Origin of the sequence: Paenibacillus sp. FSL R5-0766, from assembly GCF_037971845.1 — a bacterium.
Classification (GTDB): Bacteria; Bacillota; Bacilli; order Paenibacillales; family Paenibacillaceae; genus Paenibacillus.
Genome location: NZ_CP150227.1, coordinates 1,384,115 through 1,499,457, shown reverse-complemented (window position 1 = coordinate 1,499,457; position 115,343 = coordinate 1,384,115). Strand labels below are relative to the sequence as shown.

At 46.6% G+C, this 115,343-nt stretch carries 109 protein-coding genes (2 of these 109 running past the window's edge); 16 read left to right on the top strand and 93 right to left on the bottom strand.

The annotated features are described in order from the left end of the window. The 25 genes from MKY66_RS06625 to MKY66_RS06505 form a co-directional block, all read right to left on the bottom strand. On the bottom strand, positions 1–708 hold the 5' portion of the coding sequence (locus MKY66_RS06625) for an AI-2E family transporter (RefSeq protein WP_076209875.1). It extends 384 nt beyond the left edge of the window; only the first 708 of its 1,092 coding nucleotides appear in the window; its start codon is at positions 706–708; its stop codon lies beyond the left edge, outside the window. Between the two features lie 151 nt (positions 709–859). Then, positions 860–1,651, bottom strand: a complete 792-nt coding sequence (locus MKY66_RS06620; RefSeq protein WP_076209619.1) for a DUF2705 family protein — start codon at positions 1,649–1,651, stop codon at positions 860–862. Continuing rightward, positions 1,644–2,552 (bottom strand): ABC transporter ATP-binding protein, encoded by a 909-nt coding sequence (locus MKY66_RS06615; RefSeq protein WP_036611301.1) that lies wholly within the window; start codon positions 2,550–2,552, stop codon positions 1,644–1,646. Before MKY66_RS06615 ends, MKY66_RS06620 begins: the two co-directional genes overlap by 8 nt. A gap of 32 nt (positions 2,553–2,584) precedes the next feature. Then, positions 2,585–2,764: a hypothetical protein gene (locus MKY66_RS06610; RefSeq protein ID WP_036611302.1), complete on the bottom strand. Its 180-nt coding sequence runs from the start codon at positions 2,762–2,764 to the stop codon at positions 2,585–2,587. Positions 2,765–3,087: 323 nt separating this feature from the next. Beyond that, on the bottom strand, positions 3,088–3,609 hold the full coding sequence (locus MKY66_RS06605) for a hypothetical protein (protein WP_076209618.1): 522 nt from the start codon (positions 3,607–3,609) through the stop codon (positions 3,088–3,090). A gap of 84 nt (positions 3,610–3,693) precedes the next feature. Continuing rightward, entirely contained in the window at positions 3,694–4,278 is a 585-nt protein-coding gene (locus MKY66_RS06600) for a VanZ family protein (RefSeq protein ID WP_076209617.1), read from the bottom strand. A gap of 10 nt (positions 4,279–4,288) precedes the next feature. After that, positions 4,289–6,457, bottom strand: coding sequence for a hypothetical protein (locus tag MKY66_RS06595; protein ID WP_339807061.1), 2,169 nt, complete (start codon positions 6,455–6,457; stop codon positions 4,289–4,291). A 12-nt stretch (positions 6,458–6,469) separates the two neighbouring features. Further along, positions 6,470–7,390 (bottom strand): LCP family protein, encoded by a 921-nt coding sequence (locus MKY66_RS06590; protein WP_076209615.1) that lies wholly within the window; start codon positions 7,388–7,390, stop codon positions 6,470–6,472. Between the two features lie 13 nt (positions 7,391–7,403). After that, entirely contained in the window at positions 7,404–8,735 is a 1,332-nt protein-coding gene (locus MKY66_RS06585; RefSeq protein WP_047841972.1) for a UDP-glucose/GDP-mannose dehydrogenase family protein, read from the bottom strand. A 32-nt stretch (positions 8,736–8,767) separates the two neighbouring features. Further along, positions 8,768–10,150, bottom strand: coding sequence for a sugar phosphate nucleotidyltransferase (locus MKY66_RS06580; protein ID WP_076209614.1), 1,383 nt, complete (start codon positions 10,148–10,150; stop codon positions 8,768–8,770). Beyond that, entirely contained in the window at positions 10,147–11,175 is a 1,029-nt protein-coding gene (locus tag MKY66_RS06575) for a polysaccharide pyruvyl transferase family protein (RefSeq protein ID WP_036611316.1), read from the bottom strand. Before MKY66_RS06575 ends, MKY66_RS06580 begins: the two co-directional genes overlap by 4 nt. Then, positions 11,162–12,538, bottom strand: a complete 1,377-nt coding sequence (locus tag MKY66_RS06570) for an oligosaccharide flippase family protein (RefSeq protein WP_076209613.1) — start codon at positions 12,536–12,538, stop codon at positions 11,162–11,164. Before MKY66_RS06570 ends, MKY66_RS06575 begins: the two co-directional genes overlap by 14 nt. An 8-nt stretch (positions 12,539–12,546) precedes the next feature. After that, positions 12,547–13,452, bottom strand: a complete 906-nt coding sequence (locus MKY66_RS06565) for a glycosyltransferase (protein ID WP_256704149.1) — start codon at positions 13,450–13,452, stop codon at positions 12,547–12,549. 43 nt (positions 13,453–13,495) lie between these two features. After that, a complete protein-coding gene (locus MKY66_RS06560; RefSeq protein ID WP_076209611.1) occupies positions 13,496–14,518 on the bottom strand; it encodes a glycosyltransferase in 1,023 nt (340 codons plus the stop codon). A gap of 11 nt (positions 14,519–14,529) precedes the next feature. Then, positions 14,530–15,474 (bottom strand): glycosyltransferase family 2 protein, encoded by a 945-nt coding sequence (locus tag MKY66_RS06555; RefSeq protein WP_076209610.1) that lies wholly within the window; start codon positions 15,472–15,474, stop codon positions 14,530–14,532. 21 nt (positions 15,475–15,495) lie between these two features. Further along, a complete protein-coding gene (locus MKY66_RS06550) occupies positions 15,496–16,563 on the bottom strand; it encodes a glycosyltransferase family 4 protein (protein ID WP_076209609.1) in 1,068 nt (355 codons plus the stop codon). Positions 16,564–16,601: 38 nt separating this feature from the next. Beyond that, entirely contained in the window at positions 16,602–17,081 is a 480-nt protein-coding gene (gene pssE, locus MKY66_RS06545; RefSeq protein ID WP_076209608.1) for a PssE/Cps14G family polysaccharide biosynthesis glycosyltransferase, read from the bottom strand. Continuing rightward, complete coding sequence (gene pssD / locus MKY66_RS06540; RefSeq protein WP_036668906.1) at positions 17,078–17,536, bottom strand: PssD/Cps14F family polysaccharide biosynthesis glycosyltransferase; 459 nt, start codon at positions 17,534–17,536, stop codon at positions 17,078–17,080. Before pssD ends, pssE begins: the two co-directional genes overlap by 4 nt. Continuing rightward, a complete protein-coding gene (locus MKY66_RS06535) occupies positions 17,533–18,909 on the bottom strand; it encodes an O-antigen ligase family protein (protein ID WP_076209607.1) in 1,377 nt (458 codons plus the stop codon). Before MKY66_RS06535 ends, pssD begins: the two co-directional genes overlap by 4 nt. A 34-nt stretch (positions 18,910–18,943) precedes the next feature. Next, positions 18,944–19,603 (bottom strand): sugar transferase, encoded by a 660-nt coding sequence (locus tag MKY66_RS06530; RefSeq protein ID WP_076209874.1) that lies wholly within the window; start codon positions 19,601–19,603, stop codon positions 18,944–18,946. Positions 19,604–19,638: 35 nt separating this feature from the next. Then, positions 19,639–20,541 carry a UTP--glucose-1-phosphate uridylyltransferase GalU gene (gene galU, locus MKY66_RS06525; RefSeq protein WP_036611572.1) on the bottom strand — a complete coding sequence of 301 codons (903 nt, stop codon included), beginning with the start codon at positions 20,539–20,541 and terminating at the stop codon, positions 19,639–19,641. Between the two features lie 187 nt (positions 20,542–20,728). Next, the gene (locus MKY66_RS06520) at positions 20,729–21,406 is read right to left on the bottom strand and encodes a CpsD/CapB family tyrosine-protein kinase (RefSeq protein ID WP_076209606.1); all 678 of its coding nucleotides are present in this window, start codon (positions 21,404–21,406) and stop codon (positions 20,729–20,731) included. Next, positions 21,387–22,142: a Wzz/FepE/Etk N-terminal domain-containing protein gene (locus MKY66_RS06515; RefSeq protein WP_235193748.1), complete on the bottom strand. Its 756-nt coding sequence runs from the start codon at positions 22,140–22,142 to the stop codon at positions 21,387–21,389. The genes MKY66_RS06520 and MKY66_RS06515 overlap by 20 nt, the downstream gene beginning before the upstream one ends. Positions 22,143–22,174: 32 nt before the next feature. After that, complete coding sequence (locus MKY66_RS06510; RefSeq protein ID WP_076209605.1) at positions 22,175–22,933, bottom strand: CpsB/CapC family capsule biosynthesis tyrosine phosphatase; 759 nt, start codon at positions 22,931–22,933, stop codon at positions 22,175–22,177. A 155-nt stretch (positions 22,934–23,088) separates the two neighbouring features. Further along, the gene (locus MKY66_RS06505) at positions 23,089–23,493 is read right to left on the bottom strand and encodes a hypothetical protein (RefSeq protein ID WP_127551237.1); all 405 of its coding nucleotides are present in this window, start codon (positions 23,491–23,493) and stop codon (positions 23,089–23,091) included. 378 nt (positions 23,494–23,871) lie between these two features. Between MKY66_RS06505 and MKY66_RS06500 the strand changes: the two genes are divergently transcribed. Further along, positions 23,872–24,240, top strand: a complete 369-nt coding sequence (locus MKY66_RS06500) for a helix-turn-helix transcriptional regulator (protein ID WP_017690127.1) — start codon at positions 23,872–23,874, stop codon at positions 24,238–24,240. A gap of 97 nt (positions 24,241–24,337) precedes the next feature. Here the strand turns inward: MKY66_RS06500 and MKY66_RS06495 are convergent, their stop codons facing one another. From MKY66_RS06495 to MKY66_RS06480, 4 genes are all read right to left on the bottom strand, one after another. After that, a complete protein-coding gene (locus tag MKY66_RS06495; protein ID WP_017690128.1) occupies positions 24,338–24,493 on the bottom strand; it encodes a hypothetical protein in 156 nt (51 codons plus the stop codon). Between the two features lie 230 nt (positions 24,494–24,723). Continuing rightward, positions 24,724–29,322: a glutamate synthase large subunit gene (gene gltB / locus MKY66_RS06490; RefSeq protein ID WP_076209604.1), complete on the bottom strand. Its 4,599-nt coding sequence runs from the start codon at positions 29,320–29,322 to the stop codon at positions 24,724–24,726. A 672-nt stretch (positions 29,323–29,994) separates the two neighbouring features. Continuing rightward, positions 29,995–32,277 (bottom strand): YhgE/Pip domain-containing protein, encoded by a 2,283-nt coding sequence (locus MKY66_RS06485; RefSeq protein ID WP_076209873.1) that lies wholly within the window; start codon positions 32,275–32,277, stop codon positions 29,995–29,997. Between the two features lie 206 nt (positions 32,278–32,483). Continuing rightward, entirely contained in the window at positions 32,484–33,065 is a 582-nt protein-coding gene (locus tag MKY66_RS06480; protein ID WP_076209603.1) for a TetR/AcrR family transcriptional regulator, read from the bottom strand. Positions 33,066–33,447: 382 nt separating this feature from the next. On the opposite strand from MKY66_RS06480, the gene MKY66_RS06475 reads away from it, so the two are divergent. Next, on the top strand, positions 33,448–34,662 hold the full coding sequence (locus MKY66_RS06475; protein WP_076209602.1) for a glycosyltransferase: 1,215 nt from the start codon (positions 33,448–33,450) through the stop codon (positions 34,660–34,662). A gap of 275 nt (positions 34,663–34,937) precedes the next feature. On the opposite strand, the gene MKY66_RS06470 is transcribed toward MKY66_RS06475, so the two are convergent. Together MKY66_RS06470 and thpR are read right to left on the bottom strand one after the other, a co-directional pair. After that, positions 34,938–35,795, bottom strand: a complete 858-nt coding sequence (locus MKY66_RS06470; protein ID WP_076209601.1) for a cell wall hydrolase — start codon at positions 35,793–35,795, stop codon at positions 34,938–34,940. Positions 35,796–35,925: 130 nt separating this feature from the next. Next, a complete protein-coding gene (gene thpR, locus MKY66_RS06465) occupies positions 35,926–36,528 on the bottom strand; it encodes an RNA 2',3'-cyclic phosphodiesterase (RefSeq protein WP_076209600.1) in 603 nt (200 codons plus the stop codon). Positions 36,529–36,735: 207 nt separating this feature from the next. Between thpR and MKY66_RS06460 the strand changes: the two genes are divergently transcribed. Beyond that, positions 36,736–37,692 (top strand): D-2-hydroxyacid dehydrogenase, encoded by a 957-nt coding sequence (locus MKY66_RS06460; protein ID WP_076209599.1) that lies wholly within the window; start codon positions 36,736–36,738, stop codon positions 37,690–37,692. Between the two features lie 339 nt (positions 37,693–38,031). Here MKY66_RS06460 and MKY66_RS06455 read toward each other — a convergent pair whose 3' ends face one another. The 39 genes from MKY66_RS06455 to MKY66_RS06265 form a co-directional block, all read right to left on the bottom strand. Further along, positions 38,032–39,009: an RsmD family RNA methyltransferase gene (locus MKY66_RS06455; protein WP_256704147.1), complete on the bottom strand. Its 978-nt coding sequence runs from the start codon at positions 39,007–39,009 to the stop codon at positions 38,032–38,034. Between the two features lie 271 nt (positions 39,010–39,280). Continuing rightward, entirely contained in the window at positions 39,281–40,993 is a 1,713-nt protein-coding gene (locus MKY66_RS06450) for a methyl-accepting chemotaxis protein (protein WP_076209598.1), read from the bottom strand. Positions 40,994–41,278: 285 nt separating this feature from the next. Beyond that, positions 41,279–42,283 carry an MsnO8 family LLM class oxidoreductase gene (locus MKY66_RS06445; protein WP_076209871.1) on the bottom strand — a complete coding sequence of 335 codons (1,005 nt, stop codon included), beginning with the start codon at positions 42,281–42,283 and terminating at the stop codon, positions 41,279–41,281. Between the two features lie 42 nt (positions 42,284–42,325). Next, positions 42,326–43,741, bottom strand: a complete 1,416-nt coding sequence (gene dgt / locus MKY66_RS06440) for a dGTP triphosphohydrolase (protein WP_076209597.1) — start codon at positions 43,739–43,741, stop codon at positions 42,326–42,328. A gap of 684 nt (positions 43,742–44,425) precedes the next feature. Next, complete coding sequence (htpG, locus tag MKY66_RS06435; RefSeq protein WP_074093900.1) at positions 44,426–46,306, bottom strand: molecular chaperone HtpG; 1,881 nt, start codon at positions 46,304–46,306, stop codon at positions 44,426–44,428. Positions 46,307–47,130: 824 nt separating this feature from the next. Beyond that, on the bottom strand, positions 47,131–48,030 hold the full coding sequence (gene nikC, locus MKY66_RS06430; protein ID WP_076209596.1) for a nickel transporter permease: 900 nt from the start codon (positions 48,028–48,030) through the stop codon (positions 47,131–47,133). Positions 48,031–48,070: 40 nt separating this feature from the next. Then, entirely contained in the window at positions 48,071–49,075 is a 1,005-nt protein-coding gene (locus tag MKY66_RS06425; protein WP_076209595.1) for an ABC transporter permease, read from the bottom strand. Positions 49,076–49,282: 207 nt separating this feature from the next. Further along, on the bottom strand, positions 49,283–50,929 hold the full coding sequence (locus tag MKY66_RS06420) for an ABC transporter substrate-binding protein (RefSeq protein ID WP_076209870.1): 1,647 nt from the start codon (positions 50,927–50,929) through the stop codon (positions 49,283–49,285). 922 nt (positions 50,930–51,851) lie between these two features. After that, positions 51,852–52,799 (bottom strand): glycoside hydrolase family 25 protein, encoded by a 948-nt coding sequence (locus MKY66_RS06415; protein ID WP_076209594.1) that lies wholly within the window; start codon positions 52,797–52,799, stop codon positions 51,852–51,854. 384 nt (positions 52,800–53,183) lie between these two features. Beyond that, complete coding sequence (locus tag MKY66_RS06410; protein ID WP_076209593.1) at positions 53,184–53,684, bottom strand: phage holin family protein; 501 nt, start codon at positions 53,682–53,684, stop codon at positions 53,184–53,186. Between the two features lie 267 nt (positions 53,685–53,951). Next, the gene (locus tag MKY66_RS06405) at positions 53,952–54,359 is read right to left on the bottom strand and encodes a hypothetical protein (RefSeq protein WP_076209592.1); all 408 of its coding nucleotides are present in this window, start codon (positions 54,357–54,359) and stop codon (positions 53,952–53,954) included. 56 nt (positions 54,360–54,415) lie between these two features. Then, positions 54,416–55,030, bottom strand: a complete 615-nt coding sequence (locus MKY66_RS06400) for a hypothetical protein (protein ID WP_076209591.1) — start codon at positions 55,028–55,030, stop codon at positions 54,416–54,418. Beyond that, positions 55,031–55,639 carry a hypothetical protein gene (locus tag MKY66_RS06395; RefSeq protein ID WP_076209590.1) on the bottom strand — a complete coding sequence of 203 codons (609 nt, stop codon included), beginning with the start codon at positions 55,637–55,639 and terminating at the stop codon, positions 55,031–55,033. Beyond that, entirely contained in the window at positions 55,639–58,041 is a 2,403-nt protein-coding gene (locus MKY66_RS06390; protein WP_076209589.1) for a hypothetical protein, read from the bottom strand. Before MKY66_RS06390 ends, MKY66_RS06395 begins: the two co-directional genes overlap by 1 nt. After that, positions 58,042–58,587: a putative phage tail protein gene (locus MKY66_RS06385; protein ID WP_076209588.1), complete on the bottom strand. Its 546-nt coding sequence runs from the start codon at positions 58,585–58,587 to the stop codon at positions 58,042–58,044. Continuing rightward, on the bottom strand, positions 58,584–59,642 hold the full coding sequence (locus MKY66_RS06380; protein ID WP_076209587.1) for a baseplate J/gp47 family protein: 1,059 nt from the start codon (positions 59,640–59,642) through the stop codon (positions 58,584–58,586). Before MKY66_RS06380 ends, MKY66_RS06385 begins: the two co-directional genes overlap by 4 nt. Then, positions 59,635–60,048: a DUF2634 domain-containing protein gene (locus MKY66_RS06375; protein ID WP_063564533.1), complete on the bottom strand. Its 414-nt coding sequence runs from the start codon at positions 60,046–60,048 to the stop codon at positions 59,635–59,637. The genes MKY66_RS06380 and MKY66_RS06375 overlap by 8 nt, the downstream gene beginning before the upstream one ends. After that, positions 60,045–60,299 (bottom strand): DUF2577 family protein, encoded by a 255-nt coding sequence (locus MKY66_RS06370; RefSeq protein ID WP_074096778.1) that lies wholly within the window; start codon positions 60,297–60,299, stop codon positions 60,045–60,047. Before MKY66_RS06370 ends, MKY66_RS06375 begins: the two co-directional genes overlap by 4 nt. Positions 60,300–60,308: 9 nt before the next feature. Then, on the bottom strand, positions 60,309–61,319 hold the full coding sequence (locus MKY66_RS06365; protein ID WP_076209586.1) for a hypothetical protein: 1,011 nt from the start codon (positions 61,317–61,319) through the stop codon (positions 60,309–60,311). A gap of 13 nt (positions 61,320–61,332) precedes the next feature. Beyond that, complete coding sequence (locus MKY66_RS06360) at positions 61,333–62,028, bottom strand: LysM peptidoglycan-binding domain-containing protein (RefSeq protein WP_076209585.1); 696 nt, start codon at positions 62,026–62,028, stop codon at positions 61,333–61,335. Next, on the bottom strand, positions 62,029–64,011 hold the full coding sequence (locus tag MKY66_RS06355) for a hypothetical protein (protein ID WP_076209584.1): 1,983 nt from the start codon (positions 64,009–64,011) through the stop codon (positions 62,029–62,031). Positions 64,012–64,212: 201 nt separating this feature from the next. Further along, complete coding sequence (locus tag MKY66_RS06350; protein WP_036611390.1) at positions 64,213–64,635, bottom strand: phage portal protein; 423 nt, start codon at positions 64,633–64,635, stop codon at positions 64,213–64,215. Positions 64,636–64,807: 172 nt separating this feature from the next. Then, on the bottom strand, positions 64,808–65,266 hold the full coding sequence (locus tag MKY66_RS06345) for a phage tail tube protein (protein ID WP_017690162.1): 459 nt from the start codon (positions 65,264–65,266) through the stop codon (positions 64,808–64,810). Position 65,267: 1 nt separating this feature from the next. Beyond that, positions 65,268–66,584 carry a phage tail sheath family protein gene (locus tag MKY66_RS06340; protein ID WP_076209583.1) on the bottom strand — a complete coding sequence of 439 codons (1,317 nt, stop codon included), beginning with the start codon at positions 66,582–66,584 and terminating at the stop codon, positions 65,268–65,270. Further along, positions 66,584–66,793, bottom strand: coding sequence for a hypothetical protein (locus tag MKY66_RS06335; RefSeq protein WP_076209582.1), 210 nt, complete (start codon positions 66,791–66,793; stop codon positions 66,584–66,586). Before MKY66_RS06335 ends, MKY66_RS06340 begins: the two co-directional genes overlap by 1 nt. Positions 66,794–66,914: 121 nt before the next feature. Continuing rightward, complete coding sequence (locus MKY66_RS06330; protein ID WP_076209581.1) at positions 66,915–67,346, bottom strand: DUF6838 family protein; 432 nt, start codon at positions 67,344–67,346, stop codon at positions 66,915–66,917. Positions 67,347–67,780: 434 nt separating this feature from the next. After that, on the bottom strand, positions 67,781–69,229 hold the full coding sequence (locus MKY66_RS06325; protein ID WP_076209580.1) for a tail fiber protein: 1,449 nt from the start codon (positions 69,227–69,229) through the stop codon (positions 67,781–67,783). Next, the gene (locus tag MKY66_RS06320) at positions 69,229–69,819 is read right to left on the bottom strand and encodes a YmfQ family protein (RefSeq protein ID WP_076209579.1); all 591 of its coding nucleotides are present in this window, start codon (positions 69,817–69,819) and stop codon (positions 69,229–69,231) included. Before MKY66_RS06320 ends, MKY66_RS06325 begins: the two co-directional genes overlap by 1 nt. Positions 69,820–69,956: 137 nt before the next feature. Further along, positions 69,957–71,096, bottom strand: coding sequence for a baseplate J/gp47 family protein (locus MKY66_RS06315; protein WP_076209578.1), 1,140 nt, complete (start codon positions 71,094–71,096; stop codon positions 69,957–69,959). A 4-nt stretch (positions 71,097–71,100) separates the two neighbouring features. Next, positions 71,101–71,556 (bottom strand): DUF2634 domain-containing protein, encoded by a 456-nt coding sequence (locus tag MKY66_RS06310; protein WP_076209577.1) that lies wholly within the window; start codon positions 71,554–71,556, stop codon positions 71,101–71,103. After that, positions 71,549–71,959: a hypothetical protein gene (locus MKY66_RS06305; protein WP_076209576.1), complete on the bottom strand. Its 411-nt coding sequence runs from the start codon at positions 71,957–71,959 to the stop codon at positions 71,549–71,551. Before MKY66_RS06305 ends, MKY66_RS06310 begins: the two co-directional genes overlap by 8 nt. After that, positions 71,952–72,938, bottom strand: a complete 987-nt coding sequence (locus MKY66_RS06300; RefSeq protein WP_076209575.1) for a phage portal protein — start codon at positions 72,936–72,938, stop codon at positions 71,952–71,954. The genes MKY66_RS06305 and MKY66_RS06300 overlap by 8 nt, the downstream gene beginning before the upstream one ends. Further along, complete coding sequence (locus MKY66_RS06295) at positions 72,935–73,567, bottom strand: LysM peptidoglycan-binding domain-containing protein (RefSeq protein ID WP_076209869.1); 633 nt, start codon at positions 73,565–73,567, stop codon at positions 72,935–72,937. The genes MKY66_RS06300 and MKY66_RS06295 overlap by 4 nt, the downstream gene beginning before the upstream one ends. Before the next feature lie 56 nt (positions 73,568–73,623). Beyond that, a complete protein-coding gene (locus MKY66_RS06290; RefSeq protein ID WP_076209574.1) occupies positions 73,624–75,297 on the bottom strand; it encodes a hypothetical protein in 1,674 nt (557 codons plus the stop codon). 182 nt (positions 75,298–75,479) lie between these two features. Next, the gene (locus MKY66_RS06285) at positions 75,480–75,914 is read right to left on the bottom strand and encodes a hypothetical protein (RefSeq protein ID WP_017690174.1); all 435 of its coding nucleotides are present in this window, start codon (positions 75,912–75,914) and stop codon (positions 75,480–75,482) included. A 294-nt stretch (positions 75,915–76,208) separates the two neighbouring features. Further along, positions 76,209–76,616 carry a phage tail tube protein gene (locus MKY66_RS06280; RefSeq protein ID WP_076209573.1) on the bottom strand — a complete coding sequence of 136 codons (408 nt, stop codon included), beginning with the start codon at positions 76,614–76,616 and terminating at the stop codon, positions 76,209–76,211. 222 nt (positions 76,617–76,838) lie between these two features. Beyond that, positions 76,839–78,302 carry a phage tail sheath subtilisin-like domain-containing protein gene (locus MKY66_RS06275; protein WP_076209572.1) on the bottom strand — a complete coding sequence of 488 codons (1,464 nt, stop codon included), beginning with the start codon at positions 78,300–78,302 and terminating at the stop codon, positions 76,839–76,841. After that, positions 78,302–78,502 carry a hypothetical protein gene (locus tag MKY66_RS06270; protein WP_083656959.1) on the bottom strand — a complete coding sequence of 67 codons (201 nt, stop codon included), beginning with the start codon at positions 78,500–78,502 and terminating at the stop codon, positions 78,302–78,304. Before MKY66_RS06270 ends, MKY66_RS06275 begins: the two co-directional genes overlap by 1 nt. A gap of 402 nt (positions 78,503–78,904) precedes the next feature. Next, positions 78,905–79,828, bottom strand: a complete 924-nt coding sequence (locus MKY66_RS06265) for a hypothetical protein (protein WP_143760276.1) — start codon at positions 79,826–79,828, stop codon at positions 78,905–78,907. Between the two features lie 434 nt (positions 79,829–80,262). On the opposite strand from MKY66_RS06265, the gene MKY66_RS06260 reads away from it, so the two are divergent. Then, positions 80,263–80,607 (top strand): DUF3139 domain-containing protein, encoded by a 345-nt coding sequence (locus tag MKY66_RS06260; RefSeq protein ID WP_076209570.1) that lies wholly within the window; start codon positions 80,263–80,265, stop codon positions 80,605–80,607. A gap of 4 nt (positions 80,608–80,611) precedes the next feature. On the opposite strand, the gene MKY66_RS06255 is transcribed toward MKY66_RS06260, so the two are convergent. Next, the gene (locus MKY66_RS06255; protein WP_076209569.1) at positions 80,612–82,462 is read right to left on the bottom strand and encodes a DUF4127 family protein; all 1,851 of its coding nucleotides are present in this window, start codon (positions 82,460–82,462) and stop codon (positions 80,612–80,614) included. 344 nt (positions 82,463–82,806) lie between these two features. On the opposite strand from MKY66_RS06255, the gene MKY66_RS06250 reads away from it, so the two are divergent. After that, positions 82,807–83,289 carry a hypothetical protein gene (locus MKY66_RS06250; RefSeq protein ID WP_076209568.1) on the top strand — a complete coding sequence of 161 codons (483 nt, stop codon included), beginning with the start codon at positions 82,807–82,809 and terminating at the stop codon, positions 83,287–83,289. Positions 83,290–83,384: 95 nt separating this feature from the next. Here MKY66_RS06250 and MKY66_RS06245 read toward each other — a convergent pair whose 3' ends face one another. The 7 genes from MKY66_RS06245 to MKY66_RS06215 form a co-directional block, all read right to left on the bottom strand. Continuing rightward, positions 83,385–84,335 (bottom strand): hypothetical protein, encoded by a 951-nt coding sequence (locus MKY66_RS06245; protein ID WP_143760275.1) that lies wholly within the window; start codon positions 84,333–84,335, stop codon positions 83,385–83,387. A 352-nt stretch (positions 84,336–84,687) separates the two neighbouring features. Next, positions 84,688–85,323 carry a VOC family protein gene (locus tag MKY66_RS06240; RefSeq protein WP_076209566.1) on the bottom strand — a complete coding sequence of 212 codons (636 nt, stop codon included), beginning with the start codon at positions 85,321–85,323 and terminating at the stop codon, positions 84,688–84,690. Then, positions 85,320–85,778: a VOC family protein gene (locus MKY66_RS06235; RefSeq protein WP_036611437.1), complete on the bottom strand. Its 459-nt coding sequence runs from the start codon at positions 85,776–85,778 to the stop codon at positions 85,320–85,322. Before MKY66_RS06235 ends, MKY66_RS06240 begins: the two co-directional genes overlap by 4 nt. 47 nt (positions 85,779–85,825) lie before the next feature. Further along, positions 85,826–86,401 (bottom strand): NAD(P)H-dependent oxidoreductase, encoded by a 576-nt coding sequence (locus tag MKY66_RS06230; protein ID WP_076209565.1) that lies wholly within the window; start codon positions 86,399–86,401, stop codon positions 85,826–85,828. A gap of 187 nt (positions 86,402–86,588) precedes the next feature. Beyond that, positions 86,589–87,323, bottom strand: a complete 735-nt coding sequence (locus MKY66_RS06225; RefSeq protein WP_076209564.1) for a response regulator transcription factor — start codon at positions 87,321–87,323, stop codon at positions 86,589–86,591. Between the two features lie 18 nt (positions 87,324–87,341). After that, positions 87,342–89,039 (bottom strand): GAF domain-containing sensor histidine kinase, encoded by a 1,698-nt coding sequence (locus MKY66_RS06220; RefSeq protein ID WP_339807042.1) that lies wholly within the window; start codon positions 89,037–89,039, stop codon positions 87,342–87,344. Positions 89,040–89,109: 70 nt separating this feature from the next. Beyond that, a complete protein-coding gene (locus tag MKY66_RS06215) occupies positions 89,110–89,592 on the bottom strand; it encodes an ArpU family phage packaging/lysis transcriptional regulator (RefSeq protein WP_076209562.1) in 483 nt (160 codons plus the stop codon). A 924-nt stretch (positions 89,593–90,516) separates the two neighbouring features. On the opposite strand from MKY66_RS06215, the gene MKY66_RS06210 reads away from it, so the two are divergent. The 3 genes from MKY66_RS06210 (at position 90,517) to MKY66_RS06200 (ending at position 93,400) form a co-directional block, all read left to right on the top strand. Continuing rightward, positions 90,517–90,960 (top strand): helix-turn-helix domain-containing protein, encoded by a 444-nt coding sequence (locus tag MKY66_RS06210; RefSeq protein WP_076209867.1) that lies wholly within the window; start codon positions 90,517–90,519, stop codon positions 90,958–90,960. A 42-nt stretch (positions 90,961–91,002) separates the two neighbouring features. Continuing rightward, positions 91,003–91,419, top strand: a complete 417-nt coding sequence (locus tag MKY66_RS06205) for an ImmA/IrrE family metallo-endopeptidase (RefSeq protein ID WP_076209561.1) — start codon at positions 91,003–91,005, stop codon at positions 91,417–91,419. A 181-nt stretch (positions 91,420–91,600) separates the two neighbouring features. Then, entirely contained in the window at positions 91,601–93,400 is a 1,800-nt protein-coding gene (locus tag MKY66_RS06200) for a 5'-nucleotidase C-terminal domain-containing protein (protein ID WP_076209560.1), read from the top strand. A gap of 829 nt (positions 93,401–94,229) precedes the next feature. Here the strand turns inward: MKY66_RS06200 and MKY66_RS06195 are convergent. Beyond that, positions 94,230–96,017, bottom strand: a complete 1,788-nt coding sequence (locus tag MKY66_RS06195; protein ID WP_305956041.1) for a proline--tRNA ligase — start codon at positions 96,015–96,017, stop codon at positions 94,230–94,232. Positions 96,018–96,501: 484 nt separating this feature from the next. Here MKY66_RS06195 and MKY66_RS06190 point away from each other — a divergent pair, with 484 nt between their 5' ends. Beyond that, positions 96,502–97,173: a 3'-5' exonuclease gene (locus MKY66_RS06190; protein WP_017690193.1), complete on the top strand. Its 672-nt coding sequence runs from the start codon at positions 96,502–96,504 to the stop codon at positions 97,171–97,173. A 57-nt stretch (positions 97,174–97,230) separates the two neighbouring features. On the opposite strand, the gene MKY66_RS06185 is transcribed toward MKY66_RS06190, so the two are convergent. From MKY66_RS06185 to MKY66_RS06175, 3 genes are all read right to left on the bottom strand, one after another. Further along, complete coding sequence (locus MKY66_RS06185; RefSeq protein ID WP_076209866.1) at positions 97,231–98,202, bottom strand: WYL domain-containing protein; 972 nt, start codon at positions 98,200–98,202, stop codon at positions 97,231–97,233. A gap of 150 nt (positions 98,203–98,352) precedes the next feature. Next, positions 98,353–99,057, bottom strand: a complete 705-nt coding sequence (locus tag MKY66_RS06180; protein ID WP_076209558.1) for a hypothetical protein — start codon at positions 99,055–99,057, stop codon at positions 98,353–98,355. Between the two features lie 207 nt (positions 99,058–99,264). Beyond that, positions 99,265–99,432 (bottom strand): hypothetical protein, encoded by a 168-nt coding sequence (locus tag MKY66_RS06175; protein ID WP_179088496.1) that lies wholly within the window; start codon positions 99,430–99,432, stop codon positions 99,265–99,267. A gap of 330 nt (positions 99,433–99,762) precedes the next feature. On the opposite strand from MKY66_RS06175, the gene MKY66_RS06170 reads away from it, so the two are divergent. From MKY66_RS06170 to queF, 6 genes are all read left to right on the top strand, one after another. Then, the gene (locus MKY66_RS06170; protein WP_076209557.1) at positions 99,763–100,218 is read left to right on the top strand and encodes a hypothetical protein; all 456 of its coding nucleotides are present in this window, start codon (positions 99,763–99,765) and stop codon (positions 100,216–100,218) included. An 18-nt stretch (positions 100,219–100,236) separates the two neighbouring features. Next, complete coding sequence (locus MKY66_RS06165) at positions 100,237–100,941, top strand: AIM24 family protein (protein WP_076209556.1); 705 nt, start codon at positions 100,237–100,239, stop codon at positions 100,939–100,941. Between the two features lie 388 nt (positions 100,942–101,329). Next, positions 101,330–102,010, top strand: a complete 681-nt coding sequence (gene queC / locus MKY66_RS06160) for a 7-cyano-7-deazaguanine synthase QueC (RefSeq protein WP_076209865.1) — start codon at positions 101,330–101,332, stop codon at positions 102,008–102,010. Then, positions 102,007–102,498, top strand: coding sequence for a 6-carboxytetrahydropterin synthase QueD (gene queD, locus MKY66_RS06155; RefSeq protein WP_036611465.1), 492 nt, complete (start codon positions 102,007–102,009; stop codon positions 102,496–102,498). The genes queC and queD overlap by 4 nt, the downstream gene beginning before the upstream one ends. Positions 102,499–102,562: 64 nt before the next feature. Further along, positions 102,563–103,273, top strand: coding sequence for a 7-carboxy-7-deazaguanine synthase QueE (gene queE / locus MKY66_RS06150; protein WP_256704166.1), 711 nt, complete (start codon positions 102,563–102,565; stop codon positions 103,271–103,273). Positions 103,274–103,423: 150 nt separating this feature from the next. Continuing rightward, complete coding sequence (queF, locus tag MKY66_RS06145) at positions 103,424–103,915, top strand: preQ(1) synthase (protein WP_076209554.1); 492 nt, start codon at positions 103,424–103,426, stop codon at positions 103,913–103,915. A gap of 143 nt (positions 103,916–104,058) precedes the next feature. On the opposite strand, the gene MKY66_RS06140 is transcribed toward queF, so the two are convergent. The 4 genes from MKY66_RS06140 to MKY66_RS06125 form a co-directional block, all read right to left on the bottom strand. Further along, entirely contained in the window at positions 104,059–104,271 is a 213-nt protein-coding gene (locus MKY66_RS06140) for a hypothetical protein (RefSeq protein WP_076209553.1), read from the bottom strand. Between the two features lie 13 nt (positions 104,272–104,284). Next, complete coding sequence (locus MKY66_RS06135; RefSeq protein ID WP_076209552.1) at positions 104,285–105,169, bottom strand: hypothetical protein; 885 nt, start codon at positions 105,167–105,169, stop codon at positions 104,285–104,287. A 672-nt stretch (positions 105,170–105,841) separates the two neighbouring features. Beyond that, entirely contained in the window at positions 105,842–106,003 is a 162-nt protein-coding gene (locus tag MKY66_RS06130) for a hypothetical protein (RefSeq protein WP_339807036.1), read from the bottom strand. A 154-nt stretch (positions 106,004–106,157) separates the two neighbouring features. After that, positions 106,158–106,337, bottom strand: a complete 180-nt coding sequence (locus MKY66_RS06125; protein ID WP_076209551.1) for a hypothetical protein — start codon at positions 106,335–106,337, stop codon at positions 106,158–106,160. Positions 106,338–106,774: 437 nt separating this feature from the next. Between MKY66_RS06125 and MKY66_RS06120 the strand changes: the two genes are divergently transcribed. After that, entirely contained in the window at positions 106,775–108,049 is a 1,275-nt protein-coding gene (locus tag MKY66_RS06120) for an MFS transporter (protein WP_036668794.1), read from the top strand. 125 nt (positions 108,050–108,174) lie between these two features. Here the strand turns inward: MKY66_RS06120 and MKY66_RS06115 are convergent, their stop codons facing one another. The 7 genes from MKY66_RS06115 to MKY66_RS06085 all read right to left on the bottom strand — a co-directional run. Beyond that, entirely contained in the window at positions 108,175–108,663 is a 489-nt protein-coding gene (locus MKY66_RS06115) for a prolyl-tRNA synthetase associated domain-containing protein (protein WP_076209550.1), read from the bottom strand. Positions 108,664–108,910: 247 nt separating this feature from the next. Further along, a complete protein-coding gene (locus tag MKY66_RS06110) occupies positions 108,911–109,756 on the bottom strand; it encodes an EcsC family protein (RefSeq protein WP_083657280.1) in 846 nt (281 codons plus the stop codon). Between the two features lie 195 nt (positions 109,757–109,951). Continuing rightward, positions 109,952–110,932, bottom strand: a complete 981-nt coding sequence (locus MKY66_RS06105) for a family 43 glycosylhydrolase (RefSeq protein WP_076214625.1) — start codon at positions 110,930–110,932, stop codon at positions 109,952–109,954. A gap of 857 nt (positions 110,933–111,789) precedes the next feature. Next, positions 111,790–113,205, bottom strand: coding sequence for an arabinan endo-1,5-alpha-L-arabinosidase (locus MKY66_RS06100; protein ID WP_076214652.1), 1,416 nt, complete (start codon positions 113,203–113,205; stop codon positions 111,790–111,792). A 56-nt stretch (positions 113,206–113,261) separates the two neighbouring features. After that, positions 113,262–114,104: a carbohydrate ABC transporter permease gene (locus MKY66_RS06095; RefSeq protein WP_036611483.1), complete on the bottom strand. Its 843-nt coding sequence runs from the start codon at positions 114,102–114,104 to the stop codon at positions 113,262–113,264. Between the two features lie 26 nt (positions 114,105–114,130). Further along, positions 114,131–115,021 carry a sugar ABC transporter permease gene (locus MKY66_RS06090; RefSeq protein ID WP_036611613.1) on the bottom strand — a complete coding sequence of 297 codons (891 nt, stop codon included), beginning with the start codon at positions 115,019–115,021 and terminating at the stop codon, positions 114,131–114,133. A 157-nt stretch (positions 115,022–115,178) separates the two neighbouring features. Further along, on the bottom strand, positions 115,179–115,343 hold the final stretch of the coding sequence (locus tag MKY66_RS06085; RefSeq protein ID WP_076214622.1) for a sugar ABC transporter substrate-binding protein. 1,176 nt of this gene lie beyond the right edge of the window; the window shows 165 of its 1,341 coding nt (coding positions 1,177–1,341); its start codon lies off the right edge, out of view — the gene reads right to left on this strand; its stop codon occupies positions 115,179–115,181.

Genomic DNA, 115,343 nt, shown 5'->3' with positions numbered 1-115,343 from the left:
CATCAGAATCCCCAAGGCTACATTAACAATAACCCGGCCAACAATATAGTTGCTTAATGCTTCATCGATCTCATGGACGGTTTCTTCCCCATCCTTCCGATAATGTCTTGGCAACAATAAGGTCAGATTCGTTCCAAACTTGCTGCCTTCCTTGAGCATGTAATACAACATGATCGGGAACGTTGCCAGAATAATAACCAGATTGGATACCACGGAGAATAACCCGGAGACATAATTAGTTACCTGAGTGATCCCTTGGCTCAGAACATCGGATAATCGTGAGAATAGATTGGAATCATCAGGCAGGTATCTGGATACTAAATTGCTCTTTTCAAGTGCATTCAACTGATCGCTGAGTGAAGTAACCAACGCTGGAGCATTCTCCACGAAATTCATCAATTGTTCACGCAGGGAAGGCCATACAAGCACACTAAAACCTGCAAGTATTAATGCAATTACGACATAAATAATCAGAACTGACAATGCGCGTTTGATCTTACGCCTTTCCATATAATCGACGAGCGGGCGCAGCAGATAATAGAAGAAACCAGCAATCAGCAGCGGAATGATGATGATGTGAATCAGTGAGGTCAGGGGGCTGAAAATAAAGTTCACTTTTTCCCCCAGATACACGATGAGCAGCAGCAGAATAATCGCTGTGCATATGCGGTAGAACTTGTTATTTATCAAGAAACGTGATCCCTCCATGCGCTGCTCTGCCAAATTGACTGGAGCGTTCATATGTATATCTAGTCTCATGATACTAAGTACCCTTAAATGACAGTCATGCCACAGGCGATGCTGAATATACCCGTTTTTCTTTCAAAACAAACATTGGAGCAAAAAAAAGAAGCAGGCGTTAGCCTGCCACATCTCTTTTGCTGAATACAACCCAGGAAATCACCATGAAAATAACGTAATACACCGCCAGAACTGCAATGGAGAAACCCAGTGTCATTCCTGCACTTGGGCCACCCATCAGCGCAAAATCCGCCCCGGAGGTCATGTATTTGCTAAGATCCATGTTGTTGAATAGAACATACTTGGCCCACTCATAACGGACCGGATTGAATATGAGTGAGAAGATACTCTGTGAGAACATAATGAACAGGGATAATCCAATCGCAAGTGCACCTGAACGAAATACGGAGGACACCATAAAGGCAATCGCAAGCGTAATGAACAGATCAACGTACAAATATCCCCATAACGTCAGAGCATTCGTAGCCGGACTACTGCTTCCTCCCGGAGCATCATGGGAGAAAAGGATATAAGACATCAGCATGGCCATCGCGATGACCAGCAATGTACTGACAATACTGAAGCCAACTACAGTCAGGTATTTGGAAGCGAGAACTTTGCTTCGTGACCATGGACGGATCAGCAATAGCTTAATGGTTCCCCAGGTAAATTCGCCCGCGACCGATTCCGCTGCAATCACGACACAGAAGATCGTGTTCAGGAAAAATGTAACCTGGATGGTCGTTACAGCCGCTTCCCAGTACAAAACTTCATTGGACCCCATTCCTTCTCGCAGTAACACTGGCATTAATAGCGAGATCAGCGCCAGAATCGATAACATGATCCAGGTACGGGGACGACGGAAAATTTTCATATTCTCATTCAATATCAGATTACCAAAACTACCCAATGCCTCCACCCCCAGTGACTTGCAAGAATTGTTCTTCCAGGGTGTGAGTCACGTTACGAATACCGTATACCTGAAATCCTTCGCTAACCAGCTTCGCATTGATATCCGGAATCTGCTCACGAGACACCCGCATCACCAGGACATTGCCCTGTACGACAGCACCCTGAATCAGATCCGCAGCGCGGTCAGCATCATTCAGCTCAAAAGCAACTTCGATTAATGCATCCGAACCGGCTTCAGCCCGAAGGTTCCTTACATCAATCAACTTGCCATTCTGGATGATGGCCACCGTATCACACATCAGCTCCATCTCCGACAATAAATGACTGGATACAAAGACTGTAATACCTTCCTCTTGGGTGAGCTGACGCAAATAATCTCTCAGTTCCCGTATACCCTGTGGGTCCAAACCATTGGTCGGCTCATCGAGTACAAGCAGCTTCGGTTTATGTAATATCGCTTGCGCGACCCCCAGACGCTGGCGCATACCCAGTGAATAGGTTTTGACCTTATCGTGAATACGAGCCGTAAGCCCTACACGCTCAATCGTTTCCGCAATACGTTCTTTCGTAACTCCCGGCGACATGCGGGCAAAGTGAACGAGATTCTGGTACCCGGTCAGAAACTTGTACATTTCCGGATTTTCCACAATAGCTCCTACCTGGGCTACCGCCTGTTCAAATTCATTCTTCACACTGTGTCCCGAGATGAAAATGTCACCTTTACTGATGGACATCAATCCAACCATCATCCGAATCGTTGTTGTTTTCCCCGCGCCATTAGGTCCTAAAAAACCAAAAACCTGCCCCGGAGAAATATCCAGAGTCAGGTCGCTGACCAATGATCGGGAGGATATGATTTTGCTGACGCCCTGAATCCGGACGACCGGCTCCTGCTGCATTCAATCCCCTCCTTCATGGACGAGCACATCATTCATGCCCGTTTCTCATATGAACATAGTGTATCATAATCTTTAGTATATTGTCCCGCAAACTGGGATTTCCCCTGACGTTTCGCTTCAACTACACACGCTTCACAGCATCCAAGCGGCATTTCACTCCGGTAGAATCCGGTGCGAAATACGTGATTGCCTCCATTGCCCTCTTCCTTCATTTCGACAGAGCTTCTAGTGACCGACACAATCATCCCACAACTGACACAGTAAAAGCGGCCCGTTTCGATCAATGATATTCCTTCCCCTCACAAGGAGCTTAGAAGTCCTTGTTATTTGTCGTTAGACGCTGAAAATTGATACATTTTGTATCTATCTCGTAATTTACTTGACACCGGGACTAATGTCAAGGCTTTACCGCCATAAAAACAAGCAAAACGCAAAAAAAGCTCCATAAATGCGACAAAAGTCTCGCATTTATGGAGCCTCATGTTAGGTAAATGATACAATTCGGTTCAATGTATGGGTTAATATTATTTCCTGATCAGTCACTATTGTCGACCTGCGAGGTATCCTCATTTTTCTGATTTGGATAATACCAGAGTAAGGTCCACTCATCTCCATCCTCTACCAGATAACAGGTCTGCACAATATCGAATTGGCCAAAGGTACCTGAGTACTTCTGGTTGATCCGAATTCTGTAGGCTTCAGAAAATGGCTTAACGCCATCGATCACGGTTACATCGAACTCGCGCTCCGGCTTTTCCATCTCCAGCTCAAACGTTTCCACGCCAAAATGCTGCATAAATATATGTGCTCTGTTCTGTACGTAAGCACTCTTGGGAAACCGCTCTTTCATCAGGGGATGAAAAAGTTCCCATGAACTGCCGAAGTCACCTGTCTGCTCATATTTGTAGAACTCTTCGGCAACAGCAGCAGCTTCATCCGATGTATCTGCCTCAAACAGATACGGAATGGTTCTGGCAATCAACCACAGCAATAATACAATGATCGTGATGAACCCGATCTTTTTGAGCAAAGCATTCCGGTTCCTTCTTCGCAGCATGTCCAATCCTCCTTGTCCTACTCCATACTTATGATGGATGGCAGACAAGTAGAAGTTGAACGATACATCTAATTTCCTGGGAAATCACTCGCTGTGAATGGAAGTACGCTTTCCTTTTCTGATCCTTCGGATCATGGACTGAAGCCCTGCATATATGGCAATCCCACAGCAACCGCCGAGCAAGTCCACTCCAACATCACGTATCGAGCTTGTCCTGTCCGGGCTGAACTGTTGAATATACTCATCAATGGAGGCGATAACAAACACCACAGCCAGAGCAGAAACGATACTGGTTACAAGGGAGGTTCTTCTGTACCGCAGCCCGCCATAGACAAGCACAGCGAGCACAGCGTATACAAATAAATGCGCACTCTTGCGAAAGATGAACTCTGCAAAATCATACGGCCTCTGCTTCAGCGAATACTCATATTCCCCGTAAGTGAATTGCACATCAGGAAGTGTAAAACCGATGTGCAATTTTTGGGACCATTTATGAAGCCAAGGCTGAATGTCTTGCTGTTGAGAGGATTGCGTGGACATGGACCAAATGACCAGAATCCAGATCACAATCAACAGCAGAGCAATGAGAAATCCGTACGTTCTTCGTACATGCTTTTGTCTCGTGCGCCCGGAGTCCTCCTCCATCATTTTGATCTTCACCACTTTCATATCTCTCTCGTTATTCTATTGATCCAACATACATGCCTCTGCCATTTGTACCTACATATAGCTGACCATAGATTTGACGGTCTGCCGCCATAATTTGCGGTTCATTGCCCAGCCCGATTCCATTACCTAAAGGACCTATATTGTTCCAGGTTGCCCCCATATCATCTGAACGGAAGAATCCATTCACGTTATTTACGGTGCCATATACATAGACAGCTGGAACTAATTTACCCGACTTCGCTTTTCCAAAGGCAAATAATTTGGAATTCTGCACACCCGGGATCTTGGAAAAGGTATTTCCAGAGTTCGTTGATGCATATAATCCATCGGTTCCCAGACTCACCCATACATTATTCGCCACGCCAGGTGCAGCCTCGACTTTAATGAAGCTTGTATTGATATCCGTATTAATAGGAAGGCGAACCGCATTGGCCTTGGACCAGTTGGCTCCTGCATCCGTAGACCGATACAGATAACCGGCAGCATACATATAAAATTTATATCCATTGATGCGATCCGCAGCCAGTGGATGATTATAGGCAAAGACCATATTCCCCCCGATGGCCTGAAATGGGGCACCATTCATATTTTGCCATGTTGCGCCACGATTCGTGCTTCTGACCGGATTACCGGTCTGGGGGTAATAAACAATTACATTCGGATTGATGGCCGAGTAGGCGACCCTCCCCAGTTTGGAGCCAACCGGAACATTCATTGGAGTTACGGTAACCCCGTTATTGGAAGAGACAAATAAGCGTGTGGTGGTACCATACCAGTCACTGCTTCCCAGAAATATCATGTAATTCGGGTTTGCCTCATGATAGTCAATACTCACAATTTCTCGCATACCTGCGAGCGGGATTTTATTAAGAGGAACATCGGTTACATTTTCATGTCTAAATCCGACTTGATCCGTTAAACCACTAAAGAATGAAACACCCTGAGGTGGTGTGGATGCAGTGAGTGCGACGACTTCTTCATGACCATCGGTGATGGCTTCCCAAGTACTCGCTGTATTGCCAGTCAATCCATTGGTACCATTGATATTTTCCGTCTTGTACACGCCAAACCAGTCTGTAGCGTATACGGTGCCCGGATTATGCGGATCAAACTTGATACTGGATGTCGCTGAGAAAAACATGTTGGGTGTCCACCATGACGGTTTGGATACCAGCGTTTTGCTCACTGTTGTCCAACTCTGTCCGCCATTAACGGAACGATACAGTGGCAGATTATCCCCGCCTGTTCGAACGGCTGCCAGGATGTGATTATCATTATTCGGATCAATCGTGATTCCATAATAAGATGAGTAACTGGAGCTGGGTGTTATATTCGTCCACTGCACACCATTGAACTTGTATACGCCCTGATTATCCGTGGTCACATACAACGTCCCGTTCTTCGCCACAGTCATACGTGCAGGATATTCGGGACTTCTCCCGGTAAGTTGCCAGGTGGTCTGCCCATTGCTTCTTGGTGCTTTGCTATACACACCAATGCCGCGAACCCCCGCATACACAACTTGACCTTGCTTTGTCACGGGATTCAATCCATATGCTACACTCCGAATCCCCTCACCGGACAGCCCGCTAGGTACATCCCATACCTTGCTCCACGTGGCTGCACCATCACTGGAAGTGTACAATCCATCATATCGTGTACCCACGTGCAGGTAATTGGAGTTCGTGGGATTAACCGCGATGCTCTCTCCCATGGCTCGATGGATATTTCCATTCGATTCATTCCGAAGATTAAGTCCGGTTCGAATCCAGGTTTCTCCCCGGTCTGTGGATTTCAGAATATCACTTGGCCCCACGTTCCCGTACTTCCCAGCAGCGATATACACAACATTGGGGTTTTGCTGATCCAGCGCAATTCCATCCACGCCGTACAGATTACTGTCCTCATCTCCAAAATGATCCAGTAGTGGAATCCAATCTCCTGAAGTTACATCCAGTCGGTAAGCTCCTCCAACATCAGTTCGAGCGTAAACCAGATCAGGCTCAGTCGGATGAATGACCACCCCCGTAACGTACCCCCCACCACCAATAGGTATATTATTCCACTGATAGTTTTGAGCTGATTGAACATAATTTGTACTTGCCGGTATCATGAGCATATACATGAGTAGCACAATCAGGGACAATTTCATTAGTCTGGAGATACGCATCTGGTTCACCGCCCTATCCGATCATTTTGAATGTTCTTCAATCATCTGATGTATCCTGTCTCGTTCCGACTGTTCCACGATATAGTAATACACTCCGTCTATTTTCTTGCCCGCTCCTTTAATCTCAACGGATTCAATATGATCCAGTACCGAACGATAATTGGAGAACATCTGCTTCATCTCATCAAAGGTAACGTCGGTTCTGACGTGAGCACTGACTTCGTCCAGCAACGTCTCCAGTTGCAACACGTTGGATACCTGGACCGTATTCTTCAGCACTTGTTTGATGATCTCTCGCTGACGGTCATTCCGCCCGAGATCTCCCTTCGGATCATCATAACGCATCCGCGAAAATCCCAAAGCCGCTTCACCATCCAGATGAATATTCCCTTGCTCGAACCGGTAACCCTCATAGTCAAATGCAAAAGGGTTATTCACATTCACTCCACCCACCATGTCGATGACTTGTGCAAAGCCCTCCATATTCACTTTCATGTAGTAATGTATGGGAACGTCAAGCAATTGTTCCACCGTTTGCACAGACATGTTAACGCCCCCAAAAGCGTAAGCATGGTTGATCTTATCCTCCGTGCCGTGACCAACAATATTCGTTCTGGTATCTCGGGGGATGTTAAACATAAGTGCGGATTGCTTCGCAGGATTAACACTTAATACAATCATGGTGTCAGAGCGCCCCCGATCATTGGAACGTTCATCCACACCCAGGATCAAAGCATTAAAAGGTTCTTCATTCTCCATGTCCACAGGGAAATCTCCCCCACCCCGCTGGTCGACAATTGATACCTGCTTGATGGGTTCCCGGGGTTCATACATTTGATCCGCCGCTGATTTGACATGCGAATACAGGTACACAGAATATCCAATCATAACAACTGCAACAAGGGAAATGGCACCTAATGTTATTTTGATCCCGCGTCTCATGTTATGGCCTCCGTTAGATGACTGCCGTTTTTCTACCATCGATATTGGTTAGACCTGGACGACCAACGGAGTAGTATTGGAAGGACGTATCTTTAATCTGATCTTCTCCGTAGATGTTTCTTCCATCAATCAGGATGGGTTGATTCATATGTGCTGCCAAATCAGTCAGGTTAACCTCCATGAACTCTTTCCATTCCGTCAGAACGCAGAGTGCATCAGCACCTTCCGCCGCTTTCATGGCACGCTCTTCCCACGTAATGGATGGGGAATCCACCTCTTTGCGGAAGTTCTCGGTAGCGATGGGGTCATACGCCCGAATCACTGCCCCCTGCTCAAGCAAACGCTGAATGATCTCAATCGCCGGAGCATCACGAACGTCATCGGTATCCGGTTTGAAAGCAAGCCCCCAGATGGCAATCTCCTTCCCTTCGAGTGAGCCCAGTGCGTCTTCCAGTTTACGAATGACGTTGAAGCGTTGATCTTTGTTCACTTCCACCACGGACTTCAGCAGTTTGAAGTCATAATCCACATTACCTGCAATTTGAATCAGAGCCTGTGTATCCTTAGGGAAACAGGAACCTCCGTAACCAATGCCTGCCTTGAGAAAGGAGGCACCGATTCGTCTGTCATAGCCCATGCCTTCGGCAACGCGGCTGACATCTGCTCCTACTTTTTCACAGATGTTAGAGATTTCGTTGATAAATGAGATCTTGGTTGCCAGGAAAGCATTGGATGCATATTTAATCATTTCGGCTGAGCGAATATCCGTAACAATAATCTGATCGGTTAATGGTTGATGCAGCTCTTTCAACGTGGCGACTGCCCGCTCACTATGTGTCCCAATGACTATCCGGTCAGGATAGAGCGTATCCTGGACAGCGGTACCTTCTCGCAGGAATTCCGGTACCGATGCCATGTCGAATGGATGATTCGTCAAACTGCTGATCCATTCCTGAATACGATCGTTGGTTCCGACAGGAACAGTGCTTTTAGTCATTATTATTTTATAATTATCCATATAAGAACCTATTTCTCGCGCGACAAGCTCAATAAAGCTCAGATTTGCTTCGCCATTAGGCAGGGATGGCGTACCCACTGCGATAATGATGATATCCGAACGACTGATGGCATCCTGAATGTTGGTGGTGAAGGACAGCCTTCCTGCTTTCATATTGGCATTCATGATATCCTTCAGACCCGGTTCATAGATCGGAACATGACCGTCCATTAACATATTCACTTTTTCCACATTGTTGTCGACACAGATCACGTTATTTCCCAGTTCCGAAAAACATACGCCCGATACCAAACCCACATACCCTGTGCCAATCACCGTAATATTCATTCCATAATCTCCCCCATGTTCTAATGTGTTGGTTACGCGTGCTTCACATATGTCTGAACAATGTCCTGCCATTCGGTAGACACTCTAACGATATCTTCCTCAATCAGCTGGCTGCCGATCTGTACTTCAATGATCTCCAGTTCCGTAACGGCTCTGACGGAATGAAGCATACTCCGGTCAATGATCACCGTATCTCCTTGCCCGATCATTCGGCTCTGCCCATCCAGAATCAATTCCCCTGTTCCCGATACAACCGTCCATACCTCATTGCGAAGCAAGTGGTATTGATAACTCAGGTTTTTCCCGGCACTGATGCAGATTCGTTTGGTGAGAACCTCGCCGCCAGCTTCGTTTCTTGTGTAATCCAGAACCCGGTAGCAACCCCACCTGCGCTCCTCATACATGGGGCGTTGATCCTCGTTCTTTAAGATTTCCTTGATCCGTGGGCTGGCTTCTTTGTCACTGACCAGAATGCCATCCGGACTCACGGCGACCACCACATCCGACAATCCCAATATGGCAACCGGAATGTTCAATTCATTGACCAGGTGGGTATTCAAAGAATCTCCCGTAATCCACCCTTTTCCTACAACCGAGCTTCCCATCTCTTCCGTGAGTGTGTTCCACGTGCCTAGATCTTTCCAGAAGCCGTTATACGGAATAGCGATAATCTGATTTGCCTTCTCGACAACCTGGTAATCAAAACTGATCTTGTTCAATCTTCCGTATTGCTTCAGCATTTCTTCATACTGGATTGGCAGTTCCATCTCAATGAGCAGATTAATCAAATAACCCAGCTTAAAAGCAAAAACCCCGCAATTCCATAATGCGGCCTGCTCAATCATGAGGACCGCATCGGATTCGCAGGGTTTCTCCTGGAACTTCGCTACATTCACGTATTCATTGTTATTTTCACTGGAAGATAGGGATTGCGGAATGATGTATCCGTACTTCTCTGACGGGTACGTCGGCACAACTCCCATCAAGGCCAGATCAGCACCAGACTTATCAAGCATCTCCGGTAAGGTTGCCAGCACTTCGAAGAATTCTTTTTCAACAAAGGGATCTACAGGCAACACTGCAATCGTCTCATTCAGACTCACACTCTCTACGGAATACAGATAGGAGGCAGCGAGTGCAATCGCAGGAAACGTATCTCTGCGCTCAGGCTCCACAACCAGTCTGACATCGTCTCCCAGCTGAGAAGTCAGAATCTCCACCTGTGGCAAACTGGTCGCGATAAGCGCTTCTGATGCAAGTCCGGCATGATTCAGCTGTCGCCATACCCGCTGTACCATGGATTCCGGACTTCCCTCTGGCCCATGAAGAACTTTAAGAAATTGCTTGGATCTGGAATCGTTGGATAACGGCCACAAACGCTTGCCAGAACCACCAGATAACAGAATACTTCTCATAGGGCTGCACCATCCGACAGCACAACCGTACTTGCTCCCTTGCCAGTCTCGGTTGGCTTGTTATATGTGCTGGTCTGATTGGACTCCAGTCTGCCTGCCGGATTGCTCTTGGTCCAAGCTGCATAATAATTCGAGTTCTTGCCGTATGAATTATCCAGCAGGATGTTCGGTTGATCCAGGAGACAGGCCAGAATATGTCCATGCAGACGGGATGTCGTGATGGTTCGGTATTGATTGAATTCCTTAATGGCCGTATGTACCATCCGATCAGAGTATTTGTACCACAACCAGCGGGCGAAAGAGCTGCCTTTCCCTGACTTTAACCGGGACGTAATCATGCGAATGATCTTCCGGTCTACCCGGTTGTACAATGTCTCCCAGTCTTTAAACGTGGCCTTGGGTCCACTGACGGATTCGTAATGCACCTGATTCTGAGTTTTCTCAATGTCTTTACGAAAGAAATACAACATCTCTGCGGTAGGCTTGCTCTTCGACTTAAGAGGCCACAACTGATGCGCCATATCCGGGGATAGATACACATTGGTTTGTTGAAATTCTTTACTGGCTATCTCATAAGATAAGGTATCCCGGACAAAAAAGTGTACATCCTTATGACGATTGAATACTTGGGCTGTCTTTTTCAATTCAATATCACTCTTGTAAAACATCGTCTGAGGCAGAATGACAATCCGGTGATTCGGATGCTGGGCAATCATTCGCTCTCTCAATTTCTGATGGGCAGGGTACAGATCACCAAAGTTACCTCCCCCATGCAACACAATCGTGATACCTTCCGGTACCTTGAGAGACAAAGGGCAATCCAGAATGCTGTATCTGGCACGTACATGAATATCATTGTCCCGGAAGAAAGCCTCAGTACCTTTCATAATCAACAAGTCGCCACCGTTACTATGCACCGGGTAATCCAAATAATAGATTTCGGTACGCGGTGGAATGACCTTCAAAATCTGACGTAAATGTCCCTTCAACTCTTCCATTGGATGAATATTGTTAGTGCCCAGCATCTCCATCTCCTCCTTGGGTGACTCTTCTTCTTTTTTTATTTAACCGTTCATAGAGAAACGGCAGATCTTCCTTGTCATAGAACATGGCGGCAAACTTCACCTTAAATACAATCTTCATCGCGGCCACAGTAACCACCATTCGTACAATGGACCCGATCAATAAGGCAATCGCAATTCCGTTGAGCCCCCACAGCGGGGTGAATACAAAGAACAAAGCCACCGTCACCGAGAGTGCAATGAGCTGTCTGATCATCACAAGTCCAGGCCGACCAAGTGCATTAAATGCAGATGCCAGAATCCAGGAGCCACCACCAATGATGCATTCCACAGCCAAAATATAAAACGCAACGCTCGCTTCCAAAAATTCGGAGCCAAACAGAAGACCCATCAGGTAGTTCCCCACAAACATGGTGGGTATTACAATGATCATCATGACCATGAGCGAGATGCGGAAGGCTCTGCCGACCGTTCGAATAATCTGCTCTTGGGGTAATCCGGTCACTTTTGGGAAAACAACGTTACTGATCGCCGTTTGAACCGCATTGTAGATTCGGGATAACGCAAATACGACCGAATATAGTCCAAAATCACGCGGCGTGAGCAAAGCCAAAATAATGATTTTATCAAACTGGGTATACAATGTTCCTAACAATTCAACACCATACACCCTGCTGCCATAACCAAAAAGTTTCTTGGCCGAACTCTGGTCCACCCGATCCTTGAACCATCTCAGTCTCAATTCATCACGGTTCGCATAGATAGCCCACGCCACTACGGAGAAGCTGGTTACAAAATAGATCGCAGCCGCGAGCTGAATGCTCAGCATCCCCAGGCCCCATAACACAAAAAGCCCGCCTACATTAAACAGGGGGATCATTAACCGGATACCATTATATACAGCGAATTTCTCCCGACTCTGCGAGAGCGCTGATATGAGATTGATGACAATAAGTACAGGAACGGTTGCAATCGTATACCATCTGGATATCTGCACGACCTCCGGCGGAAAGCTGGAGAGCCAGAATGGTAATCCAAACCAGGCCACAATACCAATAATGATGCACACCGGAACTTGAAAAAGAAAACTTAACCGAACATACTGTGCACTCTTCTCGGTTGCGCTCTGTTTGATGTTATAAATGATGGATGTCGGTAATCCGAAACCGACCAATCCGGTTAGTAGCGCCGGCCAGAACAAGATGGCCGAGAATGCGCCCTTTCCCTCTACACCGAACATGCGTGACGTCAAAATGGAAGACAGCATCGTCAGTGTCATGACCAGCAGATTGGTTCCACTTGTCTGAAATATGGCACTCATTAAGCCGTTTCCTCTGAATACTTTGCGAAGTGCAACTTGCGCCATAGCGATCCTCATCCCTTACTGTTTTGACGAAGCGACCCAACAATCATGCCGTTTCGGTAACATACTTTGGCAAGCTGACGTGTGAACCGATCTGCATTATAAATGTAGATCAGTGAGGTTGTGATCCCCTGTGCAAGCTTGATCCCATGTTTGGCCGTACGCACAACACCACGATCCTGATCACGAATGGCATCACTCACACCCTGCCAATAGATTCGGCGCAGAAACCAGTTCTTTGTCGTTCGCTCTTTGGCTACTTTATGTTGTACCGCGCCATACGGCGTGTAATATACCTTGAACTTTGTCCGTATTCTTGCAATCAACTCACTCTCTTCACTGGAGAGGAGATTGTTACCCACTCTTCCAAGATCTTCACGGAAGGGAGCCAGTTGATCAAAGACGGATAAACGAAAAGCCACATTGGCGCCAAATGGAATATAAGGACTTTTCATCTCAGTGACTTCATCTGCAAAATCCAGAATGGTGAACAGCGACCTGTTCTCCGGTGGAATCCACATTGGCTCAGGCACTTCCCAGATCGGGTCAATCTTGCCACCGACACAACCGATATTTTCATTCATCTCAAACACGCTAACGATCTGGCGAATCCAATCCCTGCAAGCAAAGGCATCATCGTCAAGGAACAGGATATACTCGCCGCGCGCCTCGTGAATGGCCCGGTTACGAGCTACAGACAAGCCTTGCTTTTCTTCCAACACATAACGGATCGAATGGTTCTCATGCTGCAAGATGGTTTGGAGCACGATTTCCCGGGTGTTGTCTTTCGAATTGTTATCAATGAGTATGATCTCATAGTCACTGCTTGCGTAATTCTGTTGTATCGCACTTCGTATGGCCTCTACCGCATCCTGTGCACGGTTATACGTACAGATCGCGACGGTTACCTTCATCATTTCATCCCCATATTTTTCAATTAGGTCCACCCGTTCATCTGCACTAACTGGAGTACAGGGTAAGTGTCCTTTGGGCAATCACTGGCCAATCCAGCCGCTCCAACGCTTTGACAAAACCACTGCCTTCCTGAAACTCCGATTGTTTTAACCGGATCATATTCATTGCCTTGAGCAATCCATCCGGATCGGAAGGTTCGTAGAGCACGGCACAATCTTCGGGCAGGTATTCCTCCAACAAGCCAATCCGTGGTGCCACCACCGGTTTACAGAAGGTCAATGCCAGAATTGCACTGCCTGAAGTTGCAATTTGCTTGTATGGAAGAATGATCGAATCGACTGCATCAAAATAGTCCGAATATTCATCATCTTCGATGAAATGAAAATGGGTATGAATATGTCCGCTCTTGAGAAATTCATCTCCAAGGTCATAATCCTTTACCTTTTTGCCGGCAATCAACAGATGGGCTTGTTCGGAATCCAGATCCTTGAATGCCTCCAGCAAATCATCCACGCCTTTGTAAGGCGACACCTGACCGAAGAAAGCATACACATAACTATCCTCCGGGATGCCAAACCGGGAGCGGATATTCACGCCTTTTCCCTGATACACTCCCTTGTAATGTCCATGCGGAATAACCTCGATCCGGCTGGAATCAATCCCGAATGTCGAACAGATCTCAGAGATCAAGGGTTTACCCATGACAATCAGCTTGGAGCAATTTTGGACCAGTATTTTTCTCATCCAATAATCGAACCGCGTCTTACCGCTGTTGTGAGGCCAGATGTTATGCACTGTCCAGAACAATTTAGCCCCGCGCAAGCGTGCAAAACAAATCATCAATACATACAGAATGGACTTGATCACTGTTGTCAGCACGGAAGAACCCCTGTAATAGAAGCTAGGCCAATGAAAATGCAGCACATCATTTTTTTTCAGTTTGATTAGATCTCTTTTGGTAAACTGTTTCACTTCCCATCCCTTGTTCTCAATGGAATCGGATAACAGCTCATTGAATTTATTGTTCTCAATCATCTTGGGCAGCATATACACCGTCGGATTTTCCATCCAGACACCTCTTACTTTAGTTTCATTCGCACAGGTTCCTCTGTATACGTTCCAACTGCGCGCCTTGCATGAAATCTCATTAGAAATCCTTGCATCATAATTTTGGTATTACGCTTGAGCAGCACCCAATCTTTCCACCAAGGGTACAGCGACAGTGCTTTTTTCAAATAAACGTTATTGCGAAGTGTATTTCTCGACCATTCGAGCATTCGATAGTGGTGTAACTGACGGCGCTTCTGTTCCTTGGACATGTCATTGTAGTATTTCAAAATAATCTTACGTTGGCCCTTGTACTTGGCCGTTGTAGAGGTTGAAATTCGTGGACCACTATGGATGTTGATATCCACCAGCGGTTCTTTCACATTCACGGCGATGTAGCCTCGTTTCAATATACGAAGATAAAAGTCGTAATCCTGAGCGGATGTCAGATTTTCATCGAATCGAACTTCACGGGCCAGTGAGGTAAGTACCATGATTTTGGACGTTTCCCCAATCCAGTTGAATGTAAGCAGATCCTCATACCGAATAACATCGCGAGGTTCCACCGACAATTTCCGTTTGACCACCTGATGCTGCTCATTCGTGTATGCGAGATACTTGCTGCAAAAGGTGAATGATTCCTTTGTTCGTTCCAGCACTTCCGCCTGGGTTTTTATTTTGTCAGGTAGCCATTCATCATCATCATCCAGGAAGGCAATGTACTTGCCATTGGCTTGGGATATCCCTACATTCCGTGCATGGTTGGCTCCTTTGGGATATGGAACCCGGATGTACCGAATCCGTGAATCTTCCCGGGTCCAAGCCTGACAGATCTCTGGCGTCTGATCTTCTGAACCATCATCCACAATGAAAATCTCCAGATACGGATGTGTTTGCTCACGTACACTTCTCAACGCATTTTTCAATAAATCGGCCCGGTTATGGGTCGTAATGATGCAAGATACCAAGGGGTTCATTTCATCACCTTTTCCTGTTCACTAGGATACCTTCACTTGAAGTGCATCATATATTCCTGATAATCTGCCCACGAGAAGATTCATATCGAACTTATCCGATATAATCTCTCTGTTATGTGAACCCATTCTTGCTCTAACCTCTTCATCCGTGATGAGATATTCCAGCGCTGATGTCAGCCCGTGCACATCTCCCGGCTCGATTAACAGCCCATTATGACCGGATGTAATCACTTCGGGGATGCCTCCGACGGTGGTCGATATAATGGGCAAGCCACAATTCATTGCTTCAAGTATGGCCATAGGTAATCCCTCATGATAAGAAGGCAGGACCAGTAGATCCGCTTCCCGCATCAGCTTTTCCTTTTGCTCTCCGTTAATCCAGCCGAGTACATTGACACGATCCTCTATTCCATACTGCTGCACGATTGCTTTGACTTCTTCGACTTCGCCATCCCCTGCCAGATTAAAGGTCGCTGTAACGCCTAGCGCCTTCAATTGCTGAATGGACTGAAGCAGATCGTAGACTCCTTTACGCTCACCGAGTCTACCCATGAAGAGAGCATTAACGGCTGTTTGTTGTTCTCTCACAAATGGTTCTTTGACAAAGACCCCGTTATAAAGAACCTCAATCGCTGTCTCTGGCACAATCGTAGCAAAGTATTCTTTCCACGTCTGGGACAAGACAATCAACTTGTCTGCCTGATTCAGAATGTAGTGACAATACTTGCGCTGCAGAGCAAATTGATTGTAGAAATCATCAAAGCTGGCCGCATGAATATGCAGAATGACTGACTTTCGAAACAACTTTCGTGCGGTTAGCAGAAATAGAGACTTCCGATAAAAGCTCCCGTTGTTTGCCATATGAATATGCACGATATCCGGCTTGAAAGTGTACAGCTTCATCCAGAATTGCATGAATCCCCGTATAAAAATAAGCAGCCGTGATAACACGCTGCCCGTGATGTACGTTTCGACTCGCTGCATGGCATACATTTCCGAGATCGAAGAATCCTCAATGTTTTTGATGACACTCACAATTCCGCCCATATCCTTCAAGGATGATCCAACAACCAATACTTTTGGTTTCATGATAGACTCCTTTTTTTCATGGTTAATCTTCATACCTCTTACAGACTGTTCACGTAATTTTTAATGGATGAGATCAGATCAGACTGTTTTCTCACATAAGGCTGGAACGTCAGATCCTCTATGCAAGGAATCAACTTTTGTAATTCAGCCCGACTCTCCGCGACGGCCACATAGCCGTTATCCTGAAAAACCTTGGAGATTTCAAGCTGATGGTCATCCACATGCTCGCCCCATTCTTTCCGGCGTGGAATGACAATAACCGGCTTGCCACGTTCAAGACAATTTGTAATGGAACCCACACCCGCATGAGAAATAATGCATCTGCTGCGCTCCACATATTCATTCATCTCTTCCTGGGTAAGGAAAGGAATCACAGTAAAATTTCGGGGCTGAACCTCGGTATATCCGGATTGGGCAATAACCTCTTCTTCAATAATTCCTGCCTCAATCGCCTCATCAATAAGCTCAAACATCCGATTGAAGGGAAAACGCTGGGTTCCAACGATAGCAAATATCAAAATAAAGCCCCCCTGTATTTTGCATTGGGATAGCTATCCTGCAACGTTTCCCATTGAATGAAGAACTCATCCGAGATTTTGTACATCAATCTCCCGGTTGCGCTGGAGGAATAGATTTTGGCATAACTTTCGATATAAATCAGTTTGGCACCAAAGATTTTACCGATGAGGCAAAAAGGATAGGTAGCTCCTGCCCCTGTTGTAATGATCACCTTTGGACGCTCACGCAGATATAGAAAGAACGACTTGATAATATTAGCCACAAAGATTAGCAAGAACATCGCATTTTTCCGCTCTTGCTGCATTAAGAAGTATACTTTGCCCTGAGACGATTCTACTTTTCTGCTTTTATTCTTCTCGGTAATCAGGAAATAATCATGTTCTTCAACCGCAGGAATAATTTTGGTTAATTCATCAAAATGACCGCCTGTAGAACTGATCAAACAGACCTTCATGTTCTAATCTCCTTTGAAAAGGATACGTCCTTGGCTCGCTGTATCTGTATATCCACTTCTGCTTCAGCCCCTAACTTGGAATGAACTCCATTTCCCGTAGCATATAACGCGTTCAGGAAGATACAGAATGGAGCAATCAGATGAACCGTGGACAGGGTATTGTCAAAAAAGGAATAGGTCAGAAAACCGATAATCATACCGGCAAAATACAACCGGATCATGCCGCCCAATCGGAAGTACACAGCCCGAAACACCAGCAGCAGCGATAGAAACAACAGGATGGCTCCAACTAAACCGCCATCGTAATAAAAACGAATGTATTCATTATGCGGAACAACGAATCCAGAAAAAATACTTCCATCATTCGCTACGAGAGTTGAGCCGAGCCCACGTCCAAATATCGGATACTCATTTGCTTTGCCAATAAAATAATTCCAGGCTACATCCCTTCCCGACAACCCTTTGCTCTCTGACCTCATCTCATAATTGTCCCACTGCGCAATCACCATATAGGCCACAGCGACAACAAACAGAATGAGAGGAATAATGGCACTGACTCTGCCTTTGATGAAGGCTTTCAGTTGATCAAAAAGATAGACCAAAATAATCGGAATAAGCGCAATAAGCGGCCCCCTTGTTCCCGTCTGGACCAGAATGACCAGATGTGTCAAGGTAAGCATGTAATACAGAACAACCTGATGGCCTTGCTTGATCTGAATCAGACAGACGCAGATGGAGATAAAACACAACATGGCCAGATGCGCAGCGATGTTGGCACCCTGTAACCGGGTTACTCCCGACATCTCCAGGTTAGTAATGGACAATATGCCGGCGAGTTGCAGAATATAACCACCAGCAAGACTGAACAGCGGCAACCATGCGAGTACACGTATAATTCGTTGACTGATCTCTCTTGAAAAATGAGGCATCAGCAACAAAAAAGGAACAATGACTCCCAGAAAGGCCTTGAATGGATCGAGCGGACTAACCTTATTGGGCAGATCCGATAGAAAATAACTCTCCACAAATAAAAAACCAATCGCCAGTGCAGGATAGATCAACTCTTTGCGAATACCAAAGCGTAAAAAAAGAGAGACGACAAAACCCAGAATTGCCAGCTTGTAGAAGGACAGCGAATCCAGTCCTGCCAGATGAATGCTAAATATCTTATCAATGGACAATGAAAAACTGACGATGAGAATCATAAAAATCCAGCTGGGCTGTTTAATATAAACGCCCAGCAGAATCACAGCTATGAGTGCAACAACCGAGACTAGTGGAAGATAGATTGCTGCGAAGACAATTACCAGCGAAAAAAGAATGATATTAAACGACTTCATATTTAATGCAGCAAGTATACCGGTCTTTTGCATATCTGCTATGCCACCTTAAAGCCAGAATCGTGTTTCAAAACGCATCCTTCGAACCTACCAGCACCTTGAACGTTCTGAAGATAATTTTGATATCCACCATCATGCTGCGCTCACGGGCATACGTCAGATCCAGCTCCACCATTTCCTCAAAACCAACACTATTTCGACCGCTGACTTGCCATAATCCCGTACATCCCGGAATCATCTGAAGACGTTGTCTGTCATAGGAAGTGTAGTTCTTCACTTCTCTGGGCAGAGCCGGTCTGGGTCCAACGAGACTCATCTCTCCTCTGAACACGTTCCACAACTGTGGCAACTCATCCAGACTGGTTTTCCGAATGAACTTGCCAATCCGGGTAATGCGGGGATCATTTTTCATTTTGAACATATTCCCGTTCACTTCATTCTGATCAATCAGTTGTTCCAGCAGATCTTCTGCATTCGCAACCATGGACCTGAATTTGTACATGTGGAACTCTTTTCCATTCTGTCCTACCCGTACCTGACGAAAAAAAACAGACCCCTGTGGGGCCTCGATTTTGATCAGTACTCCGATGACCGCAAACAAGGGGCACAAAATGATCAAACCTATGAAAGAACCCAGCAAATCGAGCATTCTTTTCATAAATAGATACACTTTATCCGCATTTTGTCCTGACATCGTTGATGCATTGTACCCCAGACTTGGGTCCATAACAATCTCCGCTTCCTTCGTTTGGGGAGATGGACTCATTCAAACTCCCCCCCGGCTACATGTTCTACCGACTCTTTTTCCAGAATCTGTTGCAGAGCTTGCAGCATTGGAATTCTAAGTTCCTGTTTTTGCAGAGCGAAGTCGATGGTTGTCAAAATGAATCCCAGTTTCTCACCCACGTCATAACGTACTCCCTCGAAATCGTAAGCATACACTCCTTGTGTCTCATTTAAACGCTGAATCGCATCTGTTAATTGAATCTCTCCCCCTTGACCAATCTCTTGTTGCTCCAGATGTTCGAAAATCTCTGGACTCAGTACGTATCTCCCCATAATCGCCAGGTTGGAAGGCGCTGTGCCTTGGGCAGGTTTCTCTACGAACCTGAGAACCTCTGTCAAACGGCCATCCGATTGAAGCGGGTCTACAATGCCGTATCTGTCTGTTTGTTCAGCAAGTACGGTTTGTACGCCAACAATGGAATGTTGAACCTGATCATATTGATCAATCAATTGTTTGGTGCATGGAACTTCCGATACGACGATGTCATCTCCGAGCAACACGGCAAAAGGTTCGTCACCGATAAAGTTACGTGCACACCAGACAGCATGACCAAGTCCTTTGGCCTCTTTTTGTCTTATGTAGTGGATATCCACGTTAGAGGATTTGCGAACCTCTTCAAGCAGGCCCAGCTTCCCTTTTTCCAGCAAGTTATGTTCCAATTCAAAAGCGTTGTCGAAATGATCTTCAATTGCCCGCTTCCCTTTACCGGTTACGATGATGATGTCTTCGATTCCAGAGGCAATGGCTTCCTCAACGATATACTGTATAGTTGGTTTGTCCACAATAGGGAGCATTTCTTTGGGCATCGCTTTTGTGGCTGGCAAAAATCGTGTACCTAGTCCAGCTGCAGGAATGATTGCTTTTCTCACTTTTTTCATAAATACCACCCTATCCTCTTTTTTTTTAGTTTGATAAAAGTTGAACCAGGGCATCTAACCCGTCCTCACGTCATACCTTCGACGATTAACGTCTAAGGTTCATTGAACCCACAGCATGACCGAGTGCCTACAGTGATAAAGGTGCAGTAGACATTACCTGTTTACTTGGGAACATTGGATGGAAGGTTTACTTCTCTCCGTAGCCCACCGGAACCGCAACGTTTTTGATATTGTTCAGAATTGCGCCCAAGATCCGTGCATTCACATGTTCCAGAGCAGCCTTGGTCTTCTTCACCAGTTCCTTCTTGACCTTGCCCGAGTTCACGACCAGCAACACACCATCACACAGCGAACTCACAATGAGTGCATCCGTTACCGCAAGCACCGGAGGTGTATCAAACATGATGACATCATATTGATCCTCTAACTTCTCAATCAGCCTTTTCATCCGGTTGGAACCGATCATCTCGGAAGGGTTCGGTGGAATTGGGCCAGAAGTGAATAATTGGAGATTGTCGATGTAGCTCTCTCTAAGCACTTCTTCCACACTGTACTGATTAGACAGCACACTACTAAGACCGATATGATTCGGTACGGAAAACACCTGATGCAAGGAAGGATTACGCAGATCCGCATCGATCAGCAGAACTTTTTTGCCTTCCTGGGCATAGGTTACCGCCAGGTTGCTAATGGTTGTGGTCTTGCCTTCGCCGGATTCAGCGGAAGCTACCATGATTTTTTTGATATGACTGTCGATTGAGGAGAACTGGATGTTCGTCCGTAATTTACGGTATCCCTCCGAGATTTGAGATTTGGAGTTGAAATAGGTCACCAGACTGTTATTTTCATTGGTTAGCCGCGACATATTTGCCATCCCCCACTTTCTGTTGAGATACGTAATTTTTCGTATTTTTCAGATCATCTTTTTTCATTTTGGATATCACTGTAAGCACAGGCAGGCCCAGCTCTTTTTCAAGTTCAGTTTCGGATTTGAATGTGTCATCCAGATAATCCATCAGGAATACGAGTGCAATCGCGAGCACAAGACCTGCGAACAGACTGACAATGATGCTTAATGTGGTTTTCATATTGATTGGAGATGCGTTACTATCCACTTTTGCTTCACTGAGGATAGCCACATTATCGATTTTCATGATCAGGGGGATTTGAGATTGGAACACGTTGGAGATGGCATTGACCGTTTTTGCGGCTTTTTCGTAGGTAGTCCCTTGTACAGTTATGCTCATCACTTGGGATTCGCTGGCTGTAGAGACGGAGGTGCTATTCATGAGCTGAGCAGAGGTTAAGCCCAGGTCTGGATACGTGGTAGCGACTTTATCCATAATGGCGGAAGATTTAATAATTTCTCTGTAAGAGTTAATGAGTTTGATATTGGTTTGAATCATGCTGAAGTCCATCATCGCTTGGCCTTGAACGTTAGAGGTCTGGTTCACGATCAATTTGGAACTTGCCTCATAGATGGGCTGGGTGAAGAAAATGCTTTTGACCCCTGCACCCACACCGGCTATCAAAGCAATTGCAACAATCAACCACAGTTTCTTTTGTAAGAGTCGAAAATATCCTTTCAGTTCCACTTTCATTCCTCCTATACGTTGTGATCTATCCTATGTAACTACCAGATGGACAGTAGCCATTTGCGAGGTTTCCAGCGTTCTGTAACCAGACACGAATTCGATAGAATGTGCGACGCATTCTCTGCCAGCCTCTTAACGGCTTCAGCTCCAAATCGACGCTCGATGACCCGCTCTCCTTCACTTATGGCAAATGTCCTTGTGCACGTATCATGTGCATCTGATGAAATGAAATGAAACCCGTTTTCTTTGCAAAAATGAAAACACCACTGCCGAACTTTCCGTCCGAAAAGCCCAGTGAAAGATTGAGCTGTGAGCTGACATAGTCCGCCTTGACTCAAGTAATCAGCCAACAACTTTGGCTTCTTCAAAATGACACGATTGCGTTCCGGATGAGCAATAATAGGGGTAATTCCCGCTATTCGTAATTCATGCAGTATCCTGGGGAACTGTGAGGGAATATGACCAAAGGGAAGTTCCAACAACATGTAACGACTTCCGGCGAGTGTGCAGCACTTTCCTGCATATAAGTCTCCAATCAGGTTGTCATGCACCCTGATCTCCTGTCCGGGACGGATCTCCAGGCGAATGTTGCGATTGCGAAGTTCTGCGTGAAGCAGGTTCACGGCCTGATTGACCACCATCGGTTCATTGTTGTATTGCCCGTTCAGGTGATGCGGAGTAGCAATAATGGAGGTAATTCCTGAGGCTGCCGCCTTCTCAGCCATTGCAACGGACTGCTCCATTCGAACAGGACCATCATCTAGGCCGGATAATATGTGGCAGTGCATTTCAACCATATCCAAACTTCCTGAAATAGTATGAGCCCCCTCGCCCCTTTATTCATTGCGCAAATGCTTTTGGTGTTAAAGAACTAATGCATAACGCTATGAAATATAGTAAAATGGCGTTAAGTACATGTTTTGTTCAGAAAATGTTAAGAATCGACTTGGAATTATATGGTGAAATCAATGTAATGATAGGGTTCCTGCAGAGCCTTTTGTTCTGTTGCCTTTTCATACTGAAAACGGGAAACCGCGGGAAACTGAACTTCAGTAAGCATTGTGTTTAACTGTCCAGTTATATATAGTTTCTGTTCGTGCTGAATATGCAAGTTCGAATGATACATTGTGAGCTCACCGAAGGGCTGTTTCCATTGCAACCTTGCGTGAAGTCGTACACATACATGTTGATCTTCAACATCCAAACCAATGAGCATTTCTGATGATACCGGCAAGTTCAGGTCGCTCAGGAAGGTGATTGCTTGAGTGTCCATTCCAAGTAACAGAACAGGGCGTCTTTTGCGGTCTACCATTTTCCCATGAAACTCCTGAATGTACATATGGACATTTAATTTCATATCAGCCCATTCCTGAATTATTGAATACATGGTTTCATTCCTTTAGAATGGATTAGCCTACATGGACTGCCTCCACTTCCTTCTCACAGGTATATGGTCCAGGCAACAAGGAGATACTTAAATTATTCCAAATGATACATTTTGTAACTCCATACGTCCAATTTACGATACAATACGTATCATGTCAAGCGGTATTTGGACATGGTTCTTTTGATTTACGACAATTTGAGATGTCCTTAGACAGACCTATTTACAAATGGGAATGGGTTAAAGGAAACACATGAGGAGTTACTCTTTTGCAGGAAAGCTGCCCTGATCAAACACTTGGCTCAGGATTGTTTCAATATATATTTGATGTCGTTCAGGGGGAAATAGCTTATGAGCTACGGAAATCGCATTGCTGAATTACGGGAACAGCGGGGACTTACTCAAGAAGAACTTGCGAGCTCCATTCATATTACCAGAGCTGCTCTCTCCCACTACGAGAAGAACCGTCGCAAACCGGATTTCGAAGTGTTAACGAGACTTGCTGACATCTTTGAGGTGTCTATTGATTATCTTATAGGACGTACAAAGCAAAGCGATGTCGTGATGGATGAGGACGTACGCGAATTCGTTGATACCTTGGAGTTATCGGATAAGGAAGTGTTGGAACGCTTCGATCTGATGATTGATGGGAAGTCCTTAACAGAAGAAGAGGCACGTCGTTTTATTGCATTTGTCCGAATGGAACGCAGCATGGACTAAACCCGAAAAGAGGACCCAGTTCCCGAGAGATAACCTCTCTGGCTTCTGGGCTTTTTTTGTGTTTTAATTCCCTTCCATTCCATGCTTGTCTATTGTGTCAAGGACGCTTGTTGTTGACGGAGGATACGAAATGGTTCCAACGCTCCGGGTCGATTCCGCATTGCAGTAAAACCTTCATGATGTCCATCTGGGTTGCTTCGACTTGTTTACCTGTCGGCCTACGATCGTCCCTGTTTGGATGCTTCATATTCATTCCGCTAACCTCTCTTATCTTTATACTTTCCCTGCCCTCCAAAACTAGCCTTATTATACTTGAGAAAGTTCCTCAATGTTGTCGTCTCATGGCGATAACGTTTTTTGATGGGGTTCTAATTTTGTCGAAAGCAAAATAGGAGCAATATGGTGCCGGAATGGCAACCATATTGCTCCTATTATTCTTAATACAACCTGTTCATGCACTTACACCTTGGAACAAGGAAGTTATTAACCTCCAGCACGTGCAAGTTCACGCATATTCGCTTCAAACGCTGCAAGCAGCGCCGCTTCTCCAGTCAGACCTGTTGCCTGAATCCGTTCGATCTGTTCTGTCATCCGCTTGAAGTCCTTCGGAATAACCCGAACGAACTGATTCAGCGCATCTTGCCAGTTATCCAGAACGCGCTGACCAACAGCACTTCCTGTATTGGCAACATGACGTTGAATCATGCCTCGCAGATCTGCACTTTCGGCCACATCTTCGATACGCTCCAAAAGAACCATTTCCAGATTACAACGTTTCAGGAATGTGCCTTCCGGATCATACACATAGGCAATACCTCCGGACATCCCTGCTGCAAAGTTACGACCTGTATCGCCCAGTACAACGACACGTCCACCTGTCATATACTCACAACCATGGTCGCCTACACCTTCAACGACGACTTTGGCGCCCGAGTTACGTACAGCAAACCGCTCACCCGCAATACCACGGATGTACGCTTCACCGCTTGTTGCTCCGTAGAGGGCTGTGTTACCGATAATGATGTTATCTTCCGCCTCGAATGTTGCTTTCGGAGAAGGCATCACGATCAGTTTACCTCCGGACAATCCTTTACCTACGTAGTCATTGGAATCCCCTTCAACGGTCAAGGTCATACCTTTAGGTACAAAGGCCCCAAAGCTTTGTCCGGCAGAACCGACAAATTTGAATTTAACCGTATCTTCAGGCAATCCTGCGAGACCATATTTGCGTGTGATCTCACTACCCAAAATGGTACCTACTGCACGGTTAACGTTTGTAATTGGAAGCACCGCTTCAACCGGTTGACCGGATTCAATAGCAGACTGTGCCAGTGGCAGCAATTGTTGCATATCCAGCGTTTCTTCCAATTGGTGATTCTGATGCTGTGTGCGGTAACGTGCAGAGCCTTCCGGCATTTCAGGCACGTGCAGCAATACAGACAGATCCACACCTTTTTTCTTCCAGTGATCTACGGCTTCTACCGTTTCGAGGCAATCTGTACGTCCGACCATCTCCTGTATAGTACGGAAACCAAGATCAGCCATGATCTCACGCACATCTTCAGCAACAAATCGCATGAAGTTAACCACATGAGCTGGATCACCCATATAATTTTTACGCAATTCCGGATTCTGTGTCGCTACACCAACCGGACAGGTATCCATCTGACAGACACGCATCATGATACAGCCAAGTGCAACGAGCGGTGCCGTAGAGAATCCATACTCTTCTGCTCCTAGCAAGGCAGCAATCGCCAGGTCACGGCCGTTAAGCATTTTGCCATCTGTTTCGAGGACAACACGGTCACGCAGATTGTTCAACATCAACGTTTGATGTGTCTCTGCAAGACCTAGTTCCCAAGGCATACCTGCGTGGCGAATCGAACCTTGCGGTGATGCACCTGTACCTCCGTCATAACCGCTGACAAGGATAATATCGGCACGGCCTTTGGCTACACCAGCTGCGATGGTACCCACGCCCACTTCCGATACCAGCTTCACGTTAATCTCAGCACGCGGATTGGCATTTTTCAAGTCATAGATCAACTCTGCCAGATCTTCGATTGAGTAGATATCGTGATGCGGTGGTGGCGAGATCAGACCTACACCCGGTGTAGATCCACGAACTTCAGCAACCCAAGGATACACTTTACGTCCTGGCAGCTGTCCGCCTTCACCTGGTTTAGCTCCCTGAGCCATTTTAATCTGAATCTCGTCGGCATTAACCAAGTAGTTGGATGTAACACCAAAACGTCCGGATGCTACCTGTTTAATCGCACTGCGACGGGAATCCCCGTTGCTATCTTTAATGAAGCGAGCCGGGTCTTCTCCACCTTCACCGGTATTGGATTTACCTCCAACACGGTTCATAGCGATGGCAAGATCTTCATGCGCCTCTTTACTGATCGAACCGAAGGACATTGCACCTGTTTTGAAACGACGCATGATATCTTCTACGGATTCAACTTCTTCGAGTGGAATGGAAGCTCCCACCGGTTTCAGCTTCAGCATGGAGCGAATGGTCAACAATTGATCATTCTCACCTTGTACAAGTTTGGAATATTTTTTATACAGCTTGTAATCCCCAGTGCGTACTGCATGTTGCAGGGTATGAATGGTTTGCGGATTGAACAGATGCTCTTCTCCGTCGTTACGCCATTGATAATCCCCACCGGAATCCAATACTTTATCGTTACCGTCTTTTTCCGTAAAGGCACGGTTATGATGTGTCAGCGCTTCGGCTGCCACTTCTTCCAACCCAATTCCGCCGATACGGGAAGGTGTCCAGGTAAAGTAACGGTCAACGAAGTCTGATTTCAGACCTACCGCTTCGAATATTTGAGCTCCACGATATGATTGAATCGTAGAAATCCCCATTTTGGACAACACTTTAGTAACGCCTTTGGTAGCTGCTTTAATGTAGTTTTTCACTGCTTTCTCATGCGAGATGCCACGCAGCAACCCTTGCTGAATCATGTCATCCAGCGTTTCAAAAGCCAGATAAGGGTTCACCGCACTTACACCGTAACCCAGCAGCAACGCGTAGTGGTGAATATCACGCGGTTCTGCCGATTCGAGCATAATGCTGACTTTTGTTCGGGTTCCCTGGCGAATCAGATGGTGATGCAGACCTGCTACAGCAAGCAATGCAGGAATGGCAGCATTCTCTGCGTCCACACCGCGGTCAGACAGGATCAGAATGTTATGACCCTTGTCAATGACACGATCCGCAGCTTCGAAGAGCAAATCCATCGCTTTGCGAAGCCCTTCTGCTCCTTCCGCAGCGGTGAAGAAGATTGGAATCGTCATGGAGCGGAAGCCTGGGCGACGCACATGGCGAATCTTCGCAAAGTCTTCATTAGACAATACCGGTGTATCCAGACGGATCTGGCGACAACTCTCCGGTTCAGGGTTCAGCAAGTTGCGCTCAGGACCAATGGTTGTTGCCGTAGATGTTACAATCTCTTCACGGATTGCATCGATTGGCGGGTTGGTTACCTGGGCGAACATCTGTTTAAAGTAGTTGTACAGACGCTGCGGACGATCCGACAGCACAGCCAGTGGTGCATCATAACCCATCGAACCCGTAGCTTCCATACCTGTTGTTGCCATCGGCTCCAGGATTTTACGAAGTTCTTCAAATGTATAACCATATGCCAGCTGAAGCTGGGTCACGTTATCATGTTTTGGATCAGGAAGTTCCGGTGCTTCCGGCAACTCGCTCAGATCCATCAAATGCTCATCAAGCCAATCCTGATACGGATTCTCGGCTGCAATGATTGCTTTTACTTCCTCATCCGCGATGATGCGGCCTTCTTGTGTATCCACAAGCAACATCCGACCTGGACGCAGACGATCTTTGTACAGGATCTCTTCCGGCGCGATATCAAGTACCCCAACTTCGGAGGACAGGATAATACGGTCATCTTTGGTTACATAATAACGAGCTGGACGCAAACCGTTACGGTCAAGTGTTGCACCAATTTGCAAACCATCTGTGAAGGCCATTGCTGCTGGTCCATCCCAAGGCTCCATCATTGTGCTGTGATATTCATAAAATGCTTTTTTGGCAGGGTCCATGCCCTCATCTGTGCTCCATGGTTCAGGAACCATCATCATGGCCACGTGTGGCAGAGAACGGCCGCTCAGATACAGGAACTCCAGCGTATTATCAAACATGGCTGTATCCGAACCGTCGGGATTGATGACCGGTTTTACTTTCGCGATGTCGTTACCGAACAACTCACTCTCGAACAAGGACTGTCTAGCATGCATCCAGTTCACGTTACCACGCATCGTGTTGATCTCACCGTTGTGGATCATGAAGCGATACGGGTGGGCACGTTCCCAGCTTGGGAAGGTGTTCGTACTGAAACGGGAATGCACGAGTGCAATAGCCGATTCAACAAGGTCTTGCTGCAGATCCAGATAGAACTCTCCTACCTGTTCCGTTGTCAGCATGCCTTTATATACAATTTTGCGACAAGACAAGCTTGGAAGGTAGAATGAACCACCTTCTGCTTCATCTGCCGAATAACGAATAGCCAGCTCAGCACGTCTGCGAATAACATACAGCTTACGCTCGAATCCAAGCTCATCCTTCACATCTGCGGATCTTCCAATGAACACCTGACGTACATAAGGTTTCGCTGCAAGTGCAGAACGGCCAAGCATTTCATCAAAAGTAGGAACATCCCGGAAACCCAGGAACGTCTGTCCTTCTTCTTCAATAATCTTCTTAAGGCTCTCTTCATGCGCACTACGAATGGCAGGGTCTTGGGAAAGGAACAACATCCCTACACCATAGAAGCCCTGTTCAGGCAATGCAAAACCAAGACGTTCTGCTTCCTGTGCAAAATAGCGATGTGGAATCTGAATCAGGATACCTGCTCCGTCACCGGAATTCGGCTCACTTCCCTGTCCTCCACGGTGCTCCATGTTACTAAGCATGGTCAGTGCCTGACTAACGATATCGTGTGAAGGTACTCCTTTGATGTTGGCAACAAAACCCATTCCGCATGCGTCTTTTTCGAACTGCGGGTCATACAGACCCTGTTTTGGAGGTAATCCGATGTGTCTCATGGAACGCAACCTTTCTATAATGAAGTATTTCGGAAAGATCAAGAACATAGGCAACAGGCAACAATGAAACGGGAGGAGCTGGCCTTTCGCTTGCGATAGAGCCTGCTAGATAGAAGAGGTGACAGCATGAGACTGTCAAAAATAATGCCTGCTATTGGGCAGAAGCCATTGTAATGAGATGAGCTGATCCGGACGATCCGGCAAACAGCCTGTATAAATCAACACGCAGCCGCTGGCACGGCTACTGAAATGGAGCGACGTTTTTTTGATATAGTTCTATTATTTTAACACCGACCTAACATCAGCGCAATTTAAACTTTTTAATACCTCTGATAAGAAATGTTTTGCAGTACAGCTTTACAGTAGTGACGTTTAAATTCATCTCTTTTTCGAATAATTATACACTTTTTATGCCAGAGTACAACTGAATTAAATTGCTGACAGAAGAAAATCGTTCCATGTGCAGCCTACGTTTATCTATAATTCCACCAAATTTTCACTGCTTAAGCCAGCGAAACTTCACTTCTCTATGCATTTGTATACAAAATAGCCTGCAACCCCTTTTTGGGGCCACAGGCTATTTGCACTATTTGACTACTATATTGCATAATTTCACTACAAGAAAATAAAGTTTTTTTCAAAAATATGACCCTGCTGAAGATCAGGTTCGACTTATGCCGTCACAACTTGACCAGAATCAGCCTGTTCGACTTCTTTTTTTGGACGTCTGCCATTCCAGAGGAAGTAAGCAAGCGTCAGCAGAATGGATACCCCTGCATAGATGCTAAGAATACCTGCCTGATGCCACATCACATCCAGATTACCACTCGATACCACGGCTTTGAAGCCCATAATGCTGTGCGTCATTGGTAACCAAGGACTAAACACCTGAAGCCACGATGGAATCAGTTCTACCGGGAAGGTTCCTGCACTAGCCGCAAGCTGGAAGACCAGCAGCAGAATGACAACATAACGTCCAGGCAGATCCAGCCAGGTTACAAGTGCCTGAACGATCAACATGAAGGTCAGCCCCGTAATAATGGTAAACAGATAGAACAGCCCTACGCTGTGTGTCTCCAGTCCAAGACCATATAACATGAAACTTGCCACAATAACCGATTGGAAAATGCTCACGGACCCAAATACCAGTGTCCGGCTGACAAAACGATTCCAGCCTGTTGCACCAGGTACGGACGTTTCCCGCATTTTCAATACAATCGTGGAAATCAACGAACCCACAAACAGACCGATCGACAGGAAGAACGGTGTCAATCCTGTACCATAATTGCTCACGTTCTCTGCTGTGTTCTCCGAGGAGTTTACAGGTTCAGCGAACATGTTCACTACATCATCCGTTTTTTTAACTTCGGATGTTTTCTGTGCGGCGTCATTCAGCTTGGTTGCCAGTTCACTTGAGCCATCTTTTAGCTCGGTAAGACCGTCAGCCAGTTTGCCCGCGCCATCACCCAGTTGCTTCGAACCATCGGTTAGTGAATTAACGCCACCACTTAGTTTACCTACACCCGTTTGCAAAGCTGTTGTCCCTGAGCCCAGCTGCTTGGCACCATCTGCAAGCAATGTACCGCCACTTGCAGCATCACCCAACTTGCCGCTGAACTGCTTCAGGCCATCGGAGAGCTGTGCTCCTCCTTGACTAAGCTGCCCGGCACCAGCCAGCAATTGTTGCTGACCATCCACTAACTGGTTCGCACCAGCCAGAAGTTGCTCCTGACCTCCATGAAGCTCGGCTGCACCCGCAGCCAGTTGCTGGTTACCCTGATGCAGCTGATCTGCACCCTGCGCCAGCTTCTGCTCACTCTCATGCAGTTGTGCACTGCCATCAGCAACAGCTTCACTTGCCGCAAGCAGTTTCTGGACATCCGCATTTTCGGCCAGTTCCGGGTTTGATGCAGCAAGCTGCTTCAATCCGACGGCTACACCCTGTGCACCATCAGCAACCTTGGAACTGCCATCAACAGCCGATTGCAGGCCTGTTGCCAGTGTACCGCTGCCCTGAACGGCACTTTGCAGACCATCCGACAGCTTCGCACTGCCCTGTTCTGACGATTTCAGGCCAGCCTGCAACTTACTTGTGCCATCCAGTGAAGACTGAAGTCCGGTTTCCAACTTGGCGCTGCCATCCTTCAACTGATCTGCTCCGCTCTGAAGCTGGCTCGAAGCAGCTGCCTGAAGCTGTTGCAGACCGGATACAAGATTCGATGTTCCACTTTCAAGCTTGGTTGCCCCTGTGTGCAGCGCGTTAACACCATCACTTAATGGAGAAAGTCCTTCCTGAAGTTCAAGCGTTCCGGATGCAAGCTTCGCCAGATTATCCTTGAGCTTAACCGCACCATCATCCAGTTTGCCTGCGCCGGTATTCAGTTCACCCGCCCCATCGCCAGCCTCAGCCAAGCCATCCGATACTTCGGAGAACTTGTCGAGCAAAGTCTCTGCATAGGACTCCGTTACTTTGGCGGAAACTTTTGCTTTCAGGTCCTTAATAGCAGTCTTACCGATCTGCGCACCGACAAAGCTGTAATTGCCATTCGGTTCATAGATCAGATCAGCCGGCTCCGGCTTGTCATCGAGCAATGTTGTTGCCTGGGATGAGAAGTTCTCCGGAATCGTAATTTGCATATAATATTTGTCATTACTCATGCCTTCTTTGGCTTGACTCGCACTGACAAAATCCCATTTGAAATCGGCATTTTTCTTCAGCTCATCCACCAGATCACTACCTACATGGAGGGATTTTCCCTCCAGCTCAGCACCTTTGTCCAGATTGACAACGGCAACCGGCATCTCATCCACATGACCATACGGGTCCCAATAGGCTGCCAGATAGATGCCACTATACAGGATCGGTATAAACATAATTGCAATAACAGGGATCAACACCTTCGGGTTTCTCACGGCCGATCCCACATCCTTGAAAAACACGGATAAAGATTTCATGTCATTTTCTCCCCTTAATCTCTCTGCTCCATGAGCAGGAATAACCATAATGAAATACAATGCTTCATTCCAGAAAATATACTGAAACACGAACTGACCATTTTCCTCAAACGGTCACTTTAGGACAAAAAAACAACTTGTCTTCCGACAAGCCTCCCTGCTTGATACGCGTGAAAATCCATATATTATAGTAGATTAAATTCGGATTACGTTATAGCAGCAATTCCTTCCATTAAGAAAAGGCGAAAATAAGTCTTGATTTCCTCTTTGCTCAGCGGTTGATGTTGTTTGCTCCAGTCTGAGGTGAGTGCAATGTACAGGCGAATCATCATAAATGCGACGACTTGCGGATCACAATCTCGAATCTCTCCATTGTCTTTTGCTTTCTCAAGCTCCTTAGCCAGAAAGTCGGAGATTACTTTCTCCACCTTGTCCAAACCTTCCTTGGCCTGCAGCGTTCCAAAGTCCTTAAGCTCCTGAGATAACTTAACGAGCAGGTCGTGATCACGACGAAACTCTAACAAGGCATCCAGTACCCGAAACAGATTATCAAAAAATGCACTTTCCTGATGTACTTCACGATGCGCGATGTTCTTCATTTCCTGAATCACTTCTACCAGGATCTGATCAAACAATTGTTCCTTATTGGTGAAAAACGTATAGATCGTTCCTTTGCCAACGTTCGCAATCTTGGCGACCTGATCCATCGTCGTTGCTTTGTATCCAAACATGGCAAACGACTGGGCTGCTGCATGAATAACCTGCTGTCTCCTGTCAATCGGAGCCATCGTATCCCTCCTTTAATCACATTCATGGTTCAATCGCTCTACATAAATGACCAAAAATACAATTCGGTCATTCGGTCAAAAACTACAATACCACCTTCGAAAACAGATTGCAACCCTAACATTTTAAAAATTGTGTTAATATTTTTTAACCTAAATGCAGTGGAAACTCCTTCTGTCGTCGTCTATAGTGTAAGATGACTCAATTAATACGTATATATAATGAAGTTTAGGTTGTCTCATTGTAAGATATATGGTGTAAATATTCATAGAAGAAACATGATTTTACGCTTCAATGTATATTCATGTAGTAACGCATTCCCTAGCTAGAATAAACAATGTATATCTTCATTTTGAATTAAAACTTATGAATAAAGGTGAACTCATGCGAAAACCAAGAGTGCTCTTATTATCGGAAGGTTTCGGTACCGGTCACACTCAGGCCGCTCATGCGCTGGCACATGGCATCAAAAAAGTCAGTCCACATGTTCACAGTCGTGTCATTGAACTAGGCAAATTTTTGAACCCAACGGTAGCTCCACTAATTTTCTCTGCATATCGAAAGACACTATCGGTTCAACCCAAACTGGTCAGCCTGTTGTACCGCACACAGTACAATAAATCATTAAATGGTTTTACCAAGCTGGCGTTGCACCGAATTTTCTATACACAAACGGCACAGGTCGTATCCCAACTGAAACCCGATGCGGTCATCTGTACCCATCCTTTTCCGAATGCGGTCATCTCCCGGCTCAAACGCCAGGGTCTGAATATCCCGCTCTATACGGTCGTGACGGATTATGACGTGCACGGAACATGGATTAATCCGGAAGTGAACAAATATCTGGTCTCTACCCCTCAGGTCAAAGCATTGCTTGAGATTCGGGGTGTCGATCCCTCCCATATTCAGATCACGGGAATCCCTGTGCATCCAGACTTCTGGGAAGCAGGAGATAAGGTGAAGCTACGGGAAGAGATGGGGCTTCAGAACATGCCTACGGCGCTGCTAATGGGTGGTGGATGGGGACTTTCGTTTGATGAGGACCATATGAAAGCTCTCACGTCCTGGGCAGATCGTGTTCAATTGGTCTTCTGTCTAGGAAGCAATGAAAAAATGATCGCAAAAATGAAGGAAATGCCTTGCTTCCAGCATCCGAATATTCGTATTCTGGGATATACACGGGAAGTAAGCAAACTGATGGATGTATCCGATGTGCTGATTACGAAGCCAGGTGGCATGACATGCACTGAAGCGCTGGCCAAGGGTCTACCGATGTTGTTTATTCCTCCGATTGCAGGTCAAGAGGAAGAGAACTGTGAATACTTTGTACAAGCCGGATACGGCCAGGTCATTCATTCTGCCGACGTGATCACCAATCGTTTCAGACAACTAGTTGAGCAGGCATCTACTCAAACTGAAAGCCCGCTGAACGTAGCACATATTTCAGGTAACCAGTCGGCCTATGATCCGAAGTGCTGTGCTCAAGCTGTTCATAACTTATTGTTCCCGACTACAGCCGAAGTCACAAAAACCTCCGTGGAGCGCTTCACAGCCGGAATTGCTGCCACGTCCTTGTCAGGTACCAGAATACCATTCTGACGCCTCTAGGGTCCTATAGAACAGCTCTCACGAGGTGTTATGGGGGACAAGACAATTGCTCGCGATATACAAAGAAGGTTCCCTTCCGAATTTTTGGAAGGGAACCTTCTTTTCTTTTCACTAATTCCACCGTATGATTTGGTAGAAAAAAGGGTAATTTAGAGTATAACGATATTTTAAAATAACGAAATAAAACTACGATTCAGGCTTTTTCAAGGGCCGTGTGATGCACACACAGTTAACTACCCTGCCTGTTTGCAGAATTTACGGGTCGATTACTTGTAAAAAGTATGATGACCGATCGTTTTTACTTTTTTCTGCGAGCGGGCAACTGTCAGATCGTCGGCAAGCGTCAATGATAAGAAATAATACGTATCATCGGCAACTTCCTTCTTCCCGTTCAACGCAGCATTCACTGCTTTGATGCTGTCCTCGTTGGGAACCACACGTTTCATACGTCCGTTCGCTACAGGACTAAACTGGGATTTCTGATAGATGACCTTGTAAATGGTATCGGGAAAATTGGCTGACCGCAGCCGGTTTAAGACAACATTGGCAACTGCCACTTTGCCTTCGTACGGTTCACCTTCCGCTTCTGCCATGACGATTTTTTGCAGCAGATGCAGTTCTTTATCGGACACACTGTATGACCAGGTTGCGAGTTTCGAGTCTTCCTGGTTCAGAAGTTTGGTCCGTGTAAAGTATAGTTTTTGGGGGGGAGTTGTTACAGCAGCGACTTCTTTGGCACGTTTCACTTTGGCCAATTTCAGTGCAGCTTCTTTTTTGGCTTTGGCCGCAGCTACCGCTCTAGCTTTGTTCTTGGCCTTGGCTTCTTGCAGTTCCTGCTCTTCTTGAGCAGTCGTAAGCCAGTTCTTCGCTGGCAGAGATTCAGTCCACGCTACGGTTTGGACAGACAGATTAGAGGACAGACTTGTCCCATCTTCCATCATGCGCCTCTCTTCTTGCGTAGATGTTTGGTTATTTTGCACAGAAGCCGCAAGTTCGGTCATCTGTTTACTATCACTAGCTTCATTCCACTTCCCCGTCGCCTGAACGACATTTACCCCCACTATACATACAAGCAGCACTGATAACATCGGTGCTACCCAACGATTTTTGCTTATAATGTTCATTCGAAGATTCCTCCTGTCGAAACAATTCCCTTAACTAAGTAACCCAAAAAAAAGAATTTGAATAACGATGGCTAATATTACATAGGGATAAACGTTATGTCAATGTGATTTTATGGCATAAAAATGATTATCAGGAAAAAGTGAACGTATCCACGACCTCATACATTGGCGATTGTCCCAGCCTTGTCGCATAAAGTACAATGTCCTCCACCATCCATGAATTAGCACCTGTGGCATGTTCCGGAAGCACGCCAGATACCCCTTTATTCTCATTACCTGGAATCTGTCCCAGATATTTTCTGGCAATGGTAATGTGGGGAGCATACGGTCTTAATTCTGCTTCATACCCAAGGGGCGAAGTCGCCTGCACGATTTGTTTTTGCAATGAAAACAAGTGCTCTCTCTCTCCGCTAACACCTTTCCAAAGCACCTTAGGTGCTTCTTCAAGTCCAAATGTGCCCCAGTCGGAAAGCTGAAGTTCAAACGGCTGAAATCCGCTTGCTGCTGAGCGCAATGCTTTTCGCAGGTGCCCGATGTCACTAACTAACGTATCCCCCAGAAATTGCAAGGTTATATGATAATCTCTATGATCTGTCCATTTACGAAAATCCAGCTTGTTCTGTACAAGCCTCGCATCCATCTGAAGAGACTGCTGAACAGCAACAGGAAGACGAATTGCTACAAACAATCTTTCCCGTCGGGATGAATGATCCTGATGTGATTGGTTATTCATTGCATACACCTCTCTAAAGTTCGCTCTATTATTTCATAACTATACATATCGTTTCAAGTTGGGTAAGTATAGAGTGACACAAATATAACCATTTGCAAATAAGGCTAGATTCCTGCATTTCCCACCTTAATGCACATCCAACACCAAATCTGATACACTTTAATCATCAAACTCATCAAACTATTTATCTCAGGAGGACCACACATTATGGGTAAAATTGTATGTTTTCCATCTCTATCAGAAGAACAGCAACAACGCATTCAGAATGCTGCACCGGGATACACCCTGAAATTCGGAAAAGCCAAGGAATTGGACCCCGCTGAGTTGAAAGAAGCTGAGATTATTCTCGGCTGGTCCCCACTCGTCACAGAACATGCGTTGAAACAGGACAGCCTGTTGAAGTGGGTTCAGGTCTGGTCTGCTGGTGTGGACAATCTCCCCTTCGCAGATTTGCAACAAAAGAACGTTCAGGTCACCAGTGCAAATGGAGTTCACGCGATTCCAATCACCGAAATTATTCTGGGCATGATGTTGTCCCACAGTCGCTGGCTAAGACAAGCTATGCTGCATCAACAGCAGGCCGAATGGAAAGCTCCTGCCAAACCACTGCCGGAACTGCATGGCAAAACAGCGGTCATCGTTGGTGTAGGTGAGATCGGTACGGAAACAGCCCGTATTCTCAAAGCACTCGGCATGCACACGATCGGAGTTCGCCGCTCAGGTAAGGATGTCCCCAATGTGGACAAAATGTACGACATGACCGGGCTGCATGAAGCCTTGAGCCAGGGCGATTATGTAATTAACATTTTACCGCTAACCGATGAAACCAAACATATATATGATCAAACTGCATTTGAGCAGTTCCGATCTGGTGCATGCTTCGTCAATGTGGGCCGTGGCCCCAGTGTGAAAACGGAAGCCTTGCTGAATGCGCTCCAAAACGGCCAAGTTGCCTTCGCCGCACTGGACGTGTTCGAAGAAGAACCACTTCCTGCAGACCACCCGCTATGGGGCATGGATAATGTGTTAATTACGCCTCATATCGCAGGAAGTACAGAGCAATACACGAATCGAGCAGTCGATATTTTCGTCAAAAATCTGGAAGCTTACGTTGCTGGCGATACCCTGCCGGTGAACCTTGTGGATTATAGTCATAAATATTAACACAAACACCCGTTCCCATGCAATATTGTGCAAATCAGATCAACGATATCAATAGAACTAAAGAAACTTACACTTGCAACTTCGATGACAGAACAACCTTCCGATCACTGTTATTCCCAGATTTTTTTAATTCACTTTTAGAAAGGTTAAAATCTGTGAATAAAGGCGAAGAGTATGCTTCCGATGCAGCTTTCTTACAGAAAGCTTTTAGCTCCACTTCTTCAGGTTATTTCTGTCCTCTACGTTCTCGTGTAAACGGTTAGTTCAATTGAAATGTACACAGTAAAAAGCTCTACCTCTGGAAAGTTTCCCTAGAGGTAGAGCTTTTGTTTTTCACGCTTACACACACAGCCAAATATGACGTATAAACGTGCCTTTATGTACTGTTCGGTACTCTTTTACAGTCCATTCTGCTTCCAGCAAGTGCTCTTCTACCCACTCTGTGGAAACTATCACTGCCCGTTTTGCCAATCTGCGCAAACTCTCCAGCATGGCTCGTTGCTCAGCATCCGGAAGTACAGAGCAGAGATTATAGGGCATGTCCAGAATTGCCGCATCATACAAATCTTGCAGTTCATTCATATCTCCCAGTGTGATTCGATCCGAATCATATCCATAATGCGGCAGATTGATACGTGCACCTCGGACAGCTAGCGGATTGAGATCGTTACCTTTTGCGTCAATTCCCATGGATAAAGCTTCAATCACAACCGTTCCCATACCGCAGCATGGATCAAGCAATCGATGATTTTCTACTCTCGGGACAGCAATATTAACCAGCGCTCTCGCAAGCGTGATGCCAAATCCAGTTGAGTAATTTTGCGGCTTCTGCCGATGAATCTGCCATAATCGATCCGCTTCTGTCCACTGGCCCAAGATCCATTTTTCTCCTGTTCGGATTAGGCCGAAAGTCACCTTAGGTTGTTTCATCTGTGCCTTGCCTTTAATGCACATGCCAACTTCTTTTTCCAGTTGACGAGACTGTGCATAATCAGGGGCTTGATCCCCTTCTTTTAGACAAACTACCTTGAATGTCTCATTTGGCAACAGGTGAATATTTTTGGCAAGAGGAAGCAGATCCATCACAGTCTCCCCTTCGCCGATCACGTCTAGTCTGCCATGGATAAAAGGACTGCGTCCAGGTGGAATACATCGTTCGGACCACACATACGACCCCATATCCATACGGATCTCCGAACTCGGTTCAAGCAGCGTAGTCAGCTCCAGCATGCATAATTCTTGCTCGTTCTCGTGGCAAGCAAAGGTGTAGAGGTGTTTCCCAGAAGTAGCGTACATACCAAGCGTTTCATCAGGCAAAATTCCCCTCTCCTTCCTTCATTAATCATGTTTCTTCTATATAAATAGTAAGCTCATTGAAGACATATCAAATACGACTCATACGTTTGCTTTCAGGTAGTCATTGTATACAATGTTAGGCCCCTAGACAACTATCCATTTCCTTGCACGTATCTATTTGGAAAGAAAAAAAGTAAGGTGTTCCCATTGTTGAGGAACGCCTTACTTTATTTTGAGACTCTCACCATTAGCCGCCTGCGTGATTCCAGCTTCTTCTATTATAAGAACAAGGTTATATTTTTAATTTTTCAATGGATGTAAGCAAATCTTCTGATAATTCTTTCAGACTTTGAATGTTGCCGCTAATCGTTTCCATGGAACTTACCTGCTCTTCCGCCGATGCAGAAACTTCTTCCACACTCGCTGCCGATTGTTCCGAAACAGCGGAAATCTGCTGACTAAAATCATTCATTCGTCCGCTTGCTTCCTGCATGCCTGCCAGTCCATCTGTCATAGTGCTGATGACACCAACCATGCCTTCCACCGATTCATTAATTGTACGGAAGAGTTGACCTGAAGTAAGCACATGTTCCTGACCCAGTTCGGTCTCCTGAACGTTCGTACGTAATTCCGCAACCACCCCTTGTGACTCCTGCTGAATATCCTCGGTAATCGCCGTGATCTCTTCAACCGAAGTCTGCACAGCCTCAGATAACTTCCTCACTTCTGATGCCACTACGGCGAATCCGCGTCCACTCTCTCCCGCACGCGCTGCCTCAATGGAGGCATTTAATGCCAGCAGATTGGTTTGGCGTGCAATGTCATGAATGACCTGAACCAGCTTGGAAATATCTTCATTTTTACGATTCAACCGTTCCATCTTGTTCATGGAAGCAGAGACCGAACCGGAAATCTGTTGCATCTGCTGCACTGATTGTTCCATCGCCTTGCGACCATTCAACCCTTGCTCCAGTACAAGATCCGACATGACGCGCAACTGGCTGCCTTGTTCCGTATGATTCTGAATGTGATCATTCAACACTTCAACCGTACGGGCTGATTCCACGGCTGTCTCTGCCTGGCTCTCTGCGGCCTTGGCTGACTCTTCCATGGTCACAGCAATCTGGCGACTACCAATCTTAACCTCTTCTGAGGATATTGCCAGTTCCCCGCTTTGCAGATTCACAGCTTCCGCAATTCGTCTGACGCTCAGAACCATGGAAGTCAGGTTACCTTTCATGTCATTCACCGCTTTGGCCAGAACACCGACTTCATCCTCATGTTTGGTATGTATGTCCTGAACATTCAATTGGCCTTCTGCAATCAGTTTCACCGCACTAATGACACGTAGCAGTGGTTTCACGACCTGTGAACGAATAATCGGAATGCTGATCGCTGTAATGACAATCATGACAAGAACACCGATAATGATGATTAATCTACCATCCTGTACCGATCTGATCGTTTGGGCTGCCCCAAGATTGGATTGTTCCTGATTGTATTCCACGAGATAATCAAGATCGACTTGCATGGTGTCAAAGGAATCAGCTCCTTTATCAGCTACTTCCTTCGCCAGCTGTGTCTGACCCTCATCACTCAACTTGATCGCTTGCGTATTAATCTTGAGATATGCCTCCCATTTGTTCTTGAACGCTGTCCAATGTTCGAGCTCATCCGCAGACTTCTCCTGCTGATCATAGATTTTAATTGCCTGCGTCGTTTCACGAATATACTTTGTACGCTCTTCTGACAAAAATGCCTTGTCTGTTTCTTCCGCGTCAAAGTGACGATAACTTAGTGACAGGACATGCTCTGTGGTATAATTTAACCGGTTAATTTGCTGGATTGATGGCATCCAATTTTTCGTAATTTCATTGGTATTGGTTTCAATTGAATTCATCCGGGTGACAATCGTGACACTCAAAACAATTAAACAGAGGATTAATAAGTAGAACGCGATGCTGATACGCAGACCGATACTCTTGATCTTAAATCTGCTGAACATATGATTTCCCCCTTGACCTCTTCGGTCATCCCGAATTCAGGTGCGTTTGTCATTGTTTTCCCCTTCTTTTGACCTCTTGTCAAAAGAACTTATCTATATTATATCGATAGGAAAATAGACGTAAAGTATTATAACATTATTTTGTCATTAAGATGCTTGATTTTGTAAAAGATTGTCGAATCTTGACAAAATCCAAACCGAAGAGCTGCAGCATACGGTAAAGTCCCGATCTGCAGCTCTTCGGTTTGTTCGGATTTCAACGGCTAACATCATAAAGCGATCAGCCTAGTTCAGGATTGCTGTCTTATGCTCAGCCAGCAATCGATATGAATCCAATCTGCGCTCATAATCTGGTCCTGCCGTAACCAGAAGCAACCTTTCCGTATCCAGCCTACTACTCACCTGTAGCAATCGAGCCCATACCTGCTCAGGTGTACCTGCATAGTGCCGAACCGATTCATTTTGATCACTAACGGCCTCATCATTCGTGTCAGAGCCCGCGATACCACTTGGATTCGGCTCGGTTGAACGTTCTTTCCCATTCGGCTCGCGTCTCTCCGCCATGTCACGACTCCAGGCCATCGCATCCGTCTCTGACTCGGCACACAATACGCTGACTGCCACCATAACCTCAGGCTCCTTCATCGTTGCACTAGGAGTAAACCCTTCTCGGTATCGCCTTACAGCCTCTGTACCATCGGCATCACTCATGAATTGACCGAATACATATCCCATGCCAAACCGTGCCGCAAATTCTGCACTCTTCACGTTAGTTCCCAGCATCCAGAGTGATAACGGAAGCTTGGGAATCGGACGAGCTGTCACGGGATGATCCTCGTACATGTAGCGGTCTTCGAGCAGTTCTGTGAGTGCTGCGAGCGATTCAGGCAGCTTGGACACATGCTGCAAGTAATTGCCACTGAGTGCCATCGTGGCATGAGGTCCACCGCCAGGAGCACGTCCGAGCCCAAGCTCAATGCGCCCCGGATAGAGCGCAGCCAGCAGGCGGAATGACTCCGCAACCTTGAGTGGGCTGTAATGCGGCAACAAGACCGCACCAGAGCCAAGTTGGATCGTTGTTGTCCTTGCTCCGATGTGCGATAACAGTACTTCGGGAGAGGCCGATGCCAGTTCAGCCATATCATGATGCTCTGACGTCCAGTATCGGGCGTATCCCCAAGCCTCGGCATGTTGCGCAAGTATCACCGATTGTTGAAGCGCCTGCTCCGCTGTGGCATCGTTCAACCTTGGAACAAGGTCAAGAACGCCCAGACTGAACGTCTCACTCATTCGCTTAGCCAAGCGTCTCATCTCCCTTTATATCGGTTAATTTTAATCCAGATCGTAGATCGAACCCACCTTCAGACCGTAGAGTTCATTATATATTTTCTCGGCAAATGCATCCGTCATACCTGCGATATAATCGATCACCATGTGTTCCCAAGTCCAGATTGGCTGGGCTTTGGCTTGATCCTTCTCATACCGCTGCAGCCAGTCAGATGGAATAATGGATTTGGACGTTTCCGGATCGAGGAATGCATCCCATAATCGCTTAATCATCCACTCACTGCGCTTCTGTAGCCGCTGCACACGCAGGTCACGAATCATGGTCACCCAGGCAAAACTCTTGAGCACACTCACCGTACGCAGCATATCAAGGTCTTCAGCCCCTTCACGGACAAAAGTTACCTTCTTCCAGTCGCCGTCGTCAATAACGCCCAGACTGCCTACAAAAAAGCTCACCCAGTAGGCTTTCACCTCACGGCGGGTACGCGAGTAATCATGCTCGCAGAATGGCATCTTCTCATTCCAGATGCGCAGGAATGAAGCGAGGACCTCTTCTACCTTTTGCCCAATCGCTTCTCGGGTCCATCCGTTCCAGAACAGATCCTCCAGCGTTGTAATCTTATCCACAATCAGTCGATTCACATGCGGATCTTGCAGGAAATGCTCATGTACTTCAATTTTGCCTGCTTTGATGCCATCCTCCAGGTCATGCGAGGAGTACGCAATATCGTCGCAGAGGTCCATCAACTGTGCTTCCAGCGTCTTCTTGCCTGCCGGCACGTTCCAGCGATCACGGATCTCCCGAATATATTGCCACTCATGATGATACATGCCTTTTTTGCTCTCTGTCCCAGGGTACGGATACTTGTTGATTCCTAGTAATACCGCATCAGACAGGTTCAGTCCGTCGATATCTTCACGTTTCTCCAAGTGCATAATGAGACGGAAGTTGTGCGCATTGCCTTCAAAATGCTCGTATTTCCGTTTTAGCTCGGCACGGACTTCAGACTCCACCTTGGGAACTTTGGCGCTGCGGCTTTTTTTCATGATTTTCTTAGCCTCGGTGTTGATGAGGTCATCCAGAATGCCATCCAATACTTCTTCACCTTTATGTCCAAACGGCGGGTGACCAAAATCATGTGCGATTGCAGCGCACTCCACCACTTCTGAATCAATAATAAGGCCGGGGTTGTCCGCGCGGTCCCAGTCTACCTCAGGAAAACGGCGAATCAGACTTCGGGCAGCCTCTCGTGCAATCTGTGCCACCTCCAGGGAATGGGTCAAGCGAGTACGATAATAATCACCCGTCCCTGCGCCAAACACCTGCGATTTGCCCTGTAACCGACGGAAGGTCGGTGAATGAATCAGTCTCGAATAGTCCCGTTCATACGCTGCACGAGATCCATCCAATTTGGTTAATTCAGGATATTGTCTATGTTCTCTCAGATCGTTCCACTGCATGGGGATCACTCCTAGCCGACTGTCTCTATTTTGAGTGATTATACACAACATCTGTGGTTTCGAAAAGTAAAACCTGTCTGCGATTGTCATCTCTTCTTACATCAACTTGTGATGAACAGTCATCTTCTCTTATTATACCCTGCCAGACTATCATCCGTGCATCTAAATGACAATGATTCATATTGAACTCATTATTCACATATGCTCGCTCCCATAGCAGAACAACCATAAGTACTCACTGTGACACCAGGTAGCCGTTTCGGTTACGGATCGTTCTTCTGATCGCTGTTGTCTCCAGGTTTTCTGAATTCCCTTTATTAAGGGAAAAACCCGGAGACAAAGGCGAGCGCTTCGCTTCTTCAGAATCGATTCCGTCCCCTTCACTACTTTTGCTGTCCTTTAAATACAAAAATGGTATTCACCAGTTATCTCGCTAAAATCGAGTGAAAATCAAGTTCAATTTAGAAAATGTCATCATTTGTTTCAATGATAGTATGCCTCCCCTGCACCCTCCCCGTTATGGGTAAAAAACAAAAACCGACAGGACGGAAATGCCCTGTCGGATGAATATGGTGGATGCAGCGTTGCGATTTAGCTACTAAACTTAATGTTCACGCAGTCTACTCTTGAAGCTACATGAACTTTTGCATCAAGGATATTATCGCACCCTTGTACGAAGGATTTTCACACCATCACCTTACAGATATCGTTGGTGAACTCTACTGGATCTTGAATTGGCAATCCTTCGATTAACAATGCTTGGTGGTACAGGAGGCTAGTGTAGAGGTTCAGCTTCTCCTGATCCTGCGCGAAAGCGTCTTTCAACGATTTGAAAACATCGTGATTTACGTTGATTTCCAGCACTTTGTCGGCTTGTACGTTTTCGCTGTTCGGCATAGCTTTCAGGATTTTCTCCATTTCAATCGTCAGCTCACCTTCGGTGGACAAACATACCGGGTGACTTCTGAGGCGTTTGGAAGCTTTAACGGCTTTGACTTTACCTGCCAATTGAGCTTGCATCGCTTCAAACAACTCTTTGTTGTCGTTGTCCTGAGCGTCCGTTTCTTCTTTATCCGCGCTGTCTTCGATACCCAGGTCACCACTGGAGATGGATTTGAATTCTTTCTCCTTGTAGTTCGTGATCATCTTGATTGCAAACTCGTCGATGTCATCGGTAAAGTACAATACTTCGTACCCTTTCTCAAGAACACCCTCGATCTGTGGCAGCTTCTCAATACGGCTAATCGATTCACCGGATGCATAGTAGATGTACTTCTGATCTTCCGGCATTCTGGAGACGTATTCGTCCAGGCTCACCAGCTTGCTCTCTTTGGAAGACGTGAACAACAGCAGATCCTGCAAAGTATCCTTGTTCACACCATAGTCGCTGTATACACCATATTTCAATTGACGACCAAACGCTTGGTAGAACTTCTCGTAGTTCTCACGCTCGTCCTTCAGCAGGCTTTGCAGTTGGCTCTTGATTTTGTTCTTGATGTTCTTCGCGATCAGGCTAAGCTGACGGTCATGTTGCAACATCTCACGGGAGATGTTCAGGGACAGGTCTTCTGAATCCACCATACCTTTGACAAATCCGAAGTAATCTGGCAACAGATCCCCGCATTTATCCATGATCAATACACCGTTGGAGTATAGCTCAAGGCCTTTTTCATACTCTTTGGTATAGTAATCAAACGGCGTGTTCTCCGGAATGAACAGGATCGCATTGTATACCACTGCGCCATCTGCACTGATATGCAAGTGTTTGAGCGGTTTGTCAAAACCGTAGCGTTTTTCCATATAGAAGTTATTGTAATCTTCTTCGGTCAATTCGCTTTTATTTTTACGCCAGATCGGCACCATGCTGTTCACGGTTTGTTCTTCTTGGTATTCCTCGAACTCGTTCTCCGTGCCCTCTTTTGGACGTTGACCCGTTACATCCATCTTGATCGGGTAGCGAATGAAGTCGGAGTATTTCTTGATGATGGATCTCAGGCGGTACTCTTCCAAAAATTCGTCATACGAATCTTCTTCGGTATTTTCTTTGATCGTCAGGACGATCTCTGTACCTACGGAATCTTTCTCAGCTGGTGTGATCGTGTAACCATCCGCGCCTTCGGATTCCCATTTCCAAGCCTCGTCGCTGCCCAGCGTTTTACTTGTTACGGTGAGCTTGTCCGCCACCATAAATGCCGAGTAGAAACCAACCCCGAATTGTCCGATGATGTTGTGGCCATCTTTAGCTTCATTTTCCTTCTTGAACGCCAAGGAACCACTCTTCGCGATAACCCCCAGGTTGTTCTCCAGCTCTTCCTGCGTCATCCCGATTCCGGTATCCGTCAGTGTGAGCGTGCGGTTTTCTTTGTCAATCGTGAGCTTGATGAAGTAGTCCTCTTTGTTGAAAACGAGCGAATCGTCGGTAAGTGCTCTGTAGTAAATTTTATCAATGGCGTCACTGGAGTTGGAGATCAATTCTCTCAAAAAGATTTCTCTTTGGGTGTAAATGGAGTTGATCATCATATCCAGCAAACGTTTGGATTCTGCCTGGAATTCTTTTTTAGCCATGAGTGGTTGGACTCCTTTCAAATTGGGATATCGAATGATTTGATTGAAAATAGAAAGTAACTGAGATAATCCTGCGGCCATTAGTAGACTTAAAAACTCGATCGCTCTAGTCCACAGATATTGTGCTTCACTTCTAACTGGCTCATTGTTAAAAATAAGTGCACGACGTTCTGCAATGTAGCCGTTCCGGTTACGAATCGTTTTTCGGATCGCTGTTATCCCCAGATTTCTTTGATTCCCTTTTTAAAAGGGAGAACTCCGGTGATAAAGGCGAACGCTTCACTTCCTCCAAATCGATTTCGTCCCCTGCACTACTTTTGCATCTGATCAGGAACTTGTTTGAGGATTAGAGCCTTCTACTTAAATGGATTCTGTTGATTAAGCAAACATTTCGCTTCTTCAGATTCTGTTGCGCACCTTGGCTTCGCATGTTCTACTCAAGTTCAATATCTATTTTCAAAAACAGAATCATTCCATATGTAGGCGTATAGTAAAAACATCATCTGTTAGCACTCTGATGATCGGAGTGCTAAACCCTTCCTTTTATATAACATATGGGAAAATTGGGTGTCAATACGTAGGCGGTTATTTTAACTAAAAGATCGAATAACCCTTCAACTTTTTCACATCACCAATCATTTTACCGTAATCCCGCGGGTAAAACAAAAGCCGCCTCGAACCAAAGTTCGAACCGGCATGGTGAAAGATTGTGATGTGTCTGTTGATATATCGGCTAGTATCAAAACATTCCCGTCTAATGTACATTCGAATATCCTCGGTCTTACGGGTATTGAGACTGACGTTACGGTTTGAGTTTGATAATTTTACTTTTTCACCATTTTTGGATCAAGGGTATCGCGCAGGCCGTCGCCCATTAGGTTGAAGCCGAGAACGGTCAACATGATGGAAACGCCGGGGAAGATCAGTGTCCACGGTGCTTTTTGTATAAACTGACGGGAGTCTGACAGCATTTTTCCCCATTCCGGGTCGGGTGGTTGTGCGCCCATGCCTAGAAATCCGAGAGCAGCAGCTTCGATGATCGCCGTCCCAATTCCGAGTGTACCTTGCACGATTAGAGGAGTAAGGCTGTTGGGTAAGATGTGGCGAAACAAGATTCGCCCATTGCCCGCTCCAAGTGTCCGTGCCGACGTAATGAATTCCTCCTGTCTCAAGCTGAGTACCCGTGAACGCACCAATCTTCCGTAGGTCGGGATGTTCACGATGGCGATGGCGAGCAGTGCATTTTGCAAAGACGGGCCCAATATCGCCACAATGGCAATAGCCAGCAGGATTCCCGGAAATGCGAGCAAAATATCAAATAAACGCGAGATAAGCATGTCCGCCCATTTTCCATAAAATCCTGCAATTAAACCAAGCAGCGTACCCGCGATAATGGAACCAATAACAGAGAAGAAGCCTACCCATAATGAAATACGCGCCCCATGCATCACTCTGGAAAACACGTCACGCCCCAGATCATCGGTACCAAACCAATGCTCTGCCGAAGGGGCCTGAAGCCGATCCACCAGCACCTGTTCCTTGTAATCGTAAGGTGCGATGTATGGCGCGAGGAAGGCCAACAGGATAAAAAATACGATAATAATCAAGCCCGCAAGCGCAAGCCTATTTTTACGAAACGTTCTCCACGCTTCCCGCCATGGACCGGATGTGCTCGCCGACGCAGCGTCAATGGATGGTCCGGTATTGGTAGATAATTTGGCCATGCGGCGTCTCCTTTCTTGGGTATGAATAATGATGAATTCGCTATTTATAACTGATACGAGGGTCGAACACCGCGTAGAGCAAGTCCACAATCAGGTTGATGACCACGAAAAAGAATGCCACGATCAGAATGCCACTCTGGATCACCGGATAGTCCCGCGAACTAATCGCTTCATATATATACCGTCCCACACCCGGCCAAGCAAAGATCGTTTCGGTCAACACCGCACCCCCGAGCAACGATCCGGTCTGGATACCAATGACGGTGAGCACGGGAATAAATGCATTTTTAAGCGCGTGTCCATATACGACAAAAAACGGACCCAGTCCCTTCGCCTTCGCTGTACGAATGTAATCCGAACTCATCACTTCCAGCATGCTGGAACGGGTCATCCGGGCAATAACGGCCATTGGAATCGTGCCCAGTGCAATACTTGGGAGCAACAAATGTTTTGTTACTGTCCACAACTGATTCCATTGTCCAGCGATCATCGTATCCAGCACATATAAACCCGTAATGGCTTCCACCGGATCTCGTGCATTCATGCGCCCAATGGATGGCAGCCACTGCAACTTGTTCGCAAACAGCCATTGTTCCATCAGACCTAGCCAGAAGATCGGCATCGATACCCCCACCAAAGCAATGACCATACAGCAATAATCAAACCAGGAGTTGTGCTTCCATGCACTGACAATCCCGGCATTCACCCCAATAATGACAGCAAACAACATACTTGCCATCGTTAATTCAAGGGTTGCTGTCAGATAAGGCACAATTTCCTGGGCAATAGGCACCTTGGTGCGGATGGATGTTCCGAGGTCTCCTTTGAGTAAATCACCCAAGTAGGCGAAATATTGCTGGAACCAAGGTTTATCCAGTCCAAGCTGATCACGTAAGGCCTGCTTGGATTGTTCGGTTGCCTTTTGCCCAAGTATGGTCTCAGCCGGGTCACCCGGAATGGCGTGGATGATGGAAAAGACAATCAGGGTCATGCCCAGCAGTACGGGCAGCAACACAAGCACACGTTTGACAATATAGCTGTTCAATCCTGTTCACCTGCCTTCGACATATCGTGCAAAATAAAAAGCGCCGGCAGAAACGCATGCTTTGGATAGTTACGTCCGGATGTGGGTTCTGCCAAGCATTGCGTCTCACCAGCGCTTTGAGAGAAAGAATTAAAACGTAATCACTCCGAACTGTAGTGCCATCTTTAGATCGCAGTTATCCTGAAATAGATAAGTTCAGCTTACAGCTTACTCGAAATAAGCACCGGCATAGGATTCGGTGCCCAGTGGAGAAGGGACGAAACCTTTCAGATTGGCTTTACCCGCCAGAATTGGCGTCGTGTGTACCAGAGGAATCCACGGTGCGTCTTCCTTGATAATGACCTGTGCCTGTTTGTAAAGTTCCGCACGTTTGTCTTGATCGGTTTCTGTCTGTGCACCCGTCAGCAATGTGTGTAATTCTTCGTTTACATAATAACTGCGGTTGTTGCTTGGAATGGCATCTTTATCCAGAAGTGTATACAGGAAGTTATCTGGGTCACCATTGTCACCTGTCCAGCCGAGCATGTAAATGTCGTCCTTCTCACCGGCCTTTGTATCTTCGAGATACGTTGCCCACTCCGGTGATTCGATGGTGACGGTCACTCCGATTTTCTCAAAATCGGCCTGGATTGCTTCCGCTACCTTCTTGCCATCAGGCATATACGGACGGGATACTGGCATCGCATAGAAGGTTACCGGATCAGGCAAACCGTCAGGGAAACCAGCTTCGGCTAGTAAAGCTTTTGCTTTTTCCAAATCATATGGGTAATCCTCAATGGTATCGTTGTATCCCCACAGCGTTGGAGGCATCGGGTTCACAGCAGGCTCTGCTTGTCCAGCAAAAAACGCATCAATGAGGGCCTGTTTGTTCACCGCATGGTTGAGGGCTTGTCTGACTTTGACATTATCAAATGGTTTCTTCTTGAAGTTAAAGCCGATATACGCCACGTTGAACGGTGGACGCTCGATCTTCTGTAGCTCGCTGTTGCCTTCAAGAATGGACAGATCGTCCGGGTTCAGGTCTTCCATGACATCAATCTCGCCGTTTTGCAGGGCATTGAAGCGAGCGGTATTATCCGGAATGGAACGCACGATCACTTTGTTCAGCTTTGGCAGTCCTTCTTTCCAGTAATCCGCGTTTTTCTCCAGGGTGATGGAGTCGTTACGCTTCCACTCTTTGAATACAAATGGGCCGGTGCCCACAGGCTCGCTCTTAAAGTTTTCCTTTTTCTCCTGAATCGCGGTTGGGCTGGCAATGCCAAATGGCGTCATCGCAATATTTTGCAGGAAAGGCGCTTGTGGCTGGTTCAATGTGAACTCCACCGTAGTCTCGTCCGTCGCCTTCACTTCCTTGATCACACGTCCGTCCTCTGGACCAAACATGGAATCGTAATAATCGAAGGAATCTCCCTCGAATTTATATTCACTCGCCGGATCACCCCAGCGGTTGAAGTTGAACACAACAGCCTCTGCGTTGAAGTCAGTTCCATCATGGAATTTCACACCCGACTTCAGCTTAAACACATACTTGAGCCCATCCGCCGAAATCTCCCAGCTCTCTGCTAGTCCAGGAATGACCTCTGTTCCGCCTTCCTTGTAGTCCAGCAATGAATCAAACACCTGATGCCCAATCTTCAGCGACTCTCCATCGGTCACAATCGCCGGGTCGAGTGCTACGGAATCCCCACCACGCCCCATAATCATCGTATCCTGCGCTACCGTTTCGGCTGGAGGGTCGGTTCCTTCTGCCGGAGCAGGCGAATTCCCAGCTCCCTCATTGCTTGAACAGCCTGACAACACCAAGACGGTGCTCAAAGCCAGAGTCAAAAAACCGGACATCCATTTCTTTCTCATTCGCATACGTACAACACCCTTCCCTGGCTCATAATGTGTGTGATGCTGGCATGAAAGATCTCCAATGTTGGCAATCGGTTTGGTGCTATGTATCATATAAAAGGCTTTAGATGCCTGCGATACCTGAATTAATGTTCTGGGAAAAGTACGGCATGGATGAAATGTAAAAACAGCATGGGACACGTATGGAATACAGGTAAATTTCAGATCGTGCACATGGATTGAGGACGTCGTTTGATTACTTTTATAGAAAATGAAAAAGGTTCAACAACGGATCTTGTGAGTTGAATCTATGAAATTGTTGCGTTTTATTTGAACTAAGGTCAATAAGCAACAGTGAACGGTTATGGACTGGTAAGAGCTGGTTTAAGTTGGTAGATTAAAAATACTGATGGGCATATGGATACTACGCTGCTGGCTACGCAATAAAGTCTGTTCCTTGAGCGTGTCGTGTTGAGCATGGAGTGTGGAGACCGGATTAGGTATCGTTATCGTTCGTTAGCAATACGGATGAAAGAAACTCAACATAGGCTAGGTTGTTTGATGAATCGTGTAAGTTGTTAAATCGGTGGCTTTCTCTTGCAGATTGGATGTGTAAAATGTATGAACGAGTCATCTTGAGATGTTGGATTGTACAACAGGGAGACATTACAATAACTTCATGTGTTATGGTTTTGTCATGATGAGGAGGATTGTGTAAATAAACTGTGGTGAAAAACAATTTCGTGTAACTTACTTTACATCACATTAATCAATTAGACAAGAGATTTACAGACATAAGTCTTTAACTTTATTATATGCGTTAATATTACTTACATAAAACACAAAAAAGGAACACAGTTCGACAAAAAGCGTCTCGTGTTCCTTCTCCACTCAATCCACATTCAGATAAAATCCACATTTAAATTTGCTAAGAATCAGCTCACTTTTTAAACAAACCTCTGCGATGCATCACGGTAATAAAACGGTAAAAATCATAACTCGCCCCATTATCGATGCTGAACAATGGATTTTTGGTGTCATATGCCAGTGCTGCATCCACAGCTGCCTTTGCCCATACTGGAACTTCCATTTGCTGACGCGCCTGTAGTTTGTCGACCTGGGATTTGAGCGCATCAAACGCTGCTTTCTCTTCGGCTGTCATCGGTTCGCCCCCTTTGGGTGGTTCAGTTGGTGGATTCGGATGACTTGGATTCGTTGGATTGGATGGCTCCGGTGGTTTCGGAGTGGCTGCTGCGTATCTTGCTCTAAGCTGTGCCGCTGTTCCCTCGAATTCATTCATATCCACGTTGCCACTAATGCCATTCACCTTGCCTGAATCCGTATACTGCCAGAACGTCCAACGCTTCCATGCCGGCTGGTCGTCCGGTACACGGGTGTTGCTGTAGCGCGCGATCCACAGATCGTATGAGCTGAGTGATGTGTCAAAATTCCCGGCAAATGAATTGCCCGTGTATATGATCGGTTTCACACCTGTCAGACGTTGTAATTCGGTTAAAAAAGCTTTGGCAACTGTATTCATCTGCGCTTTGCTCAGGTTGCCGGGGTTGTTCTCGTAGTCCATGACGGGTGGCAGTTGTAACGCCTTGGCGCCCCCAACTTTGTTAAGTGTGTTGGCATAATGCACCGCTTCTGCCTTGGCACCATCGGTAGATGTCGCGCGGAAGAAGTGATACGTTCCCACCAGCAAGCCCGCCGCCAGTGCGCCGGTTACATTTTTCTGGTAATTTGGATCGGTGTATGTCTGTCCCTCAGTTGCCTTGATGAATACAAATGTCATGCCACTTGCCTTCACCTTGGCCCAGTCAATATTGCCCTGGTATCGTGAGACGTCAATGCCCTGTGTGTTGCCCGAACTTCTCGTTTGCATGTTTCTCACACCCTTTATGCGGCAAATTGCCGTTTGTATATAGTTAATGCGGTTGGATTAGGGGTTGCTTGTGTGCGTGTCCCTGATGTTGGGAAATGAACTGAGGCTTGTTCACACGGAGACTCCGATGACAGAATAACCTTCCAATCGCTGTTATCCCCAGATTTTTTTATTTCCTTTTCTAAAGGGGAAAATCCGGGGATAAAGGCGACCGCTTCGCTTTTTCAGGTTTTTTCTGTCCTCTCCGTTATTGTGTGAAAATGTTAAGTTCAATCTGTATAGCGGCCTTATATAGCTTTGCTTATTTAGATTAGTTCTGTTTAATCTGACATTCGTACTAATCAACAAACGTTCAATATAACTATATACTCGCAATATTAAACGCTACTTAACGTTATCTTCTGTTGTCGGTGAATCTATGTCATCCGGATCTGCCTGTGAAAAAGAATTTTTGGCACTTGGGGAGAAGTTACCGGGGAGTTCCCCGGTTCCCCCTTTGCCCTTGAGCACTTCAATCGCTTGCCGGATCACTGGAGGAATGGGAGCGCCCAACTTGCCTCCATTCTCGATAATGGACAACAACTCATTTGCGATATAAAAAAAGGCGACCGCATCCCTGAACAAATGTCCGTCTCCCAGAACACCATCCACCAGATGAGCCACCGATACCATTGCAAAAATAAATACCTTTCTTGCGATGCCGAACATGCCAACATTACTTTCTAACTTGCCACTCATACCCGCCGCCGCGATGCCGGTTAGGTAATCGAGGATGACGAACACGAGAAGTACGCCGAGTACGCCTGACCATCCTCCGAAGAAGTAGGTTACTGAGCTGCTCATGAGTGCAATTCCCCATTTCCATAGGGTGTCCCATCTTTCCATAGTTTCACCTCCTTTAATTTTTGTGATAACTGCCCCAAAAAGTATTAAAATAGCGCTCCGTATTCGGAACGCTTGTTACACAATACTTCCGTTTTGGTCCATCCCTGCTGTTTCCAGAGCAGCCTTAACTTTATCACGATTACCGTTTGCAGTCGGAACATCGTCAATACCGATCAATCCTTTATGAATCATCATTACATATACAGCCAACATATTCTCACCCCTTTCGTGAGTGTTACAGCCCAACGGATTAACAATCTTGCAAGTTTATCCCGCATCAGGCATCAAGTTAAGCAGCATCATGTGCAATTCCATGAGTGCCAACTGATTCGTGTTGTTTTCTTCCCGCAATCGCTGATTTTCTGCCGCCAATTCGGCAATTTGAGACGTAAATGAAATGGCAGGCGGTTGTGGTTCTTCATCGGGTTTTGGCGGGTAGTCAAAGAGTGGTTCCAATGTTTCCAGATCAACGCGTGCAATCATACCGCCTTCAGCACGATCCAACATGTGTGCGCCGTGTTGCAACTGGATCATACCGACGCTATCGGGCACCTTGTCGTCCAATGCTTTATACAACTTGAAATCCTGCTCTTTCGTGGTTTCAACAACAACCCCGGCGCTTTCCGGCGTAATAACTATTACGTTACCTGTTTGCAAGTCGTAGTAAACCTTCATACCGATTTTATTTTTCGGTGATTATTCGTTCATTCTTCCACTACCCTTCGTATTTTTTAAGATGTCAATACATTCAAGGCACGTCTTTCGATTGTCAACGTATGAAGTCCGCCCTTAGCATAATTTTTTTGTGCTCCCACCCGGAATGACAATTTTCCGTTAAGGTTAAAATTAGACGGAATGTCTATTGCTAATACAACGTCCCCTCCTCCGGAAGAACGAGTGCCTGAGCAATGTAACTTCCTGTTTTCTTTATCTACATATAACGAGTAAAGCCTTGTTGTTGTATCCGGAGTTACGTCAGAATAATTACCACCGTAAACCTTGGATGATAAAAAAACAAAGTTGACATTTTGTTCATCACGGAGCATGAAAGAGACTTCGATGTATTCAGAAGTCGAAAAAAACATAGTCGATGCTGCCTTAAAGTGAACGAAATACAAATAATTCCCTGGAACGTTGATATTCGTAGCAGGTGAAGGAGAATAAATATCCGAAAACTTGTTTATTAATGGTATGTCGAATTCAGCCACCATGTACAAGCTGGTCGTGCTTTCAGCAACTCCGGGATAAAGAGTTCTATTAGCGCCGATCACGGTTCGAGTATTAGAATTCATGTTCGGCCCATCAATCAAGTAATTATCCAGCAAGTAATTGTCAATTAACGGCATCTACTGCACCACCCTTTCTAAGATTACGGTAAAGTAAACGTTATTGGTCGCGTAATAAGTCAAATTGTGATTAGACGGAAGAAGAACATTAAGATTTGGAATTATTAGCGTATCTTTAGTATTTAATTTCATTTGATTTATAAAAGACCAAGGAATATATACAGTCACTTCGGGAACAACATTGGTACTTAAATTGTGAATGATGATAGACTTTATCATCACATCCGTAGTTCGACTTGGAAGATTAACTGGAGAAGTACTTGTTACCGCATTTATTGTCGTGTAAGGATATTCGCTTTCAATGTAATCTTTTTCTACTCCGGAAATATACATTACGCATCCACTATTACTGGCTTGTACCGTAATTGTCTCTGAAGGCAATAATGGAATAAATAAATCATCTATAATCAATGTATTTTTTCCTTTTAATGTGCGATTAACTGCAATGAATGTCCCACCAATTTTAAGGTAATACGTCAAGTCAGGGCTGTTTGAGTTAGTAATAACTATGGACTTTACGACAGTGTATTTTCCTTGAGGGACGGTATAAGCAATACTCCCAGTTGTCGGTACTATAGGATGAATTAATCGCTTGATTGCATTTGCCATTATTCAATCGGCCCCCAAACATTTCGTTTATTTTTTTGTTGCAGCAGCTCACGTATAGCATCGTTTAACGACGTCTCCGTCACGGATACACGCGCTGCACTTTGTTGTACGACTTCCGTCAGATCCGTAAGCAACGCCTTTTCGTTGTCCGCTACTGATCCAATGAATGGAACTGTCGGAGACGAGTCCAGCATCAGGTATGTGACACTGTAGGATGCAGAAAGACCATAAGTTGCGTTGCTCGTTGAAGCGCGTTGATTGCCGTAAGCCGACCCGTCCGTACGTGTTACAATGCTCCAATCGTTGTCAGCCAACGAGTTTCTATAAATTCTCATCATTTGAGCAACTTTGTTTTTTAATGGAGCATTAACTGAACTGCTTACAATATTGATACCCCAGTCTCCGTTACTTCCTTGTGCAGGCTTAACACCCTCACGCAACACAATACCCGTTCCTACCTCTACCTGGTTATCACCCTCGATTAACGTCAATTGTCCCTCTGACGTGACAGGTTCGACAGTCGGCATTGCAAGCTGATAGACCAGTTGATACGGTGTCCAGTTTGGCGCTTGAGTCGTAGGCAATGTAATAGTAGCATCTGCCCAAGTACGTGTTACTCCATCGGATCGCCGTGCCCACCATTTTGTTCCTATACTGTTGTATACATTATTTGCAGGCGCATCAGGACTATTGCCCACACCATTACCCGCCGATCCGTTGAACATTGTCCATCCCATGAAATACGCCTTAATCTCGTCGGCTGTCGGTGTGTATGAGTCTCCCCATCCACTGTCTGTGTTAATGATTGAAATATAAAAGTCTGTGTATCCTGATGCCGTGTTAAAGTGTGCCTTGTCTCCTTCTGTTAAACTTTCTTTGGATGAAAGGACATTTCCATTAAATTTAGTCAGTAAAAAACCGTTCCAGTTTGTTGTTGGTGGGAATGATTTTATTGCAAGAATTTTATAACCTGCAACAGAAGACTGTAGTAGCCAAGCTTTATTCTCGTCCAATACCACCCTCTTCCACTTTGCAAGTTTGAAGTATGTCCCATCCTTCTCGAATACTTCGTCAGCATTCGTCCCTGTTACTGGATCAGCGAACAGATCAGTTTGCAACGCGAGCATGGCGTCTTCACGTGTTTTGAACGGTTTGGCTACGTTGCCGATGACAAGCATCGGATTTGAGAAAGACGCTGTCCCGCTTTCAGACGGATTACCGTATAAGTACATGCGCATTGTTTCTGCCCTTACGGGAGCTTGAAACGTAACGGTATTAACTCCAGCACTTACCGGAGTGGTGGTTCCACTTACGGTAGTTCCATCTATCTTTGTTCCGTTTGCGTCATAGAAATTCATAACATTTCGAGCATTTGCAACACTATTGTTCACTGATAAAGTGTACCTTTGTCCCGGTATAGTCATTAAATCCACCGTATTATAGGCAACTGTTCCTGACGCGTAATGATACGTAAAGTTGTAGGGTGCATTAATGATTGCTCCTGTAGGTAACGCCCACTCATAGAACGGCGGCAGTAGATTATTCCCATAACGGATCACATACAGATTTCGCACGGGTTGAACGCTATCGATGTACGGGAACTTAGCAGCTACCTGTTCCGGCGTCATGCTGTCGAGTTCAGCATATTCGGCTGCGCTGATTTCATAAATACGGAACGAGTCAACATAATATACACCGCCCACAGCTACTGATCCGGCTGTGTAAACGTCCATATCTGCTTTCGTGTTGCTGCCCATTTCTGTTGGCCTATACGCGTGCCAGACAAGCCCAGTTGCACCCGCTAAAATTGTTCCGGATTTTGCACCGATAATTGCAGAAGTTCCATCTGCGGTTACAAGACGAGCAGAAAAGGATTGAGATGTTTCATTTTTAATCCAAGCCAATACGATATAATAATTAGCTGGATTTACATTTGCAGTTGCTGACGCAGGCGTCCTCACATATGACTGACCAGCAGCTTCGCTTTGCGTTACTTTAAAGTTGTTGCTTCCGCTGTTGACGTTAGCAGTGGACAATTCTATAGTTGCTGAAGTACTCTTTGTCCATCCCGTAATAGATTCACACCCACCATCCCGCCCCAACAAATTCACAAGCGTACGTCCCTTCAACCCTTCCAACTTAAATGCCGAGGCGCGTTCAGCATGAACAACTTGCAATCCAGGCTCCAACGTCACCGATCTCCGCTTCTCTATATCCAACCGCTCCTGAATACTACTCACCTGTGCCGCGGTTTCCTCAGCCTTTTCTACGACTTTCCCTACACCTTCATCAATCTTCTCCCAGTTCTGATCCAAATACTTATCCAGATCAAAATAGGTTGTCGATGGTGAAGAACGGTCAATCTTATTCAAACCAAGATTCGATGTTTTTGGTTCATTCATCTATGCTCCACCTCCTGCAAATTTATCCTGTCGGGTCTGTTCGATCTCCTCCAGCGTCATACTTTCAACCTCCGCAATCGTCAAATACCGCAGACGATAGTCCACGGTCATATGTGCCGGTTTAATATCCTCAATTGCTGCTTTCAGATCGTCCAAATTGGGCGGCAAGCCCCATGTGTCGATGAAGCGGATTATAATGCGGTACTCACCTGAATCAACGGATACATCAATCCCACCGCTTTCGTAGGCCTGCGCCACGTTTTTGAGCATGGAACCAGAGACTTTGCCGCTGCCGCGCATTTTGGAAATGATTACGGATCTCCGCTGGTCGTCTGGCTTGGCTTGGTTCGTTGGAATCTGCAAATCCTGCTCATAACGTTCTAATGCCCAGGTCGCAGACTCCGGGTAGAATTGATTCAGCACACTTTCCAAACCCACCGTAAGCTTGTCCAGTTCTACACCTTCGGTCTCTGTAAGAAGCTGCATCTCCAGCACATTTTCATACAACGGGGGCAAAAGAGTCATTAATACCTCTGCTTTATTCATGTCACCTTCACCGTCCCAAGAACGGCTACTACGCCGGGGGCGATCTCCAGATTGGACATACCACCATTCACCAGCAGATCGCTATAATCGATCACGGGCGGGATATCCAGAATGACATTGGCAATACGTGTCCAACGAACCAACGGATCGGCAAAAGCCAGTTCTTTCAGATACGCCGTAACTCCCGTTTCAATCAGTGTCTTCACGCCCTCGTATGTTGAACCAGAAGCAAGCGTGACCTGTACCTCAACATCAATAGGTACCTCTTCCGCTCCCACTACTGTGACTACAGGTCCAATTGGAGCAGCACCTTCGCCCATTCCATCCTGAGTTGGATCGATATATTCTTGTACCGCCTCAATGACCGCCTCAGCAGGTGTTTGCATTTCGTTATTCAGCAATGCCACTTTGACAGTACCCGGACCGTCCCACAGTGGAAAAGCCTTTGCTTTGCCCACACCGGAGTTTTCCCGTGCCCATAGCTCATATTGATATTTGTTCGCACTCGTGACCGGACGGGAAACTTTGTCCTGATAACGATCATATAAGGCCTGATCCGTTTCCTCGTCTTCGCCAGGAACAAGCAACTGTGTCAATTCAGCTGTCGTCAGGCCGGCGATATAATCTATGGGTAGCAGTGCCCCCGTATATTCATTACCTTCCGCTCCCGCGACTTCACATTCCAACACATATCGCCCTACCTCGACGTGCTCCACAACAACATACACCCGATCCCCCGTGGAAAAACGACTCTCCAAAGGAACTTCAACAGGCTTCCCTTCGTTATCCCGAAAACTGCCAACCCAACGTGCCTTCGTGGCCGCTTTCCGACTAATGCCAGACCAAGCCACTGCGCGATCCAGATACTCTCCAGAAGCTGTATCCGCAAACTTCAGATTGGCGTTCACATCCAGCTCGATATACATCTGAGCCATTTCCACTGCCGCTGGTGCAAGCGCATCATAGATAATGCTGCCTTCACGTTTATCCACACCATCTGGTACCCTATCCAGCATTCGGTTTATAATAACTTCAAACGTCTGCTCTTCATACATCCATGTTCACCTCCGTCTCTTCCCTAAAGCTGCCAAAATCCGTTTCCACGGTAAAAGACACACGCACTCCATCGGCCTCGTGGACAAAATCGAACTCGGTTACATCCGAAATGCGATCATCCGGAAGCAATGCTTCGCGAATCCAGCGTTCCAGTTCCGATTCAACCATGGATCTCCCGGCCATTCCTTCCCAGGACCATTCCATACCATAATCCGAAGAATAGATTAGATGCTCGTAGCGGCGTGTGGACAACGCTTTATACACCGCCTGTTTTACCGCATCTTTTCCATCCAGTTGCAATCTTCCAATTCGTTGTCCCGAAGCTTGAAACACATAGGTCAGACTTGGAAGCACAGCGGCTTCTTCCTGATCTTCTGCGCTAATCTGCGCCCCCTGTGGAATCATGGATTCACCAGCCGATCCAGTACAACAAAGCTGTCTCCACCTTGAACACGTAACAACAAGACATGGTCACCCACGGTCCAAGCTTTGTTCACTACGGATTCCGGCAGTACAAGAAAAGGCTCAGCCAATGCCAACCGTTGTTCAACGGTAATCTCCAGAGGCTGTGTGTTTGTCACGCTTCCGTACATTACCTGAACGGGAGACTTGGCATCTACAGCGGCCACCGCCGCCTTTTTAATCACGTCCAGCATCATTTATCGTTACACCACCTTCAAATCCAGTGACATCGTGTGCACGCCGCCTTGTACCTTATGCGTACATTCGTCTACCAGAAAATATTGATTAATCTTGAGTTCATCGATCTGGATGTTGACAAAACTGCCTGCCCTCACCTTGAAATCACCAAGCGCATCCACTTTCAACGTCTGCGTCTCGCGGTTACGGAGGGTCATCAGGGTCTTCAGCATGTCATCAATCTGACCTTCGTTCAGGCCATCATCCGCTTTTTGGTACAAAAAAAGCAGCCCCCATTGACGGATGCTGCCTGAATCCTGATGAACAAACGTTTCTCTTTTTCCCGTATCCTTGTTATCCCGATACAGCTTGATCTTGTTATACGTCTGGTCGTCAATCGACCGCGTATAGCTGTAATCCGTGAGCAGACTGTTATCCCCAATAACAAAGCCGTAAGGCATCTCTTCCACATCCCGAAGCACAAGCTTGCCAAAATCATCGTAGAAGATGTAGTTTTTACCACCATAGATCAACGTTCGGTCGAGCGCCTCACAGATCATGTCGATTAGCTTTTTGTTATCAAATAACATGCGTGGAATCACATATTTCGGCTGAATCAGATCATCCGTTTTCAACAGGAAATCCTTTGCAATTCGTTTAATTACATCCGCAGCAGTGGCATTAACGAACTTGTACGTCTGATTCGCGGTTAGATAACGAGTCTGGTCGTAGGCCTTGATTTTGACACTTTCGTCCTTACCGCTATCCACCGAGAAGATATATCCGTAAAATATACCTACCTCGTTGCTGATATATTTCACGACATATCCATTCTCATATGTGAATTTCTTATTCTGGTACAGACTGCCCTTGATCAACGTGAATTCCAGAGAGGAAGGTTTGCCGATGCGGGAGGTTTTGTACGTAATGTCACCGGCAATTTCGCTAATGTCCCAGATGTTCCCCTGCTTGTCATCCAGCAATAACCGTTCCTTCATGTTTGCCAGTTTATCATCCAGCCTGATCTGCTCTTGCATATTCCCTCTCCTTTCACGGAAGCTTGATCACAAGTCCAATCGGCAGCTTCTTCAGTTGTGCATCTTTGATGCCATTCAGCTTTTGCAACTCTTTCCAGCGAGATCCATCTCCCAAATGGGCTTTGGCTACCGACCACAAGGTGTCTCCGGCTTTGAGTGTGACGGTCTTGGGCTGGATTTTTTCATTGGGCCGGGAGGCTTTGGTTTTTGTTTTCGAAGCAGCCGTATCCTTGCTGTCCTTGAGTGGCACTACTTTTTTGGCGGCATAGAAAATGAATTGCTTCAGCTTGATATCATACTGGATATCCCCCACCGTACCCGCTGTCTCCTTCCAGTCGAAGCTCTCAATGGAAACCGCCATATTAATGGTGTACCTTGCACTGGAAAAGAACAGCCTGACGGGTCTGCCCGTCTGCATCCAGCGGATGATTTTTTTCACATATTCATAGGGATCACGGTAAAACTGCTTCTGAATTGCCGGATGTCTTGCATCGTAGTTCAGATGATACGGGCTGTAGTCTGCCGGAAAAATCCCGCTGAAACTGACTTCACGCAGCTTTGGCGACTTAATCACGTTAATTTCACCCAAAGCGCTAACGTTAAATGTACTGCCGTCTCCCGAATCCGAAAACTCAATGCTTTCTGGTGTCACCGGGAAAAACATGTATTCAGAGCGATTATTGAAGCTTAGTTGAATATAATATTCCACTTATCCATACACCCCCTGGGCACTGGAGACGATCTGACTGTTCAGTCCATCGGTGATTTTGCTGATGATGCTGTCCACATCATGTCCGCTGTTGATATCCCCTGTGGTGACCTGAACAGTTGGCGTCAGACTGACAAATCGCTGAATCGCCTGCATCTCTGCAAGCTCACGCATCAGTTTCAGATCCTCGCTGGTTACATCAATCGTTCCCTCAACGCCGCCAATTTGATCTACTTTCCCCACATTGTTGATTTGGTTGATGTTGCTCATATTGTTGGGAACGACCGTGGGAGCAGGTGCAGTTGGCATCGATGGCATAGGAGGTGTTTTCGGTATTTCGGGTGTGAAGTCTTTGCCAAAATTACCTGGTAGACCTTTATCCTTGGAGTCCGCATTCGAGGTTGAAGAGAAACCAGAAAGTAAATCCTCCGCAACCTTCTGACCATCTTCAAAAGCTTTAGGGTTGTACTCTCCGTTCATTTTGAAAAATGACTTCACATCTTTGTCACTCGTAGGCTCCCAGGATTCCAGGCCTTTCTTCCATTCCTTTATTTCCTTGCCACCCAAACTAATATCAGAATCTTGAAACAAACCAATATTGAAACCAAAGGTTTTGTTAACAAGTTTTATCAGACTGTTAAGTCCGCCATTAATTCGTTCCATCGCATCTTCAATTATTGTTACCACGTTATAGAAGATATCAAGTATGAAAATACCCATGTTTTTAAATAAAATCTGTATGGCATATACCGGATCTCTGAAAAAGTTAAAAATCGCCTCCCCCAGCGAAGCAAACAGATTCCATACCGTCGCCACAACTACTCTTACGATTTCTCCAAGCATCATAAATGAACCTATGATGACTCCCAAAATCTCTGTACCTGACATTCCCATCATGTTCAAAATTCCAATAACTGCTGCGATTGCAGCAATGGCGAGCAGGATTGGCCAATTTAGCAATAACCAGGCCGCAACGAGACTATAGACTTGTGTGATAACCAATGCCAGAACAACAATTGCCAATGCCATCAGGATAGGCTGAATGATATCCCAGTTTTGTTGGATCACACTTGCTATATACAGAATGCCATTTACAAGCATTGTCAGCGCGTTTGCCGCAACCGTAAATGCATTGCTAAGCCATTCAATAATGCCAGTGAATTCACCATTGGCAAAAGCCTCATTTAATCGATCTAGTAAAGGCGTCAAGGCAACGAGGGCTGCCTGTCCAATCTGTCCCAGAACCCCATTAAACTGATTCACCAATGCATTCCACTTCTGCAACGGTGAATCCAGCATGGTGTCAAAAGCCTGTTGAGTATAGCCTTGTTTTTGCAAAATGACATCAAGCTTTGTGATAAATCCATCCAGATTGGATGAATCAATGGTTTGTTGCAGACCTGCTCCGCTTAGAGCTTCAGCAGGAATGTTAAACGACTTGGCAAGTTCTCCATTGTCTCCGTTCATGGCAGCAACCAAGGCACTGGATGCATCTGACATACTTTTTCCATCTGGAGAAAGCATGCTCAACCGTTTAGCCATATCCCTCAGTTGATCAACTTGGTCCGTATTCTGTGCATACGGAATGAGAGATAGTGTACCTTTCAAAGCATCCGTAACATTCTGTCCGCTCTTGAAAGCTTCCGCACGGTAGCGATTAAAGATCGTCTCCCCCTGAGCATCATCACCAGTAGCAGCCATATATCGCTGCTTCAAATCCTCTTCCTGCGCCGCTGGTACGAGTACAGCTTGTCCTGCTGACTTTATCACGCTGATCCAGGCTCGCACTCGCTGGGCACCTTCTGTAAAGGCAGCATTTACCTTAGCCTGTTCTTCTGATACACCTTGGAGTAAGTTGCCTGCCAACTGAATTCGGCTCAGATTTCCAGGGTTGAATACCGAATTAATTACGGTAGGCAGGTTTTGAAATTGCTGAACCATATTATTTGACATGATATACAGTCTTGCAAACATGGCATACATTCATTTCTCCCTCCTTTCCTTTTTATTTCTTCCGGGCGCGATTTTTGGACCGTTCTTTCTTCTCTTCCTCCACCCGGATGGAGATCATCGCATAGATCGCTGCTCGTTCTCGCATGGAGAAGGCCATAAGCTCATGCGGCAAAATGTTTAATTCATGGAGAGCGTAATAAGCCAGATTGGCTTCGGAATCGCCCTCTTTAATTAGTTTTTTACGTCATCCACCAGTTCGTTCATATCCTGATTGAAGCCGTTCAGCTTCTGGACTTGTTCACCGAGCGAAGCAAATTCCCCAGGCAGCAGCATTTTCCGCAAAAGCGATTCCGCCCCCATCACGCCGTATGACCGCTGGAGTTCTGCGTTTTTCAAATCGGGATAAACGACACTTGCACTCATCAGGCGAGCCATGTAATCATTGGCATCAATGTCGGGTGTGTAGACACCGTTCTTGCCCTTAATTTTGCGGGTAGCCGCTTTGCGGCATTCCTGGTTTTCGTCCTCGGTCATGCTGCGCAGTTTCCAGGCAACGGGCTCGCCTTTCTCATCTTTGAATCGGGGGGAAACGATAAACTCCTCCGTTGTATCTGTTGCTGCATTTTGGGCAAAAAACATACTCAATCCACTCATGTATTGTTCCTCCTCTAAAGTTAGGCTCCCCGCCGCACGAAGCGGCGAAGAACAGTATTTTGACACGCCAAATAGCCCGTAACACAGGCAAGTTGAACAGGTTTTCTTTTACAAACCTGCTGTTAATTTATACTCTTTATGAATCTCAAATCATTATGCTTTTCACGCTACATTACTTCGGCAAATTGAACGATACAGGCATATCGACATCTTCAAAGGTAAAGCTTACTTCTTCCTCCAACGCCTCAGCCTCGGTATCAAGGGATGCCATGATCACACTGTCGAGGTTGACGCCTTTGAGGGTCACGGTTTGTTTGCCAATCGTAGAGGAAGGATCTTCGTTGGTCACTTCAATGTCGAAGTACGTGTCCACACCATTCTGCATGTACTGGAGCATCAGCTCGCGGAAACGGGAAGTGGTATAAAAGATCGTCATGGAGCCTGAACCGGACCAACCGGTTGCTTTGTGCTGTACGCCGCGGCGCCCCAAAGTTTTGACCTCTGCTTTTTGTTTCTCTACCGTTGCTTCCAGCGTCTTCACATAGAACATTTCTTCCGTCTGTCCGTTAATCGTTGCGTATGCGCGGCCTTCCTGGCCGGAGATTGTGTCGCTTGCTTTCAAAAATGCCATCTTAAACCACCTTCACTTTCATATATACTTTTTCAACGGAATCCACAGGTTGGACTTGAATCTCGATCAGAATACTATCGGTTTCATTGCCCGGAGCAACAGTGATATCTGTTTTGGAATCAAAATTTTGAATGGCCCCAATATCCTGAAGCTGCTTCAGGTAAGTGACACATTGGGAACGGAACAGGCTGCGCCCATCTTCGTTGTTGTTCACTTTGCCGATGTAATAGGACTCAAAAATACGTTTCATATCATTAGCGATGCCATCGAGTACACGGACAACACGGTTTTTGGCAAAATGACGTGCCTTATCCGGTGTAACGGAACGGAATGTATTCACGTCCTGCTCTACCACTGCGCGGTTGCTGCTCGCCGTAAACACAAACTCGCCATTACGCAATGCCGCTTCTGTCTCGCTATGTGTCAATCTGCCACTCACATCCACGGCATCGTCATACGCACGGAACGTCAGGGATTCATTCAGGTTAGCTCCCGCTGTTGCGCCGGCTGTCCATGCTACGGTTTGTTTTGGCGTAAGAACGGTACCGTCTGCGAGCACAACACCATTTTTGACACTGATAATGCCTTCATGGTCTGCAGCCGGATAATCGGAAAGCACCAGTTGCACCTTCTTGCCCTCGGTATCACGCAAACGCTTGATGTAAGCTGTGTAGACTGATTTGAGTGTGGCATCGTCTGAAATCAGACCAACCGTGTTAAAATCCAGTACTTCCAGCTTGGTCAGGAAATCAGCATGCTCTTGGTTGGTTGCTGTACCATCTAATCCACCTGTTAGTGGAAGTGACGCTGTAGCTGTGAGTGCACCTTCACCAGTAAATGTGACGTATGCGTTGGATTCCAGAGCTTCGATAGTAGACGCGGTTTGTTTGTCCACTTCTTTACCCGCAAGCAGAGTGGAGACATCCAATTGTTCCGGATCATTGATATTCGCGGAGATTACAACAGCCAGATCATTACCGCGCACGCCGCCGTGTTGGGCTGTTACTATCAGATTGTCCAAGGTTGCCTTGGCTTTGGTCCCTGCATTGAGACGATACAGAAGCAATGTCTGCGCCCGTTTCAATGCCTCGCGGATCAGCAGTAATTGCGGTGCTGTCCAGTCATAGCCCAATTTGGCTTGTACATCTTCACCTGCTTGTACCGTCAGGATTGTACCTGCTTGTCCCCATGACAATGGAAGTGCCAAAGCCACCGTTCCCCGTTCCCCTACCGTACCCGGCAATGAGCCCTCTGATGCAAAATTCATATATACGCCGGGGCGTACCTTGTTTTGTGTCGTCCATGTTCCTCCAGCCATTATTGTGCCTCCCCATTCATAAATTGTTGGATGTGTTGCTGTGCTTCTTCCAATGTGTATGTTTGTTGTTCCAGCAGAACTGCTGACAAAATATCTTTCTCGATCCGGCTAAGTTGCCGGGATTCGGCGAACTGTGCTTTGCTGTATTTTGGATTGTTTTTCTGTTGAGCTTCCGGATTTTTAGGGTCCGGTTCTTTTTTCGTAAACATTGCCAATGCGCCTCCTATTCCTTTCATACTGATCCCCTCATTTGGTTATTTAAGTTCAATAAAAAAAGCTATACTGACCACTCCAAGGACAGGATAACTATCGTTACGTAAACTCATATCGTTATTCTCTTGTAGCTTTAAGTGCGGTAGGTCGCTGTTCCAGTTGTTGCATGGTAGCGGCGGACTCCGACACTTTGGTGGTTCGCATGGTATAATACACCAGCATTCGCGGAGTATCGTTCTCCGTCTCCCAACGCATCTCCGTTGCGCGATAGGGTGTGCCTTCCACGTCGATGGTTTCCAAAGCTTCGAATAGTTCGTCCGGCAGTGTTGCCGGGATATTGTCTGCGTCAAGCCAGCGGATTTCATAGGCATGAGATTGCACGAAGCGGTCGCTGCGTTCCCGGGTAAGTTGCGCGGACAGCAGGCGGTAGGTGATGCCTTTGGTTTCTAAGGTGGAGCTTGTCCCGCCTGTTGCAGGTTGGATCAGGATGTTGGGAAAGTACTGAGTTAGCGTGTTTGTGATAGCTGTGGTTAGTTGGTTTGTGGTCATGGTTCACCTCCTTTAAGTAGTAAAGTTAACACACCCTAAATTCCTCTTTTCTAAAATCAGTGCTCGTCAAATCGATTGAACCTTTCGTTTGGAGTTTATAGACTGAAAACAAAAAGATACACATATTTCCCTTCATCTTAAACGTCGACGAAAGACAGATTTTTTAATACAATAAGACGACCACTTTCCTGAAAAAATTGTCCGTCTACCAGAATACTGCCGCAGATTGGTCTTTTTAGAATTCTCCGTAGGACCTTTACTTTTACATGGTATCGGTGGATCTTCTGGAGTTTTCTCAGCCAAATTCAAGCACAAAAACACGATCCAGTTGTGCTAGTGTCCTAAGTCATATTAATGTGAAATATCCCCCTGTCATAAGGGATACTGTCTATCCCGGGTGATACTAAACAATAATGATACCCGTTCTCTCTCTATTACATCGATAATGCTCTAGTGTTATATGTTGTGAAGGATACTTGCCTTGTGACCGTTGTATTTTCGATGCAGGCACATACAAGTGTCATCGGGCCATCTGCGTTAAAATTGGACGGTTTTGTTGTGCTCCAATAGGAGTTGGAGTTTTGAGACACCGAGTAACCGTTGCTCCGGCATAAGCCACTGACTATATCTACCTGTACGCTATATACCCTAAAATCTATCCCTCCAGCCGCCCCAATGGTGCCAACGGGTATGGTTATCGGCCATATAACTCCCTGTGAGTCCCGTAAAGCAAAAGCTGTCTTTAGCCCTCCATAGGAGTTGTACACATTCAAGAAAGCAGAACCATAGACAGGGGCTATCAAACTTATTACCCTTGTCCCCGCAGGAAAAGCTAGGACTGCGTTACCTAACGATCCTACATAACCACCAGGAACCTCAAAGTATTCTGATCGCGAAGGTAAGTCCATACTTTGGTAATGACCTTGCTGTATAGCATTTATCTTAGCCGTAAGCTGCGTCCATGTATCTGATGTGGATGCACTTCCACCCTTGGCGTTAATGGCACCCACAATGCTATTTTTTGCATCAACGCCAGATTGAAAAACGTCAAGACTCCATGGGGACCATACACCGTTCTCTCTTGTCCTAAGATATAAGGTGGGAGTCCCACCATTTAGTCTACTCGCTCTTTGAAGTACATATCCCTCACCATTTGTGTGACACTGGACCTCTATATACCACCACATATCAGCAGTGGCTGGTAACGGAGCATTGGTTAAATTGTTGCCATTATACTGTCCATTTACCATCAGAGAGTTGAGGTCTATCCCGGAAGTAAGCTTATTTTTACCATTGTCATCTGTGAGTTGATGCTTTTGCCATGAGTCAGCCGTATTAACAATTCTTGTTAAGGAGGGGGTAAATGCTCCTCCAGCTGTAGTTGCCACTGGACCTGTCTCAAACATGTAGACTTCTGGTCCGGCACCACCTGTGTAACGCATGTAAATCCCCCGTGCTCCTAGGTTAGTGTGATTGTTCTCGTACCTGAATGTTGAACCTTCAAGAAAGCAATTACTTCCGTATAAGACCGATCCATTTGAAGAACCTGAAAAAGTTCCCCATTGATTCATAATTAGTCTCCCAGTCATAACTCCGCCTGTACGCAGCAAACAAGCATTTTTCGCATCCCAAACCGCCTTCTCCGTTGCCGCCACCGTCTCTGACGTGCCGTCCGTCTTGCTCGACAGCTGCACCTTGCCTTTCTGCGTCAAAGACGCATCAGGAATATCCATCTGACTCACCGCTTCACGGAGCGCATCCAAATCCGCTTGCGTTGCAACACCAGCATCAATCTTTTCAAAAATCCCGTTAATACTTTCCCGGGTCACGTTCTCGTTCCCCAAGGGAAGAGGTAATTTCAGTCGATCGGTTTCTTTTGGCATTACGCCCACACCTCCAGTTCATTCCACGTCAAGGACGCGGCATCGAGTTCGTCCCATGTTTTCTGCTTCTTGTCCAGATCATCCCACACCAGATAGCGATACTCATATTCCACGGCCATATGGGCCGGTTTCAATTCTTCAATCGCCCGTTTGAGATCGTCAATATTGGGCGGGATGCCCATTGTATCCACAAAGCTCACCGTAAAACTCCACGCTTCCGGCTGAAACCTTACATCCACCTTGCCCCCGGCATACGCCTCAGCCACATTTGCAACCAGCCTGCCAGAGAACTTCCCGGCACCACGCAGCTTCGACTCCACCACCGCACGGCGCTGCTCCACAGGTTTGAGACGATCTGTCTCAATGCCAAGCTCCTGCTCCCAAAAGTCCAGCCCCCACGTCGCTGTACGGACAAACAACTGCTCCAACGTCTCATCCAGCGCCTGATACAGCAAATCCATCTCGGTGCCTTTGGCCTGCATATCGGCCTGCATCACACGCGAAGTCTCGTAATACCTGGGCAAATACGAGAACAACTCCCGCCCTTTCTCACTCGTCAGTCCAACATCTACAGTAGAAGGAGCACTCATGCCCTGTCCCCTCCCTTCCTTGCATATTATCATGGAGCGTCTCGCTCACCAGATCCAACCCAGATTGGCGTATTTCTCCCAATCTTCCTTGCTCTCCGCACTCCCTAACTAATTCCTCATCCACCATCTGCCCAACACTACTCATGAACTTCCACCGTCCCCAGCACGGCCACCTGACTTGCGGTCATCTCGATATTCTGGTCACTCACACCGTTCACGGTAAGCTCCGAATAGTCGATAATGGGCGGAATGTCCAACAGAATCGCGGCAATGCGGGTGTAACGCACGAGTGGATCGGCAAAAGCCAACTGTTTCAAATACGCGGTCACCCCGCGTTCGATCAATGCCCGTACATCGGCCAATGTCGCATCACTTGCCAGCGTCAGCTTCACCTGAATGTTCATCAGCACTTCCTCGGCTGGCATCACGGACACGACTGGTCCTGCCGGGGCAACGCCTTCACCCTGTCCATCCTGCGTTGGGTCAACGTACTTCTGCACGGCGGCTACCAAATCGGTACCCGCAGCACGTTTGTCCGTGTCCAGCAGATACAATCCCACCGTGCCCGGACCCTGCCACAATGGAATCACACGCGTTGCACCAACACCTGGTACTTCACTGGCCCATTGCACATATTGTGCTTTGTTGCCGCTTGTCCCTTGGTTGCGGACTTTGGCATAAAAACGTTCCAGCAGCGCCGTGTCTGCCTCAATATCTGCACCGCCTTTGATCGCATCAACGTTCGTGACAGAGGTCACGCCACTTACAGGTGTAGACAACACAGTTACCGTGCCCGCAGGCACATTGCTCTCTTTTCCGGCAACAAGCGCTCGCACGCCTACCACACCGGAGCCCTCAGCATCCAGTTCCACACGTCCTACCGTCTCATATTCGAGCGAAGCTTCAGCAGATACTTCATCCGCGAGCGTAGCTACGACCGTTCCAGCAGGCACCACTTTACCCGGCGTTCCCACGAACCTCACCGCACCTTGTGCCGCCACCGCAGCCCGTCGAGTAATGCCGTGCTCTCCCGCCCGCAGATCCAGCTCTTCCGAACGAAAATTCGGATCACTGCTCGCAGCCGTACTTGCAAACCCTCGCCGCAGTAATTCCTGCGCCCACAACGCCGCCTCAGACAGCATAAACGCAACCGGAGCCTCCGCATCCCACAGAAACGATCCTTCCGACTTATCCAGATCCGCGGGCAGACGATCCAGCAACCGCTGCATAATCTGTTCCTCCGTCTGGTCCTCCAAATAACGCGGAATCTCAGCCATCCCGTCAGATCACCTCACTTTCCAGAATAAACATCTCTTCCTGCACACTCGCCACCCGACACGAGAACATGCACTGCTCCCGATTCCAATCAAACGTGAACTGGTCTACCGATTCCGTGCGTGGATCAGCCAGCAACGTTTCCGTCACCATCCGGGTAATCTCACTTTCCATCACACCTCGGCTATCACCCTGACCCACCAGATCCTCCAGCTCCGAACCATAGTTTCGAGAATAGATCACATGTCTGTAACGTGGCGTTTTCACTGCCTTAATGCACCACTGTACCCAGGCTTCATGCCCACCAGCCGCAGCGACTTTACCACTTGGGGTCAGTACAAAATCCCCTGCATCGTAATCGAATCGCCAGCTCCGTCCAAAGCGTACCTCTTCCGAAGCCGCCCCCGACAAATCCTCCTCATCCCCCCATACCACTCCCGTTTCCGGAAACAAACTAGGCATGCGCACTCACCACCTTACACAGCACCACAATGTCATTACCGCCATTCACCCGCATCGCCAGTACGCGATCTCCCGCTTTTAATCCCTTATCAAGAGACCACACCGCTTCTTCAACTTCCTCTTCTTGCAAAAGAAACCGTCCCGTGCCCGTCGTTCCGCCGTTTGCCACGTCAGGTATACCGGAAATCGCGCCAGCAGCCTCGCGCTCCGGCAGTCCAAGCGTGCCCGGCAACTCGGCCACGAGATAATCCTGCACTTCGTGCTTGAAATCATCCAGCTTCACGCCGGATGAGGTCATCGTGCCAAGTACCGCGCCCAGCCCGCTCACGGCCTGACGGGAATGTGTACTCATCGCACCCCGCATGACGTCGGCAAAATGCCCATACGGATCATCTTTATTCAAGGTAATACCTCCTTTTCACCAGCTCAGCCGTCCCCAGCTCTAACGTCATCGTTCCAGGCCCGGCAGATAGATCACGGCTGACCGACATGACGATTAGCTTCAGCCCTTTTAACAACATCGCGTCCCCGGCCCGAATCGTATTGACATCCGGTGCGGATATCGTAAAGGTCTCCTGAATACCCGTCAGATGACTTTTCGCCAGTTTCTTGGCGGCGGTTGTCGATTTCACCTGATCGTCCTCGACCAGCTTTTGCAATGTGCCCAGTTCTTCCACATTATCCTGCTCAATCGCGAGCACTTTGGAAGGAACTTCTTTGCCACTTGTAGACTCCGACGCTGCCATGACTTTAACTTTGGTAACCGCCCCTTCGAGCGTACGCATCTGGGTCAGATCAATCAGTCGATCCAGCTCGTATACCTTCGCATTACTTCCGACCTGGAAAAGCTGCAGCCCGCCGGGTGTCATCCGTGGATGATACATCTCCCCGCCTGACTTCGCCGTTTCCTTCAGATCAGCAAAGATCATCGAAAAAATCGTCTGTGACCGATACACGGCTTTTCCCAGCTTTGTCTTGGTTTCTGGCAATGTAGCGTATGGAATCTTCCACTCTTTGGCGTAGGTTTTAAGTCGTTGCGTAGCCGTCTGATCCTTCGGCAATAGGAACTCGTCCTCTGATTTTTCCAGATAGATCATCCGGTCGTACACCGTGAGGGATAGCCGCTTGGTGCCGCTGTTTGAGCTTTCCACCTCCCAGATGACCGCAGGATGCAGCAAGTGAACCATGGATTTTTCGCCAAAAGGAACCCCGCTAATCCGCACCGCCATACCCGGTGAGATCGAAGGCAGACCGGAAGATGCAGACACCGCCAGCCGGATGTTAGCCTGATAGGCAATCTGGTCAAGCGAGTCCTTCAGCGTAATCGTCTCCACCAGCTTGGTGATGTCGTATTTGTCGTCGACAATGACCTTGTAGGTCATGGCATCACCAGCTTTTGTCCGGGCTTGATCCGGTTCGGATCACTCCCGATGATCTTTGCGTTGAGCTTGTAGATCTCGTTCCATTTGGAACTGCTGCCCAGCTCCAGCTTTGCTATTTTGGACAGGGAGTCGCCAGATTTGACGGTGTAGGTCTTGCTACTCTTTTTCAAATCGGTACGAGAACCTGACTTGCTCCCGGATGCCGCAGAGCCCACCTTCTCCACCTTGGAATCCCGCCATGTTCGCAGGGTAAGGTCGAAGTAAATATCCCCTGTCTCCCCCCCACGAAAGCTCGAATTAAGCGAAACAATAAAAACAGGCACGTTCACGCCCGTCTCTGAAATGATGAAACGCAGCGGCTTTTTGGAGATCAGAAAGGTGTTCAACACATTCATCGCCACACGTGGATCTAGAAAAGATTTTTCATCCATGCAATAGGACGGATCAAATCTCTTGGGAAAAAAAGAAGAGAAGGTGATCTCCTTCACCTTCTCCCCTTGTGCAAAATCAAACTCGCCATGCTCCAACATATTGACCGTTTCATATCCCTTAGACCTGGAAATATTAACTTCTTCAGGGTTCACTGGGAATTGAAATGGAGTGTTGCCGTCCTTCAACGTAAATGACATTTTGTTAGGACCAACTTTATCTTCAAGTACTGACATATCTGCGGCCTCCTTTCTGCTTAGGCCATAATTGTTTTGCGATTTTGCATCGCACGACGGAACTCGTTAGAGATCCGTTGCCCCACCTGGTGAGAAACTGCGTCATAATCAATAGCGTTCTCCCGAACGGTCACTTGTACCGTACCCGGTGCAATATTCACAGCAATCTGGTTCGTCGTTTCCGTTTTGAAATCCTTAAGGTAACCTGCCAGACTGCTCATCTGTTCTTCGGAAATACGCACTGTGAGCGGCGAAGCTTTCTCATTGGGTTGACCCGCGTTATTCATTGCTACCGCTTGGGATTGCATCACACTTGTTCCCATAAGACCCGCAGCCGTCGGTGAACCAAATCGATTGTTCATGTAGGCTTCTGGACCGGTGATCGATAGAACTGCCGGCCTGTATGGAGGCGGCATCTGAGGTGCTATCGGTGGAGGGGGTGGTGTCTGCGTTGCTACAGGTGTTGAGGGTGACGTTATGACCGCTGCGGCTGGGGCGGTCTGCTCTTCCTTTTTAGAACCGAAACCAAAAAAACCTGCAACCCCATTGAACAAATTCGTCGTTTTCTCCGCCACGAAACTCGCTCCCTCAGAAGCAAATTTTGCCACTTTTGAGATGTCTTCCGCGTTGTTTTTTAGGAATCCACCTACCTTGTCACCCAGCCAACCGCCTGCCTTTTCACCCAGCCAACCGCCTATCGAACCGCCCAGCATGTTCCCAACCACCGGAATTGGAATTACACTGCCAAGTACGGTACCAATAGCTGTTCCTACTGCATTACCAGCAACCGAACCCACCGCACGAGCACGATCCTCAGGTGGGGCGCTTGCAAGTTCTTTAATATTGTTATACATACGGAGTGGTGCGAACAATTTTCCCGCTCCTTTAACGAGGTTGCCACCAAGCTTGCTTATGATGCCAGACCCACCACTGCCTCCTGCCCCACTTCCGCTTCCACCTCCACCAAAGAGACCTTTTACATCGCCCCACAATCCATCGAATCCACCGATCAAATCGGACCCTGCGGACGAGAAATCATTCACAAAAGCAGCTCCGCGTTTCGTAACCTTGAACGCCTTTTTCAATTTATTCCCCGGTGTGGCAGGTGTTGTGATTTCTTTCCATAGCTTCTTCCCACTATTTCTTGCATCAAAGACTTTCCCCACACCAGATGAGATTGATTTCCCACGATCAAACATACCTTTCATCTTCTGCAAAAAAGTTTTCGGTTTCTCCTCTTTTCCTCCTGCTGCAATATTAAGAGAATCCAGTTTGGCACTAAGCTTAAGAATTGATATCGTATTCGTATTTAAAGCATCCATCAGTGGCTGAGAATTTACATTAACGGATACTCCTGAGATTTGATGTCTGACTTTAAACTGTACTTTGGCTGTAGCGTGCAACAGCTTAGAACGAATCTGTTTCATTTTCCCAATCAAACCATGGAGTACTGGAGTAGCTTGATCATTAAGACCAATCGTTGGTGTGATTCTCAATCGACTCAAGCGTACAGCGGTACTATAGATACTTTCCAGTCTGCGCCCAGTCATTCTCAGCTCATTGTTTACTTTGATCAGTCCCTGATAGCGAACCCGGTTTAATCGGTCAGTGGATCGCTGGATTTGATCGAGGTAACGAAGTGTCGTCTTCATTTGTGTGTTGGATTTGGATAGACCTACAATCATTTCTGCCATTTTTTCACCTCCTGCCCTATTTCGTTATCGATTCATTTGCGAAGTTATCGCTGACATTTCCTCTTCCGAGAACGCAATTAACAGCGAGCGCTCCCCACGTGGCAAAGACCAGAACTCTCCGGGCCGGAGATGATGACGCACCCACATGTGATACAGGAACGTGGTCATCCCGCCGGAGTGAATCAGTTTTTTAGGTCTTCAATCTCCACACCAAAGCCGGACAGCTCCAACACTTTATCACCTACGGCATCCAATTCACCCGCCAGCAACATACGACGTACCGCCTGTTCGCCACCGGACAACTTCATGCGGCCGGTAATACGGGTGTCACCCCAGCCGGACAATTCCAGGCTGCGGACTTTTAATTTCACGGTTGCTTCAGAAATGAGCAACGCGTTAAACGTTTCGGTGTCCACCTTTTCCTCGGTGCGGCCTTTGGTCGTTTTACGAATCGTACAGCGTTCGCGAATGTGATCCACTTTGGAAGACGTCAGTCCACGCAAGGTCAACAACAGATCCAGACGCTGAATCCGCACATTCTCCTCTGGCAAACGTTCTGCTGCTTCAAACAACTGATCCAAAATCTGTTCTTCGGACATATTTTCATTCATACTCATCGGGCGTTATCTCCTTCTTGTTTCACATTTGGCAATCATAATGGTACACTAGCCACTCCGATGACAGAATAACCTTCCGATCGCTGTTATCCCCAGATTTTTTGATTCCCCTCTTCAAGGGAAAATCCGGGGATAGCCTATGCTTCCGATGCAGCTTTCTTTCAGAAAGCTTTTAGGCGAACGCTCCGCTTCTTCACGTTATTTCTGTCCTCTCCGTTATCGTGTAGATACTAAATTTGCTTTAAGTAGACAACAAAGAGACCGAGATCATCTCGGCCTCCATTAAAGTCCTTTTTAGTTCGCCACAATCGGATTCAGCAATTCAAATCCTTCAAACGTAAAGCCTGTTTCCTCCGGTACTTCCTCACCCGCTGTCCAGTTGGCAAGCTGGATTTTGTCCACCATGCAACCTTTCAGCAAAACACTCTCGTGTCCATACGATTCAGGGTCGTTTAGCTTGGAAATAATCTCGAATTTGGTGAAGCCGCGCTGGATCATATCGGAAGTTACTTTGTAGCCGGTCATCGTGCCTGTTCCTTTTTTTGCGCCATTCTTGTGCACCTTCCAGTCGTTACCAACCAGATTCAGCTCACGCTTTTCAATCTCCACACTCGCTTCCAACTTGTTAATGTTTGTCTGCCACATACCATCGATATGCAGCTGACCATGGGTACCGAGAATTACTCTTGACGCATCCAACATATATTTTCCTCCTTGGGTTGGTTGAACTAATAAATATTACACGGTATAACTCCGCAGTCAGAACAATCTTCCCATCGCTGTTATCCCCAGATTTTTTTGATTCCTTTTCAAAAAGGGAAAATCCGGTGATAAAGGCGAGCGCTTCGCTTCTTCAGATTTTTTCTGCCCTCTCCGTTATCGTGTAAACCATCAGTTCAACATATAGTAATTATTCTAGAAACCTTATTGCACGTAAAATGTACCAAACAACTGCTCCATCACATCCGTCAGATTCACATTCCATTGAAGGAACACTTGATCCGCTTCCGGTTTGAGAACTGGTGCCGCGCCGTAATATGCCGGATCGAGAATGACATCATAACTGTCCGCTTCAATTACATTGCTCTGTGCGAGCAGCGCCAAATAGGCCTTCATGGCACTAATCAATGCCTGACGACCCTCTTCGGTATTGTTCACTTTACCGATATACGTATCTTCCGCGGAGCGCTGCAGATCCATGTTGATCGCGTCCAACACACGAATGGAACGGATTTTTTTCCAAGCATTATTCTGTCCAGCGGCTGGCGTTACCAGTGTGTTTACACCGCGAAGTGCTTTCACCTGACGTCCATCATGGAAGAAAATAAATACGCCATTCTGTACCGCCTGCTCCTGTTCTGCACGCGTCCAGCGACGTGTCACATCATCGAACGGAGTAGCAGCATAAGTTGTGGATTGGTTCAGGCGTTGTCCAGCGATCAGTCCTGCAACATAAGCAGACGTTTCTGCCGAGCTATAGAATGCATCTCCAAGACGCACGCCTGTACCGACATTAATCACACCTTCATGGTTGAGCGTAAGCGAACGTGCTGCTGCTTTTTGTGCTGCTGTAGCAGAAGTGTCATCCGCTGCGGAACCGCCAAATACAGCCACCACCGCTTTACCTTCACTACGCACACGTTTCACCCATACCGCAAAACTCGCAAGCAGAGGTGCATCTGCCGCCTGATCCAAAGCCAAGACGTCGAATTGCTCCCCTTCCAGCGCACCCTGTACAGCAATGTATTCTGCATTGGTCAGGTCATCGTTGCCACTTACGCCGCCTTTGAATGCCGCACCCGCAATTGTTGCAACTACACCTGCACCATCGCCAATCGCCTGAGCCGTTACCCAGACATTTTGTTCATCCGCGTTAATCTCTTTTGCCAGAGAAGCTGCTGTAATATCCGCTGTCAGGAGCGCATACAACATCCGGTTACCTTCGAAGAGACGCACTTCATGCTTCGTATTATCAATCACACCTGGCTGGATGGTGACGTAGAATCCATTTGCACGATCTCCCGGATACTTCGCATCCAGTTGCAGCACATTGGCATCACTGCTGTCCTTCAAGGTAAGCGTGGCTGTTTTGGCCGCAGCACTTGCTACCCGATAAGCAAGCAACTTCTTCGGCCCACCCAACAGGGCGAGCTTCAAGGACGTATAAGCCGTACCGTTGTCCAGCACATTCGCCGCATAGATACGTTCAATCGCCGCTTCGCTCCCTACTTCAACAAAAGTCCCTACTGGACCCCAGTTGGCCTTGATTGGCACAACGACCGTTCCCCGTGTACCCGCTTGAATGGCCGAAGATGCTGCCGCCTGAAAATTCATATATAAGCCCGGAAGGACCGGACGATTCGTTTGCTCCCAAGTTCCACCTGCCATTATCCCTTCACCTTCGCTTTCATAAATTGGTTAATTCGTTCTTGCGTTTCTTCAATGGAAAACGTCTCTTGCGCCGCTTCGTACAGCGCACCGTACAGCACCTCTGCCTTAACGGCAAAGAGGGCTTCTGCATGATTCATCAGTTCTGCCCGTGTATACCGCGGGCCTGTCTGTTTGCTTTTTTTCACTGAGCTTGCCATTGCCATCTCACCTCATTTGTTGGACTACTGATTTCGTTAAACGATGATCTTTAAGCTTGATCTATGAATTTTTGATCCTATGAACCTATGAATTTGAAGCTATAATGTTGAAGCTACATCTATCATTTCAAAGCTATAATCTGGAACCACTCTTAAAAAGTGCATGTTCAAAAAGATCGGTTTTCAGTACCGAGAAGATGGGATGAAGTTAGAAATGGAGTAGCAGAGCGTAGGGAAAACTACGTGAGCAACTACATGTTTCCGAAGGAAACAATCATCGTAAGCATATGCTTATTCGGCTGAATTCCATATTCGATGCTGATGATGCCGTTAGGCATCCTTTGTAATCAAAAGCGGGCCTTTTTGAACAACCTCTAATAAAAGGTTCCTCTGGACTAACGTTTACTCCATCCCTTTGCTATGGTAAATCTCACGGATCAAAGGTACATTTGTACCCGGACGACGAATCCGCTGTTGCAACGTCAGACGAATCTGTCCGTTCAGATAGGCATCTGCCTGTAAATCTGCTGTGACTTCATCCACTGTGATATATCGCGTGTTACCTTCTTGCTCTTCGCCACCCGTTTTAGTGACGGCAAGACGAGATTGCACTGCAAGTTGCCGGACCAACCGAGTAACGGTCTGCCGTGTTAGCACCGAATGATCGGTGAGCACATGCCCAATCCACTGTTGTCGAACCTCCAATGCCGAAGTGCCTGCCATAGACGTGCTGTATCCAGCCAATCGCCATAACACAGACGGCATATCGTATCCACCGGGCCATACATCCCCATATACCGACCAGTTCGAGCCAAGCTCTTGCTGTGTCCAGCCTTGAAGCGCAGCTAACCACGCGTTCCCTGTTTCAGCCAGAGCAGCTCCCGAGTCTTCGGGAACATACACTCCGAACCGCAGACTGCGTGTAAGCATTCCAGACCCTGCATCCACCCGGTCACTATCTGAAGAACCCAAATAGATGCAAGTGAAGGCCTCACCTGCTTCATCCACCAGTCTTACCTGGTGTAACCCTTCAATTAGAAGGGCTGACCAAGATTCCACTTGTTCAGCGCCACCATCTTCCGGACGTGCGTATGGTGAGATTTTAATAATCCTTCGATATCCCGCCCAAGCAGACTTCGGCACCTCTTCGGCAAACGCAACGACTGCACAAGGCCCAGCCAACACTTCGCCTGGCCCAGGTACATCCAGCACACGACCGCCCCAATCTGGAACAAGTAACGCGAGCTTCTGTTTCAGCGTTTTTTTAATGAGCGTACTTAATTTACTGGCGCTCATGGCAGTGCTAATCTCATTTCTCATAGACACATTCATTTCGCCCCCTTTAGCTGCAAGTTTGAGATCTGCCCACACGATGCAGCGACAGTGCAGCAGCAGTAGACTCCCCCTTTTAACTCAGAGTCTGTATTGCTATCGAACCAGTACCGGGACTACATTCACCGCATCAAAAAGACCGGCCACCTGGCCGGTCTGTACATTAGCGTATGTGCTTTCGGTGCGTCCTTTGTTATTGATCCGATAATACAATCTTACACCCTTTCATTCCTAGCGCGGATGGTGTTCCGTACGACTTAGGTGCGATTAAGGGCGTCGTTCGGGTGGAAAAAAGACGATTCTGGAATCATCATTTTAACGAACAAATAAATAAGCATTAAGTTCAAAGAATTGATAAATTTATCCAAATACATTAATATTTCATGATCAAATTCATTGTGGCTTACGTAAAAGAAGGAGAAATACCTATGAGTAAAACATTCAAGATTACTTCACTTGCTGTCTTAGCATTTATACTCGGGATATCCTGCTGGGCCTACTTCGGACTGTTTGGTAATCCGCTCAAGAAAAATGATGCTGAACAACAGGTAACCACTTACCTGATTGAAGAGAAAGGTTACTCACCCGAACAGCTTATCGAAGTACAAGGTACTTACTCCTCAAAAAGTTCTGAAGCACCTTACGGTGCCTCAGTAACATTCGCGGATGAACTCGAAGCGAAGTATCAATATATCATTTTTAACAACAGAGAGATTAAGCAGTACAGTCATACCAGTGATGATCCCAAACATGAGGAGCCCATGGTGAGATAACAGATTAGTTCAGCATAACCTTCGGATTCAATGTGATCTCAAATGCACGGCCCCAGATGAAATCAGGATTCGCATAATCCAGCAGCGCACTGCTATACGTCGCATAGGACAATTCGTCATCACAGATCTGCTTGATCGCCACATTACCTGTCTGGAAGGCTGTCTTATTCCCGAGTGCCGTTGTGTAAGTTTGCATCAAGTCACGAAGCAATGTTTGCAAATGGGCATAGTCTTCCTCTGAGTTGAACAGCAACATATTTTGATCCGAAAGGGTAGCCACGTTGGTATACAGCGCATGAGCTCGGGAATACGTGCGAATCTCTGCAATCGCTACCGCTTTGTAGTAGTAATCCTTCAGGAAACGCTTAAACAACAACGAGCCATGCGCGTTCATCGCATCGCGCAACTTATGCTCATGCTTCTCTGTTGTGATCAACGCGTACCTCGACTGCCCCATGCCTACGGCAATACCGATCTTGTTACCTGGCGTATTCCATGCACTATAACCCAGAACCCGTCCGGTATATGGACTGTTGAGCATCGCTTCAGCAACATCAACATTCGCTGGTCCTTTACCCACAAAATCAATCAATACCGAAGGCAGACCTTGCTCACTATTCAGCGTCAATTGCTCCAACGCAGCCTGCACCTGATCCAGAGCCGTAATGGCGATAATCTCAATGTCGATGCCCGTGTTCTCCCCGGAATTACCTGGGTGACCCTTCGTCATACGATCCAGTTCGGAGGTCATGTCAAACGGGACAACTTGATCGGCTGCTACAGCCACTAGCTGTTCATTTTCCAAGCCAGCACCCGCATCCGTCACCACCTCCGGTTCAGGATATGCCGAATCCGCTACAAGCACACCACCTACAATATCCACATGACGAACCACATTCTCGTGTACATCCATGTATTCATACGTGTTAATGATGGTATTGCCGTGAGGACCAAAATATTTCACTCCATAACGTGTCCTCGCCCCGCCTCGGAACAACTGGTTCGCCATGCGAGCAACCAAAGCGTGCCCCAGACCATCCGCATCAGGTAAGACGATAGCACGATCCGGATTTTGTCCATTGGTTCCACCCAGCCATTCATTGATCCGCGCTTCTACATATTTGATTTCATTGATCTGTACACCCTGCGTGTTGGCATCGTCGACTCCAACCGCGAGGAAATCGATATAACCTGTGCGAGCCAGCTGATCCAAAATGTACAGATTTGTTTTGAACTTATGTTGTCTTGTATTGTAATACTGTTCTTTATCAAAATAGGTCGTTGTCCCATATTCCACTCCATCCGGGGACAGGTTATAACCTTCGATAATATCCTCAAACTCAGTGTATGTCTGACGTGGCTGCTGCATCAACGCACGGGACTCATTATATGCATCAAGCGCCAAGCCATCTGCAAACGAGGTCGTAGCCAAACGCATGATGGTATCCATTACAAATACGGGTTTGCGTGGATATTTCTGCTTGATCACGCGAATCACATCCAGCAACCTCGTCGTCTCATCATCGTATTCTGGATAGGTGCCTCCTCCATCTTCGCGGAGCTGACGACTGCCAATCAGACCGCCATAGGCGAGCATATCGGATGAGATAATGAATCCGTCGACCTTGGCAGCATGTTTCAGAATAAAGTCGTGAATCTTGGAAGGTTTGCCATAAACCGGCGTGGAGGTGCCGAGCAACGTTGTGCCATCTACGGTTTTCTCCGAGTCCAGACGATTCTTAATATCACTCAGGTTCGGTGTAACGATATGGATACCGGCTGCTTTCCCTTGCACAATCACATCATCCAGATTCGCTGGACGATCATCCAGTGGAACATACAATACTGTTTTCATATCACGTAGCCTCCTGTTATCTGTTTAGTCTTTAATACCCGATCAGGGCAAGGATGCAATCACCGAATTAAAAAACCGGCCCCCTAGCCGGCTGTACGTTAGCGTATGAGCTGTCGGTGTGTCTTCCTTGCTGCTGATCCGATAATACCATTTTACCGCCTTTTCACACTCACGCTGATGGTAAACGGGATGAATTACGCCTGAATGTAGTCGTCTCTATGGCGGTTAAATGTCGATTTCTCGCGAGAAACTCCTATCGATAGTCCAACCAAACTCATCCTGATGATGTTTATATGACATAAGTAGCTTTCAAATCCTACGAACAATAAAGGATGGATATGACCATGAAAAAGAGGTATTTCTTTTATCTTTGGATTGCTGTCACCAGTTATATGGCGGGTCCCGCTATGTATGCGTTGGCAATGTACATCTTATATCAGGAAACAGATGTTATAACAACATCTCTCATTGGATGGACCGCGGCAACATTCTTATCCGTTGGTATCCTGTTCATCCTGATCACAGTCATCATGCTACGAGTGTTCAACATCTATTATTTCTGGCTACAAACCCTGCTCTTCGAGTTGTTTTTCATTGTGCTCGTCTATATGACCACTGTTCTTCTTGGGGCTGGCAACAGGGGACTGCCCAAGCTGTCCTTTCTATTTACGCCAGAAGGCATCTCCTTATGGATGTTCTGGGGGAGTATTGCACTTATGAGTTCCTGGGGAATATGGGCAGCGCGTCAGCCCGTACGAAAATCACCATACATGCTTGTGTCCAGAGTCATTTTGATCCTGTTTATCCTTGAAATTTGGCCTCGTTAGAAAGGTTCAGGATGCCCATAATTCGGTAGACCAGAATAATGCCTACAAGGGGTGTCCGTCATGACGGACACCCCTTCTGAAATGTATGTTTAATCTCACGCGATGATATAACGAAAGTTCTCCCACGTTTCCGGTATAGGTTCCCCGTTCTTCGCATGATGATAGAAACTGAACGGGAATTTGAATACATGACCTCCGTTCCAGTCACGGGAACGTCTGTCGGTGAGCCAATATTCCAGTTCATGAGGGAGCGCCACTGATCGTTCCGCTCGTTCCAGTGGCAGCAGGTCTACGGGTGATTGCAATGTTGGCATCTCCTGTTCAATATCCACATCTCGGCTTAAGCGTAGTGCCTTCACCATGGTAAGGAAAGGCGGAATGCCTTTGTGGAATAATGCCGGATAACCCAATTCATATAATATGTTAAGCGCATGTCCATAGGTGAGCATATGACCGATTAGATCATGATGCGCTTCCGCGTGATAGATAGTCTGAAACGCCCCAAGCTCATCCAGAATCAGGCGTGACAACTGAACTGGATCTTCGATCTCGGGGAAACCATCGCTTTTTTCCGGCTTGAGACTGCGAATTTCTTTCATCGTTGTGTTCATCCAGGATCTTCCCGGGATGGTTCGATCGAATGAATCGATCAGTTCAACCAGCCGACTAATATCCTCCGCAGTGCCCCATCCATCCAGTTCGCGAATGGCTTTCAGACTGATTGCCCCGTAGATGGCCTGGTGTCCAACCCAGTGCAGTTCTCCAATCGTTCGATCCAATGCGTCCGTAATACGCGCTTCGGCATCTTCCCTGGGCATCATCTCACCAATCGGAGAGGTCTGACCACGGCTGATTCCATGCTGGCGAAGCATGGCTTTTGCTTCGGCCGTAACACTGCCGGCGGCAAGGGCAGTGAGACGATTTTCCCGTAACCAAAAATATGCCGCAATCGCACCCGCCCCATAATGGGCGTGCCACAGATCTCCTGTACGTTCCCGACTGGAAACGATAATCGCTAGTCCCTCTTCCAACAAACGTCGATCCAAGCCTGCCACCACCCTTCATCATATGTAAGTCCATCAGAGAAACTATATAAGTTGAACTAAGATTATTTACACTGACACTACGATGACAGAACAACCTTCCAATCACTGTTATCCCCAGATTTTTTTTGATTCCCTTTCCTAAGAAAAAATCCGGTGATAAATGTGTGATTATGCTTACGAAGTAGCTTTCTTTCAGAAAGCTTTTAGCTTCGCTTTTTCGTTTTTTTCTGTCCTCTCCGTTATCGTGTAAATTTAGTTCAACTTATATATCCTAATTAATAAATAAAGCGTTTACTTCTATAACATGATGGAAATGCTCCACATATGCCCGTTTTGCCCCGGAATGCAAAGTTTAGCCAATTCGAAGCTTGCCCACGCCACGGATGGATACTTCCAGCGGATAGATCTCTGCTTTTTGCTTGGAGAAAAACCACGTCCGATCCTTCTTCACCACAATAAATAAACCATGTACATCTCCTACAGGAGCAAAGGTATCACTAACCTCACCCCAGCGCGTGAGTCCAATCCGCTGAAGCTCATTCACCGTAGACAGAACATCATCCGCCACCAGTCCAACCTCACACACCTGTAATATATCTTGAGTCGAGAAGTCATGGTCACTCTCGTTCTGCATACGATGATGAGCAATCAGCTCGATAATATTGCCTGCCGGATCTTCGAAATAGAGAGAATGAGAGTCCCAATTAGCAGAGTACGTCTCATCCCGATGTCCTTCCCTGCTTAAAACAACACGTGATGCAGCCCACTGCTTCGCTTCCTTGAACCGATTCGTTGGAATCAACCAGGCCACATGATAAAAAGACTCATGATCTGTTTCACCCTGTTTGAAAATCATCTTTGTCCTTCCAACCTGCAGGTTGAAGGTCTGATCTGTCGCATTGGACACCTCCATTCCCAACGTATCACGATAAAAATGCTTGAGGTCCTCCAGCCGTGTTGTATATAACTGTAATTCTTCAATCATCATACGGTCTTCTCCTGCATCTCCTCCCACTGACTCCACGGCACCATGCCAAGTTCAGGCTTCGCTTCATCCGGGAGCATGGCGATGAATTCAAGCATATGACCATCCGGATCGTTAAAATATACAGATACCGCAGGCATCCAGCCGAAGACGTACAGTTCACCGATATCATCATTCAGGAAGTTCTGTGTCTTGATCCCTTTGTTCTCCAAGTGAGCCACCGCATGTTTCATATCCTCCAGAGATACATGAAAAGCAAAGTGCTGACGTTTCACCTCGGAAGGTTCCTTTTGCCACAATCCCAGCATGGCATTGCCTTTTCCACCAATCCAGTAGAAGGAGTTCCCACGTTCTTTCTGCCCGTAGGCATGAGGTAAACCCAGGACCGTTTCATAGAAATGATGGGATCTCTCCAGATCCGTCACGTTTAAATGTGTTTCAAATATGCCTGTAATCATAATGCTCAACCTCTTTTCCTTTTCCGATTTTTCATCTTCCTGGGTTCTCAACTCATGGTAGAATTCCGCGCATTCGTTAACGTCTGGGCCAGATTTAAAAACGATCCAATAACCCGCTGCACCCGGTCCTCTATATCCTGACTGCCTTCGTACTCCTCGTATCCGTCAAATGTCGCTTCGAATCGTCTGCGCTGCGCACCCCCAATGGATATCCACTCTTGGGCATTGATGCCATGCAGATTGCGAACAATCGCTTGCAGTTGTAAAAGCGAGCTTACCCCCACCGTCCCGCCAGAGGAGCTGATGGACAGGACGGGCTTGCCGCTGAAATGAGCCTGACTCAGGTGATCCAGTGCATTTTTGAGCACACCACTTATACTGCCATGATACTCTGGTGTAGACAGGATGATCGCATCAGCCGCGAGCATACGTGTATTCAGATCTGCCAGATGTTCATGATCCGCTTGTTTTTCATCTGGTGCATAGAATGGAAGTGGTGTCTGATACAGATCAAACAGGCTGGCCTGATGTCCCTGACCTCGAATAATCTCCACAGCATACTCTCCCAGACGTGTACTGGTTGCATTGTTCCGATTACTGCCTGCCAAAATAACGATATTCATAAAGTCACTCTCCTTGGTTTTTTAATAATTTAAACTCTCATGTTTCAACCGATCTGTTATTTCTACTCTTATCTTACCTTTCTTTTGCATCCAAATCGTCAGCAGATAGACTTAACTTGAAATACCAAAAAACTCAACCTTTAGGTTGAGTTTATACGACTTAAGTATGAACATATGTCGGAATTGGTCAGACGACCCAGCCATTTCTTACGGCATGAAGAGCCGCTTGTGTCCGATCCGCCAGCCCCAGTTTGTCGAGCAGATGACTGACATGGGTTTTGACCGTTTTTTCGGTGATGACCAATTGAACCGCAATTTCCTTGTTGCTCAGTCCTTGAGCAATCAGCCCCAATACCTCTTGTTCACGGCGAGTGAGCATATCCGGACCACCAAGGGATGTTTCATTTGATTTTCCAACCTGCTTCAGCTCTTGGAGTTGACTATCTACTGACCGATCTGTCGGTATATGCTGTGGTTGCTGTTCATTTATAGACCAATCGGATGAAGCCATCACATGCATCAATTGACCTGCTGCGGCGGGATGCAATTCTACCTGACCTGCATGCACATTGCGAATGGCCACAGCCAGATCCTCCGGTTCAATATCCTTGAGTAGATACCCCTTCACCCCTGCACGTACAGCAGGAACGACATGATCCTGATCCGAAAACGAGGTGAGTACAATAATTCGCGTTTCTGGCATTAATGCTCGCAATCGTCTTGCTGTTTCAATTCCGTCCATGACCGGCATATGCAGATCCATTAATACCACGTCAGGTTTTAACGCTTCCGCCTGCGCCAGTGCTTCCTGCCCGTTCGATGCTTCACCAACAACCTCCATGTCTTGCTGTGTGGTCAAAAAAACGTGCAACCCCCGTCTCACCATCGCATGATCATCTGCGAGCAAAATCGTAATCGGCATCTCTTCTTCCCCCTGACTTTATACAGATTCGAACGGAAGTGGAATGACTGCCGTTACTGTTGTTCCCTTGCGGGAAGAGCTCACTATTTCTAAGCTGCCACCGAGCGATTGAGCCCGTTCCTTCATAATGGACAGGCCAAGGGAGCTTCCAGACGACGCTTTTGGACTCTTCGCACCACCTTTTCCCTGATCTGTGACGGTGAACATCACTTCATGATCACTTAACTTGAGGGTGACCTCAGCAGAAGGAACATCCGCGTGTTTCCGTACATTATTCAGCGCTTCCTGTCCGATTCGCCACAATGCTTCTTCTATATTACGTGGTAAAGACCGCATTCCCGTCCGATTCATCACCACTTGAAGCCCCTGGCTGGTGCCATATTCCTGTAGCGCATGGAGCAGCCCTGCTTCCAGTCCCGCGGGACGGAGCTGCATAATCAATGCGCGCATTTCCTTGAGAGCCTCCTGAGACAAAGCCCGAATATCCTTCATCGCTTCCGCTGCCGGGTGCAACTGTTCCGAGCTGGATAACATACTTTCCGCGCCTTTAGCCGTTAACGATAGTGAAAATAAAATCTGATTAACCGAATCATGCAGATCGCGAGCCAACCGGTTTCTCTCTTCCATTCGTGCAAGTTCGCGGCGATTCTCCGCCAGCTTCAGACTCTCCCATGAGGCCGCAATATGTTCGGCCAATGCCTCCAGCACTTCACGGTCTGCCTGCGCAGGACCTGATGTTCCTATTCCGATTACCAGAATTCCCGTTTCCCCTGGCGTATGGTACGGAAGGGGAGCAGCAATTCCAGAGGCAATGGAATTCATAACCTGGTCAGGTTTGCACAAGGTAAATATCTCAGCGACCTGTGTCCCAGACAGAGATGTTACACGATGACTATTGATTACATGGTTAATGTGGCTCGTCACTTCGGAAGATAACGGAGTACTTGATAACGTTCGAACCGTATCATTTGCATAGGCTGCCTGCAAAACGAACATTCCGCTTTTCTGCTGAAAGATTGCGGCAAAAGGCCAGTCATAATGCTGCCCAAGCAGCTGTACAACTTTTAAAGAAAAAGCATCCGAATTGCTGCATTCGTTCACTGCAAGACCCAAGGCCGTGCTGAACTCCCCCAGTTTGGCATACAGATCAGCTCTTCGCTGCTCCGCAAGATACAATCTCATCCGATCCATCGCACTACCAATCTGGTACGCCACGCCCTGTAACAGTGCCAGTTCACTGTCGCTGAAATGTTCCTTGGCTGGCGCAGCCACATTGAGCAGGCCGAGCATCTTGTCCCCTGACCGCAGCGGAACGGTCGCATGGTGGGTAATATCATGGGTGTCTCCCCATTGGAACTCCACCGCATCCTCCAACCGTTTACAGTTAATGATGTTGACCGCATGATTCAGACGAACGTCCTTGAAGCGGTTCACACACCAGCAGGTGCCCGTTCGCATGGGCTCTTTATCTTTACGTACTAATGCCGGGGGCAGATTGTAATCCGAAACACAGGTATAGTCTCCACGTTCATTAATCAGAAACATCCAGCCTGCCGTTAGTCCGGTCAACTCCAGCAATTTGCCGACCACGGTATCCAGCATAAGGTTCAGATCATTGGACGTATTGAGCGTTTCTGCGATTGTCTTGAGCGTGACCATTTCCTGCATTCCGACTTCTTCTGACATGGCAGATTTCTCTCCTTTGGCTAATGCCAACTGTGGTTTGTTCAACTATTGTAACCAATCCACTCTGGATATTAAAGGATCAACTTCTTCTATCCCTCACTCACCCCAGCTTCTGACGCTCTTTCCGTGACACAGACAAAGGCTCCATATTAATCAGACCACGATCTGACAGAGCCAGCGCCATTTTGTAGAAAGCACGCGTACGAATCTTCGTATACGTATCCTTGCTGACAGGCGGATCAAACACATGGTTATACACTTTATAGTCAAACACATCATCGTCCTTCAGATATCGCTCACAGACGAGTACACGCTCCTTCTCACTCAGCCGGGACACAATAAAATCGATCGTATCGCAATATGCCTGACGCGCGCGCTGCACGTCCACATTGTAGATCGCCGTTCTCGCCGTGGAATCCCCCGTCACATTGGTTGCACCGTGGAAACGCTCGGCATAACTTGCCGTCACCATAACCTCTCGTTCTTCAAATGCAATGGTTTTATAAATTCGGTATTTTTCCAGCGCAGCTTCAACAGCTGTTTGCGTTTTGCGTCGGTCCAATTCGGGCAGCATCAATTCCATATTTATCTTCCTCCTTCAGTATTCGCTATAGAATGAAAGTCTAGTAGCTACGCATATTCACTCTGATGATAGAACAAGCTTCCGATGCAGCTTTCTTTCAGAAAACTTTCAACTCCGCTTCTTCAGGTTATTTCTATCCTCTACGTTTCCGTTCAACTATATAGTTAAACATGCAACCATCTCATCTCCCGCACTTCTTCTCATTAATCAATTAAGTCACTCTATCGTTCACATGATATTGTTTTGCTATCGTTCTTTGGACGATAGCAAAAAGGTATTATTCATAGAGTTGTTCAGTTTTCTAAAAAAGTAACGACATTTCTTCAATTTTCCCTGTTGCCTTTTGGAATCAATCCAAACCGCTATATTTCGCGGAATTCCATTGTTCGGAATGTGCTTCCCCAAACTCTAACCTGTATCAATTTTACATTTTGTTCGTATAGTGTTCGTATTTCTATTTGAGGATACCACTTTCTGGAGATCAGAGTAAACCTCCATTTTGGTTCGTTTTGACGATAAAATAAAACCTTCGCTCTCATTTCCTATGCCTTTTGGCATAATTGTTTCATATCCCTTTACCTAATGGTATATATACGTTATAGTACTGTTTAATTAATGAACTTCCGTATAAGTCATTTGATTTTTAATATTAAGAAGTTCCCCTTCTCCTTAATGCCGCTAAGGTACATATCAAGCGCATACGTAGTGAAGGAGACGGAATCGATTCTGAAGAAGCGAAGCGTTCGCCTTTATCAACGGATTTCACCCTTTAGGAAAGGGAAACAGGAAATCCGGGGATAACAGCGATCAAAAGATCGATCCGAATCCGGAACGGCGCACCCGCAGAGGGTTTAGGAGTTGTCGCATTCAACTTTCTTCTTAATATTAACTCAAGCACTTGTACGAATCGAAGGAGTTGGCATAATTGTGGAGCACGCTTTTGGTCCTTATATGAAACAACTGCGCGAGCAACAGGGATACAGCATCAATCAGCTCGCCGAAGCAGCCGGAATAAGCAACTCACAGATTTCACGTATTGAGAACGGGGTGCGGGGTGTGCCCAAACCTGCGACCATCCGCAAGATTTCAGATGCACTCTCGGTTCCCTATACAGAGATGATGAAGCATGCCGGATATATTGAACCAGGGAGTTCCACTGAACTTCAGAATGTGCCGGAATGGGCTACATACAAAGACCGTCGTGATTTCAAAAAGATGCTGGAAGACGATGATGATCTGATGTTTGACGGCATTCCACTCGATGAAGAGGACAAGAAACGAATCAAGGATGTGCTGACAGGTCTGTTCTGGGAAGCCAAACAGATGAACAAACGCAAAAAGACAGACGAATCGGACAATCGCCCATGAGGCATGACCCACTGAATTTAATGAAGCAGCAGGTGAGATCATATGGATGACATTGTAACAAAACTGATTCGAAAACACCGGACCAACTGCCCTTTCAGCATTGCCCGCTCGGTTGGAATACAGATCCGTTTCGCCAATTTGGGGAAGTCCACCAAGGGACTGTACTTTCGCAAGCTCCGGCGCAGGTTTATCGTCATACACAATGACTTGCCGCCGGAATGGCAACGGTTCGTGTGCGCCCATGAGCTTGGACACGACCGGCTTCATAAAGGGATTAATCGGTTCTTCCTGGAGGAACACTCCTATTTTGCTCCAGGCAAGCTGGAAAGACAGGCCAATCGTTTTGCCATTCAATTGCTAACCTCCGGAGTGATGCCTGAACCGGATGAATCATTGGAGAAATTTTGTTTACGTACCGGACTGCCGCGTGAAGCGCAGCATTTTTTTTACACCCTTTAAGAACATATGTTCTTAAAGAGGATTATTTTATCTCTATTAACCATTAGAAGATTTACATGTCACTTTCAGGTTACTTATTTTTACGTAATTCGCGAGATTTCCTAAAAATAGTCTGTTAAAATACTACGTGAGCTGTGTAAACGCTCAAGTAGATTATTATTTGGGGAGGTTTCGGATTCATATGAAAATCTGGAAGAATTACGTTTCACTTCTGCTAACGGTCTGTTTGCTGTTTGGCAGTGCAGGTATTGCCGCGGCTGCTACGGACACCACTCCGGGCAAAGGCACACACATTACCATTCTACATACGAATGATACGCATGCCCGTGCAGTTGAATCTTCACCTGCTATGGGTTTTGCCAAGGTAGCTGGAATCGCTGACAAATATCGCAGCGAAAACCCGAACACACTCTTGCTTGATGCTGGAGATGCTGTACATGGTACAACGTTTGCCACTCTCGTGAACGGTGAGAGTATCGTGAAACTGATGAATGAAATGGGCTACCAAGCCATCGTACCGGGTAACCACGAATTCAACTATGGTTCGGATCGCTTGATCGAACTGGCAGACATGATGAACTTCCCAATGATTAGTGCCAACGTGAAGAAAAAAGACGGAACTCGTCTCTTCGATCCTTACCTGATTGAAGAAATTGATGGTGTAAAGGTTGGAATCATTGCCCTGTCCACACCTGAAACGATGTACAAAACGAATCCGAAAAATGTAGAAGGTCTTGATATTACAGACCCATCTGCGGAAGCTAAAGTTTTGGTAAACGAGATCCGCAGCAAAGTAGATGTTGTTGTGGTATTGGGACACCTTGGACAAGACGCTTCCAGCACGGATACTAGTTTAAAAGTAGTTAAAGAAGTGCCTGGCATCGATGTATTCATTGATGGTCACAGCCACACAATACTGCAGGACGGTCTTGTATCCGATAACGGAACATTGATCGCAAGTGCAGGAGAATACACTAACTACGTAGGTGTCATAGACCTGTGGGTAGACGGTGGTAAAGTAACGAAGAAACAAGCAACTTTGATTGATGAAACTGAAGCAAAAGACATCAAACCGAATGAGAAAGTCGCGGCTCTCGTGAACTCCATTCAAAAAGAACAAGAGCCTATTTTGAAAGAAGAAGTAGCCAATACAGCCATTCTGCTGGATGGTAAACGTGAACAGGTACGTGCAGGTGAAACCAACCTGGGTGACCTGCTTGCAGATGCAATTCGTGATGTAAGCAATGCCGATATTGCCCTGACTAACGGCGGTGGTATCCGTGCTTCCATTGAAAAGGGTATCGTAACCAAAGGTGATGTTATCACAGTGCTTCCTTTTGGTAATCAAGTGGTAACCCTTGAGGTGAAAGGGTCTGATATTCTGGCAGCCCTTGAAGTTGGTGTAGCTTCCTACCCGGAACCAAGCGGTGGATTCCCGCAAGTATCTGGAATCAAGTTCAAAATCGACACTTCCGCTGCAGAAGGTAGCCGTGTACATTCCGTAACCGTGGGAGATAAAGCCCTTGATCCGGAAGCAACATACACGCTGGCAACCAATGATTTCACAGCTGTTGGCGGTGACGAGTACACCATGTTCACCAAATATGCTACAACAGGTATGTACGGCGCATTGGATGAAGCATTGATCAATTACATGCAGAAGCTTGGCGCTGTAGACATCAAAACAGATGGTCGAATCAGTGAAGCGAAAAAACCAGCAGTAGAGCCGGAAACTCCGGTAACAGAAACACCAGCTCCAACCAAGCCAAAACCAGAAACACCAAAACCGGAAAAACCGTCTAAACCAACACCAAGCAAACCAGCTCCAGCCAAACTGCATGTTGTGAAATCCGGAGATTCCCTGTACTCTATCTCCAAACAATACGGCACAACTTGGCAGGCATTGCAGAAGCTGAATAATATCAAAAATCCACACTGGATTTATCCAGGTCAACAATTGAAATTGCCTGCCGCTTCTTAAGCTCAGCAAAGCAAAGTGCATATAGGCATGATCGCTTATATGGCGCAACAACATAATGAATCTATCTTGTCATACCAAAAGGGTGTCCCCCAAGCCAGATTACTGGTTAAGGGGACACCCTTTTGTATCTCCGTTCTTAAACATCCATCCACATCAGATACTTCAACATTTCCTGTGGACATATCCTGCTGATCCTGACAATCCTCTGAGGCAAAAATAAATCCCAGCGCAGCCTTTACGGACCAACTTTATCATGTAACTTCGACACCGAACTATATAAAAACTCTCCGGAATGACCGTGTTCATGCGGTTATTGTACATTTAATTCCGACATCTCTATCTTCTCAAAATTGCATACTTGCACATAGATCCGCCTGAGTATGATCATCTTCAAATCCTTAATCATAAAATCATTTGCATACTAAATACATAGATCCAAATATAGTTATTTCGTATGATATCACTCATAAAATCCTGCCAAATTGCATGCCTATAGCCCTCTTTTTCATGCTCACATTGGAATTTCAGCAATCAAAATCATCTACCGCATCATATTCGGTACTATTATATGAACTCATATAATTAACGAATCCCCTTGATCTATATAAGTTGAACTAAAGATATGTCCACACGGACACTCCGATGACAGAATAACCTTCCAATCGCTGTTATCCCCAGATTTTTTTGATTCCCTTTGCTGAAGGGAAAAATCCGGAGATAGCGTATGCTTCCGATGCAGCTTTCTTTCAGAAAGCTTTTAGGCGAACGCTTCGCTTTTTCAGTTTTTTCTGTCCTCTCCGTTTCTGTGTATATGATTAGTTCAACTTATCTAGGAAGTGAGCTGTTCTTTCACATAAAGCACAGCCTCCTGTGCCGTCATCCCGATTCGTTTCGACTCGCCTGATGCTGCAAGTGCGTGTGATCCCAGTTCGACCTGTCCTTCTGCTGCTCCTCGGCCAATAACGATCTGCACAGGCAATCCGATCAACTCTGCATCCTTGAATTTCACACCTGGACGTTCATCCCGGTCATCAACCAGTACAGAGTAACCGCCATCGATCAATTGTTGTTCCAGTTCAAGGGTAAGCTGGCGTTGCTGCTCATCCTTCCAACTTACTGTAATCAGATGCACATCATAAGGCGCAACAGCAGCAGGCCATTTTATGCCATCATCTCCTGCATATTGTTCAGCTATAGCGGCCATCAGGCGGGATACGCCAATGCCGTAACATCCCATGACGGGCGCACACTGACGACCATTACGATCCAGGAATGAAGCGCCCATGGCATCACTATATTTCGTTCCCAATTTGAAAATATGGCCAACCTCGATGCCTTTGGTAAACACAAGTGGCGATCCACATGTTGGACAAGCATCCCCTTCCGCAGCAAAGCGGATTCGTTCTACTCGCTCCAATGCAAAATCAACCCCTGGGCGTACGCCGGAAACATGCACATCCACTTCATTGACTCCTGTAATTGCACTCTTCATCACTGCCACGTCAGCGTCCACCACCATCGGCAGATTTAGTCCAATCGGACCCAGGAATCCTACCTTCAGATTTGGATGTGCCGCAATGGCTGCATCGTCTGCAAGGATCAGTTCCTCTGCCCCAAGCACCTGTTTCAATGCGATGTCATTCAGTTCATGATCTCCACGCACAAGCGCAGCGACGAGCTGACCATCTGCCACATAAAGCAGCGTTTTGATCATATTCTCAGCACCTTCGCCCACAAAGGAACTTAACTCTGCGATCGTACGAACGTCAGGAGTCGAGATACGTACTACGTTTTCCGCTCCTGAATGTTCATCCGTTTGAAGCGCGGAGTCTGCACTCGCAGAGTCGGCTGGAACTTCCAAGCTTCCTTCTTTTTTCTCCATATCTCCAGAAGTCTGATAACCCGCTTTCTCCAGATTCGCAGCATATCCACAATGTTTGCAGGTTACAATTGTGTCCTCACCCACATCAGCAAGAGCCATGAACTCGTGTGTTTCACCTTGACCGCCAATCGTTCCCGCGTCCGCCTCAACACGGATATAGTCCAGACCACAACGCTCCAGAATGCGGCTATACGCCTTGTTCATCGCCTGATAAGTACGATCAAGCTCTTCCCAGTCCGAAGCAAAAGAGTACGCATCCTTCATGATGAACTCACGTCCACGCAGCAATCCAAATCGAGGACGGCGCTCATCCCGGAACTTGGTTCCGATCTGGTACAGGGTGAATGGCAGCTTACGATACGAACTCACCTCGTCCCGCGCTAAAGCGGTTACGACTTCCTCATGTGTTGGTCCAAGAGCAAATTCCCGTGCATGACGATCCTTCAGACGCATCAATTCGGGACCATACTGTGTGTATCTTCCGGATTCTTCCCACAACTCCGCAGGCTGCATAATCGGCAGCAACACTTCCTGACATCCAGCACGATCCATCTCTTCACGAACGATCCGTTCAACATTTAACAATATACGCCGTCCAAGGGGCAGGTAACTGTAAATTCCCGCAGCAAGTTGGCGAATCATACCGGAACGCAGTAACCAGCGATGTCCCGCTGCATCCGCCTCCGCTGGCGCTTCACGTAATGTTGGGACAAGCATTTCACTTTGACGCATCATAACACACTCCTAATCTTCCTTTTTGTTATTAAATACGGCGCATAAACAGCAAAAAGACACATCCGTCAAGGGACGAATGTGTCGTGGTACCACCCTTATTTAACTGCAAATTAATCCGTTCGCAACCTATGCGATCTGTAGCATGCAGTCCTACGGGGCATAACGGGCCCTGCCGGCGGAGGTTGCAACCCTGTCTGGGCATTCTCTTCCGCAGCTCGCGAGGTAGGAATTTATGAAGCAGCTACAGGAACCTTGCACCACACTGTTCCCTCTCTGTTGAAGCTGGCTTGCACAATCATGTCCTCGTTATAACGCTGTTCTCATTTTTGACCACATTAGTTCATTTACAAGTAATTGTCAACCATACCACGTTAACATAAAGTACAATGAATTCTCTAGCGATGGCTGACATGGCAGCACGTTCCCTGTAATATAGAGAAATAGAAATCTATCACAGGTATTAATCGATAAAGGAGCTTGTCCTATGCCATATATCATATATGATCTTGAATTCACGGTAAGCCGCAATACTCGCTATTCTTCTGAAATTATTGATATCGGTGCCGTCAAAGTTACGGAAAGTGCCGATGGATTGGTCGTAACGGATACGTTCCATACGTATGTTCGTCCTTCCAACAAGTCCGTGCTGTCCACTGACACGATTCAATTTACAGGTATCACGCAGAAAGATATTGATGCAGCCCCCCTTTTCCCGGCAGCACTGAATCAATTCATTGCCTGGATGGGAAGTGACCCCTATTACATGTGTTCCTGGGGACCCGATGACCGCAGCAAACTGATCTCTCATTGTCGTACCCATCAACTTGATGTGGCCTGGATCACCAATCATAACGATCTCCAGCAACAATGGTCCCGCACCGTCCGCAAAGAAGGCAAATTCCGTCAACTCGGACTCGCTCAGGCTCTTGAAATCTGCGGAATCGAATTTGATGGTACCCAGCACCGTGCCTTGGATGATGCCATCAATACAGCAAAGGTATTTATGCATCAATTTGACCGATTCACTCTGGAAAACAACTGTGCAGCCGATGATGAGGGCATTACATCCAAGGTTGTCTATTCCAGCTCCACAGAAGATGAAGAGAAAGAATCTCCATTTGGCAATCTGGCAAGCCTTTTCAAAACCAAAGAATAACTGTCCAAAGCACAGTACTTAATCGTGTTTTGCCTTAGAATGGATGGCATTCTAATCTCAACTTTTATTGTACATTTGTTGCCAATCATTCAGACGTTCTTTCATCTTGATGCGGCAGATCTCCGGTTCGAGGATTTCCGCATCAGGTCCATATTTAGAAATCCATACGAGAAATTCGTCAACATCACTTAATATGGCTTCAAATAACAGGCTACCTTCCGGTTCAATGGTTAGGATCGGTCGCATAAAAAATTGCTCCTGCATCACACGCTCCACAGCATGGGGGGCAAATCGAATTTTGAACGCTGTCCACTCCGTACTTCCCTCGTATGCCCAAGGAATGCGGAAATGCGATTGTATGAGATGATCCTCTTTGCGAAACGTGCGTGGCAATATTCGTATCCTCTGCAGCCGACTTACCTGAAAGATTCGAAGTTTCTCCGACAGGTGACAATATGCTAACAGCTCAAATCTGTACTCGCGAGGGATAAGACAGTAAGGATCTATGCGTACGATCCCTTTTTTACCTTGAGACAGATATTCCCCTTCAATGGTGTTCTGTGAAATGCCAGCCTGAAGCAGGGGAATTAGAGATTGATTCTGTGGATCATTTCTCTCATTTTGCCATGCAGGCAACCCCAGTTTAAACAAGCTACTAATATGCTCCGACCATTCCACTCGTTCTGTTTTGTTTTTCTGACTCGCAGCAACCACTTTCTCATAGGCGCTCTCAAAAGCAGGTTTTAGCAAAGGACGAATATTCTCCATAACTTCAGCAAGATGCATGAAAGCTTGGGCTTCTTCATCAGACCAATTTAGCGGATACATAGCAAACTGGCTGATAAACATGTACCCTTGCCCGTGTCCCATATTGGCGATCGGGATATGCATTGCACTGAGGGCCTCCATGTCGCGGTATATCGTCCTTTCCGTCGTCTCGCATCGCTCGGCAAGCTCACGTGCCAGAATACCCGGCTTGGCCTGTACCAGCGTTATAATGCGCATTAATCGGATCAGTCGGTCTGTCATTTTGCCGGACCCTCCACGATGTTGTTTCAATAAATTTGATACAACTCCATCCATTGTTTAATATGATATTGATACATACATTCGACCTTCTCCTAAACTTCACCTTCAAATATGTAGACTCACTCTAACCGTTACCATTTGAAATCAACCCTATTCCCCTAGTATCTTTTTTTCACGATCATGATATCCTGTTGTAAATGTGATCTCGTAGTGATAACGCAGCTTTTCGACGATCTCGGCTTCCGCGTAATAGTCCAGATCCTGTTTCCGTGCAGCTTCAATTAACAATGCATCTGCATGACGACGCAACATATTGTTTCCCTCTTGAACCCGTCCTCTTTCGTAAGCGCGCAGGGCTTGTTTGATCAAGGGCACCGTTTCACTTAATTTGATCGTCTTTTCCACCTTGGGATCTTCAGGCTGTCTCAGCATGCCTAGATGACTGGTGTACTGAATATACAACTGTTCTCTTCGTAACAATACGCGTTGACTTTGTTTCAACTTCCTTGTGCTCCAATAGGCTGAACATACGGCAGCTTTTCCTGATGCACGGGGTCCCATGACGAATTCAAGCAAAATTTGCTTGCTTTCCCCCTTGTATATATCGCCAAGCCTCAGTACCCAGCCAATATCCGTTTCTTTGGAACGACATCCATAGATACCTTTTAGCTGTACTCCATATTCCGGTTTGAGCAAAAGTTCCAAATCTCTTGATACAATTTTGGGTGCTATTTTCCTAAGTCTTTTGGCAGGGGCACCGTTACGCCACTCTACCATCATATATACGGGGTCGGCTCCCCCTGTCGGTATGGCCTCTTTATTCCACGAATAAGATACTTCAAAGACTGAGTTCACTGGTAGTCTCTCCCCCGATTTATATGTATTATCTTCTAAGTTATCAGGGTGAATGGACACTATATTGTCACGGAACACATGTTCTCATTAAATTTTTCCAATATATTAGTTCTATCTCCTTAAATCCGTCTCAATACGACAATAAACGACGAAAAAGCCTGGCGCTATGCCAAGCTTTTCAATCACTTATCTATGACAAGTCCCAAATTAAACAGTAGGATGATCGATTCCCATTTTGTGTAAATATTGTGTGCTATCTGCTTCGGTTACCGGAGCATAAGTGACACTATCAATGACCAGCTTACGTCCTACTGGCTCTCCATTAACAGTGATCATGATTGTTTTGGTTGATGTGTTCTGATCTGTTGTATACATATCTTTCTACTCCTTCATGTTCACGATCTTATATTCAATCGGATATATTGGCATCGTTCATTAAATTGCGCATTTGTGAATAGCATGCACCCGGAACTGAAGTAAAAGATCTGTAAAACGGTCCGGTGTGCTTGCCTATCGTTCTATTACCCCACAGATTTGTAAGCTAAACAGCCCTGTTCCTAAATCATTTTAAATATTTCGGGTAATAAAACGATATCATCTTGAACCCATCGTCCCGGTTTTGACGTATAATGTAAGAGCCGTATTTCAACAATAGACGACGAATTCGGCGATTGATCTATCTAACCGAAGAAAGAGGTGTTAACGATGCCAAAATCCATTCAGGGTTATTTCATTCGGGTGTTATTCACCACATGCATTCTATTTACCGTTTCGATCGCTTCGACAGTAAGTGCAGCCAGTGCCAATATTTTCACGGATATATATAGCGGATGGGAGCGAGTCTCCGAATTGCCCGGAGAAGTGAACGCTCTGCAGGAAAGTTATAAGCAAACGATGGAGCAATTAAATCAAACATCTGCTCAGTTGGGACAAGCCCAGGCCAATGTCGAAGCATTTAAGACCCAGAACGAAAAACTACTGGCTCAGAACCAGAAACTCACTGAAATGGTAAGTAAATTACAGGACGACCAGAATGCCAAAGCAGCTACTACCAAACGAATTCAGACGATGATCATCACTGTCGTTTCTCTCATATTGGGTTACTTTGTTCTGATTCGTGTGATGCGCTGGGGAATGCGTCGCCGTTCAGGCCGAGTATAAAAGAACAGGAGCAACTGCATGAACATACACCTGAACAATGCTGAAGCAGGCGGAGCAGGACAAGTCGTCACATTTTCACTGATTAAAGATGACCGCCTTCATATTTTGCATCCGCAGCAGATTGTGGCCTTTCGCGGTCCAAGTGGGAATCGCAATGATAAATTCATGAATATCACGGGCATATATCGCAAAAAAAAGCTGATTAAATCCGAAATCACCGGACCTTGCCAATTTGTGGCTGCCCTGCCTCCCGGATTCACCATGAAGGAAGTGGAGCTCACGGAGGACAGTGATCTGCTCTATGACTTCCGCCACCTGTTCTTCTACTCTGATGGTGTAACCATGCATACCAAAATTCAGAAAATCAAAAATATGCTGATCACCCGTGATGCAGTGAAAATGAAATTTTCCGGCAAAGGCAAAATCGGATTGCTCACTCAAGGCCAGGTCTGCCAACAGGAACTTCACCCAACAGCTCCACTCTATGTGGATGCTGGCAGCATTATTGCCTATCCCGAAAATGCACATCTGGAACTCACCGTATATGGTAACAACCTTGCCAGTCAGCATATGAATTATCATTGGAAGATGACCGGGCATGGATCTGTACTCTTTCAGGCTGGACGTGAGAATCACCGCTTGGAACAGGATCTTAACGATGAGGGACTGTTCAAACGAATCCTGAAAGAAGTGATCCCTTTCGGCAATGTATTGATCAAATAAACTGATCAAATAAGCTTTTAGTTGATGGAGCCGACCGATTAGCTGCCACTATGCTCCAGTGGGGTGGTCACCACACCGTTTCATGTTATAATGGTTCAGACAATTGAAGAAGAAAATCCATGCCCTAGGGCGTGGGAGAGGTTCGCGAACTCCCTCTATAAGACTTGACCATGTGATGGTCAGTATAAGTCTTGCGTACACGTTGCGGTCACCATGCAATTATGTACGTAAAAAACTAAGGACACTTACTCTTGCCTGCTTTTTTTGAAGCAGATATAGAGAAGGTGTGTTTTTTGATGGATGCCAGTTCATGAACTTCTCTGTTCTTCCGACACTCTGTGCCTATGTGCATGGTTTGATCTCAAGAAGATAGAGAGGTTTTTTTATGTTGAACGAAGAAAAAGCAGTCGTTGTATTCAGCGGAGGTCAGGATAGTACCACGTGTCTGTTCTGGGCCAAACAACAGTTTGCCGAAGTCGAGGTTGTTACGTTCGATTACGGTCAGCGCCACAAGCTGGAGATTGAATGCGCAGCGGAAATCGCTCGTGATCTGGGTGTACAGCAAACGGTACTCGATATGAGCCTGTTAAATCAGCTTGCCCCCAATGCGCTCACTCGCACGGATGTCGAGATTACGCATGAAGAAGGCGAACTGCCAAGTACATTTGTAGATGGACGAAATTTGCTGTTCCTCAGTTTTGCGGCCATCATGGCAAAGCAAAAAGGAGCACGTCACCTGGTTACAGGTGTATGCGAGACGGATTTCAGCGGATACCCGGATTGCCGGGATTCATTTGTGAAATCAATGAATGTGACACTTAATCTGTCCATGGACTATCCATTTGTCATTCACACCCCGCTCATGTGGCTGGACAAAGCCCAAACGTGGAAGATGGCGGACGATCTCGGTGCCTTTGATTATGTACGCGAGCGTACCCTGACCTGTTATAACGGCGTGATTGGCGATGGATGCGGAGATTGCCCCGCATGCAAACTGCGCAAAGCTGGACTGGATCGCTATGTACAGCAACGTACTGCTGCTGAATCGGCGGGAGTGGATGTACGATGAGAGAGCCAGGAACATTCCGTATTGTAGAGCATCTGCAACGCATCGGAGAAGATATTCTACCCACCCAGCTGCGCTATCACCGCAAACGTGTGCTTGTAAGCAAAGAATTCACCTTTGACGCAGCACATCACCTGCATTGTTATGAAGGCAAATGCAAGAACTTGCACGGTCATACGTATAAAGTTATTTTTGGTATCAGCGGTTATCCGGGTGAAACCGGGCTGACAGTTGATTTTGGACATATCAAAGATATATGGAAAACTCAAATTGAGGGATATCTGGATCATCAGTACCTTAACGAGACACTTCCTTTAATGAATACAACGGCTGAAAATATGGTCGTTTGGCTGTTTGAACAGATGGAACATGCGCTCCAGACGGAGCCCTATGCCGGGCTGACCGATGGTGGGCGGACGGAGTTTGTCCGACTCTTCGAGACACCCACCAGTTACGCGGAAGCGAGACGGGAGTGGATGATCGATGAGTAGTGTGACACAGCAGAAGCATACGGTGAATGAGACGGGATCTCGCAAAGAAGCTCGTATTCCCGTGATGGAGATTTTTGGTCCGACGGTTCAAGGCGAAGGCATGGTCATCGGGCAAAAAACGATGTTTGTTCGCACCGCGGGCTGCGATTATCGCTGCTCCTGGTGCGACTCGGCCTTTACCTGGGACGGCAGTGGCAAGGACCAGATTCGGATGATTACGCCAGAGGATGTATGGGAAGAATTGCGCCGCGTTGGCGGCACCCGTTTCTCCCATGTCACCATCTCTGGCGGCAATCCCGCCCTGCTCGCTTCGCTGGGCGGATTGGTTGCCTTGCTGCGGGAGAACGGTATCCGCACCGCGGTGGAGACGCAGGGCTCCCGCTGGCAGCCTTGGCTGGCGGACATTGACGAAGTCACCGTCTCGCCCAAGCCACCCAGCTCCGGCATGGACACCGATTGGGCCGTGCTGGATGATCTGATCGAACGGTTGGCCGCTGGCCCGGTAGAACGAAGCTATAGTCTGAAGATCGTGATCTTCGATGAGACAGACCTGGACTATGCCCGCCGTGTGCATGCGCGGTATCCGGGCACGGATTTATTTTTACAAACCGGGAACCCGGATGTGACTTCCGCCGACACGCCAGATCTGGCGTCCTCCCTGCTTGCTCGTTATGAGTGGCTGATTGACCAAGTCAGCGCCTCCGATGACCTGAATGATGTTCGTGTGCTTCCACAGCTTCATACGCTGGTATGGGGCAACAAACGCGGTGTGTGATGGGCAGTATGGGTGGAATGGGCGGCGTGATGTAAGGATGAGGGCGAAAGGTCCTTAGACAATGAAGAGAGTTATACAGGCAAAATTGCCTATTTATTATATACCGCGAGGCTTTGGGCTTCGACGGAAACAAGGAGCGTTTAATAACCGATGAGACAACCTGATGAAATGCAAGATGTGACGTTGCTGGGCAACCAGAACGTAAAATATACATTTGAATATGATCCGGGCATCCTGGAGAGCTTTGATAACAAACATCCGTACCGCGATTATTTTGTGAAATTCAACTGCCCGGAGTTCACCAGCCTGTGCCCGATTACGGGTCAGCCGGACTTTGCAACGATCTATATCAGCTACATTCCGGATATCAAAATGGTGGAGAGCAAATCGCTCAAGCTGTACCTGTTCAGCTTCCGTAACCATGGTGATTTCCACGAGGACTGTGTGAACATCATCATGAACGATCTGATCAAGCTGATGGACCCGCGCTACATCGAAGTATGGGGCAAATTCACACCGCGCGGCGGCATTTCCATTGACCCTTACACGAACTATGGTAAGCCAGGAACGAAGTATGAGCAAATGGCTGAGCACCGCATGATGAATCATGATATGTATCCGGAGACGATTGATAATCGTTAAACTGGCGGGTAAATAAGCTCTGCTATAACTAAAATAAATTATAAGACACAGAAAAGCCGAACTCTTCAAATCTGAAGGAGTTCGGCTTTTTAGTATAAACCTTTAGAACCTCAGTCTCTCAATACAATGGGATCGCAATGCGTTCAAGTAGACTGTTCTTCCTTTAGTTCTCTGACTTTTTTGACGTAATGTCTCAACATCAGCACACCAATCGATTGAACAACTACAAAAAATCCAATAGCAAAGTACACAGATGTAGATGCAACATAAATAGCCAGGAAAGTCATGACTGCCATGAATAAAATGGTCATCGCCAAGTTACGTTTGGCAAGAACATAGGGTGATAGCGATTTCATCTTCATCATTCCTTTATAATTTCTGAAGTACCACATTATATACGCCAATGTCAATTAACTCATCATAGGTTCTTTCGTCCCCAGTATCAATAATCTGCGCTGTTCTACCGTTAATATTCGCAGTGACAATGTATCTTTCTGATCTTAAACCAAGCAATCCTTGTGAATACACTTCAACTTGTGTCAAATGCTTTTTAGCATCCATTTGGCCAACAATTGTATCAACAATTACACCAGACGTCGAATAAAGTAATGTTCTAAACAGAGCTGTCACCTTACCTTTTGTTGCAAAAATGTCTATAATCGAAGCAATGGTAGATACGACGGTCCCGGCTGATATATTCAATCGGTAAACTTTTGTATCCACAAGTGACTGCTTTTGATAAATTGAACCATATTGATTCCAAGCTGTATTATATTTTGTCCTCACGAAATTATAGCCTGGGGATGCATTTAAAGCAAATTCCGTCATAGAATCAATTTCATTTTTTCCCATATCAGAATCAGATTCGGATTTTTCTTCCGAGAGAATTTCATGCTCAGGTAATTCCATAACAAGGTCACTAGCCTTTTGTATAATTTCATCACCATTAGCCAGCTTAGTTACCACTTGATCTTCAGCTTTATTATAAGTCGCTTCAGAAAAAAACTTATTGTCAACATAATGCTCTACTTTACGAATGTCACCCTCTTCAGTAATTTTAAGTTCCACATTTAGCCCCGTATCTTTTTCTTCATAAGATGTACTATATTCTAGCCTAGCACCATCTTTTGAAACATTATATTGAATTCCTTCATCTTGAGAACCCATAACTTTTTCGGCATGAATATTTGTAGAAAAGGATGATAATGTGGACAGCAACATTACAGAAGAAATAGTAACCGCTAATTTTTTCATAAACCCTCCTGATTTTCCCGTTATTTTACGCCACATATTAATCCGAGCGCATATACAATGTTACACGAACTATTCAATAAAATGGGCAATAAAAGGATAAAAGGTACTATTTACCTATAATTATTTATTAAAGAGGAAGTATTGTAATTATCTTCAAGACCTTTGTCTCTGTAACTATTCATATAAGGTAAATTTAAATACATCAAACCTAAAAAGCATCCCAGAAATAGATGAAGAATCATCACGATTGGTGATCCACACTATTCTGTAGGTGTTTTCTCTTTTTTATTGATGTGTTATATAGTTAATTCCACTACTAAATTATTTAGTTACTTTTGGTTCACAATGCTGTCTGCTTTGTAGACCACACTAACTTTAATTGTGCTTGTCAGACCAGATACCTTCATAGTAAAAAATTCCTACACTTTCATCAAATGTTATAATATAACTTCCTTTGAAGTAAGATAAAATATGCTACCGATCGTTGCCGTTTTCGCGATACTCAACACATTGGTTTTACCAGAAACTAATGCAGATGCGTTTCAAGTAATATTTCTGCACCTTTTTGAAGATTCATTGGAGCTGTCATGGGACCGATTTGTTTAAAACCAAACATCAAAAGTTCCGTGTATGCCTTCTATTAGCAGCGTAGTCGCTGTACTCATCAGTTAACTATATGTTATCAACCTCTTCATAAGTTGGTTGCTTAAGCTCAGAGTTGGCCGGGTCATTCAGATTAGCTGGCGACAGAGACGTTGCCAATACACAACCACCATTTACATCCAATCGGGCATGCATGCTGCAAAACGAGGCTCTCTCCAAGCTCAAATACATAAGCAAAAAAATAAACAGTAATAATTTCCACATTCGTGTGACTACTCGAGGATCCAGTCTCTCTCTCTGCATTCGCACTTTGCACTAGGAGCATTGTGTTCACAACATTCGAATTACCTACCCAGCAGAATGGTTAAGGGTACTGAGATTTGTTCTACGGATTGGTTGTGGAAAATTCACCATGCCCCGTGTTGACCATCGCTACTATTTTGCCCAGACTGAATTTAGAATCACCTGCGTTGTTACCTTCATCACTGTATTTGGTAGTCAAGGCATCTGCTGCAATATCTTCAATCGTAAGGACTGCTCCTGCTTTGGAACAATGTGTGTCCACATATGGACCAATCCATTACGCTGTAACTTTGGCTTCAGCGGCCATACAGATAAGCTACTTAAGATTCATATGCTGTACGAATTTTAGATTCCAAAGGGGTAGCTGTGTTTCAGATTTACCCAACTCTCCATAACTTTGAGAAACCGTATAATACGCTTACACGAAGGATTGGATTCCATGGTTCGGTTATCTGTTTTCTTTATTTAATAATTGCCTACAAAAAAACATTCTCAGGCTGTTGCCTGATTAACATCTATAGTAGCTACTGCATTTTTAAATTCTTAGAGGTCAGTTAGTAGTCTTCTCTCACTACCGTTTTCCCTTGTTCCCCTTGTCGGTCCAATCAATCTATCCTATTATGTAACAATATGCTTACACGCATATATTACAACATCAGGCGCTGATCCCTCGTGACCGCGACCAAAGGAGAATTGTACATGTCTACTCAATCCACTTTAACCAAGGACGCCACAGCGCGTTCGAAAGCCCCACCCGGATCGGATGCCCAAAGCACCGTTTACCGGATACTCATTGCCATCAGTTTGGTTCATCTCTTCAATGATTCGATCCAGTCGGTTATTCCCGCCATTTTTCCGATTCTAAAAGATTCCATGCATCTCACGTATACTCAGATCGGATGGATCTCATTTGCTATTAACTTTACCGCATCCATTATGCAGCCTGTCGTAGGCTGGTTTGCTGATAAAAAACCGACACCATCTATCCTGCCCATTGGCATGGGTTTTACATTTACCGGCATGTTGTTGTTGGCCTTCGCTGACAGTTATATGGCTGTCCTGATTTCCGTTATCTTTGTCGGTCTGGGTTCCGCTGCTTTCCATCCGGAAGGTTCGCGTGTATCACACATGGCTGCCGGGCAACGCCGTGGACTGGCACAGTCCATCTTCCAAGTCGGTGGTAACGCTGGGCAATCCCTTGCCCCATTGCTTACACGTTGGATCTTTATCCCGTTTGGACTGTTCGGTGCCATTGGATTTACAGGCATTGCTGCCATGGGGATTGCAGTTCAGATCTACATCGCCCGTTGGTATGGACGTATGCTGCAATCGGGAGGATATCTGCGTAGACAGGCTGCTGCTCGTCGTGCACCCAATCCTGCTTTGCGCAAAAAGATTACTGCCGCCATTACGCTATTGATCTTGCTCGTCTTTGTTCGTTCCTGGTATATCGCTTCCATCGGCAGCTTCTATGCGTTTAATCTGAAAGATACTTTTGGATTGTCCACAGAGGACGCGCAAATCTATATCTTCCTGTTCCTGGCTGCCGGGGCGCTTGGTACGTTCTTCGGAGGCCCACTGGCAGATCGATTCGGCAAACGTAATCTGATCTTCCTGTCCATGGCTGGAGCTGCTCCACTGGCTCTGTTGCTGCCCTATGCGAATCTGTTCTGGACAGGTGTACTGCTAACCATTATTGGTTTTATCATGTTATCCAGCTTCTCGGTTACGGTTGTATACGCACAAATGCTGATTCCAGGCAAAATCGGAACGGTTTCCGGTCTAATTACTGGTCTGGCATTTGGTATGGGCGGCCTGGGCGCACTCGTGCTGGGCAACTGGATTGACGTCTTCGGCGTATCACCGGTAATGCAGATGTGCAGCTTCCTGCCACTGCTCGGGATTTTCACATTCCTGCTTCCATCCGATAAATTACTCAATATCTGGGCGAAAGAAAACGGTAGTGAAGAGTAACCTACATCTGCAGACTAAATAAAATGTTTGAATCGCAAGAAAAAGGTTCCCGCCATCTCTGTATATACAGAACGGCAGGAACCTTTTTGTTATATTTGTTTTTCTCGTATTTAGCTTCAAAGGTATTATTCAACGTCACACATGACAACGTTGCTACCTTGAGCTGTAATTAGTTCCTTCACATCTTCAAATTCAAGAAATACCGTCGCCGTATTTTCCATGGGATGAATTCCAATTTTCTGACCAACTAAATCCTTGTCAAAAACTACGGTCACGTTTTTCTGTATGTTATTAAACACTCCCATTGGATTTACATGGCCCTTTTCCAATCCGAGGAATTCCAACAAATCCTTTTCACTGGCAAAACTTAATTTGCGGCTAGGTATCTTTTCGCTTAAACTTCTCAAATCAACGGACTTCGTTCCAGCAATCGTCACCAGATAATAGTTGTGCTTCTTGTCATCACGCAGAAACAGATTTTTAACGATACATTCTGTATGTGGAATCTGATAAGAGAATATTTCCTCCATCGTGTATACTGCGGGATGTTCAATACTTTCGTAAACGATATTATTTCGATCTAAAAGATCATAGAAACCCTGTTTGTTTAACATATCAAATTCAACTCTTTCAATATAAATATTCTACTCTATATAAATTGAACTAAAGAATATTTACACTGCACACTCCGATGACAGAACAACCTTCCGATCGCTGTTATCCCCAGATTTTTTTGATTCCTTTTATAAAGGGGAAATCCGGGGATAAAGGCGAACGCTCCGCTTCTTCAGGTCCTTTCTGTCCTCTCCGTTTTGTGTTAATGTTTAGTTCAATTTATATAATATAACTTCTTCTGTAATATTACTTCAAACGCTGAAGGATCAGCCGTTTTTTGTACAACATTTTGCCTGCTTCAGCTACATCTCGAATTGTATTTTTGTTGCTCACCGAACCAAACACCATGCCTGCAATCGGCACGAGTTGGAACAGCTTCTTCCAGCCAAAAGATTCACTGTAGGAGTTAAACACTTCGCGCCAGCCCTGCATCTGCGATACCACCTCAATGGGCTTGTCCGGATCGTCGTAAGCTGCGAGTTCTTCAATGATCGCTTTCTTGCCTACAATATCGGCGGAAGAGAATTGCAGACATTTGACAATAAAGATACGCTCCAGCGGTTCATCTGGATCATAACCATAACATAGAGCCATCTCTTGCAGTACCTTCAAGGAAAGCCCCATCACCATCGGAATATCTGCTGCAATGGTTACAATGCCACCAAAACCTGTAGCTGCTCCCTGAGCCGCGGCAAACTTGGTTCGACTCTCTGTGATGTTATCGGCCACCTGGTCCAGCACCTGAAGTGGCAGATTTTCTACACTATGAATCTTGGCTGCTCCCTCTGCTTCAGCTTCCTGCTCCAGACGATAGGTCGTGTCCATCATGGAATAACCGGACTTCTCGGCTTCCTCTTGCAGCAGCTTGGCTACTTTTTTCTTCTGTACGAGGAACTTGCCTCCATTCTGCACATACTGACCCACGTCGTTCAGGGAATCTCCGATCTTCTGTTTCAGCGCTTTAGGCATCACTTTATCCAACATCGCAAAAGGCAAACGCCCGATTTTATCCCAAATAAACAAGTCTTTCTGTTGTTTCTCCCATTTCAAAATCTGTTCAAGTTCCTTGTCCAATGTCTCGCGTGAATCCATCTGTGATCCTCCTAGTAGGTTCTGCATCGTAATCTGTATCTTTCTCATACGCAGAAATGATCGTTGTGGTTGCTTTGTTTTGTGTCCAGGACTCATATGTTCAGGCCGCTCTATCTTATCGTTCACATACAGAAGAGCCCTTAATCAGCATCACTCGCTAACTAAGGACTCTCGTATTTAAGGTTTCATTACCTCTTATTTTGCTTCAGCTACTGCGCTGCCATCTGGAACAGGAACACCGAAATCAGGTGTGCCATCTTCACGCCAATGAATCACTTGAGCACGGGCGTGACGGTTCGGATCATACAAGGGATCACCCTCGATGTCTTTGTAATTACGCGCATGATAAATCAGAATATCGGTCTTGCCATCCGGCGACACCGTAAAGCTATTATGACCCGGGCCGTATTGGCCGTTCGCTTCACAAGTCTGGAATACCGGCTCGGGTGATTTCACCCAGCTGGCCGGATCAAGCAAATCGGCATTTTCATCTGCGGTGAGCAGACCCATGCAATAATTGTAATCGGTCGCGCTTGCCGAGTAGCCGATAAACAACCGCCCATTCCGATGCATCACGGCTGGGCCTTCATTCACCTTAAAGCCGATGATTTCCCAATCGTACTCAGGCGTAGAGATCATAACCTGTTCGCCGCGTAGCGTCCATGGGTTTTCCATTTCGGCAATGTACAGATTGGAGTTGCCCACAATATCAGGATCTTTCTGCGCCCAGACCAGATAGCGAATCCCCTTATGTTCAAAGGTTGTTGCATCCAGCGCGAATGATTCCCACCGTGTGTGTATCTGTCCCTTTTCTACCCACTCTCCTTCGAGTGGATTCGCGGAATCGTTCTCCAGGACATACATACGGTGATCGAACAGACCTTCGTTGGTCTCACTGGTGTGAGCCGCAGCGTAATGTATGTACCATTTTCCATCGATAAAATGAATCTCCGGTGCCCAGATGTTGGCACTCATCGGCCCTGTGTCACGCTTGATCCAAGCCGTTACCGGCTCAGCATCTCTTAACTCTTCCAACGTCTCTGTTCGCCGGATTTCGATCCGGTCAAAGGCTGGTACGGAAGCGGAGAAATAATAGTAACCGTCTGTATGACGGTACACCCACGGATCAGCACGTTGCTCCAGGATAGGATTAGTAAATGTAATGGAATCAGTCATGGGAATGCTCCCCTTTCAAATGTTGTTTAGCTCGAAGTTTGGGGATGTAACCCAATTGCGAAAAAGCAAAAACCCTTTTGGGGTGGTGCACAGCGGACGTTCGGGGGTGGCAGGGCCTTGGTGCTCTCTTGTCCTCCGATTTCTTTTACTACCGCTCTCTGCGGTTGAAATCGGATGCCAAACTCGCTCCTGCGGCTCCTTCCTCCCCCTCACTGCTTGTGCACCATCGAAGCGGTAGCTCGCTCTTACCGCGCTCGCTGGGTTACAACCTCACTTCGAGCCTTTTTTGTTGGCTCGGTCTTATGGGGTTGACCGCTTCGCAGGGTCAACTCTCCCCATGTAATACTGGACTGGCCGCAGAGCTATTGGCCAGCTTTGTCATGCACAGCGGACGTTCGGGGGCGGTAGGGCCTTGGTGCTCTCTTGTCCTCCGATTTCTTTTTCCCACCGCTCCTAGCGGTTGAAATCGGATGCCAAACTCGCTCCTGCGGCTCCTTCCTCCCCCTCACTGCTTGCGCACCATCGGAGCAGCAGCTCGCTCTCACCGCGCTCGCTGGGTTACAACCTCACTTCGAGCCTTTTTTTGTTGGCTCGGTCTTATGGGGTTGACCGCTTCGCAGGGTCAACTCTCCCCATGTAATGCTGGACTGGCCGCAGAGCTATTGGCCAGCTTTGTCATGCACAGCGGACGTTCGGGGGCCGTAGGGCCTTGGTGCTCTCTTGTCCTCCGATTTCTTTTTCCACCGCTCTTGGCGGTTGAAATCGGAGGACAAACTCACTCCTGCGACTCCTTCCTCCCCCTCACTGCTTGTGCACCCTCGGAGCGGCAGCTCGCTCTTACCTCGCTGCTCAACCCCTTACTCCTCCGCTGCGCTGATCTGCTTGCCCCAGACCGCCACGCCGTGGTCATTGAGGCCTGTCACCACCAGCGCGGGCTGGCTTCGCTCCCAGTCCCAAGACGGGAGCAGCTTCAGCTCTTCCGTGGAGGCTCCGCCCCATGGGCTTTCTTTCCACTTCAACGTCAGTGTTTGTTTACCATCAAATGTCCAGGTTCCTGAACCTTTTTCGCTTTTAATTTTACCCTTGCTTGTTAGGGTATAAGGCACGGCTTGAATCTGCCCATCCACGGACGGATCAAGCGCCATACCCTCCCACTCCCCGACAATCATGGACTTCGGAATATCCTGTGTAGTCTCACCGGCGTAACGTTCAGGTGAAACGACAGGCCAGCCGTCCTTGGTCCATAACATTTTGCGTACATGCAGATAGGGCCAGTTTTTATCCGTCTCACCCCGTGCATGATGCACGATGTAATAATCGTCTCCGTCCCTCAGAACGGAGTTATGTCCAGGCGCAACCCAGCCCTCGCCTTCTGTGAAGCGATAACCGCCGAGAATTTTGGTGCCGATCTCATATTGCGGCAGATGCTCCGTATCCAGCATGTTCATGCCGTTCATATCCGTGTACGGTCCTGTGATTGAATCAGCACGCGCAACCCGCACGTTATAGTCCTCGAATAAAGAATCATAGGAGACGAACAGATAATACTTTTTGAACTCCGGGTTATACACAATGTATGGACCTTCGACTGCACCTTCTTCCGTAGCACGATCCCGAGCGGCAATGCGAGTACCGTAACCTTCGTCCTTGAATTTCCCGGTGTCGGGATCAAGTGGCGCAATGTAGATTCCGTCAAAGAATGAACCGTATACCATCCACGAATTACCCTCGGCATCCACAATGGGATTGGCATCAATGGCATTTAATTTGTCCTGTTCATTCGCAGAAGTTTTCACAACCAGTCCTTCATCTGTCCAAGGACCTTCGGGAGATGAGGATGTCTGAAGACCAATCGCCGACTGGGTACTGCCAAAAGAAGAAGCCGAATAATACATCCGATAGGTATCACCAGCCTGAATCACATCCGGTGCCCACAGATTGACCGCACCTGTCCAGTCCAGCGCTTCTTGCGGAATCCCGGGCAGAGCCTGACCTACCCATGTCCAGTGGATCAGATCATCTGATTTACGTACCATGACACCGGGTTTCGCTTCTCCTGCTACACGAACGTCTGTGGAATAGACGTAGTATCCTTGGTCTGTTTTGATAATGGCCGGATCATGCGCATTGTTCACCGTCCAGCGTGATTCATCGTCCAAAATGGAAGTGTCATACAACTGAGTATCTTGAGGAGCTTCAGGAAAGACGGGACGGGACACCGTTTCTCCTTCTCCGGAACAACCCGTAGCTCCAACAACCATCAATAACAACATGGAAGCAACCACTCCTTTTCCTGAATTCGACCACCGTCGGAATTTCTTCCGCTGGTTCATCCCTTCACTCCCGAAATGGCAACCGATTCAATAATCTGTTTCTGGAAGATCAGGAAGATGATTAATACAGGTAACAGAGCCACAATCGACGCCGCCATAATAAGCGGATAATCCGTCTGGATCGCATACGTGGCATTAAAGTTTGCTATAACGAGCTGTAACGTCTGCTTCTCCGGTGAATTCAGATAAATAATCGGTGCCAGATAATCGTTCCAGATGCCCATGAACCAGAGAATCAGCTGTGCAGCAATCGCCGGTTTGATGAGCGGAAACGTAATACTGGAGTACAGCCGGAAGTAGGAACTTCCATCAATTTTGGCCGCCTCAATAATCGCATCAGGCACACTAAGCAGGTATTGGCGCAGGAAGAAGATCATGATTACGTTACCGAACAGGCCAGGAACAATCAGTGGTAACAGCGTATCCACCCAGCCCAGCTTGGCAAACATGATGAATTGCGGAATCATGACTGTTGGATAAGGAATCATCATGGATGCCAGCAACGCAAGAAACAGTTTATTTTTGTGCGGGAATCTTAATTTGGCAAAAGCAAAGGCTGCGATACTGGACGTAAACGTACCCACCACCGTTACACTCACCGCAACGATGAGGCTGTTTTTGATCCCGCTGAGTAGGGGACCGGCTTCCCAGATTTCTTTATACTTTCCAAATTGGAATACTTCAGGTATCCATACAGGCGGAAGCGCGAACACATCCTGCTTCTCCTTCAATGACGTGGACAACATCCAGATCAGTGGTGCAATCATCGCAATCGCACCAATCGCGAGTACGATAAAAATGATCGAGTTTGTTAATTTCCTCTTTTGACTGTAAGACATCTCCGGTTCACTCCTTTCCTTGACAATCAATCCCCATCATAGGCTGATTTTTCGTTCATTTTGAATTGCACCAGGGTAATGACAAAAATGAAAATACCAAGAATCATGGCCATCGCTGAGGCATAACCCATCTGCAAGTTACTGAAGGCTTTCTGCCAGATGTAGAAAACGATTGATGCCGAAGAATATTCAGGACCGCCCGTAGGTGTCATAATGTTCATCTCGGTGAAGATTTGGGAACCACCAATGATATTTGTAACAATGAGGAAAAAGGTAACCGGCTTCACCATAGGCCAGGTGATATTGCGGAAGATTTGGAACCCGTTCGCTCCATCCAGCTCAGCCGCTTCATAGTATGTACGTGATACACTTTGCAGTGCCGCCAAGTACAATAACATCGTGTATCCAAGACCCTTCCACACCGTCATAATAATCAGAGCCGGTTTGACCGTGTCTTTGTTCGCGAGCCAGTTAGGCCCTTTAATTCCAAACAGGTCAAGGAACTGGTTCACCAGACCGTAATCCCCGTTGTACGCCCAGTTCCACATGATGGACACCGCAGCGAGGGAAGAAATAACTGGAATGTAATAGATCACACGGAATGTCGTTGTGCCGGGAATTTTACGATTCAGACCCATTGCCAGCAACAATGCGAGTAACAATCCAATCGGAATACCAAGCATTAGGAAGAATGTATTAAACATCGCTTTGTAGAAGAGGTCATCCGTGAGTAAATCCTTGAAGTTGGCCAAACCGATAAAGTTCATCTGTCCCAGTCCGTCCCAATCCGTAAAGGAACCATAAAGGGAGTAGAGGAACGGGAACATGACAAAGATCAGCAATCCAAGAATCGGAGGTAAAATAAACAGATATCCGTACAGCATCTCTTTGCGATACAAACTCGATTTCGTAATCACGGCGTTCACCCCTGTTTCTAGTATCAGCATGTGGCATTCTTCGATTGAACCTTGTCGATCAACGAATGCCACATGCCCGTATGGAATCCAATAACTTCCAATACGAATGATGCCAGCAGCATGATTGCAGGCTGCCGGCATCACCCTTTCCTATCTACTATTTCTGAGATTTCTTTTCTTGTTCAACCGCTTTGTCGAGCAGTTTTTGCATTTTCGGTTGTTGCTGCTTCACATAGTCTGCGGCTGTAATCTTGCCATCCAATACCGGCTGGATGTCCGTGAAGAACAGGTCATACCATTCCGCATTGTACGTGTAGTTACC

What these genes read in the sequence shown, in the direction of transcription:
- MKY66_RS06615 (WP_036611301.1), bottom strand. Translation starts at nt 2,552, where the DNA reads ATGCAGCAGGAGCCGGTCGTCCGGATTCAGGGCGTCAGCAAAATCATA.
- MKY66_RS06610 (WP_036611302.1), bottom strand. Translation starts at nt 2,764, where the DNA reads ATGAAGGAAGAGGGCAATGGAGGCAATCACGTATTTCGCACCGGATTC.
- MKY66_RS06605 (WP_076209618.1), bottom strand. Translation starts at nt 3,609, where the DNA reads ATGCTGCGAAGAAGGAACCGGAATGCTTTGCTCAAAAAGATCGGGTTC.
- MKY66_RS06600 (WP_076209617.1), bottom strand. Translation starts at nt 4,278, where the DNA reads ATGAAAGTGGTGAAGATCAAAATGATGGAGGAGGACTCCGGGCGCACG.
- MKY66_RS06590 (WP_076209615.1), bottom strand. Translation starts at nt 7,390, where the DNA reads ATGAGACGCGGGATCAAAATAACATTAGGTGCCATTTCCCTTGTTGCA.
- MKY66_RS06585 (WP_047841972.1), bottom strand. Translation starts at nt 8,735, where the DNA reads ATGAATATTACGGTGATTGGCACAGGGTATGTGGGTTTGGTATCGGGC.
- MKY66_RS06580 (WP_076209614.1), bottom strand. Translation starts at nt 10,150, where the DNA reads ATGAGAAGTATTCTGTTATCTGGTGGTTCTGGCAAGCGTTTGTGGCCG.
- MKY66_RS06575 (WP_036611316.1), bottom strand. Translation starts at nt 11,175, where the DNA reads ATGCTGGGCACTAACAATATTCATCCAATGGAAGAGTTGAAGGGACAT.
- MKY66_RS06570 (WP_076209613.1), bottom strand. Translation starts at nt 12,538, where the DNA reads ATGGCGCAAGTTGCACTTCGCAAAGTATTCAGAGGAAACGGCTTAATG.
- MKY66_RS06565 (WP_256704149.1), bottom strand. Translation starts at nt 13,452, where the DNA reads ATGATGAAGGTAACCGTCGCGATCTGTACGTATAACCGTGCACAGGAT.
- MKY66_RS06560 (WP_076209611.1), bottom strand. Translation starts at nt 14,518, where the DNA reads ATGGAAAATCCGACGGTGTATATGCTGCCCAAGATGATTGAGAACAAT.
- MKY66_RS06555 (WP_076209610.1), bottom strand. Translation starts at nt 15,474, where the DNA reads ATGAACCCCTTGGTATCTTGCATCATTACGACCCATAACCGGGCCGAT.
- MKY66_RS06550 (WP_076209609.1), bottom strand. Translation starts at nt 16,563, where the DNA reads ATGAAACCAAAAGTATTGGTTGTTGGATCATCCTTGAAGGATATGGGC.
- pssD (WP_036668906.1), bottom strand. Translation starts at nt 17,536, where the DNA reads ATGAAGGTCTGTTTGATCAGTTCTACAGGCGGTCATTTTGATGAATTA.
- MKY66_RS06535 (WP_076209607.1), bottom strand. Translation starts at nt 18,909, where the DNA reads ATGCAAAAGACCGGTATACTTGCTGCATTAAATATGAAGTCGTTTAAT.
- MKY66_RS06530 (WP_076209874.1), bottom strand. Translation starts at nt 19,603, where the DNA reads ATGGACCCAAGTCTGGGGTACAATGCATCAACGATGTCAGGACAAAAT.
- galU (WP_036611572.1), bottom strand. Translation starts at nt 20,541, where the DNA reads ATGAAAAAAGTGAGAAAAGCAATCATTCCTGCAGCTGGACTAGGTACA.
- MKY66_RS06520 (WP_076209606.1), bottom strand. Translation starts at nt 21,406, where the DNA reads ATGTCGCGGCTAACCAATGAAAATAACAGTCTGGTGACCTATTTCAAC.
- MKY66_RS06515 (WP_235193748.1), bottom strand. Translation starts at nt 22,142, where the DNA reads ATGAAAGTGGAACTGAAAGGATATTTTCGACTCTTACAAAAGAAACTG.
- MKY66_RS06510 (WP_076209605.1), bottom strand. Translation starts at nt 22,933, where the DNA reads ATGGTTGAAATGCACTGCCACATATTATCCGGCCTAGATGATGGTCCT.
- MKY66_RS06505 (WP_127551237.1), bottom strand. Translation starts at nt 23,493, where the DNA reads ATGAAATTAAATGTCCATATGTACATTCAGGAGTTTCATGGGAAAATG.
- MKY66_RS06500 (WP_017690127.1), top strand. Translation starts at nt 23,872, where the DNA reads ATGAGCTACGGAAATCGCATTGCTGAATTACGGGAACAGCGGGGACTT.
- MKY66_RS06495 (WP_017690128.1), bottom strand. Translation starts at nt 24,493, where the DNA reads ATGAATATGAAGCATCCAAACAGGGACGATCGTAGGCCGACAGGTAAA.
- gltB (WP_076209604.1), bottom strand. Translation starts at nt 29,322, where the DNA reads ATGAGACACATCGGATTACCTCCAAAACAGGGTCTGTATGACCCGCAG.
- MKY66_RS06485 (WP_076209873.1), bottom strand. Translation starts at nt 32,277, where the DNA reads ATGAAATCTTTATCCGTGTTTTTCAAGGATGTGGGATCGGCCGTGAGA.
- MKY66_RS06480 (WP_076209603.1), bottom strand. Translation starts at nt 33,065, where the DNA reads ATGGCTCCGATTGACAGGAGACAGCAGGTTATTCATGCAGCAGCCCAG.
- MKY66_RS06475 (WP_076209602.1), top strand. Translation starts at nt 33,448, where the DNA reads ATGCGAAAACCAAGAGTGCTCTTATTATCGGAAGGTTTCGGTACCGGT.
- MKY66_RS06470 (WP_076209601.1), bottom strand. Translation starts at nt 35,795, where the DNA reads ATGAACATTATAAGCAAAAATCGTTGGGTAGCACCGATGTTATCAGTG.
- thpR (WP_076209600.1), bottom strand. Translation starts at nt 36,528, where the DNA reads ATGAATAACCAATCACATCAGGATCATTCATCCCGACGGGAAAGATTG.
- MKY66_RS06460 (WP_076209599.1), top strand. Translation starts at nt 36,736, where the DNA reads ATGGGTAAAATTGTATGTTTTCCATCTCTATCAGAAGAACAGCAACAA.
- MKY66_RS06450 (WP_076209598.1), bottom strand. Translation starts at nt 40,993, where the DNA reads ATGTTCAGCAGATTTAAGATCAAGAGTATCGGTCTGCGTATCAGCATC.
- MKY66_RS06445 (WP_076209871.1), bottom strand. Translation starts at nt 42,283, where the DNA reads ATGAGTGAGACGTTCAGTCTGGGCGTTCTTGACCTTGTTCCAAGGTTG.
- dgt (WP_076209597.1), bottom strand. Translation starts at nt 43,741, where the DNA reads ATGCAGTGGAACGATCTGAGAGAACATAGACAATATCCTGAATTAACC.
- htpG (WP_074093900.1), bottom strand. Translation starts at nt 46,306, where the DNA reads ATGGCTAAAAAAGAATTCCAGGCAGAATCCAAACGTTTGCTGGATATG.
- nikC (WP_076209596.1), bottom strand. Translation starts at nt 48,030, where the DNA reads ATGGCCAAATTATCTACCAATACCGGACCATCCATTGACGCTGCGTCG.
- MKY66_RS06420 (WP_076209870.1), bottom strand. Translation starts at nt 50,929, where the DNA reads ATGAGAAAGAAATGGATGTCCGGTTTTTTGACTCTGGCTTTGAGCACC.
- MKY66_RS06415 (WP_076209594.1), bottom strand. Translation starts at nt 52,799, where the DNA reads ATGCAAACGAGAAGTTCGGGCAACACACAGGGCATTGACGTCTCACGA.
- MKY66_RS06410 (WP_076209593.1), bottom strand. Translation starts at nt 53,684, where the DNA reads ATGGAAAGATGGGACACCCTATGGAAATGGGGAATTGCACTCATGAGC.
- MKY66_RS06405 (WP_076209592.1), bottom strand. Translation starts at nt 54,359, where the DNA reads ATGAAGGTTTACTACGACTTGCAAACAGGTAACGTAATAGTTATTACG.
- MKY66_RS06400 (WP_076209591.1), bottom strand. Translation starts at nt 55,030, where the DNA reads ATGCCGTTAATTGACAATTACTTGCTGGATAATTACTTGATTGATGGG.
- MKY66_RS06395 (WP_076209590.1), bottom strand. Translation starts at nt 55,639, where the DNA reads ATGGCAAATGCAATCAAGCGATTAATTCATCCTATAGTACCGACAACT.
- MKY66_RS06390 (WP_076209589.1), bottom strand. Translation starts at nt 58,041, where the DNA reads ATGAATGAACCAAAAACATCGAATCTTGGTTTGAATAAGATTGACCGT.
- MKY66_RS06385 (WP_076209588.1), bottom strand. Translation starts at nt 58,587, where the DNA reads ATGAATAAAGCAGAGGTATTAATGACTCTTTTGCCCCCGTTGTATGAA.
- MKY66_RS06380 (WP_076209587.1), bottom strand. Translation starts at nt 59,642, where the DNA reads ATGTATGAAGAGCAGACGTTTGAAGTTATTATAAACCGAATGCTGGAT.
- MKY66_RS06375 (WP_063564533.1), bottom strand. Translation starts at nt 60,048, where the DNA reads ATGATTCCACAGGGGGCGCAGATTAGCGCAGAAGATCAGGAAGAAGCC.
- MKY66_RS06370 (WP_074096778.1), bottom strand. Translation starts at nt 60,299, where the DNA reads ATGCTGGACGTGATTAAAAAGGCGGCGGTGGCCGCTGTAGATGCCAAG.
- MKY66_RS06365 (WP_076209586.1), bottom strand. Translation starts at nt 61,319, where the DNA reads ATGCAAGAGCAGATCAGGCTGGATGATAAACTGGCAAACATGAAGGAA.
- MKY66_RS06355 (WP_076209584.1), bottom strand. Translation starts at nt 64,011, where the DNA reads ATGTATGCCATGTTTGCAAGACTGTATATCATGTCAAATAATATGGTT.
- MKY66_RS06350 (WP_036611390.1), bottom strand. Translation starts at nt 64,635, where the DNA reads ATGAGTGGATTGAGTATGTTTTTTGCCCAAAATGCAGCAACAGATACA.
- MKY66_RS06345 (WP_017690162.1), bottom strand. Translation starts at nt 65,266, where the DNA reads ATGGCATTTTTGAAAGCAAGCGACACAATCTCCGGCCAGGAAGGCCGC.
- MKY66_RS06340 (WP_076209583.1), bottom strand. Translation starts at nt 66,584, where the DNA reads ATGGCTGGAGGAACATGGACGACACAAAACAAGGTACGCCCCGGCGTA.
- MKY66_RS06335 (WP_076209582.1), bottom strand. Translation starts at nt 66,793, where the DNA reads ATGTTTACGAAAAAAGAACCGGACCCTAAAAATCCGGAAGCTCAACAG.
- MKY66_RS06330 (WP_076209581.1), bottom strand. Translation starts at nt 67,346, where the DNA reads ATGACCACAAACCAACTAACCACAGCTATCACAAACACGCTAACTCAG.
- MKY66_RS06325 (WP_076209580.1), bottom strand. Translation starts at nt 69,229, where the DNA reads ATGCCAAAAGAAACCGATCGACTGAAATTACCTCTTCCCTTGGGGAAC.
- MKY66_RS06320 (WP_076209579.1), bottom strand. Translation starts at nt 69,819, where the DNA reads ATGAGTGCTCCTTCTACTGTAGATGTTGGACTGACGAGTGAGAAAGGG.
- MKY66_RS06315 (WP_076209578.1), bottom strand. Translation starts at nt 71,096, where the DNA reads ATGGCTGAGATTCCGCGTTATTTGGAGGACCAGACGGAGGAACAGATT.
- MKY66_RS06310 (WP_076209577.1), bottom strand. Translation starts at nt 71,556, where the DNA reads ATGCCTAGTTTGTTTCCGGAAACGGGAGTGGTATGGGGGGATGAGGAG.
- MKY66_RS06300 (WP_076209575.1), bottom strand. Translation starts at nt 72,938, where the DNA reads ATGACCTACAAGGTCATTGTCGACGACAAATACGACATCACCAAGCTG.
- MKY66_RS06295 (WP_076209869.1), bottom strand. Translation starts at nt 73,567, where the DNA reads ATGTCATTTACGTTGAAGGACGGCAACACTCCATTTCAATTCCCAGTG.
- MKY66_RS06290 (WP_076209574.1), bottom strand. Translation starts at nt 75,297, where the DNA reads ATGGCAGAAATGATTGTAGGTCTATCCAAATCCAACACACAAATGAAG.
- MKY66_RS06285 (WP_017690174.1), bottom strand. Translation starts at nt 75,914, where the DNA reads ATGAGTATGAATGAAAATATGTCCGAAGAACAGATTTTGGATCAGTTG.
- MKY66_RS06280 (WP_076209573.1), bottom strand. Translation starts at nt 76,616, where the DNA reads ATGTTGGATGCGTCAAGAGTAATTCTCGGTACCCATGGTCAGCTGCAT.
- MKY66_RS06275 (WP_076209572.1), bottom strand. Translation starts at nt 78,302, where the DNA reads ATGGCAGGTGGAACTTGGGAGCAAACGAATCGTCCGGTCCTTCCGGGC.
- MKY66_RS06270 (WP_083656959.1), bottom strand. Translation starts at nt 78,502, where the DNA reads ATGGCAAGCTCAGTGAAAAAAAGCAAACAGACAGGCCCGCGGTATACA.
- MKY66_RS06260 (WP_076209570.1), top strand. Translation starts at nt 80,263, where the DNA reads ATGAGTAAAACATTCAAGATTACTTCACTTGCTGTCTTAGCATTTATA.
- MKY66_RS06255 (WP_076209569.1), bottom strand. Translation starts at nt 82,462, where the DNA reads ATGAAAACAGTATTGTATGTTCCACTGGATGATCGTCCAGCGAATCTG.
- MKY66_RS06250 (WP_076209568.1), top strand. Translation starts at nt 82,807, where the DNA reads ATGAAAAAGAGGTATTTCTTTTATCTTTGGATTGCTGTCACCAGTTAT.
- MKY66_RS06240 (WP_076209566.1), bottom strand. Translation starts at nt 85,323, where the DNA reads ATGATGATTGAAGAATTACAGTTATATACAACACGGCTGGAGGACCTC.
- MKY66_RS06235 (WP_036611437.1), bottom strand. Translation starts at nt 85,778, where the DNA reads ATGATTACAGGCATATTTGAAACACATTTAAACGTGACGGATCTGGAG.
- MKY66_RS06230 (WP_076209565.1), bottom strand. Translation starts at nt 86,401, where the DNA reads ATGAATATCGTTATTTTGGCAGGCAGTAATCGGAACAATGCAACCAGT.
- MKY66_RS06225 (WP_076209564.1), bottom strand. Translation starts at nt 87,323, where the DNA reads ATGCCGATTACGATTTTGCTCGCAGATGATCATGCGATGGTGAGACGG.
- MKY66_RS06215 (WP_076209562.1), bottom strand. Translation starts at nt 89,592, where the DNA reads ATGGAATTGATGCTGCCCGAATTGGACCGACGCAAAACGCAAACAGCT.
- MKY66_RS06205 (WP_076209561.1), top strand. Translation starts at nt 91,003, where the DNA reads ATGGATGACATTGTAACAAAACTGATTCGAAAACACCGGACCAACTGC.
- MKY66_RS06200 (WP_076209560.1), top strand. Translation starts at nt 91,601, where the DNA reads ATGAAAATCTGGAAGAATTACGTTTCACTTCTGCTAACGGTCTGTTTG.
- MKY66_RS06195 (WP_305956041.1), bottom strand. Translation starts at nt 96,017, where the DNA reads ATGATGCGTCAAAGTGAAATGCTTGTCCCAACATTACGTGAAGCGCCA.
- MKY66_RS06190 (WP_017690193.1), top strand. Translation starts at nt 96,502, where the DNA reads ATGCCATATATCATATATGATCTTGAATTCACGGTAAGCCGCAATACT.
- MKY66_RS06185 (WP_076209866.1), bottom strand. Translation starts at nt 98,202, where the DNA reads ATGACAGACCGACTGATCCGATTAATGCGCATTATAACGCTGGTACAG.
- MKY66_RS06175 (WP_179088496.1), bottom strand. Translation starts at nt 99,432, where the DNA reads ATGTATACAACAGATCAGAACACATCAACCAAAACAATCATGATCACT.
- MKY66_RS06170 (WP_076209557.1), top strand. Translation starts at nt 99,763, where the DNA reads ATGCCAAAATCCATTCAGGGTTATTTCATTCGGGTGTTATTCACCACA.
- MKY66_RS06165 (WP_076209556.1), top strand. Translation starts at nt 100,237, where the DNA reads ATGAACATACACCTGAACAATGCTGAAGCAGGCGGAGCAGGACAAGTC.
- queD (WP_036611465.1), top strand. Translation starts at nt 102,007, where the DNA reads ATGAGAGAGCCAGGAACATTCCGTATTGTAGAGCATCTGCAACGCATC.
- queE (WP_256704166.1), top strand. Translation starts at nt 102,563, where the DNA reads ATGGAGATTTTTGGTCCGACGGTTCAAGGCGAAGGCATGGTCATCGGG.
- queF (WP_076209554.1), top strand. Translation starts at nt 103,424, where the DNA reads ATGAGACAACCTGATGAAATGCAAGATGTGACGTTGCTGGGCAACCAG.
- MKY66_RS06140 (WP_076209553.1), bottom strand. Translation starts at nt 104,271, where the DNA reads ATGAAATCGCTATCACCCTATGTTCTTGCCAAACGTAACTTGGCGATG.
- MKY66_RS06135 (WP_076209552.1), bottom strand. Translation starts at nt 105,169, where the DNA reads ATGAAAAAATTAGCGGTTACTATTTCTTCTGTAATGTTGCTGTCCACA.
- MKY66_RS06130 (WP_339807036.1), bottom strand. Translation starts at nt 106,003, where the DNA reads ATGTATTTGAGCTTGGAGAGAGCCTCGTTTTGCAGCATGCATGCCCGA.
- MKY66_RS06120 (WP_036668794.1), top strand. Translation starts at nt 106,775, where the DNA reads ATGTCTACTCAATCCACTTTAACCAAGGACGCCACAGCGCGTTCGAAA.
- MKY66_RS06115 (WP_076209550.1), bottom strand. Translation starts at nt 108,663, where the DNA reads ATGTTAAACAAACAGGGTTTCTATGATCTTTTAGATCGAAATAATATC.
- MKY66_RS06110 (WP_083657280.1), bottom strand. Translation starts at nt 109,756, where the DNA reads ATGGATTCACGCGAGACATTGGACAAGGAACTTGAACAGATTTTGAAA.
- MKY66_RS06105 (WP_076214625.1), bottom strand. Translation starts at nt 110,932, where the DNA reads ATGACTGATTCCATTACATTTACTAATCCTATCCTGGAGCAACGTGCT.
- MKY66_RS06100 (WP_076214652.1), bottom strand. Translation starts at nt 113,205, where the DNA reads ATGTTGTTATTGATGGTTGTTGGAGCTACGGGTTGTTCCGGAGAAGGA.
- MKY66_RS06095 (WP_036611483.1), bottom strand. Translation starts at nt 114,104, where the DNA reads ATGTCTTACAGTCAAAAGAGGAAATTAACAAACTCGATCATTTTTATC.